The following is a 115,343-nucleotide window of genomic DNA, read 5'->3' on the forward strand; positions in this document are numbered from 1 at the left end:
GGCGCAGCTGTGGATACGGCCGGGTGGGAAATCGGCGGACATGGAGGTTTCTGCAGCCTTGAGGCGGTCCGCATCCATCCCGTTCAACACCACCGTTGCACCGGCATCCGCCAAGGCCCGGGCAAGGGCGTTGCCGATTCCCCGGCTGGAGCCGGTAATGAGGGCCGTACGCCCGGTCAGGTCGAAAAGTGAAGTCATGGTGCAGTCTCCTTGGCCGTTTCGGTTCCGCTGTGGGAAGCGTCTGTGGTGCTGAGGTTCGCAATGGTCTGACGCACCACAGCCAGGTCGAGGTCCCCCAGGCCTTGGGCGAGCAACTGCGCATAGAGTTCTCTCCCGGCGGACGCCATCGGCGTAGCGGCACCGACGCTCAGTGCACTCTCCAGAACAAAAGACAGGTCCTTGTGCATGAACTTGGCCGGTCCTGTGGGCGTGTAGTCCTTTGTTGCCAGGCGGGGGCCTACGATTTCGAGCACGCGGCTTGCAGCGAGCCCGCCGGAGAGCACGTCGAAGAGGGCCGTGACGTCCAGGCCGGAGCGTTCCGCAAGCTCGGCTGCTTCGGCGAGTGCCGCCGTCGTGGTGCCAACAACCAACTGGTTGCATGCTTTGGCCAGGGAGCCCGCCCCGAGGCCGCCGAGCCGCCGGACTGTTGCACCCATGGCCTGCAGTACCGGCAGGATCCGCGCGAAGTCCTCTTCCGGGCCGCCTGCCATGATGGCCAGGGTTCCTTGCTGTGCGCCGTGCGTGCCGCCGCTGACGGGCGCATCCAGCACTGTGGCGTTCCCGCCGCTTGCCTCGATAACCGCGCGGCCGAAGTCCTGGACGCCCACGGGTGAAACGCTGCTCATGACCACAACGAGCGTTCCCGGTTCAGGCGGCGAGGACCGCCATGCGTCGAGGAGCCCTGCCGCGGCATCTTCAATGAAGGAAAGATCGGGGAGCATAAAGATGATGACCGGCTCGTCCCTCAAGTCTGCCACCGTGGCGGCGCCGCTCCCGCCCAGCCGCAGCAGGTCTTCAACAGCGGCGGGGGAGCGGTTCCATCCCGTGACGGACCACCCCGCGCGCAGCAAGTTGGCGGCCATGGGAGCGCCCATCAGCCCCAGCCCGACAAACCCGGCACGCGGAAGGGTTCGTTCGGCGCGGGCAGGGGGAGTGGTGGAGGCGGTGGCGTTGTTCATGTTCAACCTTTGGTGACCGGACGGGCTGGGGGTGCTTGGCTGCTGACGAACCCTGGGGGCGGCCCCCGCAGGGGCCGCCCCCAGGGTTAAGGGACTTCTATTTAGCGTCCTCCACGAGCGCCAGGTCGCGGCCATTGGTTTCGGGAGTAAAGAATGTGGTGACAAAGGAGATTGCCGCCAGGACCAGTGAGTACAGCGCGGGAACCAGCCAGGAGTGGTTGGTCGCAGCGAGTAGCGCAACGCCGATCATGGGTGCGAACCCGCCGGCGAGGACTGCCGAGAGTTCACGGCTCAGGGCCACGCCGGTGAACCGGTGCTGCGAGCCGAAGAGTTCGGGCAGCATGGCGCATTGCGGGCCGAGCATGGACTGCACGCCCAGGGCGATGCCCACCGCCATCACTGCCCAGACCAGCGTGACGTTGCCCAGCGTAACCAGGTAGAACGCGGGCAGTGCGATGAGGGCCTGGAATAGTGCCCCGTAGCGGTACACGGGAACCCGGCCGAACCGGTCGGACAGGGCGCCGAAGACGACCACCATGACTGCTGCGCAGCCTGCGGCGATCAGCAGGCCTGTTGGGCCAATGAACTTGTCGCCCGGAAAGACGCCGGCCGGAAGGCTGATGAATGAGACCAGAAGCGCGGAGTAAACCGACGAGTTGCCGTTCTCGCCCATGCGCAGGCCGATCCCGACGAGCACATTCTTCTTGGAGTGCTTCCAGATTTGGCCCACCGGGTTCTTGACCACGGCTTTATGCTGTTCAAGTTCCTGGAAGACGGGGGTTTCCTTCAGCCGGAGCCGGATAAAGACGGCAATGACAATAAGGATGACGCTGGCCAGGAAGGGTACCCGCCACAGCCAGCCCAGCAGCACATCCCTGTCCGCGAGGGCCATCAGGGCGAAGGTGCCCGCTCCGAGCAGGGTGCCCAGCTGGATGCCCACGAAGGGCAAGGAGGCGAAGAACCCGCGGCGGCGTCGCGGAGCAACCTCGGAAATCAGCGTGGTTGCCCCGGCCTGCTCGGCGCCGGCGCCGAGGCCCTGGAGGATGCGGAGGGCCACCAACAGAACGGCCCCGAGCATTCCTGCCTGTTCAAAGGTGGGCAGGAGGCCAATGGCGAAGCTCGCCATGCCCATCAGGCCGATGGTGAGGATCAGTACCATTTTCCGGCCGAAGCGGTCTCCGATGTAGCCAAAGACCACCCCGCCGAAGGGCCTTGCGGCAAAGCCGACGCCGTAGGTGGCAAACGAGGCGATGACTGCGCCGCTTTCACCCAAGGGGGAAAAGAACAGTGGACCAAAGATCAGTGCTGACGCGAGGCCATAAATGTAAAAGTCGTAGTACTCCAGGGCTGACCCTACAGAGCTGGCAAGCGTTGCCCTTCGCAGCTGCTCCGGTTCGACGACATCGCCGTTCCTGTCAGTCTGCGGTGATTTAGTACGAGTTGTCACAGTAACTCCCTTAAACGCACTCCAGACCCTCGTTGGCCTGGTGGGATAGCAACGACACCTGTTGCGTCGATCACTATGCTGAACACAATACAGCAAGTTGAACAGACGGCAAGGGGGAGTGCGTTTGTGAAGGAGGCGCCGCCGCTACCCCATGGGGTTGCCCAGTGAGTGGGCGAGCTCCTGGAGTTCCTTGACCATCTGGGCACCCTGCTCGGGCGTGTAGGTGGCCTTGAGGGCTGTCACGGAAAGTCCCAGGCTGGGGCCGTGGGCTCCTCGGGTTGGTACGGCAACGGCCAGGCAGACCACGCCCGTGGTGGATTCCTCATCCTCAAAGGCGTAGCCCTGTTCGCGGATGGTCTGCAGCTGCGCCTTGAATTCGGCACCTGTGCGCAGCGACTTCGGCGTCAGCACCGGCAGCTCGGCATCATCAGGGAAAAGCTCCTCGATGTCATGGTCGTGAAGCCTTGCTATCAGCGCTTTGCCCACCGCACAGAGTGAAACCGGCATTTTGTCGCCGATGTTCGATGTCAGGCGCACGGCAGGATGGCCCTCGTAGCGGGCGAGGTAGATGACGTTCAGGCCGTCGAGCATGGCAATGCGAACGGTCTCGCCGGACAGGACGGGAGCCTGCTCGCAGTAGCGGTAGAACTCCTGCACTTCATCCAGCCGGCCGAGGTAGGCGGCGCCCAGCTCCACTAGTTTGCGGCCGAGGGTGAATTCACTGCCCTGCCGGTTGATGAGCCGTGCTTCCTCCAGCGCCAGCAGCAGGTTCGACGTGGATGATTTTGGGATGCCTACTTCACGCGAGAGGTCGCTGAGGGTGAGGCGGCCGGTGGCGGAGGAAGCCAGGGCATCCAGGACCGCAGCCGCCCGCGTGACCGCGGGGGCGGGAGAGGCGTTGCCCTGGTTGTCTGGTTGAGGACCGGAGTTGCGGGAATCGGCCATGATTCTCCTTCGGGTTGCCGCGGCATGACGAGCTGGTGTTCATTTGACTGAACACCATCCATCATAGGGGGCGCGCGTCATCGCGCCCCCCTATGCCAGGCGTACTCCTGAAGGCGGGGAACTCAGGCGACGTTATTGCTAAGGGTTCCGATTCCCTCGATCACGATGTCCACCTGGTCGCCCGGCAGGACTGCCACTGCGGTGCCGGGAGCCCCGGTCATCAGCACGTCGCCGGGCTCCAGCGTCAGCCAGGAGGTGACGTAGAGGAGGCACTCCAGCACTGAGGAGGGGAGGTTGGACGTCCCGGAGTTCGCTTGGGCCACTCCGTTGACGATGACGTCGATTCCCACAAGGTCCGGATCCGGCAGGTCGGTTTCTATCCAGGGGCCAAGGGGCGTGTAGTTGACGCCGGCCTTGCCCTGGAAATTCCGTTCATCCACCAGGCCCTGGTCCACGTTGGTCACGTCGTTGACGCAGGTGTACCCGAGGATATGCTCCAGGGCGTTCTCCGCCGTCAGTTCCTTCGCCTGTTTCCCGATCACCACCGCGAGCTCGCCTTCCACGTTGACCGTGCCACGGTCCCGGGCGGCCACCACCGGATCGCCGGGATTGGCGAGGGTGTGCACGGATTTATGCCATGCCTGGATGGGGAGGGGATGGTCGTTCAGTGTCCTGTTGTGTCCGATGCCGAGGACCACGGCGGGCCGGACCGGGGCAAGGAACACGGCGTCGGCGGCCGGGGTAGTGCGCCCGGTGTAGGTCAGGGGTTCCTCGAAGGGGTCGGCAATGTGGTGCCATGCCCCGCTCCGTTCCACCGCGTGCCGGGCGCCCTCTGCTGTCTTGATTCTTGCGATGCGCATGGGTCTCCTGATCGTGCCCCTGGGGCTTAGTAGAAGTGGACGGTATCCACGAGGTGGGGAAGGTCGCCGCCGTCGAGGAAGGACCGGAGGTTGCTGCAGAAGCGCTCGGTAATGAGGCGGTTCTCGGCTGCGCTGAGGGCCGATGTGTGCGGGGAGACCATGACCCTGGGGTGGTCCCAGAGAGGGCTGTCCTGCGGGAGGGGTTCCACGGCGAAGACGTCCAGGCAGGCGTAGCTGACCTGCCCGTTGTTGAGGGCTTCCAGCAGGGCTTCTTCGTCAACAACGGTGCCGCGTCCCACGTTGATGAACACCGTCCCGGGCTTCATTGCGGCGAAGGTTTCGTGGTTGAAAAGGTTCTCCGTGAAGGCGGTGCCGGGCAACGTGTTCACCACCGCATCAGCCGTGGCCAGCAGGGCCGGAAGGCCGGTGTTGTCCACCACCTGCTCGATGCCGTCGATGTGTTCCACGGACCGCTTGGTCCCGCTGACCTTCATCCCCAGCGCCCTGGCAATCCGTGCGGTCTCCAGCCCGATTTCGCCTAAGCCCGTGACCACCAGCGTGGAGCCGTTGACCAGGCGGGTGGGAATCCGCAGTTCGGGCCATGTTTTGGCGGCCTGGTCCTGCGCCAGTTCGGCGCTCCGTTTGAATCCGTTGAGTATTCCGAGCGCCGCGAACTCGGCGAGGGGCAGGGCGTGGACGCCGGCCGATGTGGTGATCTTGAACTTTTGCAAAATGTCCTGGTCCAGGCCGGAGGCCTTGGCGGCTCCGCCCGCCCCGGCGGCCATGGCATGGATCCACTGCAGCCGCGGATTCTCGCGGGCTATGCGGGCCAAACCTGCGGGGCTTTCGTTGGGGAAGCCATACAGCACCTGTGCGCTGTTGAGCATGGCCCAGTAGCGCTCTTCCTGGGCTGGAGTGCGCTTGAATGCCGGGTCGCCGGAGTGGTCGGCCGGGTAACGCTCGGGCGGCAGGAGTTCGGGCTCGTAGAGGACGGTAACTGCCGGGTCGACGGCGCGGATCTGTTCCACCAGCTCTGCTTCGAGCGGTACAGCGATCGCAAGGGTGATTGAGGGAGTCATTCGTTCACTATACTGGCTTGTGGCTAATATGCTGAACATCCTTGTTTGTATCCACAGGAAGCGTCACGCGTGGCAGGTTTATGCGGATTGTCACGCCGGGCGGCTGGTATCAGCGCGCGTAGGGGTCCGCGATGCCGATGTACTGGGTGGTGGTGTATTCAGCGATGCCTTCGGTGCCGCCTTCTCGGCCGAGCCCTGATTGCTTGACTCCGCCGAAGGGCGCGGCGGCGTTGGAGATGACCCCGGCGTTGAAGCCGACCATGCCGAATTCAATTTGCTCCGCTACCCGCAGCAGCCGGTTGAAGTCGCGGCTGTAGAGGTAGGACGCGAGGCCGTATTCGCTGGCGTTGGCCAGGCGGATGGCGTCTTCCTCGGTGCTGAAGGTGGTGACCGGGGCGACGGGGCCGAAGATTTCCTGGCCCAGGATCGCGGCACCGTTCGGAACGTTGCCCAGCACTGTGGGCTGGTAGAAGTAGCCGGGACCGTCCACAGGTCCCCCGCCAGTGACGGCAACTGCTCCGGCGTCGACGGCGGCGGCCACCAGGGCGTGCACGTCATCGCGCGCTCCGGCGTCGATGAGCGGCCCGACCTGGGTGGCGGGGTCGGTGCCACGGCCGGTGGCCAGCGCGCCCATGGCGGCGGCGAACCTCTTCGTGAATTCGGTAGCAACGGATTCCTGGACGAGGAAGCGGTTGGCGGCGGTGCAGGCCTCTCCCATGTTCCGCATTTTGGCTGCCATGGCCCCTTCGACGGCGGCATCGAGGTCCGCGTCTTCGAACACGATGAAGGGTGCGTTCCCGCCGAGTTCCATGGAGGTGCGGAGCACGTTCTGCGCAGCGTCGGCCATGAGGCGCTTGCCCACCGGGGTGGAGCCGGTGAAGGAGACCTTCCGCAGGCGGGAGTCCTTCAGCAGCGGCCCCGAGATCCCGGAGGCGCTGGAGGAGGAGACAACGTTCAGGACGCCGGCGGGGAGACCGGCGTCGAGCATGGTCCGGGCGAACAGTTGCGCGGTGAGCGGGGTAAGTTTGGCGGGTTTGATGACCATGGTGCAGCCGGCGGCGACGGCGGGTGCGACCTTGCGGGTGGCCATCGCCAACGGGAAGTTCCAGGGCGTGATCAGCAGGCAGGGCCCGACCGGTTTGTGCTGGACCAGGATCTTGTTCTTCCCCTCGGGTGAGGTGAGGTAGCAGCCGTAGTCGCGGACGGCTTCTTCGGAGAACCAGCGCAGGAACTCGGCGCCGTAGGTGACTTCGCCGCGGGCTTCGGCCAGGGGCTTGCCCATTTCCAGGGTCATGAGCAGGGCGAAGTCCTCGGCCCGTTCGGTCACCAGGTCAAAGGCGCGGCGCAGGATCTCCGCCCGCACCCGCGGCGCGGTCCGCGCCCAGGACGCCTGAGCGGCGTCGGCCGCGTCCAGTGCGGCGATCGCGTCGTCACTGGTCGCCGATGCGAGGGTGGCGAGCACCTCCCCGGTGGCGGGGTCGTGCACGTCGAACGTGCCGCCGTCGGACGCCTCCCGCCACTGCCCGCCAATCAGCAGGCCAGTGGGAACGGAGGCGAGGAGCACAGCCTCACGCTCCGACGAAACGGCAGGGGGCAGCGCAGGAGTAACTGTCATTGAAATAGTCCTTAAGAAGGGAGGGATCAGTAGCTGGAGGGGGTGTCGTCGTCAGCCTTCTGGACGTCGCTGGGCTTGATGTATTGCGCAGCGAGGGCTTCGGAACCCCTCGCCAGGAGCGCGACGTCGGCCCCCACCAGGATGAAATTGGCGCCGTTGGCCAGGTAGTGCCGGGCCGTGTCCGGGTTGAACGCATTGACTCCGGCCGGTTTCCCGGCTGCCTGTGCCGCGGACAGGCAGTGTTCGACGGCGGCGCGCACCTCGGGGTGTTCCTGCTGGCCGAGCAGGCCCATCGAGGCTGCGAGGTCCGACGGGCCTACGAAGATCGCGTCGACGCCGTCGACCGCCAGGATGTTTTCCACGGCGGCAACCGCGGCGTCGGATTCGATCTGCACGGTGACGCTGATCGTTTCGTTGGCCCGGGCCAGGTAGTCGGGCACCCGGTTCCAGCGGGCGGCCCGGGCAAGGGCCGAGCCGACCCCGCGGACGCCCTGCGGCGGGTAGCGGGTGGCAGCCACGGCGGCTTCCGCCTCAGCGGCCGAGTTGACCATGGGGATGAGCAGGTTCTGCACACCCAGGTCCAGGTACTGCTTAACCAGCACGGTGTCGTTCACCGGCGGCCGCACCAGGGTGTGGACAGGGTAGCCGTGGATGGCCTGGAGCTGGGCGAGGATGGATTCGAGGCCGTTGGGGCTGTGCTCTGCGTCCACCAGCAGCCAGTCGAGTCCGGATCCAGCACAAAGCTCGGCAACCAGCGGGCTGCCGGAACAGACCCACATCCCTGCCAGCGGGCGGCCGGTTTTGCCCGTTTGCCCGGCGAGGGCGTCGCGGAAGGTCTTTTCTATTCGAAGCGGCACGTGACACTCCCCAGGGGTCCGTAGTCTGCGTGGACAGTGTCGCCCTTGTAGACCCAGAGCGGGCGGGTGAAGGAGCCGGCGAGGATGATGTCCCCTGCTTTCAGGGAATCGCCGTGGGCGGCGATCTTGTTCGCCAGCCAGTGCACCCCGTTGGCCGGATGGTCAAGGACTCCGGCGGCCACGCCGGTTTCCTCCACGGTCTGGTTCTTGTAGAGGATGGCGGAGACCCAGCGCAGGTCCACGGCGTCCGGCTTCACCGGGTTGCCGCCGATCACCATGGCACCCATGGCGGCGTTGTCCGAGATGGTGTCCACGATGGTCCGGCCCTCCATCTCAATCCTGGAATCGAGGATCTCGAGGGCCGGAACCACGTAGTCGGTGGCTTTCAGGACGTCGAAGATGGTCACGCCGGGTCCCTTGAGCCCGTCCTTCAGGACGAACGCCAGCTCCACCTCCACTCGCGGGTGGGTGTATCTGTCCCACTCCACCGAGCAGCCGGTCTCGAGCACCATGTCATCGAAGATGGCGCCGTAGTCCGGCTCGGTGATGCCCGTGGCCGCCTGCATGGCTTTGGACGTGAGGCCGATCTTGCGGCCCACCAGGGTCCGGCCGGCCTCCTCGTTGCGGCGCCGCCACAACTGCTGCACCGCGTAGGAGTCCTCCACCGTCATCTCCGGGTACCGGGCCGTCAGGCGGGGGACAGGGGTGCGGGTTCGGCCGGCTTCCACGAGTTCGTCCGCGATTGCCTCAATCGTCCTGTCATCCAGCATGGCTACAGCTGCGCTCCCAGCTTGAACCCGGTCCGGTCATCTTCGGGGGATCCGTCCTTGCGGGTGTAGGAGAAGCCGTCGGCGCCCACGGTGACGGCCATTTCGCTCTTTTCCTCGCGCTCGATGACGGGCTGGGGGTTGCCGTCCAGGTCCAGGACCAGGGAGGCCTCGGTGTACCAGGACGGGACCACGGGGTTGCCCCACCAGTCGCGGCGCTGGTTGTCATGGACGTCCCACGTGATGGTGGGGTTGTCCGGATCGCCGGTGTAGTAGTCCTGGGTGTAGATCTCCACACGGTGGCCGTCCGGGTCCAGGATGTAGAGGTAGAACGCGTTGGACACCCCGTGCCGGCCGGGCCCGCGTTCGATCCGGTCGCTGATCCGCAGGGCGCCCATCTTGTCGCAGATCTGGATGATGTTGTGCTTCTCGTGCGTGGCGAACGCGACGTGGTGCATGCGCGGGCCGTTGCCGCCGGTCAGGGCGGTGTCATGGACCGTCTGCTTGCGGTGCATCCACGCGGCGTACGTGACGCCGTCGGAATCCTTGATGTCTTCGGAGACGCGGAAGCCGAGGTCCTCAAGGTAGGCGCGGCCGCGGGGGACGTCCGGGGTGACCTGGTTGAAGTGGTCCAGGCGGACCAGTTCGCCGGCGGAGTAGAGGTCGTAGCGCTGGGTGAGGCGCTCCACGTGTTCCACCTCGTAGAAGAACTCGTAGGGGAAGCCCAGCGGGTCCTCCACGCGGACGGAGTCGCCGATGCCCTTGGTGAAGCCGTCCTTGCGCCGTTCGGTGCGGCAGCCCAGTTCCTTGTAGTAGGCTTCGGCGGCGTCCACTTCGGCGGGGGACTTCACCCGGTAGGCGAAGGCTGCGACGGCGGCGATGGGTCCTTTACGCAGCACCAGGTTGTGGTGGATGAATTCCTCCAGGGAGCGCAGGTAGATGGCGTTCTCGTCTTCCTCGGTCACATGCAGGCCCAGGACGTCCACGTAGAACTCGCGGGACCTGGCGAGGTCGGTGACCACGATCTCCATGTAGGCGCAGCGGACGATGTCCGGTGCCGGGACGGTGGGGGTGGGAACGAAGCTGGTCATGGTGTTCTCTCTTCTTTGAGGAGGGGTGGGTGGCGGTTCAGGCGCCGAATTTGGGGGTGTGGACTGTGCCGAGCGTGATGTGCACGGCCTGCTGGTCGGTGTAGAAATCGATGGAGCGGTAGCCGCCCTCGTGTCCGAGGCCCGAGGCCTTGACGCCTCCGAACGGGGTGCGCAGGTCGCGGACGTTGTGGCTGTTCAGCCACACCATGCCGGCCTCCACGTTCTGCGAGAAGTTGTGCGCCCGGGTCAGGTTCTGGGTCCAGATGTAGGCGGCCAGGCCGTACTTGGTGTTGTTTGCCAGGGCGAGGGCTTCGTCGTCGTTTTCGAACGGGGTGATGGCCACGACGGGTCCGAAGATCTCCTCTTGGAAAATCCGCGCATCCGGGGCGACGTCGGCGAACACCGTGGGTGCGATGTAGTTGCCTTCGGGCAGGTGCCCGGGCCTGCCGCCACCGGCCAGCAGCCGGCCTTCGGACTTACCGATCTCCACGTAGGAGGTCACCTTTTCGTAGTGCTCCGGGTGGACCAGGGCGCCCACCTCGGTCTTGGGGTCATGCGGATCGCCCACCACGATGTTCTTCGCGCGGGCCGCGTACTTCTCGCAGAACTCGTCGTAGATGGCGCGCTCAACGAGGATGCGGGAGCCGGCGGTGCAGCGTTCACCGTTGAGGGAGAAGACGCCGAACAGGGCGGAGTCGATCGCGGCGTCCAAGTCGGCGTCCGCGAACACCACGCAGGGGGACTTGCCGCCGAGTTCCATGGACAGGCCCTTCAGGTTCGCGGCGGCGTTGCGGAAGATCGTCTGGCCGGTGGTGGTCTCGCCCGTGAAGGAGATCAGCGGGACGTCCGGATGCTTGACCAGCGCATCGCCTGCTTCTTCGCCGAGGCCGTTGACCAGGTTGAACACGCCGTCGGGCAGGCCGGCGTCCTTGAAGATGGTGGCCCACAGCGAGGCCGAGAGCGGCGTGAACTCGGCGGGCTTGAGGACCACGGTGTTGCCTGTGGCCAGGGCCGGGGCGAGCTTCCAGGACTCCAGCATGAACGGGGTGTTCCACGGCGTGATGAGGCCGGCGACGCCAATCGGCTTGCGGTTGACGTAGTTGATCTGCGAGCCGGGGACCTTCATGGCGTCGTCGAACTGGGCCACGATCAGGTCCGCGAAGAAGCGGAAGTTCTCCGCCGCGCGGAGGGCCTGGCCCTTGGCCTGGGTGATGGGCAGGCCGGTATCAAAGGTCTCGAGTTCGGCGAGCCGGGCCTCCTGGGCTTCGACGGCGTCGGCGATCTTGTTGAGAACGCGGGCGCGTTCGCGGGGCTTCATCTTCGGCCACGGGCCGTTGGCGAACGCTTCGCGGGCGGCGTCGACGGCGAGGTCGATATCCTCTTTCTGGCCTGCCGCGGCGGTGGCGTAGTTCCGGTTGGATACCGGGTCCAGGACGTCGAAGGTCGCCCCGCCCACGGAGTCAACGAACTGGCCGTTGATGTAGTGCTGGATATGGGTGGGAAGGTCCTGCGGCACGTAATGGGTGCTGGTTTCCGGTGCAGTGAACGTCATTGTTGTTTCCTTACTGCTTCTGAAGGGATCGGGGGGGTCAGATGGTTTTCGCCTGGGCGAGGTAGGCGTCCAGGGTGGCGGAGCGGTGGAGCCGGGCGGCTTTCTCGATGTCCTCGGCGTCGGCGCCGGACTCGATGAGCTTCAGGAGTGCCTCGTGTTCGTCCACGGAATTGCGGGCGCGGCCGGGGACGAAGCGGAAGGTGGAGGACCGCAGCGACGCCAGCCGGTTCCAGCCGCGGTGCACCAGGTCCAGGATGTGGGGGTTGGGGCAGTGCTCGAACAGGATGCTGTGGAAGTCCTGGTTAAGCTGCGTGAACCGGACGGGGTCGAAGTGGTCCAGGCATTCGCGCATGTCCTCGTTCACCGCACGGGCCCGGGCAATTGCCACGGAATCAACCAGCGGCGCGGACAGCGCGGTGGCGGCACCTTCCACGATGCTCAGGGTCTGCATGGTGTAGAGGTACTCCGTCGGATCGATTCCGGCCACGGTGGCGCCCACGTTGCGTTCGAAGGTCACCAGGCCCTCTGCCTCGAGCCGGCGGATCGCTTCCCTGACCGGAACCACGCTGAATCCAAGGTCCTTCGCGATAGAGCCGAGGACCAGGCGGTATCCGGGGGTGTAGGTGCCCTCTACGATGCGGGCCTTGACTGCCCGGTACGCCTGTTCGGACTTGCTGCCGGCAGGGGCTGCGACGGGGAGGTCGGTGAAGGTTGTTTCAGTCATCAGCGCTGCCAACCGGTGCCATGTTGCCGGCCTTCCATTCCTTGTACCGTGCCTGCCAGGCGGCGTTCATCGGGTAGAGGCCGTCAACGCTGTTGCCCTGCTTGACCATCTCGAAGATGAAGGTTTCCTCCTGCTCCTGGGCGATGCAATCATCCACGAGTTCTTCGGCGATGGCCGGCGGGACCACCAGGATGCCGTCGGAATCGGCCACGATGATGTCGCCGGGCTGCACTGTGGCGCCGCCGCAGGCGATGGTGATATCCGTGTCCCACGGGATGTGGCGGCGGCCCAGCACGGCAGGATGCGGGTTGGCAAAGTACGTGGGCATCTCCAGGCCGGCCACGGCGGTGTAGTCGCGGACGCCGCCGTCGGTAATGATTGCCGCGGCGCCGCGCACTTGGGCGCGCAGGGCCAGGATGTCGCCAACGGTTCCGGTGCCCTTCTCGCCGCGGGCCTCCATCACCAGGATCTCGCCCTCATTCACGGAATCGATGGCGCGTTTCTGGGCGTTGAAGCCGCCGCCGTGGGTCGTGAAGAGGTCCTCACGGTTGGGAACGTAACGCAGGGTCCGGGCCAGCCCCACCACGCGGCGGTCCGGCCGGGTGGCCTGCAGGCCGTCGATGCTCACGTTGTTGAGGCCGCGCTTTCGCAGCTGCGAGGACAGGGTGGCCGTGGCGACGGACTCCAGCTTCGCTTTCAGCTCCGGAGTGAGGACGCCTGCCCCCGCCGGCAGCCCCGCCGCTGCGCGCGAACCGTACGCTTCCTCCCGCTGCAGGTCATCAACCTTGGGTCCGGCACCAAAATCGGCGAACGGCGTCGTGCCCGCTTCCACCCTGGTGACCAGCCGGCCGGTGGTGAGGCCACCGGCGGAAACTTCAACTTCCAGGACGTCCCCAGGCTTGGCGACGGAGGCGCCGGCCGGGGTGCCGGTGAGGATGATGTCCCCCTCTTCGAGGGTGAGCAGCTGGGAGAGATCGGCCACCAGCCGGGCGAACGGGAAGAGCAGGTCCCCGGTGGTGTCGTCCTGGACCAGCTCGCCGTTGTGCCAGGTGCGGATGCGCAGGTTGGCGGGGTCGACGGCGTCTGCCGGGATAAGTCCCGGGCCTACCGGTGTGAAACCGTCGCCGCCCTTGGACCGGAGGTTGGAGCCCTTGTCCGCGTAGCGGAGGTCGTAGACGCCGAGGTCGTTGCTGGCGGTCACGGCGGCAACGTGGCTCCAGGCGTCATCGATGCCCACCCGGCGGGCAGACTTGCCGATAACCAAGGCGATCTCGCCTTCATAGCCGAGCAGTTCACAGCCTGCAGGCCGCTCCACCGTGCTGCCGCTCAGGGCCAGGGAGCTGGAGGGCTTGAGGAAGTACGACGGCTGGGCGGGAGTCCGGCCGCGCTGGGCGGCACGGCTGGGGTAGTTGATGTGCACCGCGACCACCTTCCGTGCTGCTGCCAGGGTGTCGCCGTTGACGTTCTCCAAAACTGTCTCCCTCATCAGGTACGAAATCGTATACGATCACTATCGTCCCTTGAGAGCGGATCGTCAACCCCCAAATAAGGCGTTGTGCTTTCGGGAATATGGCACTTGTCGCCTGGATCACAACCGGCGTACAGTGGAAGCCAAAGTTCAAGTTTTCGATTATCGAATGGGGTGTTCTTATATAGAACACCAGCTTGAGGGGCAGGCAACTGCTGCGAAGTAGCGATAATCCACCACAACGAAGTGAGGAAATCCCGTGCAATTCCACCACCACGGTTACGTATCCGGTGACCCGCGAGTCCTGCCCGCCGCCGGCGTTGGCCTGAACCGGCCCCAGGAGCTTCCGGAGGAAGTCGACGTGCTGATTGTTGGCACCGGGCCTGCTGGAATGCTCGCGGCAGCGCAGCTGTCCCGCTTCCCGAACATCACCACCCGGATCATTGAGCGCCGTCCGGGCCGCCTCGCCATCGGCCAGGCTGACGGCATCCAGGCGCGCAGCGTCGAGACCTTCCAGGCCTTCGGCTTCGCTGAGCGGATCATTGCCGAGGCCTACCACATCACCGAGATGGCGTTCTGGAAGCCGGACCCCGCGAACCGCGCCACCATCGTCCGGGCCGCCCGCGCCGTCGACGACGAGATGGGCATCAGCGAGTTCCCGCACCTCATCGTCAACCAGGCCCGTGTGCTGGACTACTTCGCCGAGTACATGGCCAACGCACCCACCCGCATGACGCCCGACTACGGCTACGATTTCCAGTCCCTCAGCATCACGGACGGGGACGAATATCCCGTCAGCGTAACGCTGCTGCATACCGACGGCCCGAACGAGGGCCAGGAGCGCATTGTCCGGGCGAAGTACGTTATTGGTGCCGACGGTGCCCGGAGCAAAGTGCGCGCAGCGATTGGCTGCACCCTCGCCGGGGACCAGGCCAACCATGCCTGGGGCGTGATGGACACCCTCGCCGTGACCGACTTCCCCGACATCCGCACCAAGTGCGCCATCCAGGGCGAAAAAGGCAGCATCCTGCTGATCCCGCGCGAGGGCGGGTACTTGTTCCGCATGTATGTGGACCTGGGTGAGGTGGATCCGGCTACCCATCACGCCGTGCGCAGTACAACCATCGAGCAGATCATCGCCAAGGCCAACGAGATCCTCCATCCCTACACCCTCGACGTGCGCAACGTGGCGTGGCACAGCGTCTACGAAGTAGGGCACCGGCTCACGGACAGGTTCGACGACGTCCTGCCGGAGGACCGCGGCACACGGACCCCACGGGTGTTCATCACCGGCGACGCGTGCCATACGCACAGTGCCAAAGCCGGCCAGGGCATGAACGTGTCCATGCAGGACGGTTTCAACCTGGCCTGGAAGCTGGGGCATGTCCTGGAAGGCCGCAGCCCGGAAAGCCTCCTGTCCACCTACTCGGAGGAGCGCCAGGTGGTGGCCAAGAACCTGATCGACTTCGACAAGGAATGGTCCACCATGATGGCCAAGAAGCCCGAGGAGTTCGAGAACCCCTCGGACCTTGAGGACTTCTATGTCCGCACTGCCGAGTTCCCGGCCGGTTTCATGACCGAGTACGCGCCGTCCATGCTCGTGGCACCGGCAGACCACCAGGCCCTTGCCGCCGGCTTCCCGGTGGGCAAGCGGTTCAAGTCAGCGCCCGTGGTGCGGGTAGGCGACACCAATCCCATGCATCTGGGCCACCACGCCACAGCAGACGGGCGCTGGCGGATCTACGTGTTCGCCGATGCCGCCCTTCCGGGCACCGGCTCTGCCACGGACAAGCTGGCCCAGTGGCTGGCGGAGGCGGCCGAATCACCGCTGGCGGCAACGCCGTCGGACGCTGATCCTGACGCGTGGTTCGACGTGAAGGTGATCTACCAGCAGCCCCACACGGAGCTTGACATCAACGCGGTGCCGGCGGTCTTCAAGCCGCAGGTGGGCCCGTTCAGGCTGACCGACTACGAGAAGGTCTACGGCACAGACCCCAAGGCGGACATTTTCGAGCTCCGCGGCCTGGACCGGGGCGGCGTCGTGGTGGTGGTGCGGCCGGACCAGTACGTGGCGAACGTCCTGCCGCTCACGGCAACGGCGGAGCTGGGCGCATTCTTTGCTCCGCTGCTGCCGGGCCGGCACAACGCCGGTCAGCCGCTGACTGTCTGACCCGTCCGGTATTCCGCGGCAGCGTAAACGCCCAGGATCCGCACCTCCGTGGTGAAAAAGTCCAGCTCCTCGAGGGCCAGCTTCAGCGGCAGGTCCTCGGGGTGGCCCTCGACGTCGGCCATGAACATGGTGGCGGCAAACTCGTTGCCCACCATGTAGCTTTCCAGCCGCGTCATGTTCACCCCGCTCGTCGCGAAGCCGCCCAGTGCCTTGTACAGCGCTGAGGGGACGTTGCGGACGCGGAACACAAAGCTGGTCACTGCCGGTCCGGAAAGCTCATCCCGGGCCGGCAGCTCCTTTTCCCGGGCCAGGACCACGAAGCGGGTGGTGTTGGAAGGGTCATCCTCAACCCGTGAGGCCAGGACGTCCAGGCCGTAGATCTGCGCGGCCAGCGGCGGTGCCAGGGACAGCTTGCGCGGATCGTTCCACTCGCTGACCTCCCGGGCGGAGCCTGCAGTGTCACCGGCGATGACTGGCTTGAGGCCGTGCTCGCGGATGAGCTTCCGGCACTGGCCCAGGGCGTGGATGTGGCTGTGCACCTCGGTTGCGTCCTCAATGGTGCTGCCCGGGATGCCCAGCAGGTCGAAGTGGATGGGCAGGAAGAACTCACCCACGATCTGCAGGTTGGACTGCGGCAGCAGGATGTGGATGTCCGCCACCCGGCCGGCAATGGAGTTCTCGATGGGAATCATGGCCAGCTCCGCCTCGCCGCTGGACACCAGTTCGAAGGCGTCCTCGAAGCTGGCGCAGGGCACGCTTTCCATGTCCGGGAACATCTGCTTGCACGCGATATTGGAGTTGGCGCCGGGCTCACCCTGGTACGCAATCTTCTGGGCCATGGTCCGTATGGTTTCACGGACCGAGCCCGCAGGCCCAACTGGGTCGCAGCAGATGTCGGTTTGGGGGCCCAAAAGGACATCTGCTGCTACCCAGTTGGGAAAGGACGGGACTAGACCGGAGTGACGCGCAGCCAGGCGTACTGGCGGGGGAGGAGCGTGACGCCCTCGCCCAGCTGCAGTGCGGCTTCGGAGAGGAGGTCGACGGCGGCGCCTGAGAAACCGGAGAAGGTTTCGGCGGGCAGGGACTGGGGTTCGTCGCTGAAATTCGCGAGGACCAGGATTCTCGTCTCCCCGCCGTCGGCCGCACTTGCCGGCCGCTGGTAGGCCAGGACGCCCCTGTTGTGGGTGTCGAAATCGAGGAGCGTTGTTCCCGCAAGTTCAGGAGCAGCACCGCGGACCTCGATCATCCGCTTCAGGCCCGCGTAGACCGCGCCTTCCGGCGTGGAAACATCGTGCCGCCGGGCGTACTGTTCCTCCGGATAGTGGGGCCGGTGCACCCAGCGGCTGTCGGCGTCGTGCCCTTCCTCCTTCGCGTAGCCGTAGTCGTTAAGCTGCCCCACTTCGTCACCGAGGTACAGCAGGGGGACGCCGCCGGTGCTGAAGGCAACCGAGTGGGCCAGGAGGATCCGCTCCACCGCCTCAGCCGGGTCCACCTCCATGCCGCACAGCGACGCCGTCGTGCCCGAAATGCGGCAGTCACCGGTCTTGGGGTTGTCCTGGAACGGCACGCCGCGGGCGAAGCTGCCGGGGAAGCGGTTGACATAGAAGGAGTTCAGGAAGCGGCGGTGGTCGAAGCCGTTGATTCCGAGCTCTGCTGCGTCCTCGTCGGCGAACGTCCAGCCGATGTCGTCGTGGCTGCGGACGTAGTTCACCCAGGAGGTGCCGGCCGGGATGTTGTGCCGCCGCTCCAGTGCCTGGGCCAGGAGCGAGACGTCCCGGGTGGCCAGGGATTCCCAGATGAGCGCCATCTGCAGCGGGTTGTAGGAGAGCTGGCATTCGGCGGGGTCGATGTAGAGCGCCACCTCGTCCGGGTGCACGATTGCCTCGGACTTGAACAGCAGCGAGGGAGCGGCCAGCCGGCACACGGCGTTGAAGGCCTGCAGGAGGATGTGGGCCTCGGGCAGGTTCTCGCACGGGGTGCCCAGCTGCTTCCAGATGAACGCCACCGCATCCATCCGGAGGATGTCCACGCCCTGGTTGGCCAGGAACAGCATCTCTCCGGCCATCGCCCGGAACACGTCCGGGTTGGAGTAGTTCAGGTCCCACTGGTACGTGTGGAAGGTGGCCCACACCCATCGGCCGTCCTCCAAGTGGACGAAGGACCCGGGGTGGTTCTCCGGGAAGATCTCGCGCACGTTCTGCTCGAAGGCGTCCGGCATGGCCCGGTCCGGGTACATCCAGTAGTAGTCGCTGTACTTCGGGTCGCCGGCAGCGGCCCGCCTGGCCCACTCGTGCTCGTCGGAGGTGTGGTTGAAGATGAAGTCCACCACCAGGCTGATGCCGTGGCCGCGGAACTCTGCCGCAAGGTCGCGGAGCTGGTCCATGGTGCCCAGCTTCGGGTTGACCTGGCGGTAGCTCGATACTGCGTAGCCGCCGTCGGAGTGTGGCTCCGGAGCGAGGAACAGCGGCATGAGGTGCAGGTAGGTCAGGCCCAGTTCCTTGAAGTATGGGATGTGCTTGCGGAGCCCGTCCAGGTTGTCCGCGTACCTGTCCACGTAGCAGACGCCGCCCAGCATGGTGTTGGACAGGAACCAGCCGCTGTCTGCTTCCCGCCGGGCGTCCAGGGCCTTCAGGTCGGCGGGGCGCTCCTGCCACGAGCGGGCGCTCTCCACCACCAGGGCAATGAGCTGGTCCAGCCAGTCCTGCCGGGATTCATACAGGGACCGGAACAGGCGGTACAGGTCCGGGAAGTGTTGCTCCAGGCGCCGGTCGAATGCCGGATCAGGGCGGAGTCCAATGCTCCGTTCGCGTGACAGCGCGTCCAGCACGTGCTCCAGCGCCGTTTCGTCCACCCTGACGGATTCCTGCATGCCCACGGCCCCTTCCGGCTTCCGCCGGCGTTTCCGGCAGGAAAGTTGTTACGGCAGTATCCCATGTCACACGCCTGGGGAAACGCCCGACGGCGGGGTGCGGCTTCCTGAGGTCAGTCCCGAACGGCACTGCGCTGATGGGACTGCGCGGACGGCACTGCGCTGACGGACAAGAACTGATCGCTGACGGACAACGCGCTGCAGCCGCCCGCTGCCACGCTGGATTCCACAGCTCGTCCCCACGCTCATGACCATTAAGAAGGACCCAATGAGTATTTCGAATTCCGAGTCCCGGACCACCGACGCTCCGGCCAAGGAGCATTCCACAGCCCTTCGCGCCGGGAGCATCGGCGTCCTGGGCATCCTCTTCTTTGTCCTCTCCGCCCAGGCGCCCCTGACCGGCATCGTGGGAGCTTCACCACTCGCCGCAGCCCTGGGCAACGGTGCCGGTGCACCCGGGGCCTACCTGATCGTCGGCATCGTCATTGCCATCTTTGCGGTGGGCTTCGTGGCCATGAGCCGCAGGATCCAGGCAAACGGCGCCTTCTACGCCTACATCACCGCCGCTTTCGGCAGGAAGACTGGAACAGGCGCCGCCTGGCTGGCGCTGCTGGCCTACAACACCATCCAGGCTGCGATGTACGGCCTGTACGGCGCTGCATTCTCCGGCCTTCTGGGTTCGATGGGCCTCCAGGTGCCCTGGTGGCTCCTGGCGCTGGCAACCGTGGCCGGTGTCCAGGTGCTCGGCTCCCTGAACATCGAACTCGGCGCCCGCGTCCTGGCAGTGCTGGTGGGCCTGGAGGTGGCCGTGCTGCTGCTGTTCGGCTTCGCCGTGCTGTTCAGCGGCGGCGGGCCGGAAGGCATCAGTCTGGCAGCATCCTTCTCTCCGGAGGCCATCGCCGCCGGCGCCCCCGGGGTGGCCATCATGTTCGCGGTCGCATCCATGTTCGGCTTCGAGTCGACGGCCATCTATTCGGCGGAGGCCAAGGACCCTGCCCGCACCGTGGCGCGGGCAACCTACCTGTCCGTTGGCGTCATCGCCGTCTTCTTCTCCTTCATCTCCTGGATGCTGGTCAGCTACTATGGTCCGTCCCGGGTCATGGATGCGGCAGGGGCGGCCCTTGAATCCGGCGACTCCACCTCCTTCGTCCTGGGGCCGATGGTGGAGTTGTTCGGTCCCTGGGCGGGCGTGGTGACCGGCGTCCTGCTGGTGACGTCACTGCTTGCAGGCATCATCGCCTTCCATAACGGCATCAACCGCTACCTGCACTCCCTGGCCCTGCGCGGTTCCATGCCCGCCATCCTGGCCCGAACCAACCGCCACCGTGCTCCGGCCGTGGCCGCCTGGATCCAGACGGCTGCCGCCGTCGTCCTCATGCTCCCGTTCGCCGTCCTTGCCCTGGATCCCGTGCTGACCCTCTTCTCCTGGTTCAGCGGACTGGCTGTAGCGGCACTCCTGGTGCTGTACATACTCTGCTCCATCGCCGTCGTCGGCTACTTCCGCCGGGAGCGGGATGACGCCCAGCTGTGGCAGACGCTGATCGCACCGGCGCTCGCGGCCCTGTTGCTGGGAGGCATCCTGTTCCTGGTGGTCAGCAACTTCACGGCATTGATCGGCGGCAGCGCCGGGACGGCAGCGGCACTCCTGGTGGCTGTACCCGTTGTGTTTGCGGCCGGAGTGCTGGTGGAGGCCCGGGTGCAGCGCCGGCACAAGGCGGAGAGCCTCGGCCATACAGTCAACTAACGGGCGCTTTGGAGCCGGCAGAAACGGCAACGTGCCCTGTACCGGCCCGGCGAGGAGCAACTCTGCGCCGGGCCGGCACGCGCGCCAGGAAGCCTGCCAGGACAAAAAGCGCGGCCAGGAAAGCTGCTGCCAGCCCCGCCACGACAGGCTCACGCGGCCACATCCCCGCCAGGCCGAGGAAAGCGGGGAGGGTGGCTGTGACCTGGCTCGTCAGCACAAGCGCCCAGCCGATGAAGGGGTCAAGGCGGCCCAGGCCCGCTGCCATGGACGCAAAGAACAGTCCCCACAGGGCCGACCAGCACAACCATAGGACCGCCAGCAGGGGATCTGTTCCCAGCCAGGCCGTGGCAAGAAGCAGGCCACAACCTCCCACCATGCCGCAGAACCATCCCAGTCCCCGCGAACCGAGGCGCAGCAGGACGTCCAGCCCCACATAGAGGTACGTCAGGCCGAACAGGAACATTCCCGCAGCAGTCAGCAGCGGCGTTGCGCCCGCTCCAGCCGTCGCAACGTAGCCCACGCCGAGCGCCAGCTGGACGGATCCCACCACCAGGCTGAATACGGCTGCGTCCCGGCGGGGCAGGAATCCGAGCATGGCCAGCCCGTTGAGGAGCAGGGCCGCCCCGGACAGCAGCAGGCAGATGTGCGCCATCAGGCGGCCTCGAGTATGCAGGCCGAACTGCGCCCTATTTTCGTTATGTGGAATATATCTGTCACAATACGGATAATAAAGGATGTCCGGCAGGCTGCTTGGGGGCGCGCGGTCATAATCGGATAAAGTTGAAATCTCAACTATAGGCGCGTCCGGGATCGCTTTCGGCCGTTCCACGTTCACGCAGAGGTGAGGGAGACACATGGATTCACGGCTGGAAGCCATCAGGGATACTGTCCTGGCGAGGAATCCGGGCGAAGCGGAGTTCCACCAGGCGGTGGTGGAAGTCTTCGAGAGCCTCGGGCCCGTCCATGACAGGCACCCCGAATTCCTCGAAGCCGCCATCCTGGAGCGGCTCTGCGAGCCCGAGCGGCAAATCATCTTCCGCGTGCCCTGGACCGATGATGCCGGACGTGTACAGATCAACCGCGGCTTCCGGGTGGAATTCAACTCGGCGCTGGGCCCCTACAAGGGCGGCCTGCGGTTCCACCCCTCCGTCTACCTGGGCATCGTCAAGTTCCTGGGCTTCGAACAGATCTTCAAGAACGCCCTCACCGGCATGCCCATCGGCGGCGGCAAAGGCGGCTCCGACTTCGACCCCCGCGGCCGCAGCGACGGAGAAGTCATGCGCTTCTGCCAGTCCTTCATGACCGAGCTGTACCGGCACATCGGCGAATACACCGACGTCCCGGCCGGCGACATCGGCGTGGGCGGGCGGGAGATCGGCTACCTCTTCGGCCAGTACAAGCGCATCACCAACCGCTACGAATCAGGCGTCCTCACGGGCAAGGGCATCTCGTGGGGCGGCTCCCTGGTCCGGCCCGAGGCTACCGGCTTCGGAACTGTGATCTTCACCCAGGAAATGCTGAAGACCCGTGGGGCATCCTTTGACGGCCAGCGCGTGGTGGTTTCCGGCTCCGGAAATGTGGCCATCAATGCCATCGCCAAAGCCCAGGACCTGGGCGCCACCGTGGTGGCCTGTTCCGATTCCTCCGGCTACGTGGTGGATGAGGCGGGCATCGACGTCGCGCTTCTTCGTGAAGTCAAGGAAGTGGAACGCGGCCGCCTCAAGGACTACGCCGAGCGCCGTTCCGGCGTCTCCTACGTTGAGGGCGGCTCCGTCTGGGACGTGGACGCCTCCGTGGCGCTGCCGTGCGCCACGCAGAACGAGCTCGACGGCGCTGCTGCCGCCGGGTTGGTGCGCGGCGGGCTCCTTGCCGTCGGCGAGGGCGCCAACATGCCGTCCACCCGCGAGGCCGTCGCCGTTTTCCATGAAGCCGGCGTCCTGTTCGGCCCGGGCAAGGCCGCCAATGCCGGCGGTGTTGCCACGTCCGCGCTTGAGATGCAGCAGAATGCCAGCCGCGATTCCTGGACCTTCGAGCACACGGAAGAGCGGCTGACCGAGATCATGGTGGGCATCCACCACCGGTGCGCGTCAACTGCTGACGAGTACGGGGACCCGGGCAACTACGTCCTGGGCGCCAACATAGGCGGTTTCGTGAAGGTGGCCGACGCGATGCTCGCCCAGGGGCTCATCTAGCGCCACCCGCCGTCGTCGTTCCTCCAGGCGTGGATGGCCCGGGACGCAGTGTGGGGCGCTACCCGCCCCGCCGCCAGTCGCTCGGCGGGACGCCAAAAGCGTCCCGGAAGGTGCGGCTGAAGTGCGCGGCATCCAGGAATCCCCAGCGGGCCGCGACGGCGCCCACGGACTTCCCGGCATGCAGCGGGTCGCGGAGATCGCGCCTGGCACCTTCCAGGCGCTGGCTCCGGATCCAGCTGGCCACAGTTGTCCCGGATTCATGGAAGACGTTGTGCAGGTGCCGGGTGGAGATGAAGTGTGCCGCGGCGATGGTGGCCGGCGACAGCAGGGGATCGGACAGGTTGGCGTCGATGTACTCCCGGATCGAAACTGCCAGGAGTGCCTGCGGCTTCATCCGGTCCGGCGCGATGTCCATCTCGGCGTGGAGCATGGTGGACACCAGGTCCAGGGCGTTGGCTGCCAGCCTCGAACCGCTGGGCCCGCTGAGGACGTCCAGGTTCTCTGAGAGCTGGCGGATGAACTGCCCCACGATTCCACTGAGGCCGGTGCTGCCCGCCATCCGCACGGCTGCCAGCTGGCCCACATAATCGGCGGGCAGTGACAGTGCATCGCAGGGGAACATCACCACCATCATCCGCGCCTGCTCCTCGAACGTCAGCGTGTAGGGGCGGTTGGTGTCGTAGATGGCCAGGTCGCCGGGCCGGAGCACGGCCTCGCGGTTGTCCTGGACGAGCAGGCCGGTGCCCTCCAGTTGCAGGTTGAGCTTGAAATAGCGCTCATGGGCCCGGGCAATCAGGGCCGGCGTGCGGTGCACCGCGTGGGACGTGGCGGTGACCTCAACGATGGACATCCGGTCCAGCACCCGCGAGCGCATCTGCCCGCGGAAGCCTTCCACGTCCGCTGTCTGCGCGGCGAGCGGCACGAAGGACTCGGCCACGAGGTGCTTCCAGTGGTCAAAGGAGGTGGCGGCGCTGGACGTGAGGTTTTGGTGTGCGGGGCGGGCCGCGGTATTTGCTGTTGCTGGCATGGATGTTCCTGACGACGGATGGCCATCTGACGTTCCCCCGGGAGCTGTGTCCTGCAACACAGTCCCTTCAGGTTAGGGCCGTCCGTTTCTTTTTTCAACAGTCGGCGAAAAAAGACTCTCCCCGGGCGCTAGGCGTTCTTCCCGCGGGCCGCCACTGTCCAGCGGCCCTTAATTTCTCCGGCACTGATGACGGCGGCGCTGTCCACGAGGTTGATGGCCAGGCAGACGTGGTTCGGGACGACGCGCAGGCGGGCGCCCAGTGCGGGCATTCTTCCGGGGCCATGCCATTCGACCGTGGCATGGTGCTCCGAGAGGGCGGTGATACGGGCTGCGGGGTAATCCATCAGGCGGCCAAAGCCGCTGGCCCATGCCGGCCGGTCACTGCCCAGGATCTTGCTGCCGGCGTCGACAATGAAGCGTTCCGGCATGCCGGACCTGGCCTTGTGGTGGCTTACCACCGTTGCCGCCACGGTCAGCGCTATCTCCTCCGGTTCACACCTGCCGAGCTCAAGCTGCTGGGCGTCACCGAACACGTAGACGCCCGGGCGCACCTCGGTAGCCACCGGGCCGTCGGTCAAGAGCGCTGTTGGCGTGGAGCCTCCGCTCCGGACGGTGGCCTCGAATCCGGCTGCGGCAAGCGATTCCGCGGCCGCCCGCAGGGCTTCCTGCTCCTGCGCTGCTGCTTCCGCCGGCATTCCCGGGGCGTAGCTGTGGCCGGGAAAGGTGAAGATCCCGGCCACCTCCAGGCCGGCGTCGGACGCTGCTTGTGCCACGTCCGCAGCTGCGCCCGGGTGGACGCCGCTGCGGTGGTGGCCGCTGTCGATCTCGACCAGCACGCCCACTCTTGACGCCGCCGGACCCAGGCCTGCCCCGAGCCTTGCCGCGCCTTCAGGGGAGTCCACCCCTACGGTCACCGTTGCCGTGTCTGCCAGGCGCCGCAGCCGTTCGGCCTTCCGGGCTGAAGTCCACAAAGGGTAGGCGATGAAGAGGTCCTTCACCCCGGCGGCTGCGAAGACTTCCGCCTCGCCGATCGTTGCAACCGTGAGCCCCACGGCCCCGGCCTCCAGCTGGAGCGCAGCGATCTCGGGGATTTTGTGTGTCTTGGCATGCGGGCGAAGGGTGAGGCCTTTTGCCCGGACGCTTTCCGCCATCCGGGCGATGTTCCGCTCCAGGATGTCGAGGTCGATCAGGATGTCCGGCGTGTCAATCGCGGCGGGGATGCCAGGAGGTCTGGTCACAGCAGGGCCAGGTAGCCTTCGAGCTGTGCGGCATGTCCGAAGTCCCTGCCGCCCTCCGGCGCCAGGGCCGCCTCGATCTGCGCGCCGAGCAGCATGTTCAGGAGCTGGCCGGCCAGGATGGAATCGCCGACGGCGGCGTGGATGTCGCCGCTGTCCCGCGCCTCGGCCAGGAAGCGCCGGATGGTGGCTGCCCACTCGTTCATGGACTGCTGGTGGATCGCGGCCTTCTGTGGGTCGTTGACCGCCTTCTGCCAGAACGGGATAACGATGCGCGCTTCATTGACGCGCTCTTCGTCCAGCGGGAGGACCTCACGGCAAAAGGCGCGCAGGGCAGCCAGGCCGGACTTCCCGCGGGTGACCTCGGCGATCCGCTGGTTGGTGCGGTTGAACACGTGGCCGAAGGCGAATTCCAGGAGTGTGTCCTTGGTGGGGAAGTAGGGTTTGAGTGCTCCGTTGGCGAAGCCCGCCTCCATCGCGATTTCGCGCATGGTGGCCCCTTCCAGGCCCTGCCGGGCGATGATGCGCCAGGTGGCATCCACCAGTTCCAGGCGGCGCTCGTCATGGTCAACTATCTTCGGCACCGCAGGCCACTCCCGGGAAATATTTTGCTCAGACTCTTGTGAGCCATGTTACGGAGGTTTATTCTCTACAACTATAGAAAATAAATCCACCGACCCGAAATGGTCCGGACAAAGGTTCACCATGACACTCGCTCCAACTGACATCGCGTCCCCCTTCCGCCTGGCCACCGGCGACGAGATCCTCGAGGTCCGGTCCGTCCTCTCCTCCGGGGGCCACCTGGGTCCGCAGCACCGCATCGCCTACCTCGGTCTCCTGGAGCCACCGCGGGCGGCTGCAGCCGGGACGGAAGGGCAGGTGGACCGGCGCTTCCGGGTCTTCATCCACGACGTCTCCGGCAGTGCGCCCCGCGACGTGATCGTCTCCGCCACCCACGGAAAGGTGGTGTCCGACGTCGAACTCGACACCGCGGTCACCGGTGAGCTCCCGGTGCTGGAGGAGGAGTTTGAGGTGGTGGAGTCCCTGTTGGCCACCGATGAGCGCTGGCTGGCGGCCCTTGCCGCAAGGGGCCTTGACGTCGACAAAGTCCGCGTGGCGCCGCTCTCGGCTGGAGTCTTCGAGTACACCGAGGAGAAGGGCCGGCGAATCCTTCGTGGCCTGGCGTTCGTCCAGGAGTTCCCGGAGGACAGCGCCTGGGCGCACCCGGTGGACGGGCTGGTGGCGTACGTGGACGTGGTCAACAAGGAAGTCACCCAGGTCATCGACCTCGGCGCCATGCCGGTGCCCGCAGAGCATGGCAACTACACGGACCCGGAACTGACCGGACCGCTGCGGACCACCCAGAAGCCCATCAGCATCACCCAGCCGGAAGGCCCCAGCTTTACCGTCACCGGCGGCAACCACGTGGAATGGGAGAAATGGAGCGTGGACGTCGGCTTCGATGTCCGTGAAGGCGTGGTCCTGCACAACCTCTCCTTCCAGGACGGAGAGCGCCTCCGGCCGATCATCAACCGTGCTTCCATTGCCGAGATGGTGGTCCCTTACGGCGATCCGTCACCCATCCGGTCCTGGCAGAACTACTTTGACACCGGTGAGTACCTGGTGGGCCAGTACGCCAACTCTCTGGAACTGGGCTGTGACTGCCTGGGGGACATCACCTACCTGAGCCCGGTCATCTCGGACGCCTTCGGCAACCCCCGCGAGATCCGTAATGGCATCTGCATGCACGAGGAGGACTGGGGCATCCTGTCCAAGCACTCCGACCTCTGGAGCGGGGTGAACTACACCCGCCGCAACCGGCGCCTGGTGATCTCCTTCTTCACCACCATCGGAAACTACGATTACGGCTTCTACTGGTACCTCTACCTGGACGGCACCATCGAATTCGAGGCTAAGGCCACCGGCGTTGTGTTCACCTCCGCGTTCCCGGATGGCGGTTCCGCCAACATCTCCCAACTGGCACCGGGCTTGGGCGCTCCGTTCCACCAGCACCTCTTCAGTGCCCGGCTGGACATGGCCATCGACGGCTTTACCAACCGGGTGGAGGAAGAGGACGTGGTCCGCCAGGCCATGGGGCCGGGCAATGAGCGCGGCAACGCCTTCTCCCGCAAGCGCACCGTCCTGGCCCGTGAATCGGAGGCCGTCCGGGAGGCCGACGCACGCGCCGGCCGGACCTGGATCATCTCCAACCCCGAGTCCCGCAACCGGCTGGGTGAGCCGGTGGGCTACAAGCTCCACTCGCACAACCAGCCCACGCTGCTGGCCGATCCGGACTCCTCCATCGCCCGCCGCGCCGCTTTCGCCACCAAGGACCTGTGGGTCACCCGTTACGCGGAGGAGGAGCGCTACCCGACGGGCGATTTCGTGAACCAGCACTCCGGGGGAGCAGGCCTGCCCGAATACGTCGCGCAGGACCGGGACATCGACGGCCAGGACATCGTGGTGTGGCACACCTTTGGGCTGACGCACTTCCCGCGTGTTGAGGACTGGCCCATCATGCCGGTGGACACCGTAGGCTTCAAGCTCCGTCCCGAGGGCTTCTTCGACCGCAGCCCCGTCCTGGACGTTCCGGCCAACCCGAACCAGCCGGCCTCGGCCTGCCACAGTGATGCAGGCGCTGGTGGCTGCCACTAGGACCGGCCACGGGATTCGGGACATGGCGACGACGGCGGGCGAGGTCCGGGAGGCAGGGCCCGTCCTGCACCGGCGGATGTGTGCCACGGTCACCGCAGGTTCCTGCCTGATGCACCTGTGGTTGGCGGCCTCGGGCCACCATGACCCGTGGCTTGGCGTCCTGATGGTTGCCCTGGCCGCCGTGTGCGTGCCGTGTGCCTTCCATATCTGGCGGCACAGCCGCGTGGGCGCACTGCAGCAGGTCGCGGCGGCGGCCGTTGCAATGGCCGCGCTGCATGCCGTGTTGCTGCTGGGAGCAGGCGGTGCGGGACACGCCCACGGCGGAGGGCCGGCGTCGCGCCTTCCGGACACAACCGGCGCTGCCCAACTGTTGGTGGTCATTGGCCTGGAACTTGCGACGGCGCTGCTCGCCGCCACGCTCGTGGCCCGGCTCCGGCGGCAGTTGGGCCCTGCGTCAGCGGTTTTACATCCGTTCCCTGGCCGGTGACCCTGCCTTGCGGGACGCGACCGTTATCTCCGCCACGCGTTCCAAACGCGGATTGAGGTTGTCGCCTCCCTCCACGACGCCCCGCTGCCACCACAGCTTCAGCCCCTCCGGCACCACTTCGAGGCAGGCCAGGTTGTTGTCGAACCACGGGCCCTTGATCCCGGACCAGCGGAAAGGCGGGTCCGGGACCTTGGCTGACCGTGCGGCCAATGCTCCGATCGGCGTGGCCAGGCCGTAGGACATCACGGCGCCGAAGGACCGCATCACCCGCGGGAGCGGATTGCGGATGGGCGAGCAGACGGCTTGGATGATGCGGCTGCCCGCAGTCCTCTCCACCTCGGAGACGTAGGAAAAATGCACGTCCCCGGACAGGAAGGTGATGCTGTCCGGGGCAGGTCCGCGGCCGCCGTCGGCCACGTCCTCAGCCATCGCGGCAACCCGCCGGAAGCTCTCCTGGAAGGCGCCCCAGTGCTCCAGGTCCACAGCCTGGCGCAGTTTTTCGCCGAACCGCGCCGGAATCTTCCCCCAGGCGCCTTCGGAGACTGCCTCGTCCCAGGCCTCAAGGTGGTGCAGGCCCATGGGCAGGAGGAACGGCAGGGACGTTGCCACCAGCAGGTGCCGGAAACCGCCGCGCATCCGGGCGTCCAGCCAGTCCATCTCGGCATCATCCAGCAGGGCGCGGTGTTCCGGGTCCAGGTTCCGGGCAGCCCGTGAATCAACCACGAGCAGCCGGGTGTCGCCGAAGTCGCGGCAGAAGCTCCACCGGTAGGTTTCCGGATCCTGGTCGGCCCGTTCAGCGAAACTGTCCAGTTCAGTGCTGATGTCCGGTTCACCGTCCCCGCGGCGGGAGGCAATCTCCTGCCAGATCACATCCGCGGCGCGCTCCTGCGGGGACAGGTTTCCCAGGTGCTGGTACACCCAGTAGGACGCAAGCCCCGCCACGATCCGCCCGTGCCACCAGTCCGTGTCCTCCATGGCCTCCCGCCAGCTCCGCGACGCATTCCAGTCGTCACGGATGTCATGGTCATCGAAGATCATGGCACTGGGCAGGGTGGACAGAAGCCACCGGTTGGCGGGGTCGGACCAGGCCAGGTTGTAGAGGTGCGCGTATTCCTCGAAGTCCTTGAGTTCCTCGCCGGGAGGCTCCGTGATGTCCCGCCGGGCTTTGATGAATTCCTGCATCTGCTCGCTGGTGGAATCGGCGTAAACCTGGTCCCCGAGGAACGCCACCAGGTCCGGCCAGGGCTCCTTGCCGCCGGAACTCATCTCCAGGGCGTAGGCCCGCAAGGCGTCCACGCCGTGGCTCCGGTTTCCGGACCCGTCGTGCGGGACGCTGGTGCGGCAGGAACCAAAGGCCAGGCGCAGCGGCTTGCCGGGTTTGAGGGTGGCGATCACCGGCGGCAGGAACCCCGTCCCGGGCTCAGGCCACACCGGTACTCCGTTGACTGCCACCGTGTAGGGAGTGACCGATCCGGGCTCCAGCCCGTCCACTTCCACCAGCGCGTAGTGGTGGCCGTGGACGGCGAAGGTCCGGGCTTCCCACTGCCCGGCCCCGGCGCTGACCGTCACGCGGGCGTTGTCCCGGGTTTCCACCCAGATGCTCGCCGAGCTCTGGTCCACGTACCGCATCATGGGGCCTAGCACCAGCTCTGGGGTAGTCATCTCTCAGTTGTACCTGCTGGAACCCGCCCCGGCTATGGGGAAATCCGCAGCTGGGGAGTCCGCAGCTAGGAAGTCCGCAGCGCTGCGTGGAACGCGAAGGCCGAGTTGCTCCACACAACGAAGAGCAGCGGGGCCGGCGCCAGGGCTACGCCCAGCACCGGCTGCAGCAGCGCGGCAGAGGCGATGATGCCCAGCAGGACAAGCGCTGCAATGCTCAGGTACCAGCGCTGCACGCACAGGTAGAGGGCTGCCTTGAGCAGGTCCTTGAGTCCCGCTTCGGGCAAGAGCACGACGCCGGCGCTCGCCGTTACGGTGACGGCCACGGTGACGGCGGCGGCCACCACGATGATGGGAACCAGCACGGCCGCTGCCGGCATGGACAGGCTGATCGCCAGGTCCACGCCAAGGAAGAGCAGTACGGCCACGGCGGCCAGCCCCAGCGGGGCGGCCCGCCGGAAACCGCCGAAGTAGCCCCGGAGGAAGGATGCAACCGGCTTAACCGCGGCGCCGTCGTCGTTCAATGTCTGGAAGGAGGCAAACAGGCCGGCGAGCGACGGCGGAACGGTCACCGAAAGTGCAAGGAAGAACGGCCAGGCAGTGATGGGGTCCGCCACCAGGGCCAGGCACAGCACCAGCGGCGCGTTGGCCAGGGCCAGCAGGACGTTCCCGGCCAGGAAGGTGTAGACGAAGCCGAAGATGCCGCCGAAAGTTTCAAACCCGGGGCTGGGAAGGCGTCCGGCCAGGCTGCCTCGCCGGGAAGGGGTAGGGTGCTGCGCCACGGAGGTCATCCTTTCATGCCGCTCGTGGCGATGCCCTGGATGAAGTAGCGCTGGCCCACCAGGAAGATCACCAGGATGGGGATCACGGAGATCACGGAACCGGTCATGATCATGGCGTACTCGGCATCGAACTGGCCCACGAAGGAACGCAGGCCCAGCTGGACGGTCCAGAGGCGGTTGCTGGTGAGGTAGATGAACGGGCCCATGTAGTCGTTCCAGGTGTTCACGAACGTCAGCAGCGCCAGGCTGGCCAGTGCCGGTTTGGACAGCGGCAGGATCACCCGGGCCCAGATTCCGTACTCGCTCAGGCCGTCAATCCGGGCGGCCTCGCAGAGCTCGTCCGGAATGGTCATGTAGTACTGCCGCATCAGGAACACGCCGAACGCGCCGAAGGCCTGCAGCAGGATGAGGGCGTTAAAGCTGTTGGTCAGGCCCAGGTTCTGCATCATGATGTACTGCGGCACCATGTAGGCCTGCCACGGCACGGCAATGGTGCCGATGTACGCGAGGAACAGCACGTCCCGGCCGGGGAAGCGCACCTTGGAGAAGCCGTAGGCGGCCAGTGAACCGGTGAGGACCTGCAGGCACGTGATGATGACAGCGAGGTACAGCGAGTTCTGCAGATACCCCATCATGGGGATCCGGGTCCAGATGTCCGTGTAGTTGCTCCAGACGAATTCACTCGGAATCCATTGGATCGGCACCGTGAGGACCTGGTTGTTCTCCTTCAGCGAGGAGGACACCATCCAGATGAACGGCACCATCAGTGCCGCCACCAGCACCACGAGCACGCCGTAGATGACGGCGTCGGTGGTGCGGGCTTTCCGTTCGCGCGTCGAGTGCTTGCGCCGGGAGCTGCGGTGTTCCTCCGGTGTGGGTGCCAGGCCCGCTCCGGCGAAGGGTGCCTCGGCCTTGAGGTCTTCGGCCATGTTGGTCATCAGCGTTCCCTCCGCTGTTGGATCTTGAACTGCAGGACGGTGACCGTCAGGACGATGACGAACAGCACCAGCGAGATGGCGGATGAGTACCCGAACTTCCCTTCGCCAATGCCCTCCTGGTAGATGAGTTGGGACAGCACCGTGGTGGAGCGCCCCGGCCCGCCGTTGGTCATGACCACGATCAGGTCGAAGACCTTGAAGCTGGAGACCGTCAGCATCACCACCACGAAGAAGGTGGTGGGCCGCAGGGACGGGATGGTGACGTTCCAGAAGCGCTGCCATGCACTGGCGCCGTCCACCTCCGCGGCCTCGTACAGCTCGCTGGGGATGGCCTGCAGGCCGGCAAGGTACAGGACCATGTAGTAGCCCATGTCACGCCAGACGCTGGTGATGATGACGGCGGGCATGGCCCAGTCGGAGCTGGAGGTCCAGCCCGGGGTTTCGGCGATCCCGATCGAGTTCAGGAACTGGTTGATGGGGCCGGTGTCCGGGCTGAAGAGCATGTTCCAGACGACGGCCACAGCCACCAGCGAGGTGATGTACGGGAAGAAGATGGCCACCCGGAAGAAGCCGATGCCCTTCAGCTTGCGGTTCAGCAGCATGGCCAGGACCAGGGCCAGGGCCATGGTGAGGGGCACGTGCCCCAGCGCGTAAGCCACGGTATTGCGCAGCGCCACCCAGAACGTGTCGCTCTGGAACATGCGCTGGAAGTTCTCCAGCCCAACCCAGCGCGGAGCCGTGAACGAGGTCCACTCCATGAAGGAGAGGGCAAAGGCCGCGGTGACGGGGATGAGGGTAAAGGCCAGGAAGCCCAGGAAGTTCGGAAGGATGAACGTCCACCCGATCAGGGTGTTGCGCCGCGCCTGCTTCCGGTTGCCCCGGCTGTGGGCAGGTGCTGGAGCCGGGGCAACGGGAGGAAGTGTCTCAGTAGTCATGGCTGCCTGTTACTGACCGAGGACTTCGCTTTTGACGCGCTTGCCCATCTCGGTGATGCCGTCTGCCACGGAGCGTTCGCCCACCATGATGAGGTCGTGCTCCTGGTTGAGGATCTTGTCCGTGGCGGCGGACTTGTCGCTGACCGGCATTTCCAGCGCGGTTTCGTCGGGGGAGAACGCCTTCTTGGACAGCTCATCCGTGGGCAGGCCCTCGAGCTGGAAGTAGGTGTCCGTCACAGCATCGTTCTGCAGTGCCGGGACCACGCCGATCTTGGAGATGGCTTTGGCGCCTTCCTCACCGGCAGCCCATTCGATGAACTTCCTGGCTTCCTCGGAGTGCGCGGCGTTCTTGTTGACGGCGAAGGCCGTGGGTGAGCCGAACGTTGATACCTTGCCGTTGGAGTCCTTCTGCGGCAGCGGAGCCAGGCCCCAGTCGACGTTGGTCTTGCCGTCCTTCTTGGCCTGCAGGACGCCGGCGATATACCAGGTTCCCATGGGCATCATGGCGGCCTGGCCTGTTTCGAACATGGTCCGGTAGCTGGTCTTCTGGCTCTTGGCCGTTCCGAAGTCCAGGGTGGCGCCGCTCTTCTGCAGCTCCAGGGCGGTGTTGTACTGGTTTTCGAAGAAGCTGTACTCACCGCTGATCTGGTCACCGCCGTTCTGCGCTGCCGCTATGGCCTGCACAACGGAGCGCCAGATGTGGTGGTACGTGCCGTAGACCTTCTTGCCGCCGGCTTCGGTGGTGAGCTTCTGGGCCAGGGCGGTGTACTCATCCCAGGTCAGGTCCTTGGGCTCTTCAACGCCGGCAGCCTTGAGCAGTTCCTTGTTGTAGTAGAGGAGCCAGAAGTCCTGCCGGTACGGTGCCGCGTAGTACTTGCCGTCAATGTCGAACGCGTCCAGCCCGGCCAGGTCCTCCTTGCCCACAGTGTCCACCACACCGTTGATTTCCTGGAGCTGGCCGTTGTTGGCGTAGCGGGCGTAGTCGATGACGTTCTTCATGGTCAGGACGTCGGTGGTGTCCCCGCCCGCCAGCATGGTGGTCACCTTCTGCGGGTAGTCGTCCGCAAGGATGTCCACGGGCTCGATGTCCACGTCCGGGTTTGCGGCCTCGTAGCCGTCAAACAGGGCCTTGAACTCCGGCGTGCCTTCGTAGTTCCACACGGACACAGTCAGGCGGGTTTTGCCGTCCTGGCTTTGGGGCTCCGCGGGACCGGCTGCGCCGGCACAGCCGGTCAGACCAAGTCCTGCTGTCACTGCCAGGGCGATGGCGGCGAGGGTTGTGCGCTTCATTGCGTTCTCCTTACTAGGGATGCGGGTTTGCCGCGGCTGCGGCGAAATTTTGGTGCGGTGCCTCAGGTGCCGGAGCGGTCAGGCGCTGAGGGAGAGGTCGCCGGAGACAACCTGCGCCAGCAGCTTCTGTCCGGTCAGGTACCGTTCCAGGTCGTTCAGGGCGGCATCGGACATCCTGCGGGTTTCGGTCCCCAGGGAGCCGGCGATGTGCGGAGTGATCACTACGTTGGGGAGGTCATACAGGACGGAGGTTGCCGGCAGCGGTTCGGGTTCAGTGACGTCCAGGAGCGCGTGGATGCGGCCGGTGGCGCATTCGGCTTCCAGGGCGCTGGTGTCCACCAGCGAACCGCGGGCCGTGTTGATCAGGGTGGCCTGGTCCTTCATCGCCCCCAGTTCGGCTGCGCCGAGCATATGCCGGGTCTCCGGAAGAGCCGGCGCGTGCACAGTAACGACATCCGACGCCGCGAGGAGGTCCGGCAGGGGCACGAGGCGTCCTCCAGCTGCGGCCACGGCCGACGGGTCGGCATGGGGGTCACTCACCAGGCAGGTGACGTCCTGGAGCTGCTGGACCAGCTGGACCACCCTGCGCCCGATGCGGGAGAAGCCGATGACCCCAATGGTCCGCCCGATGTTGCCCAGCTCGCCGCGCAGGGTGCTGTAGCTCCAGTCCTCCCGGTGGATCCGGGCATCGTTGGACAGCACCTGGGCCTTCTTGCCGGCCAGGACGATGGAGGCAAACGTGAATTCGGCTACCGGGATGGCGTTCGCGTCCGCGCCGTTGGTGACCAGGATGCCGCGGTCCCACAGTTCCTGGCTGACAAAGCTGCGGACGGTCCCGGCGCAGTGGAAGACAGCGCGGAGCCCTGGCATGAGTGACAGCGCATTTTTGTCCAGGCGGGGTACACCCCAGCTCGTAAGGAGGATTTCCACCTCCGCAAGGCGCGGGGCGAGTTCGGGGTGTTCCTTGATGTCGAGTGAAGTGGTCCACGGCTGCGCGCCAAGATCCACCAGGTTTGCGAGGCGCTCCAGCCGCGATGCATCAAACTGGTCCGCAAAGGTATCGCGGTTCATGACCAGCAGCGCCTTCGGTTTTCGGGACACGGGACCTCCTTTCGGGTTGTGGTGTTTGCCCCGCAGGGCTCAGTTTCATGTCTTGCATCACATCTAACAATCAGTAGATACTCATAAACAAGACAGATCATCCAAGCTGATCGTATCCGTTCTAAAACATTCACATTCGAACATTTGAGGAACCCCGATGACACCACGCACCGGCGCTGCCCTTCCCGCCGCCACGTGCGTCGATCCCCTGGCAACTGCCTGGGGCGCCGCCGCTTCAGCCTCGGGGCTCGTGTCCCTGCTGCGCGGTGCCCGGGCTCGGCTTGAGCTGCCCGGCGCAGGTGACCTCCGGTGGCACTTGGCAGATGCTGCAGTCCTCGGTCCGCTGCACGAGCAGGCCTGCGACGAGCGGGGAAATCCGTGGCCGCAGCCGCTGGTCTCCCACTATGCGCGGTACTTCCGGGACGGAAACCGGAGCGCCTACGAGGGTCTGGTGGCCGCGCGCCAGCAACGGCTCACCCGCGCCGTGGTGATGGCCCTGGTGTCCGACGACGGTGGAACAGCTTCCGGGGCAGGAGCCGGACGGGACGCCTGGCTGGATGAAGTGATCGACGGCGCCTACCTCCTCTGTGAGCAGAGCTCATGGAGCTGGGCTGCCCACGATGACGTCTTCACGCGCAGCGGGGAAGTGGTGCCGGACCTGGGCCGGCCGTTCCTGGACCTCGGCGCCGGGGAAGTGGCCGCGCAGCTGGCGTGGCTCGACCATGTCCTTGGCGGACAGCTGGACGAACGGGCCCCGGGCCTGCGCTCGCGGATCCGCGGGGAGGCTGCCCGGAGGGTTATCCGGCCGTTCCTGGACCGGATGGACTGGCACTGGCTGGGACTGGACGGGGACGTCCATAACTGGAATCCCTGGATCCACTCCAACCTGATCGCCGCGGCGCTCTTCCTGGTGGATGACCCCGAAACCCAGGCGCGAACAGTTGCCCGGTGCATCGAGGGCCTGGACCGTTTCCTCGCCTCCCTTCCCGCCGACGGTGCCATCGACGAGGGCTTCGCCTACTGGTGGAACGGCGCCGGACGGGCACTCGAGGGCCTCGCCCTTCTGGAGCAGGCCACCGGGGGAGGGCTCGACGCCGGCCTGCCGGTGGTCCGCGAACTGGTGGCCTATCCGCACCGGATGCACATCGGCGCCAACTGGTTCCTGAACGTGGCCGACGGCCCCGCGCAGGCAGCAGCGGCCCTGCCCTGGGACATGCTCCACGGCTGGGCGGTGCGCCTTGGGGACCAGGACGCCGCCCGTCACGCAGCAGCCATGGCGGCCCCCCGGATCGAGGCGGCCGCAGGGCTCGGACGAGTGCTGCACTCGCTCGTGGCCACGGTGGAGGAGGTGGGCGGGGAGGCCGGTGTGGAAAAGGCGAAAACTCCGCCGCTGGTTCCGTTCGCCTGGTTTCCGTCCGTCCAGATCATGGTGGCGCGGGAGGCGCCCGGAACGTCCCGGGGCCTGTTCCTGGCAGCGAAGGGCGGGCACAACGGCGAACACCACAACCACAAGGATGTGGGTTCCGTGGTGGTCGCAGCTGACGGGGTTCCCCTGCTGGTTGATGCCGGCCAGCCCACCTACACCGCCAAGACGTTCGGACCGGACCGTTATGAAATCCGCGCCATGCAGAGCGCCTGGCACAGCGTTCCGGCGCCCTTCGGACTGGAGCAAGGCGCCGGCCGGGAGTACGCGGCCGTGGTGCTGGCAGAACCGGCGCCCGATGGGCCCACCCTGGAGCTGGCCCTCGGCCCGGCGTACGGGCTGCGGCCGGACGCGTGGACCCGCACCTCATCCCTGGACCGCAATGCCGGGAAGGTCGTTGTGGCCGACCGCTGGGACCTTGACGGGGCGCGAGACAACGGAACGTCCGACGTCGACATCGCCTACCTCGCGGCCGGCACCGTCAGGCTGGGGCAGGGGGCAGCCACGGTCCTGCCCGCGGGGATCCCCGGCGCTGGCGGAACCCGGGGCCTGGCCTTGCGCTGGGAGCCCGCCTCCGCCGTCGTGCTGGTGGACGAATGGCCGCTGGACGATCCCCTCCTCGCCGGCGTCTGGGGCGAAAAGCTGACCCGGCTGCGGTTCCGCCTGCCGATGACGGAAAAGTCCCGCGCCGCCGGCGCATTCACCCTCACCGCGGAGGTAACGCCATGAGCTCGGAACAGCCCGCCGAACCGGCGGGGAAGTCCCTGTTCTCCCTGCAGCGCCGGGAACGGCTGATGGAGGAACTCCGCGCCCACGGAGCCATTACTGTCCGCGGCATTGCAGCGAAGCTGGGTGTCAGCGAGCTGACTATCCGCCGGGACGTCAACATCCTGGCGGACGAGGGGCTGGTGTCGCGCGTGCACGGCGGTGCCACCCTGCCCAGCAAGTTGGACCGCTCGACGGCGGCGGGCCGGCTTCCGCACCACAGCTACTCCATCGGGATGGTGGTGCCGTCGCTGGATTACTACTGGCCGCAGGTCATCAGCGGAGCGCGGGCGGAAGCCGAAGAGCAGAACCTGCGGATCCTGGTCCGGGGCTCCGCCTACGATGCCGCGGACAACCGCCGCCAGGTGCAGGCCCTGCTGGACACACAGAACATCGACGGGCTGATCGTGGCGCCGGACATGACCGGGGACCAGGGCCAGGAACTGCTGCGCTGGCTCAACGCCCTGCCCATCCCCGTGGTGCTCGCCGAGCGGCGCTCGCCGATTGAGATCCCGGCCCACCGGCTGGAGTGGGTGGCCACGGACCATACCTTCGGTGCCGGGATGGCCGTCAGGCATCTGTGGCAGGAGGGGCATCGAAGGATCGGCTGCCTCACAGACTCCTCCAGCCCCACCAGCCCGCACGTGGTGCGCGGCTGGCACCAGGCGCTTGCCGCGCTGAAGATTCCCCTGGAAGGCTCTGTGCACGAGGATTCGGCGAAGCCGGAGAACGGAGAGCGTGCCACGCATTTCGACCACGTCCTGGAGCTGTGCCGGAACACCGGGACCACCGCCATGCTGGTCCACTCCGACACGCAGGCGGTGGCGTTCGTCCAGCACTGCGTGGACAAGGGGCTGCAGGTGCCCGGGGACATCGCCATTGTGGGGTATGACGACGAAGTGGCCTACCTTGCGGAGCCGGCCATCTCCGCGGTGCGGCCGCCCAAACAGTACGTCGGCAAGGTGGCCGTGCAGCTGATGGCGGCACGGCTGGCGGAAGGCCGGATGCGGCCTGTACACCGGATCGAGCTCAACCCGGAGCTGATCCTGCGCGAATCCTCGGCGGGCGCCCCGCAGTCCCCGGCGGCCGGCATGCTGCAGGTCCCGCAGTGACCGCCCCTCCCACCGGACGGGATGCTGCCGCCCCGCCGAAAGCACTGCTGCTCAGCGGTGTGGGGCGTTACGCGGATCCTTGGCATCCTTTCGCTGAGACGTCCGTCGCCCTGGCCGGCCTGCTGCGGGAGGCGGGGTTCGACGTCGAAATTCCCGCTGACGTGGACAGTGCCCTGGAGGAGCTGGCCGGGACCGTGGATACGCACCTCCCGGACCTCCTCGTGGTCAATGTCGGCCTGCCCCGCGACGGGCGTCCGTCTCCCGGAACTCCTGCCGCCGCCGGGCTGGTTCGCTGGCTCGGCTCGGGGCGGCCCATGCTGGTGAACCACTCCAGCTCCACCAGCTTCGTAGACTGCCCGGAATGGGAAGGCGGGCTCGGGGGACGCTGGGTCCGCGGAACGTCCATGCACCCCGACTACGGACCGGCCACGGTCCGGATCCGGCCCGGGTCCGGCCCCCTGGTTGCGGGGATGCAGGACTTTACGCTGCCCGATGAGCGCTACACCTGGTTGCGCACCGCCCCAGGCATCACCGTTCACGCCACCCATACACATGAAGGCACTGAGCACCCGCTGGTGTGGTCCCTGCTCCGCCAGGCATCCGACGGACACCCAGCCGGGCGCACGTTTTACGACGCCCTGGGCCACGACGCCGCCTCCTATGATTCCCCCGAACACCGGGAACTGCTGAGGCGGGCCGTGTCCTGGCTGACCTGCTGACCTGCCTGACCCGCCCACGCCACCTGACACGTAGCGCCTGACACTTGGGGAACCAATGCCTCCCACAGCTCCACTCGTTTCCTTGCTCCTGCCCCCGCTGGACCGGCAGCTCTCGCCGTTCACCGGCCTGACCCGCGAGCACTGGTGCGCCTACGCGGACTACCTGCTGCGCTCGGCACACCGGCATGCCACTGACGACCACGCCAATCTCCACCTCCCCGGCGCCAGCAGCGCCTATGGCCCGCGCAGCGATTCGCTCGAAGCGTTCGCACGGACCTTCCTGCTGGCCTCCTTCCGGATGGCGGGGGACCCGGGCGGCACTGGCTGAATCGCCGACTGGTATGCCCGGGGGCTGGATGCCGGCACCAATCCGGCCAACCCGGACCGCTGGCCAACCCCGGGGGAGCTCGGCCAGGCAAAAGTGGAGGCGGCCTCGCTGGCCGTTGGCCTTGCCCTCACTCGGGACATGCTGTGGGACAAGTTGCCGCAGCGAGTCCAGGAACAGCTCATTGCCTGGTTCGAGACCGTGATCGGGGAGGAATACCCGCCCATCAACTGGGTGTGGTTCCAGATCGTCGTCGAAAGTTTCCTGGCGTCGGTGGGCGGCCGGTACTCGGACCAGGACATCGACGCCGGCCTGGCCATCCACGACTCCCTGTACCGGAGCCACGGCTGGTTCGCCGATGGGCCCGAGCGCGCCTATGACCACTACGTTGGCTGGGCCTTCCAGGTGTACCCGCAGCTGTGGGAGCTGATGGTGCCCGGGGATCCGCGGGTCAGGGCCCGGGCACAGCTTGACGGCGACAGGCTGGCCGACTTCCTGGACGACGCCGTCCACCTGGTGGGGGACAACGGCGCCCCGCTCATCCAGGGCCGCAGCCTGATCTATCGGTTCGCCGCGGCCGCGCCGTTCTGGACCGGTGAGCTGTCAGGGCACACGCGGCTCAGCCCGGGTGTCACGCGGCGGGCGGCGTCGGGAATCCTGGACTATTTTGTCCGCCGGGGCGCCATCACCCATGACGGGCTGCTCTCCATAGGCTGGCACGGCGAATTCCCGGGGATGAAGCAGTCCTACTCCGGGGCCGGTTCACCGTACTGGGCGGCCAAGGGGATGCTGGGCCTTGCGCTGCCGGCGGACCACCGGGTCTGGACAGCCATCGAGGAGCCGCTGCCCGTGGAAACCGGCGACACCCGGCGGCTCATCCACGCACCGGGCTGGCAGGTGGACGGGACGGTGGCGGACGGCATAGTGCGGATCCGGAACCACGGCACGGACCACGCCAACGCCGGCGTTAAGGTGGCGGACTCACCGCTCTACGCCCGGTTGGGTTACTCCACCTCCACTTTCCCGGACCTGGAGCCGGAGTCCCTGGACAACGCCGTCGTCCTGGTGGGCAGTGCAGGGCAGACCACCCACAGGACAGGCTTTGAATACCTCGGGCAGCAGGACCTGGGCGGGGTGCTGGCGGGCGCCTCGCGGAGCACCGTCAACTGGATTTCCGTGGATCCGGACGCCGGGCCGGACCACGGTAGCGGCGCCCGGGGTACAGCGACGCCGGGCCCGGAGGTGACGGTGGTGTCGCTGACCCGCGGGGCCGTGGAGCTGCGGCTGGTCCGAGTGCGGGGCGTGGACCCGGCACACGAAGCGAAGCTCCGGATCGGCGGCTGGCCGGTGGATGCGGCATCCGGCATAGCCAGTACGGTGCGGCCCGTACCCGGGTTTGGCCTGCGACTTGACGACGCCGGTACCTGGCGCCGGGACACGCCGCACCCCATGGGGGAGAGCCTTGCCATCCCCTGGATCGGCACCTCAGGTGCGGCGGACGACGGCGACTATGCCGCCGTCGTCGTCCTCGCCGGGGAGGGAACTGCGGAAGCCTGCGCCGTCCGCCTTGTTCCGGGGGAAGGATTCGGCTTCCCCGACGGCACCGTCCTCACCTTCGCTGCCGCATTGGAGTTCTTGTCCAGATAAGACGGCTTAAAGACCTCGGAAGCCTGCATACCTGGACAAACTCCTACGCTTCGTTGAACCAGTCCCGCGAAGGGTTGGTGACCTCCGGGACGGAACGGTGCAGCTCCGGCTGGGCCGCCCACTTCACGCCATTGGCCAGGACCCGCTGGATCTGCGGGTGGTGGTACACCGGGTACTCCTGGTCTCCGGGGCTGAAGTAGAAGATGCGTCCCTTGCCGCGGGTGAAGGTGACGCCGGAACGGAACACCTCGCCGCCGGCGAACGAGCTGATGAAGATCAGGTCGTCCGGGTCCGGGATGTCGAACAGTTCCCCGTACATCTCCTGCTCGGGGATGACGATGGGGCTGTCCACGCCTTCGGCAATGGGGTGTGACGGCTTCACGGTCCACACGAGCTCGCGCTCGCCGTCGTTCCGCCAGGCCAGCGAGCACGTGGTGCCCAGCAGCTTGGTGAAGACCTTGGCGAAGTGCCCCGAGTGGAGCACGATGAGCCCCATGCCACCGAGCACGTGCCGGTGGACGCGTTCGACGACGGCATCGCTCACCTCGTGGTGGGCCACGTGGCCCCACCAGAGCAGGACGTCCGTCTCGGCGAGCACCTCCTCATCCAGGCCGTGCTCATCGTCGGTGGCCAGCACCGCCGTCGTGATTTCCGCCTCGGGGTAATAGGAACGGAGCCCCGCGGCGATGGCGCCGTGGATGCCGTCAGGGTAGATCTCCCCGATGTGTGACGGCTCGTTGTTGGCCTCGTGGACGCCCTCGTTCCAGACGCGGATTCTCAACTTGTCGTTCATTAGAGACGAACCTCCCTTTGTTCGCGTGCGGACAGGTAGCACGCGTCGATGATCTGGGCCCGGTAGAGCGCCAGGGAGCCATCGTGCTCGCCCCAGGCCTGCTCGCCGCCGCGCACTGCCGTGATGAAGTCTTCCACCACTGCGTCGTGGGCGCGGCCCGGGAGCACGGGCGGCACGTAATCGGCGGATTCGCCCTCCTTGTCGGTGAACACCCGAAGCTGCCCGACGGGCGGGAAGGGCGCCCCCTGCACCTTGAGCTCGGCGCCGCCATCGGTGCCGTAGACGGTGAAGTCCAGAAGGTCGTCCGTTTCCCGGTAGGTTGCCCAGCTGGCTTCGATCACCAGCGTGCCGCCGCCCTCCAGCCGGAGGAACGCCGACGCGAAGTCCTCCACCTCGAACGCGTGGCTGGAGGCCAGGGCCGAGTAGGCGCTTCCACCGCCCCGCCCCTGAGGGCCAAGCTCCGAATGTGTTGCGGCGGAGACGGCCACCACTTTGGGTTCACCGAGAAGGTGCAGGGCGTAGTCCAGAGCGTGGACGCCGATGTCCGCCAGCGGTCCGCCGCCGGCGAGGTCCGGGTTGGTGAACCAGCTGCCCAGCGTGGGGATGCCGGAGCGGCGGAGCCAGGAGGCCTTGGCGTAGTAGGGCCGGCCCAGCCCGCCCTCGTCGATGACACCCTTGAGTGCCTTGATGTCGCCGCGGCGGCGGTGGTTGAAAGCCACGTCCAGGACGCGCCCCGCCTTGCGGGCGGCATCCACCATGGCCTGGCCTTCGACGGCGTTGCGCGCGATGGGCTTCTCGCTCAGCACGTGGATTCCCCGTTCCAGGGCGGCGATGGCAATGGGAGCGTGCAGGAAGGTGGGCACTGCCACGCTGATCGCGTCCAGCCCGCCGTGCTCCAGCATGTCCTTCCAGTCTGCGAACGCGTTCGGAATGGCGTATTCGGCCTGCAGCGAGTCGCGGAGGTCCTGCTCCATCCCGGCCAGCGCCACAATGCGCACGCCGTCCAGGCCGTTGTAGGCCATGAGGTGCTGCTGTCCGGCCCAGCCGATGCCGACAACGCCTACCCTCAGTTCCTTGGAGCCTGGTTCTTCGCCTGGTGTAGCTGCCTGCTGTCCTGCTGCCCCTTGCGCCGGGGACTGCTCGATGTTCAAGGGGTTGCTTCCTTAGGTTTGATTCTGGGTGAGATGTGCTTGGTATGGAATCGATTCCAACGAACACGATGCAAGCTGCCCGAAATGTTGGAATCGATTCCAAAAGTCTGTCAGTGGGGGTTCTGGGCTGTCAACCCCCTTCAGCCCTTTGTTGAGTCCCGAACCACGAGCTCGTGGGGAAGGTAGGTCCGGCCGCGGCGGTGCGCCCCGGGTTCCGTCATGCGCTCGAAGAGTGCGTCGAAGGCCACGCGGCCCATGTCGTATGCGGGCTGCCTGATGGTGGTTAACCCGGGCACGCACATCTCCGCCTGGATGGAGTCGTCAAAGCCTGCAACGGCGATGTCGCCGGGCACCCGCAGCCCGGCGTCGGTAATCTCGCGGACGCATCCGGCGGCCACCGTGTCGCTGCCGCAGAAGACCGCGTCGGGCAGCCGGTCGCTGCCCAGCAGTTCCCGGGTGAGGCTCCGGCCGGAATGGAAGTTGAAGTCCCCGTCTGCGAACAGCAGGTGTTCCGGCGAGAGACCCGCTTCGGCAAGTGCCCAGCGGAAGCCCTCCTCCCGGAGCCGGCCGGAGCGCGCCGCCCGGTTACCGATCATCGCCAACTTCCGGCCTCCGCTTTTGATGAGGTGCTGCGTGATGTCGTATGACGCTTGCCGGTCATCGATGGAAACGCCGAACGCCGCCTCCGAGTCCGCCACTTCGCAGAGCTGCACCACGCTCATTTGGGTGGCCACTGCTTCGATCTCGTCGTCAGCCATGGTTGGGGAAAACATGATCAAGCCGTCCACGGAGCCGTTGCGCAGCATGTCCACCAGCTGCTGTTCCCGCTCGGGTTCGCCGGCTGTCGGTGCGATGAGGCTGACGTATCCGGACAAGGCGGCAGCATCGCCGACACCCCGGAAGGCTTCACTGACGATGGGCGAGTCCAGATTTTTCGCGAGGGCCAGGATGCGCATGGTGCGGTCACGGCGCAGATCGCGGGCGGAAGCGAGGGGCCGGTAATTGAGCTGGCGGATTGCTCCAGCCACCTTTTCTTTGCTCGCCGCACTGACGGCCGGGCTTCCGTTCAGCACACGCGACACCGTCCCCACGGACACTCCTGCCGTTTTCGCGACGTCCTGCACTGTAGCTCGCGCCATGTCCATTTATCCCTTCCGCGGCCTCAAGGGAGGGCTGTGGCCCTCCACCCTGGTGCCCGTGCTGCCGTGGCTGTTCTTCAGCTTAGCCGCGGCCGGCGTCACGCACGGCATGCTTTTGGCCTCCCGCGCCGCTGCATCCCCCGTGGTTCCGGGAGGTTGTCAGCCACTGCCGCCCATAAGGGTGTCTGGCGTGACGCGGACCCGGGAGCGCCCGCCGCGAAACACCGAATTAACCCTGCCGCCGATCCCGCGAAACACCAATTTGGATACTCTGATGCAACAAGGTTTACTGATAGCTAACGCCAACCGAACAGGAACGTTTCGATGACCAGTGTCGCAACCCCTGCTGTAACCGCCCTGCCGTTCGCCGAAGAACGGGAAGTTTCCGGGGCTCCCGCCATTTCCCTGGCAGACATCGCCAAGGCCCACGGCGTCCGCTTCCTGCTGGCCACCTTCGTGGACATGACCGGCAAACCTTGCGCCAAGCTGGTCCCGGTGGAAGCCGCCGGCGAACTCGAAAACGGTGCCATGGGCTTCGCCGGCTTCGCTGCGGGCCTGATGGGGCAGAAGCCGCAGGACCCGGACCTGATCGCCGTGCCGGACCTGGACTCCTTCACCCCAGTGCCCTTCATCAAAGAGGGCCTGGCCATCATCCACTGCGACCCCCACGTCAACGGCTCGCCCTGGCCCTACGCGCCGCGAGTGATCCTGAAAAACACCTTGGCCCGCCTTGCGGACAAGGGCATGCAGGCCAAGGTGGGCGCCGAGGTGGAGTACTTCCTGGTGAAGAAGAACGACGACGGGACGCTGAGTACGGCCGACGCCAGCGACGATTCACCCCGCCCCTGCTACGACGCCCGCGGGGTCACCCGGATGTACGACCACCTCACCTCCATCTCCGAGGCGATGAACGGCCTGGGCTGGGGCAACTACGCCAACGACCACGAGGACGCCGCAGGCCAGTTCGAGCAGAACTTCAACTACGCCGATGCCCTCACCACGGCGGACCGGGTGGTCACCCTCCGCTACATCCTGAACATCCTTGCCGAGCAGCGGGGCATGACCGCCACGTTCATGCCCAAGCCCTTCACCGACCGCACCGGTACCGGACTGCACTTCCACCTGTCCTTGTGGTCCGGCGCCGAGCCGCTGTTCCCGGCAGCGGGCAGCCGGGCGGACGGCAAGGGAAACAACGACGACGGCAGGGGCCTTGGGATTTCCGGACTCGCCTACTCCTTCATCGCCGGCATCCTGGACCACGCTCCGGCACTTCAGGCGTTCCTCGCCCCGACCGTGAATTCCTACAAAAGGACAGGCGCCACCACCAGCTCATCCGGAGCCACGTGGTCACCGCGGAAGGCGTCCTTCGGCGGCAACGACCGGACCCACATGATCCGCGTCCCGGACAACAAACGGATTGAACTGCGTTCCGGCGACGGCTCCGCCAACCCGTACCTGGCCATCGCCACCGCGATTTCTGCCGGACTGGACGGCATGGAGAAAGCCGCGGACCCGGGTGCCCCGTCCGGTCCCGGCGAGTCAAGGCCGGACGCGCACCAGCTGCCGGCCACCCTGCTCCACGCCGTGGAAGCCCTGCGGCAGGACCCGGTCATCCTGGCCAGCCTCAGCGGCGACCCGGAGATAGGCAAGTACTACGCGGACGCCAAAGAAGAGGAGTTCCTGAGCTGGCACAACCAGGTCAGCGACTGGGAAATCCGCACGTATTTGACCTCCATCTGATCAGGCCTCCATCTGATCAGGCCTCCATCCAGTCACACGACCAGACCCTCCTAAGTAAGGACCCCCACCATGTGCGGAATCGCCGCGCTGCAGCTGCGCAATCCCTCGCTGCACCACCGGATGGGCAGCCTGCTGTCCTCCATGCTCTGCCAGATCGTGGACCGAGGGCCGGACTCCGCCGGCCTGGCCGTCTACAACACCCCCGGCCTGGTTTCCCCGGGAACATCCACCCTCAGCCTCCTCGGAAAGGACCAGAGCATGACGACGGCGGACATCACCGCGGGCGTCGGGGCGCTCCTCCCATCCGACGCACAGCCAGCCGTGCAGGTGGTGGGCGACACCACCCTGGTGAGCGCCGCCGTCGGGACTGACCTGCTGGTGAAGGCCGTCGGCGAAACCCTGCCCGGATCCACCATCATCGGCCGCGGCGAACACGTGGCCGTGATGAAGAGCGTGGGCCACCCCATGGAGATCGCCGCCGATCACGGACTGGAGGCCATGGCCGGAAGCCAGGGCCTGTCCCACACCCGCATGGCCACCGAATCGGCCGTGACCGCGGGAGGCTCGCACCCCTTCTCCGTGGCCGACGACCTCTGCCTGGTCCACAACGGCTCCTTCTCCAACCACGCCACGGTCCGCCGCGACCTCAAGCGCGAAGGCGTGGTGTTCGATTCCGACAACGACACCGAGGTGGGCGCCCGCTACGTCGCCTCCCGGCTGCAGCAGGGAGACACCCTCGAGGAAGCGCTGGTGAACCTGGGCAAGGTCCTGGACGGCTTCTACACCCTGGTGGTCACCACCGCGGACAGCATGGCCGTGGTCCGGGACCCCATCGCCTGCAAGCCCGCCATCATCGCCGAAACCGATGACTACGTGGCCATGGCCTCCGAATACCGCGCCCTGGCCGGCCTGCCCGGCATCGACGACGCCCGCATCTTTGAACCGGAACCCGGAAAGGTCTACACATGGTCACTCTGACAGCCCCCGAAAGCACGGCAAGCACCTCCCCGGAAGCCCGGATGCCGGAGACCACCACCGTGGACCTGGCCGTCACCAGCGTCCGGGAACTCAACCAGGCCATCCATAACGCCGCGGACGGACAGGCGTGGACCGTCACCAGCCCCGGCGGCAAGCACAGCCTCGCCGTCGGCATCGACGCGGACATCGCGGTGACCATCGAAGGCCACGCAGGCTACTACGCCGCCGGGATGCACCAAAAAGGCGGCGTCACCATCACCGGCAACGCCGGCGTCGGACTGGCGGAGAACATCATGTCCGGCCGCGTCCACGTCAAGGGAGATGCCTCCCAGTCCGCAGCCGCCACCGGCCACGGCGGGCTGGTGGTCATCGACGGCAACGCCGGTGCCCGGTGCGGGATCTCCATGAAGGGGGTGGACATCGTGGTGGGCGGCAACATTGGCCACATGTCCGCGTTCATGGCCCAGGCCGGACGCCTGGTGGTCTGCGGCGACGCCGGCGACGCCCTGGGCGACTCCATCTACGAGGCACGGATCTACGTCAAAGGCACGGTGGCCTCCCTCGGTGCGGACTGCGTCGAAAAGCCGATGAGGGCTGAACACCTGGCCGAACTCGGCGAGCTGCTGGCCGCCGCCGGCCGCACCGACAACCCTGCCGACTTCAAGCGCTACGGCTCGGCCCGGAACCTCTACCACTTCCACGTCGACAACTCGACTGCCTACTAGGAGGCCCCCATGACCATCACCTCCATGCCCGCTCCGGCTGAAGCCCCGGCACAGAACCTCCCTGCGCCTGATATCGCTGCGCTCGGCCTCCGCGAGTCCGCCACCTTCGACCGCGCCACCATCGCCGACATCCAGCGCGCCGCCTCCACCGGCGTGTACGACATCCGCGGCTGGGGCGCCAAACGCAAGGTCCCGCACTTCGACGACCTGCTCTTCCTCGGCGCCTCCATGTCCCGCTACCCGCTGGAGGGCTACCGCGAAAAGTGCGACACCGACGTCGTCCTCGGCGACCGGCACGCCACCCGCCCGCTGCACCTGCAGACCCCGGTGACCATCGCCGGCATGAGCTTCGGCGCCCTCTCCGCCAACGCCAAGGAGGCCCTGGGCCGCGGCGCCACGGAGGTGGGAACCTCCACCACCACGGGCGACGGCGGCATGACCCCTGAGGAGCGCGGCCAGTCCAAGCACCTCGTCTACCAGTACCTGCCCTCCCGCTACGGCATGAACCCGGACGACCTCCGCAAAGCCGACGCCATCGAGATCGTGCTGGGCCAGGGCGCCAAACCCGGCGGCGGCGGCATGCTGCTGGGCCAGAAAATCACCGAACGCGTCGCCGGCATGCGCACCCTGCCGGTGGGAATCGACCAGCGCTCGGCCAGCCGCCACCCGGACTGGACCGGCCCGGATGACCTGGAAATCAAGATCGGCGAACTGCGCGAAATCACCGACTGGAAGACCCCCATCTACGTCAAGATCGGCGCATCCCGCCCTTACTACGACACCGCCCTGGCCGTGAAGTCCGGCGCCGACGTTGTGGTGGTGGACGGCATGCAGGGCGGCACCGCGGCCACGCAGCAGGTGTTCATCGAAAACGTCGGCATCCCCACCCTCGCCGCCATCCCGCAGGCAGTGCAGGCACTGCAGGAACTCGGCGTCCACCGCAAGGTCCAGCTCATCGTCTCCGGCGGCATCCGCACCGGCGCCGACGTCGCCAAGGCCATGGCCCTGGGCGCGGACGCCGTGGCCATCGGCACCGCCGCGCTGATCGCCCTGGGCGACAACGACCCCCGCTACGCCGCCGAATACTCCGCCCTCGGTTCCGCCGCGGGGTTCTACGACGACTTCCAGGACGGCCGTGACCCCGCAGGCATCACCACCCAGGACCCGGAACTTTCCTCCCGCCTGGACCCGGTGGCCGCAGGACGGCGCCTGGCCAACTACCTCCGTGTCCTCACCATGGAGGCCCAGACCATCGCCCGGGCGTGCGGCAAGTCGCACCTGCACAACCTGGAGCCGGAGGACCTGGTGGCTCTCACCATCGAGGCGTCCGCCATGGCCCGCGTGCCGCTGGCCGGCACCTCGTGGATCCCGGGCCAAGGAAGCTTCTGATGCCAGGCGCTGGCTCCTCAGACTATGTGGTGGTGGGCGCCGGGCTTGCCGGTGCCGCCACCGCCTGGCAGCTTGCCGCCCGCGGCCACCAGGTGGCCATCCTGGAACGCAATGTCCCGGCCAGCCACGACGGCAGCTCCCACGGGTCCGCCCGCATCTTCCGCTACGCCTATCCGGACCCCTTCTACACCCGCGCGGTGGTGGAATCGAAAAGCCTGTGGGACAAACTCTCCGCCGCGTGCGGGACCCCGCTGATCACTCCCTGCGGTGCCGTGGACTACGGGCCGACGCGCAATCCGGGGCTGCTGGCGTCCGTGCTGGCTGACGAAGGCCTCGAGCACCAGCTGCTTTCCGCCGCGGAAGCCCGGCAGCGCTGGCCGCAGTTCGCCTTCGACACGGACGTGCTGTGGCACCCCGGCGCCGGGGTGATCGACGCCGAGACTGCCGTTAATGCCATGGTGTCCCTCGCGGTGGAACGCGGCGCCCGGCTGCTGAACAGCTGGGAGCTGGAGAGCCTGTCACGCCAGGGCGGCGGCTACCGGCTGCACTCCACCACCGGGCAAACGTACGACGCCGGCAACGTGGTGGTCAGCGCGGGCGGCTGGCTGCCGGCGCTGCTGGACGGGCTGTCCCTTCCGGCAGGGTTCGTGGCCGGGCTCCCGGAGATCACCGTCCGGCAGGAGCAGGCCTTCCACTTCAGGTACCGGGACCACGCCCCTTCGGACCACGTCCCCAAGGATTACGACGGCGGCGCTGCTTCAGGTGCCGGAGGCTGGCCGACGTTCATCCACAAGGCTGCCGGCATCCAGGCCTACGGCCTGCCGGGCGGACGCGACGCAGGCTTCGCCGGCCAGAAAGTTGCCGAGTACAACGGCGGCAGGCTGATCCCCTCCGCGGCACAGCAGACCGGTGCAGTGGATCCGGCAAACCGCCGCAGGGTGGTGGAATACGTGCAGCGCTACCTGCCCGGCCTGGACCCGGAGCCCTACGCCGAAACAACGTGCCTGTTCACCAACACTCCCAACGAGGACTTCCTCATCGACCGCGTGGACAACCTGACCGTCCTCTCGCCCTGTTCCGGCCACGGCGCCAAGTTCGCGCCGCTGCTCGGCCGGTGGGCGGCGGACCTGGCCGACGGCACAGGCAGTGTTCCCGGGCGGTTCCGGACCGCGTCCCCAGCAGCTGCGACCACCTAGGACGGATACCAGTGAGCCTTCCACAGACAATACCCACGGCGGACCCCGCAGCGGATGCCGTGCTTTCCGGCAGGACCAGCGACCCCACTGTAGCCAGCCTCCTGCAGGACATCTCCACCATCGGCAGGGACACCTTCCGGGGCGGGTACTCGCGGCCGGTGTTCTCCACCGCGGAAACGGACCTGCGCGGCTGGTTCGTTGAGCAGGCCGGCCGGCGGGGCCTGGATGTCCACACGGACCACAACGGCATCATCTGGGCCTGGTGGGACACTGCCGCGAGGACCCGGAAGGACGCCGTCGTGACCGGAAGCCACCTCGATTCCGTCCCCGGCGGCGGTGGGTACGACGGCCCGCTCGGCGTCGCCTCGGCGTTGATCGCCGTCGACATCCTCAAAGCCCGCGGTCTCCGGCCCCGGCGCCCGCTGGCCATTGCCGTGTTTCCGGAAGAGGAAGGCTCCCGGTTCGGCGTTGCGTGCCTGGGCTCCCGCCTCCTCACCGGATCGCTGGACCCGGACAAAGCCCGCCGGCTCAAGGACCCCGATGGCAACACCTACGCGGATGTCGCTGCCGCCAATGGGCAGGATCCCCGCCTGGTCGGAGCGGACTACGCAACGCTCCAGCAGCTGGGCGTGTTTGTGGAACTGCACGTTGAACAGGGCAGGGGACTGGTTGACCTGGACCAGCCCGTGGCCATCGGTTCCTCCATCCTTGGGCATGGCCGCTGGAAGCTGAGCATCAGCGGCCAGGGCAACCACGCCGGCACCACCCTGATGAGGGACCGCAGGGACCCCATGGTGGCCGCCGCGAAAATCATGGTCAGCATCCGGGACACCGCACGGAAGTACCGGGACGCCAGGGCCACCGTGGGCAGGGTCCAGCCGGTACCCGGGGGCACCAACGTGATAGCCTCCCGCGTGGACCTGTGGATTGATGCCCGGCACCCGGATGACTCCGTCACCGCGGCGCTGGTGGAGGCCATCGGGCTCAATGCCCAGGTGTTCGCTGCGGAGGAAGGCTGCATCGCGGCCATGACCATGGAATCGCTCAGCTCCACGGTGCATTTCGACGGCGGGCTGCGCAGCCGGCTGCAGGAACTGCTTCCGGCCGCGCCGGTCCTGGACACGGGGGCAGGGCACGACGCCGGAGTCCTGGGGTCTCAAATGCCCACGGCCATGATCTTTGTCCGAAATCCCACCGGCATCTCCCATTCCCCCGAGGAACTGGTGGAGGACTGGGATGCCGAGGCCGGCGCACTCGCGCTGGCGGACTCCCTCGCGGGGCTGGCAGGCGACACCCGCGCACCCAGGTAGCGCCGCCGTCGTCGTCCTCCCGCGCGGTTCCGTGCCTAAGATGGCTGCTATGACCGAACACGCAGCCGATCACGCCGGTGACGACGACGGGGAGCAGGCTGACGGGCAGGCTGCAGGCCGGCTGGAGCAGGTCATCGCACGCCAGGTGCGGCACTACCGTACGGCTGCCGGGCTGTCCTCGGCGGAACTGGCCGCCCGGACCGGCCTCTCCAAGGCGATGATCTCCCGGGTGGAAACCGCCACCACCTCGTGTTCCCTCACCACGCTGCAGCGGCTTGCGGACGGGCTGGAAGTCCCGGTCACCGCATTGTTCCGCGGCGCAGACACGGACCGCGACGCCACCTTCACCAAGAGCGGCCAGGGCAGCCTCACCGTCCGCAGCGGCACCCGGCACGGCCACGAATACCGCGTCCTGGGCACGCTCAAGGGCAGGACCGACGCCCTGGAACCCACGCTGGTCACGCTCACGGACGCCTCCGACGTGTTCCCGCTGTTCCAGCACCCCGGCACGGAGTTCATCTACATGCTCGCCGGCAGGATGGTGTACGGCCACGGCTCGTACGAATACGCCATGGAGCCGGGCGATTCCCTGCTGCTGGACGGTGAAGGGCCGCACGGGCCGCTGGAACTGCTGGACCTGCCCATCACGTTCCTGGCCATCTCCGCCAAGTAGGATCCGGCCCTTCCCACCCTCACTCCTGCGCTCTGCGGGACGGCTGAAACTTCCGTGTGGATGACTGAAACGATCATTTAACACACCGGAAACCCAGGCCATTACTGCCGCCATACAGTTGGAACCAGACGGCAATAGCTGCCCTCCGATGAACGTGGTACTGACTCCGCGTCCCTCCTCCGGAGTGGCTCCAACGGGCGATTTGGCGTTCTCTCCTCGCATCACGAAAGGGGTTTCCCATGGATTCGGGAAATGTCGCTTGGATTTTGGCCAGCGCAGCGCTGGTTTGCATGATGATCCCCGCCCTTGCCCTGTTTTACGGGGGCATGGTGGGGTCGCGCCGCATTCTCAACATGATGATGATGTGCTTTGGCGGCGCCAGCCTGGTGGCCGTCCTCTGGGCGCTGTTCGGTTACTCGCTGGCCTTTGGCAATTCAGTGGGCGGGCTGGGCCTGATCGGTGACGTCACCGAGTTCCCCGGCCTGGGACAGCTGATGGCTGAGGATGGGGAGGCGTCCATTCCGGTGGCCCTGTTCGCGGCCTTCCAGCTGTTCTTCGCCTGTGTTACCACCGCGCTGGTGGCCGGCGCGGCTGCCGGACGCATGAAGTTCGGTGCCTGGATGCTGTTTGCCGGCATCTGGGCCACCATCGTCTACTTCCCGGTGGCGCACTGGGTGTTCGCCTTCTCCTCCGAGGACGGCAGCGTGACCGGCGGCTGGATCGCCAGCGGCATCGAGGCCATCGACTTTGCCGGCGGCACCGCCGTGCACATGAACGCCGGCGCAGCCGCCCTGGCCCTGGCCCTGGTCCTGGGCAAGAGCTCGGGCTGGCCCATGGTGGAGCACGCGAAGCCGCACAGCCGGCCGCTGGTCCTGGTGGGTGCAGGCCTCCTCTGGGTCGGCTGGTTCGGCTTCAACGCCGGCTCGGCCCTGTCCGCCGGCCACTCGGCGTCGGTGGTGTTCCTCAACACCGCTGTGGCTGCCTCGGCCGGCCTGCTGGCCTGGGCCCTGGTGGAACGGGTCCGCCGCGGCGCCGCCACCAGCATGGGCGCAGCCTCCGGCCTGATCTCCGCCCTCGTGGCCATTACCCCCGCCTGCGGTGCGGTCAGCCCGCTGGGTGCAGTGGCCATCGGCGCGATTGCCGGGGCCGTCTGCTCGCTGGCCATTGAACTGAAGTACCGCCTGGGCTACGACGACTCGCTCGACGTCGTGGGCGTCCACCTGGTGGGCGGCATCCTGGGCACCCTGCTGATCGGCCTCTTCGCCACCGATGCTGCCCCGAACGGAGTCAGCGGACTCTTCTACGGCGGCGGCGTGGAGCTGCTCGGCGTCCAGTCGCTCGCAACCGTCACGGTGCTGGCTTATTCGTTCGGCATCACGTGGGTCCTCGCCAAGATCCTGGACAAGACGATCGGCCTGCGGATCAACCCGGAGGACGAGATGCGCGGCATCGACCTCGCGGCCCACTCCGAGCTCGCTTACCTTACGGATGAGGATCCGGTGGAGCTGGGCTCCCCGCAGCGCGCGTAGGTTTTCGAAGATTCCGGGTGGGTGCCATCCGGAGGACGAGTCAGGCAGAGGGCCAACCTGTGGACCGGTGCCGGTGTTAGCCGGCTTATAGTTCCAGGGGTTGGTCCTCTGCCATGCTGTGAAGCGCTTGGCCGTCCGGAAATCAGTGTTCAGTGTTCGGTGCAAACAAGGTTCCCGTCCCGGACTTCCAGGACCGCGCCGCGGATGTGGCTCAGGCGGGTCTTGGGGTCCGGGGCCATGGTGTCGATGTCCTCGCCTCCCCAGTGCGGATGGGTGAAGTAGGCCAGCAGGGCCCGCTCCTTACCGTCTTCCCCCGGGGCGAGGGGCACCACGTCCGCGTGGCGTCCGACAACGGGCCGCCCGTCCACGTGCTCGGGCCGGGTGAGGATCAGCCCGTCCAGGTGCTCCTGCCGGACCCAGGTGCCGGCGGCGTCTGACGAGCGGTATGTGCCCTGGCCCCGCCACTCATCCACGATCATCCAGTACATTCCCTCGAGCCGGAACACCTTGGGCCCCTCATGCGGACGGCCGGGAATGGTGATGCCTTCCAGAGTCCAGGACGAAGGGTCCCGCGGCGTATCGCTCACCGCGCTGTAGGTGTTGGAGCCGCGGGCCTCGTCCTTGTACCAGAGCCGGTAGCGGCCGTCCCCGCACGGTGCGACGGCGGCGTCGATCACCCGAGGCGAATCGAGGTCGATGGGGCCCAGGTACTCCCAGTGCACCAGGTCCCTGCTGGCGAACTGCACGATTGCCGCGTTTCCGTTCCAGTCCTTCCGCACCCCGCCCAGGACGGTCAGGTACATCAGCCACTCGTCGCCGATGCGTACGACGTCGGGCGCCCAGAGGGTTGCCGGCAGTTCAGTTCCGGGCGGCACCAGTCCGTCCACGGTGCCCTGGTACTGCCAGGTGGCGCCCCCATCCGAGGACCGTGCTGAACCGATGGCCGTGCCGTGCACCCACTCCACTCCTGAGAGGCCCGGTGCCGTGGCCCGGCGCTGGGTGTAGAACAGCACCCACTCACCGGTGAGGTGGTCATGAACCAGGACCGGATCCGTTGGGCCGTCCCAGACCGGATCGCGGTACGGCGTCCTGAAGGCGTCGGGGCGCAGGGGAGTGAGCGGCTCTTGCACTGGTTCTCCAACGTTGTAGTTTCGTGGAGTACCAGCTTATGCGACGCGCCCGGCGGTGGTGCCCAGTTCCCCCGGTGCCCTAGCCGTGCGCCTTGCCGTGCCCGCCATGCAGGGCGCGGTAGGCGTAGACCAGCAGGGCGACGCCCGCCAGGATCATGAGGGTCAGGACCAGGATGTCCGCGGCGATGAGCAGTGCCGTCGACTGCAGGGCGAAGATCACGCCCAGCACGCCCAGGACGGCCGCCGGGATCAGGGGCCACTTCATCCGCCCGGCGGGACCGGCGTCGGGAACGGGAACCATGGACAGCACACCGAAGGTGGCCGCCAGGCCCAGAAACAGGACGGCGGCAACGGGCATGCCCTGCAGATCCTGCGGAAGGGTAACAATGACGGCCAGCGTCAGCATCACCCCGCTGGGAATCACCGCCCACCAGTTGCCCCGTTGACGCAGGTAGACTGCGGCAAATCCGGCGGCCATGAATAGGAACAGGAAACTGGCGCCGGCGCCGCCGTCCGTAATTTGGGAGGCGGCAATCACGGCTGCCAGGCCCAGGAACACCGAGCCGGGGATTGCGGCCCACCAGTTCTCCGGGCTGCGGATGAAGAGGGACAGGAACACTGCCCCTATGGCGGCGAAGATCAGCATCGGCATATAGGCGGCGCTCTCGATGACGTTGAGCAGGTCCAGCAGCAACAGCACGCCCGCCGAGATCAGGACGATGCCGGCGATGATGCTCGCGTTGGCCGATTTCACGGTTGCCTCCCGGGATTCGGCAGGCGCCCGCCAGTCGCTCTGCTATCCCAGATTAGGTCCACTCCTTGTGCAGGCGTAGGGCCCAAAGCCCCGCCTTAACCTCTACTCCTTGAACAGCCCCGCGAGGTCTTCCGCCGTGATGGCGCCGCCGGCCAGGGCATCGCCTTCCATGACATCGGAAAACAGCTGCGACTTCCGGGCCTTGAGCGCCATGACCTTTTCCTCGATGGTGTCCTTGGCAACCAGCCGGTACACCATCACGTTCCGTGCCTGCCCAATGCGGTGGGTCCGGTCCACCGCCTGCGCCTCGGAAGCGGGGTTCCACCACGGGTCCAGCAGAAACACGTAGTCGGCTTCTGTAAGGTTCAGCCCAAACCCGCCGGCCTTCAGCGAAATCAGGAACACCGGAGCGCTGCCGTTCTTGAACTCGTTGACCACGTCCGCGCGGTTGCGGGTGCCGCCGTCGAGGTAGCAGTACTCGATCTTCTCCTCGTCCAGCCGTTCCCGGACCTTCCCCAGGAACCCGGTGAACTGGCTGAAGATCAGTGCCCGGTGGCCCTCAGCCACCAGGTCCTCCAGCTGCTCGAACAGCACATCCAGTTTGCTTGACCGCACTGCGGAAAGCGCCGGGTCCACCAGGGAGGCGTCCAGGCTGAGCTGCCGCAGCAGGGTCAGCGACTGGAAGATGGTGAACCGGTTCTTGTTCACGTCCTCGATCAGCCCCAGGATCTTCTGGCGTTCGCGCTGCAGGTGCGTCTGGTACACCTTCTGGTGGCGCGGATTCAGCACCACTTCCAGGATCTGCTCCTGCTTGGGCGGCAGGTCCTTGATCACCTGGTCCTTGGTGCGGCGCATCATCAGCGGACGGACCCGACGGCGGAGCTTGTCCAGCTGCCCCTTGTCGCCGTTCTTCTCCACCGGCTTCTGGTAATACTCGGCGAAGCGCTTGGGGCTGGAAAACAGTCCGGGCGCAACGATCGAGGTGAGCGCCCAGAACTCCATGAGGTTGTTCTCCAGCGGCGTGCCCGTGATGGCCAGCTTGAAGGCCGCCGGCAGTTTCCGGGCGCACTGGTAGGCCTTGGACTGGTGGTTCTTCACAAACTGCGCCTCGTCCAGGACCAGGCCGGACCAGGTGCGGGAGGCGTAGGCCTCGTAATCAATCCTGAACAGGGCGTAGGACGTGATCACAATATCGGCCCCGGCCAGTGCCTCAGCCGGCGCCTGGTTGCTCTTGGCGAAGGTCTCGCTGACGGCCTGGACCTTCAAGCCGGGGGCAAACCGGGCCGCTTCCGCCGCCCAGTTGCCCACCACGCTGGTGGGGGCAACCACCAAAAAGGGGGCACCGGCGTCGGACTGGCCTGCTGAAGCATCTGCTGCCGCCAGGGAAAGCTCCTTCGCCGCGCACATCAGGGCCAGGGCCTGGACGGTCTTGCCCAGGCCCATGTCGTCCGCGAGGATCCCGCCCAGGCTGTGCCGGTACAGGAACGTGAGCCAGTTGAAGCCCTCCAGCTGGTACGGCCGGAGCTCCGCATTGAGGGTGGCCGGGAGCGGCAGGCCGTCCACGCCGCCTTCAAGCAGGCCGCCCACCGCTGAACGCCACGCGGCCGCCTGCTCGTCCACGATTCCCAGCTGGGCAAGTTCGTCCCACAGCCCGGCCTGGAAGCGGCTGATCTGCAGGGGCGCATCCTTGTTGTCCTGCAGGGAGCGCGCCTCCTCGATCAGTGCGCGCAGCTGGTGCAGCTCGGGCAGGTCCAGGGAGAAGTAGGCGCCGCTGGGCAGCAGCATCTTGGTCTGGCCGGACGCCAGTGCAGAGAATACCGCCGCGAAGGAGACCGGCTGCCCCTCAAGGGTGATCTGGATGCCGAGGTCGAACCAGTCGCGCTGCTCGGTGGCCTTGGTGGAGATGGACACCACCGGCGCTTCCTCGGCCTCGCGGTATTCGGCGATCTCGCCCACGGTGTCCACCTCGACGTCCGGGGCTTCGCGCAGCCGGGGGAGGACCTCCTCGGTGAAGGCCAGTGTGTCCAGGCCCTTCAGTTCCGCTGACGCCGCCAGCCGCGGGGTGCCCCAGCCGCCGGTGGCGGACTCACCCAGGGCGGGCACCACGTCCCACGGCTGGCCGAGGCCTTCCAGGATCCGGGCTTCCGCGGTGTCGTCGCGGTAGCCGTGGTCGCCGGGGTGCCTCCAGAGGGGCTGCGCCGTGACCAGGTTTCCGCTTTTGTAGTGCCACTCCCAGTGCAGCCGCACCCTGTGGTCGGCGCCGTAGTTTGCCAGCAGGGACAGGGTGGGGACAGCCAGGGCGGGGAGTTCCACGGACTCGTCGCGGGCCGTGACCCGGGCCGTCTGCTTCAGCTTCGGGTAGAAGCCCGTCAGGAACCGCGACTCGTCCCTGGCCGGGATGTGCAGCGTGCTGCCCGCGGTCACGAACGTCAGCAGTTCCTCGCTCAGGCCGCCTTCCAGCGGAGCCAGCGTGATCACGTTCTCGCCCGCCGGTGCCTCGCCAACACCGGGCAGCGCGCCGCCGTCGGTGGTGAAGAAGATGCCGTGGGCGGGGCGGCCGATGGTTCCCACGGACGCCGGATCAACCTCCACGCCCTCAACGGCGATGGTGGGCGCAAGCTCCAGCCCGCCGTCTGACGCCTGGTCCTTGGCGGCCGCCGCGGGTGCCGCCCCCACCGCTGCGGTCGCACCGTCGAGCGGCGAGCCGTGACGGCTCAGGCTAAGGCCGACGGCGGCGGGGGACCCCGCGAGGCGGACCGGCTCAGTGCCGCGCGAGTGCACCAGCGCAAGGCCGATCTTCCCGGCGTCTTCCAGCAGGCTCCACAGGTTTTTCCCGGCGTACGAGTTCAGCCCTAGCCAGAAGCCGGAGGAGTTGTAGGTCCGGCCGGCTGCCGCGGAATGGGCGGCCAGGAACTCCTGCATCCACTCCACATGCACGGGATTGCACTCGCGCCGGAAGTTCAGGTAGTTCAGCGTGGTCCAGGAAACGTCGCCGCGGATCCACTTGCCCTTGGCGCCCATGATGACGGGCCGGGCCTTGAGCTGGCGGACGCTGCGCTGCGGATCGCGCCGGCCGGTGTAGGAAAAGTGCGGCGCGGGTTCTTCCACCTCGAACTGGAGCGCCAGCGGCACTCCGGCGTTGGAGGGGACGGCTCCCGGCTGGGAGATCAGCGGGCTCAGGGCCTGCTCCCAGTCGGACAGGGCGGCGCCGGGCGGGGTGCGGGACAGCTGGGTGGAAGTGGACGGCGTGAGCAGCTGGACCCGGATGGCCGGGTTGTCCTCGGCAGCGAAGAGCAGCGCCGCCACGTGCTTGCAGTCCTTGCGGACCGGGCAGCTGCACACGCCCACGGTGCAACTCCAGCCGCCGCCCTTGCGGACCAGCTTGGCGGTGGTGGAGTAGGGCACGTCCGCGCCGCCGCGGACCTTGCCCAGCATGAGCCCGGTAGCGGCGTCGAACGAGATGCCTGAGACGCGGCTTCCCATGGCATACGCCAGCCCGGCCGCCAGGGAGCGGTCGTTGATGGCGGGAGTCTGTATTGCCAGTGCCGCACTCTCGTCCGGTTGGGATGGCATGGTGCGCGCTACTTTCAGCAGGCCACGGCGGGGCCGGGCCGGTGGTTGGTCATCTGATCCATCTTAGTTCGCCGGCGGGGCGAAGGGCGCCGCCGGCGACTTGAGGACGGCAGGGTGGGATCACATGGACAACCAGGGAGGCAACTGCAGCGGAATGCCGCAGCCAGCCCGGGAGGTGGTGGGGCTTCGGCCCGCACCACCTCCCGGCCTGTCAGCTCTGGTGCACCGGCGCCCAAGCACCGGTCCCCACGGCCTCGCGGGAGGGGGCGCCGGCGTCGAACCGGTCAGGCCGGAAGGCGGTGAGTACGGGAGAGGGGGTTCCGGTAAGGATTTCCTCCGCGAGGAGCTCACCGAGGATCAGCCCCAGCGTGGCGCCCGAATGGGTGAAAACCGTGTGCAGGCCCGGTATCGAAGACACCGGGCCCACCACCGGTTCACCGTCGCCGGGAATGGGTTTCAGGCCTGCAGCCACCCGCTGGGCGGTCAGCCGGGGGTTCCCCGCGAGTACCTTCGAGGCTTCCTCGAGCAGGCCCTGGACGGACTCCTCGGGAACCGTGAAGGATCCGTCATCTTCGATGATCACAGACTGCTCTGCCCAGTCCGCGTCAAGTACCAGCCTGCCGTCAGGCATGGGCCGCACAGCGACGCGCGGGGTGTTCAGCACGGTCTGCACTTTCACGTCGAGCGGTTCGGTGAACACCACGAAGGCGGCCGGCGTGGCATCTGGAACCGTTACACCAAGGGCTGCGAGCTGGGCCGGGACCTCGCCGCCGGTTGCCAGCACCACCTGGTCGGCTTCCAGCCGCGTCCCGTCGCCGAGGATGACGCCGCCCGCGGCGCCGTCCCGCACATCCACCCGAACATCCCCGGCATCCTTGATGATCACCGCCCCGTTCTCCGCCGCCTCGGAAGCCAACGCCGTTATGAAGTCGGGCATGTTGACCCAGCCTTCACCAGGGTTATAGATGGCACCCTCGTCGGCAACCGCAGCGGCATCCACATCCGGGGCGATCCGGGCCACGTCCCTGCTGTCAACCCAGACGGAGTGGTATCCGCCCGAACGCTCGAAGGCGAAGGTGTCGCGGAAGGTTTCGTCCGGGCCTGCCCATTTCAGCGCACCATCGAACCTCAGATAGTCGCGGCTTTCGGGGTGGTGCGCGCTCCAGGTGCGGTAGCGGTCGATAGCAAGCATCCGCAGGTAGTGGTACTCGGCGGAGCGGGCGCCGGAGGAGTTGAGCCATGCGATGGAGCGGCCGGAGGCTCCGCTTGCCAACGGGCCTGACGTGACGAGTGTGACGTGCGCGCCTCCCTTTGCCAGATGGACGGCGGTGGAAACGCCAAGGATTCCGCCGCCGATGACGGCGATTTTCCTGGCGGGGCTGGTGGAGGACATGGTCACTCGCTTTCCTGGGTTGGAAGGTAGGTAATTGGAAGATGTGCCGTGGCGCGGTACGTCAGGCGAGGGCATGGACTTCTTCAATGACTTTCAGGACGTCGACGGCGTCTGCCGGGTCAACTGGGACCGGCCCACCGTGCAGGAGGGCTCCGGCGAGAAGCCGGTAGAACTGGGGATACGCGCCCTGCTCGGCGGGCACGGCGCGTGTTGCGCCGTCGACTCCCAGGAGCCCCCAAGACTCCTGGGACTCAACGCCATATGCCGGGTCCGACGGTGGCAGGCCGGCGTCGAGCGCGGGTTCCTGGCCGTCCAGTCCCCACTTTGTGTAGCCGGCGTGGGAGCCCAGGACATGGAACCGGGGACCCGCCTGGGCGGCCATGCCGTTCATCCACAGCCGGGAGCGCACGCCCGAGTCATGCAGCAGGGACACGAACGCTTCCGTGTCGGCCGCATCCGGGTTCAGGCCCTGGCGCGCTGTTTCGCCGTAGCTGCGTGCCACGGGGCCGAACAGTTGGATGGCCTGGTCGATGAGGTGGGCACCCAGGTCGTGGAGGATTCCTCCGCCCTCGGCTGTGGTGGCGGAATCGCGCCAGTTCCCGAACCCCTCGGGGCGCCACCATTCGAACCGGGATTCGAAGGTCCGGACCTCGCCCAGCGCTCCCTCGTGGAGGAGCTTCCTGAGGGTGAGGAAATCAGCGTCCCAGCGGCGGTTCTGGAAGACCGTCAGCTGCACGCCGGCGTCGGACGCCAAGGCCACGAGTTCCTGCCCGTGGGCCGAGGTGGTGACGAACGGCTTGTCCACCACCACGTGAAGTTTGTGGGCGATCGCCGTCGAAGCGATGCCAAAGTGCGTGGCCGGAGGGGTTCCCAGGATCACCAGGTCGAGGTCCGCCGCCAGCGCGAACATGGCCTCCGCCGTCGGCACGATGCGCGCCTTTGGGTAGCGGGCTGCCGCTGCTGCGGCGCGATCCGGGTCCGCGGTGACAATGACATCGAGTGAATAGGACGGGTCTGCCTCAATGAGGGGTGCATGGAAGACCCGTCCCGAGATGCCAAAGCCAACGATGGCGGTACGGATAGGTCCCCGTCCTGCGGACCCCATCAGAGGACCTCGGAGAGGAAACGCTGGAGGCGCTCGCTGCGGGGGTTGTCGAAGATCTCCGCCGGGGTGCCGGCTTCCACCACTTCGCCTTCGTCCATAAAGACCACCTGGTCCGCCACCTTCCGGGCAAAGCCCATCTCATGCGTCACCACCACCATGGTCATTCCCCTCTTGGCGAGCGAGGCCATGAGGGTCAGGACTCCTTTGACGAGCTCGGGGTCCAAGGCGCTGGTGGCCTCGTCGAAGAGCATCACTTCCGGTTCCATGGCGAGGGCACGGGCGATGGCGACGCGCTGCTGCTGCCCGCCGGAAAGGTCCCGGGGGCGGTGGTCGGCGCGTTCGGCGAGGCCCACTTCGGCCAGGCGGCGGTGTGCACGTTCCCTGGCCTGCGCCTTGGACATCTTCTTGACGCTCCAGAGGGCGAGGGCCACGTTCTCCAGGGCGGTGTGGTCCGGGAAGAGGTTGAAGTGCTGGAACACCATCCCGATCCGGCTGCGCAGGATGTCCGGGTTGACCTTCAGCGCACTTTCGCCGGCGAGGACAACGTCACCGCTCTTGGGCTCATGCAGCCTGTTCACGCCCCGGAGGAGGGTGGACTTGCCTGAGCCGGACGGCCCGATGATGCAGGTGGTGGTGCCCGGCGCCACGGCCAGGCTGACGTTGCGGAGGACCTCGATGTCCCCGTACGCCATGGTCAGGTTCTTCAGCTCCAGGCTGGAGCCGTGGAAGGTTTCGATGTCAGCGGTGGTATTCGTGCTGGTGCTGGTGATCATGTGTTGCTCCCGGTGGTGAGCGGTGAGGCCGCGTCCAGTTCCTTGACTTCGTTGAGGCCGCTGGTGGGGGCCGAGGGGCGGCGTTTTCCTGTGCGGAAGCGGGTGTCGAAGTAATTGACAAGGTGGGTGAGCGGCACGGTGATGATGAGGTAGAAGATGCCCGCCATGACCAGGGGGGAGAGGTTCCCGGACAGCACTGCGGCGTCCTGGCCCACGCGGAAGAGTTCGCGTTCGCTGACCAGCAGTCCGAGGAAGTACACCAGGGAGGAGTCCTTCACAATGGCGATGAACTGGTTCACCAGGGCAGGCAGGACGCGGCGGATGCCCTGCGGGATGACCACAAGTGCCATGGATTTGCCGTAGCTCATGCCCAGGGCGCGGCATGCTTCGCCCTGGCCCTTGTCCACGCTCTGGATGCCGGCGCGGAAGATTTCGCCGATGTAGGCGCTGGCAATCAGGCTGAGGGCGATGATGCCCAGGGGGTAGGGCGAGGGGCCAAAGATCGACTGGCTGAGGCGGGCAAAGCCCTGGCCGATCAGGAGGATGGTCAGGATGGCCGGCAGGCCGCGGAAGAGGTCCGTGTAGATGCGGGCCGGGATGCGCAGCCACCTGGACGGTGAGATGCCCATGACGGCCACCACCATGCCCAGGACAACGCCGATGACGGTGGCGGCGACGGAGATGATGAGGGTGTTGAGGAGGCCTACCGCCAGGAGCTGGGGCAGGACTTCAGCCATGGCGCCGAAGTCGAAGAAGGTGCGGATGATGGTGTTGAGCCAGTCCATTGAATGCTCTCAGGTGTTAGTTGTTCCGGTAGCAGCCGGGCGGGCCTTGGCGTGGAAGCGTTCGGCCCGCCCGGACATGCCCGTGGTCTACTTGCTTGCTGTCGGGGCCGGGGTTGCGGTCTGTTCTGCCTTCGGGAGGTACTGCTCGGGCATCGGGGAACCCGGGAACCACTTCTCGTAGAGCTTCTTCCAGGTGCCGTCCTCCATCGCTTCGGCCAGGCCCTTGTTGAGGGCCTCCTTGAGGGCGGTCTTGCCCTTGGCGACGGCGAACCCGGCCGGTGCGTCGAAGGACGGAATGTCCGCGGCGCTGACAAGGCCGAACTGTTCCTGGTAGGACTTGGCGGCCTCATAGTCCAGGAAGTGCGCATCCACCGAACCGCTGTTGACGGCGGAGACTGCCGTGTTGTTGTCCGGGAACCGCACCAGGCTGGCGGAGGTGAAATTCTTCACTGCATAGGCTTCCTGCAGTGTTCCCTGCACCACGCCCAGGCGTTTTCCGGAAAGTCCGTCGGCGTTGCTGATGCCGGAGGACTTGGTGGTGATGACGGTGAGGTAGCCGGCCAGGTATCCGTCGGAAAAATCGACAGTTTCCTTGCGCTTGTCCGTGATGCCGATGGCGGCCACGCCGGCGTCGAACTGCCCGTTGGCCACGGCGGCCAGCAGGCCGGAGAAGTCCTGCCCGGTGAAGACCACATCGTCTACGCCGGCGCGGGAGGCAACGTCCGTGAAGAGTTCCACGTCGAAGCCGGTGAACTTACCCTGGGCATCCGTGAACGTATAGGGCTTCGAATCGCCCAGGCTTGCAACCCGGATGGACCCGGGCTCAATGAGGCCGTAAGGGTTTTCAGCCGGCGAGGATGAGGCTGATGAGGAGCCGCCGCAGCCGGAGAGTGCCAGGACGGCGGCAACAGCAGCGGCAATGAGCGCCGCGGGGCGCACAGTGGTTCGAGTAATCACAGCGAGTTTTCCAATCGTGAGGAAGCGGGAGATGGAGGATCAAGATCCGCCGTGGCGGGTTTGCCGGAAACCCTTGCTGAGTCCGGTCTCAATGCCTACGATTGAGACCGGACTCACATCGATGGATAGAAATGTAACCGACGCCACTAAGGGCGTCAAGGGTCCATTACGAAAGGCCGACATGAGTACTGATGCTTCCCGTCGACGCGACGTCACCGTTGCCGATGTCGCCAAGGCCGCGCAGGTGTCCAAGGCCCAGGCGGCCCGTGCCCTGGGAAATTACGGTGCAGTGAGTGATGACGTGCGGGAACGGGTGCAGGCCGCCGCGGAAGAGCTGAACTACCGGCCCAACGAGCTTGCCCGCAGCATGAACACGGGAAAATCAAACACCATCGGCGTGGTGGTGGGCGACATCGAAAACCCGCACTTCGGCCTGGCCACCAGGGGGATCACCGACACCGCCAAGAAGAGCGGCTTCAACGTCATCCTGGTCAATACGGATGAGGACTGGGCGGCGGAAGTGGACGCCGTCAGGGTGCTGCTGGACAAGCGGGTTGACGGCCTGATCGTTGCCCCCGCTTCCTCCGTTGAAACCCGGCACCTGCGGGACGTCCACCATTCCGGAAGGCCGTTGGTCCTGCTGGACCGCACGGCCAAAGGGCTGGATGTGGACACGGTGGCCGTGGACATGGAAGGCATTTCCCATGAATCAACCCGCTATTTGATTGAGGCCGGACACAGCCGGATCGCTTTCATCTCCACGCTTCGGACGAATGACTCCTACGCCACGGGCCTGTCCTTGGGCTCTTCCCAGATCTCGGACCGGCGGGACGGGATCATGCGGGCGTTCCGGGATGCGGGCCTCAAGGAACCCGACGATCTGGTGCGCTTCAACGCCGACGGACCGGAAACCATCAAGAAGATCACCCGTGAACTGCTGCAGCAGCCGGACCCTGCAACGGCCATCATCGCCTCTGACGGCCTGATCGGGCTCAGTGTTGTGGAGGCCATCCAGGACCTCGGCCTCGCTATTCCGGATGATGTCTCGTTCCTCATGTACGACGATTTCGCCTGGACCCGCCTCACCAGGCCTCCGTTGACGGTGATCGCGCAGCCTGTGTACGAGATGGGCGTCGCAGCCGCTGAGGCCCTCATCCGGCAGATCCAGGGCAGGAAAGCGCCGGCGGCCAAACCCGAATTCGCCGCGACCCTCGTGAAGCGCGGCTCGGTGGGCGGCCCGTCCGGCGGCAAGGGCGGCCACGACGGCCTGCGGAAGGAAAACCTGCCGGCGACGTAAACTTCGCCGGACGTTCATTTCCCCCTCAACGGCGAGCCTGCCCGGTCCACGTAGCGTGAAAATCGTTCCGAGCACCACCCGTACCAGCCGTGAGGATTGCCATGATCACCAGCCAGCAGCCCGTCGTCCTGACCAGCAGCAGTATCGACTCCAGCGACGAGGACGTCGTGGAGTCGAACGTCGGCATTGTGGATGCCATGCACGCCGCCCTGCTGCGGACCGAAGAGATGTCGCCTGTCGCCGTCCGCAGCTACTACGTGGATTTCTATCTGACCCAGGCACTGGAGGGCGGCTTCGCGCAGTACGTCTTCACCGCCGTCGACCGCTCCGAAACGGACACCCTGGTCCGCGAAGGCATGGCGGGCATGGGCGCCCCTGCCCATCTTGACCTCTTCAACCGGGCAGTCGAGGCATTTGATGACTTGTCCGAAGAAGACGAGGAGCGCTACCTGGACGGCGGCCTGGATGAGGACTCCGAGGAAGTTCCCGACGGCGTCCTCCGGATGGAGGAGCTCGACGGCGAGTTTGAGGAGCTGTTGGAACGGGAGAACATCACGGCACTCAATGCCGCCTGGCTCCGCGGCCAGGCCGAGCTCCTGGTACTGGACGACGAGGAGGTTGGCGCCTACATCGAGCGGCTTGCGTCAATGATTCCCGATCTGCCGGAGCGCCAGGCACAGGCGGACGCCGAGGCCTTGGAGCACACGCCCGACTTCGAGATCATCATCCGTGAACTCTGCAGCATTGCCGGGTACGAACTTTTGAAGATCACCATGGGCGACCCCAACTACGTCCACAACGGCGAACGTGCCCTGGCCTGGCATTTCTCGACCGACCATGGCGGGTTCCTGATGGTCGAGGAGGACGACGAGGCCTTCATGATTAACCCCGACACTCAGGAAATCGTGGCAGCCGTGGAGTTCGAAGAAGCGGACGCTGAGATGGCCGACGCCTAGGACGGCCGTCGCCGGCCGCGGCTACGCCAGCTGCGCCCGGGTGACTTTTACGGCGCCTTCCAGCACCAGCCGGAAGGCGCCGCCGCGCTCGCGGAATGTTGTGCCGGAGCGAAGCTGGATCTGCAACCCACCGCTGAACCCCGCGGCAACCCTGGCGCTGCCCGCGGTGTTCCAGGTATCCGCGGGGCCGGGCAGCTGGATGCGGACCAGGCCGGCAGGCCCCGCAGGTTCGCCGGAAACCACCTCAAGCAGCACCTCATGACCGCCGTCGGCAGGGGCCGGCTCCCAGCCGCGGTAGAGCGCCCAGCCGGGCCGGGTAGTGTCCGCCGGCGCGATCGCCGTGCCGGCCAGCGGCGTTTCGGGCACCAGGGCCAGATTGGTGCAGGAGTCGAAGTTCTCAGCCCGGAACCACCGCCCGGAGCGGCGCCCTGCTCCGGCACTTCCCGCCACGGTGAATGGCACTGCCAGCGGAAGATCCTCCGCGGACGCGCCCACCAGGAACTGGTAGGTTCCCCGTTCCACCAGCATCCGCTCCTCCACCACGCTGTAGGTGGCAAGCCTCTCGAGCGGCACCCGGACCCTTGCCGTGGCCGTGCCTCCAGCCGGGACCTCCACCCGCTGGTGGCCCACCAGGAGCCGGCGGGGAAAGTCGAAGCGGTGGCCCGGGGCGGACGCGTACACCTGCACCAGTTCCCACGCCGGGCGGGCGCCGGCGTTGCGCAGCTCCACCGCCAGTTCCGCCTGGTCCGGGCCCTGGGGGCCTTCACCCCGCAGTTCGCGCAGGGCCACAGATTCGTAGTGCACCTCGCCGTACGTCAGGCCGTGCCCCAGTGCGAACAGGGGTTCCGCGCGGCTGTAGAGGTACGTGGAGCGGGAGGTGATGATGTCGTAGTCCAGAATGTCCGCCAGGTCCGCGTCCCGGCGGAACCAGGTCTGCGGCAGCCGCCCGGACGGCTCCGTGTCACCGCTCAGCACATCCGCCACCCCGTTGCCCAGCTCCTGCCCGCCATGGGACGTCCAGGCGATGGCCGGCGTATCGGCGAGCGCGCCGAGGGCATAAGGGTAGGAGGACACAATGACCAACACAGTGCGCGGGTTGGCCTCACGCACCACGCGGACCAGTTCCTGGTCTGCCAGCGGGAGCTCCAGGGTGGTGCGGTCCAGCGTCTCCCGGCCTCCGAGATGGGGATCGTTTCCCACCACCACGACGGCGGTGCGGGCATTCGCGGCGGCCTGCCGGGCGGCCTCGTGGCCGGACTTGAGTGTACGGAGCACAAAGCGGTCGGCCGTGCCGGCGTCCGAAACCAAGGCTGCGCTCGCCGTGCCGGCTTCAATCCGCAGCCATTTCCCGGTCCCCACATGCTGCAGCGCGGCCGTGCCGTCCGCGGCGCGGTCCAGCCGGAACGTCTCCTGCACAACCCAGCCGCCCACACGGTCTGCCGTGGCGCGCAGGTACCCGTCCCCGGTGTCCGTCACGAACTTCCCGGTCAGTTCCGACCGGAGGGTCAGCTCACCCTTGCCCCAGTCCTTGACGATAAACCGCTCCGCTTCGCCGGGTGCAGCAACCTGGGCAGTGAGGACGGCAGTGCCGGCCCCGCCCAGGTACCCGCCGGTCCGGACGCTCCGCAGGGCCACGACGTCGGCACCCTCCTCGGCAACGACGCCGGCTCCCGTGCTTCCGCCGTAGCGGCGGGCCAGCCCGTCGGCGATGCTGACCTCGTCCTGCAGGGTTCCGCTGTACCAGTCGCTCAGCACCCGTGACCCCAGGGTTCCGATGACGGCGATGGTTCCGGGCTCGCTGCCCAGCGGGAGCAGGCCGGCGCCGGCGTCGGTGGTGGCCCCAGTCGCGGCAACGTTGCGCAGCACCACCACGGATTTGGCGGCTGCTTCCCGCGCCAGCCGGACGTGGGCGGCCGCGCCGATGGCGTCCGCCCCGATGGTGGCGTAGGGATCACTGTCCGGCGTGAACTCGCCGGTCCTGGCCCGGAGCATAAGGAGCCGCAGCACCGCCCGGTCAACGTCGTCCTCGCCGATCAGCCCCTTCTCAAGCGCCTCGTTGAGGTAGGCGATGGACGGCGCCGGGTTGTCGCCGTCGTCCGTGAAGCTGTCCACCCCGGCATGGAGGGCGGCCGCGTAGGCTGCCGGGCCGTCGTCGAAATACTTCTCCGCCCGGAAGAGGGAACCTGGCGCGCCGGCGTCCGTCACAATGGTGACCGACTCCCCGTTGCGCCACTGCCGCAGCTCGGACTGCACCAGGTCGGAGACGTGGGCGGGCCGGCCGTTCACCAGGTTGTAGGACAGCATCACCGCCCCCGCCACCCCGTCCTCGATGGGGGAGCGGTACGCCGGAAGTTCGTATTCGTGCAGGACGCGGGGGCTGAGGGTGCTGGAGGTGACGTTCCTGTCCAGCTCGTTGTTGTAGCCGAGGAAGTGCTTGAGGGTGGGGACGGTCAGCCAGGTGCGCGGGTCCCTGCCCTTGAGGCCGCGGCAGTAGGCGCCGGCCAGCTGCGCGGTGAGGTGCGGGTCCTCGGAGAAGCCTTCCTCGTTCCGCCCCCACAAGGGGTGCCGGAGCGGGTTCACCACCGGCGCCCATGCGTTCAGGCCCACGGACGGATCCTCCGCCTTCTTCCCGCGGAGCTCAAGGCCCGTGGCCTCGCCGAGCCGTTCGATCAGGTCCGCATCCCAAGTGGCGGCCATGCCCACGGGCTGCGGAAAGACGGTGGCCGGCCCCAGCCAGGCAACACCGTGCGCGGCCTCCGCGCCCGTGTGGAAAGGCGCCAGCCCCAGCTCCGGAACAGCCGGGGCGTGCTGGTGCAGCATGGCCACCTTCTGCTCAAGGGACAGCGTGCGGAGGATCTGGTGGGCCAGATCTGCAGCGTGTCCGTCCGCGCCCGCCGTGCCGCCGCCGGTGGCGCCAACAATGTCGTCACCCGCCGCGTCAGCGGCAGGGGAGGTAAGGATGGCGGGTTCTAGACGCACGGCAGTCCAATCAGCAGGTTATCGAATCGCTTATACAAATTCTGGCGACACCCAGTGTTGCACTCCCGCTTGTGAGGCGCAACACATTTTGCCCTTGCCGGATCCAGTGCTGGTGTCATACCCTGATCCAAGTCGAATCGGTTCGATGAATCATTGAATCTTCCCTCATTGGCTCACACACAAAGGAGTGCTGTCATGCTCGGTTCCCAGGTAGACCCGTCAAGGGGACGCCCCCATAAATCCGCCAGCCGCCTGCTCAACGAGGCCTCCGGCGGCGTCAACCGCCGTTCCTTCCTCGGCATCCTCAGCGGTGCGGTGTTCCTGGCGGCAGCCCCTGCAGCGCTGACGGCCTGCTCGGGAGGCGCCGCGCCGCAGGCAGCCACTTCCGGAAGCCTGGCCGAAACGGTGGCCAAGCTGGTGCCCGCCTACAAGCCCCTCGAACTGGTCACCCCGGACATCCCCTCCGTGAACGGCTCCACGCCGGGCTTCACCAGCATCCCCTCGTCCCTGGTCAAGTCCGTGCCCACGCCTCCCGGAAGCGGCGGAACCTACACGGCCATGACGCCCGCCTGGTGGGCCGTCCCGCCTGCGCTGCCGGAAAACAGCTACTACAAGGCGGTCAACGAAAAGCTCGGCGCCACCATCAACTTCCAGGTCAACGATGGCAACGCCTACGCGGACAAGGTGCAGACAGTCCTCGCCTCGCCCAAGGACGTGCCGGACTGGATGGTCATTCCGGGATGGAACCTGCCGCCGCGCTTCGGGCAGGCGGCCGCGGGCGTCTTCCAGGACCTCTCCGAATTCATCGCAGGGGACAAAGTCAACAAATACCCCAACCTGGCGAACATTCCGACGGCCGCGTGGAAGATGGGCTGTTTCGAGGGCGGCCTTTACGGGCTGCCCTACCCCGGCGCCCTGATCTCGGACGCCATCTTCTACCGCGCGGACCTCTTCGAGGAACTCGGCGTCAAGCCGCCCACGTCCGCCGACGAATACCGCACGCTGGCCAAGGAACTCACGGACGAATCCAAGAACCGCTGGGGTTCAGAAGACGTCTGGAATGGTGCGCAGATCATGCACGGCGTGGTCCCCAAGTGGAAGCAGGTGGACGGCAAGCTGCAGAACAAGGTGGAAACGGACGAGTACCGGGCCGCCCTTGAATGGACGGCGAAACTGTTTGCCGACGGCTCAGTCCACCCGGACGCCGTGGCCGGCAACGCGCAGCAGTCCAAGCAGCGCTTCGAATCCGGCGCCTCGCTGATGGCCTCCGACGGCATGGGCTCCTGGCACGAGGCCCTGGCCCGCGTCCTTCCGTCCAATCCGAAGTTCAACATGCAGCCCATGGACTACTTCGCGCCGGACGGCGGCAAGCCCACCCTGTTCCGGGCCCAGCCGGCAGCGATCTTCAGCTTCATCAAGAAAACGGACCCCGCCAAGGTGGAGGAGATGCTGGCACTGGCCAACTTCATGGCGGCCCCTTTCGGCACCGAGGAGAACGTGCTGATCAACAACGGCGTGGAGGGCGTCCACTTCACCAGGGATGCGCAGGGCATCCCGAAGGCCACGGCCAAGGGCACCGAGGAAGTCACCAGCACCTACGCGTTCCTGGTGAACGCCCCGATCGTGAACTCAATGGTCCAGTACCCGGGGCTGGTGCAGTCCCAGTCCGAGTGGGAGGCACGCCAGGCACCCAACGTTGTGGAGGACGCCTTCTTCGGCATGCAGATCCAGGAGCCGGCCAAGTTCGGCTCACTGTCCAAGCCGTTTGACGACCTTGCCAAGGACATTATCCGCGGCCGCAAGAGCATGAAGGACCTCGACGCGGAACTCGCCACCTGGAAGAGCAAGGGCGGCGACGAACTCCGGGACTTCTATGCCGGATTCCTGGCCTAGGAGATGGCGAGGATGAGCACCGGAACAGAGCGCACACCAGCGCCGCGGCAGGAAGTCGCCGCGGCGCCGGCCCGTGGGCACTCGGCAGAACATACGACGGCGGCCGGCGGGTTGGGTGCCCCGGGGCAGGGCGGCGGCTCAGGTGGCGGCGGGGCAACTGCCGGCAGCACGGCCCTCCCCCTGAGGCCGAAGGCCAACCTCAAACTGCGGTTCAACCGGGACCGCTCCCTGGTGTTCATGGCACTGCCCGCCGTGATCCTGCTGGCGATTTTCGCGTACCTGCCCATGCTGGGCAACGTGGTGGCCTTCCAGGACTACTCCCCGTATGTGGGGATTCCGGCCAGCCCCTGGGTGGGGCTGGACAACTTCGCGCGGGTGTTGGCGGACCCCGACTTCTGGCTGGCCGTCAAGAACACGCTGGTGATCACGGCGTTCCAGCTGGTGTTCTTCTTCCCAATCCCCATCGCCCTGGCCATGCTGCTCAACTCCCTGGTCAACCCGCGGCTGCGGGCAGCCATCCAGGCCGTGGTGTACCTGCCGCACTTCTTTTCCTGGGTGCTGGTGGTCTCCGTCTTCCAGCAGATCTTCGGCGGCGCCGGGCTGCTGAACCAGTCGCTGCGCGCCAACGGCTGGCAGGCCGTGGACATCATGACCAACCCGGACACGTTCCTGTTCCTGCTCACCTCTCAGGCCGTCTGGAAGGACGCAGGCTGGGGCATCATCGTGTTCCTCGCGGCCCTCAGTGCCATCGACCCCGCGCAGTATGAAGCAGCGGCGGTGGACGGTGCCGGCCGGTGGAAGCGCATGTGGCACGTCACACTCCCCGGGCTCCGCAGCGTCATCGTTCTGCTGCTCATCCTCCGGCTGGGCGACTCGCTGACCGTGGGCTTCGAGCAGATGATCCTGCAGCGGGACGCCGTGGGTGCCGAGGCCTCCGAGGTCCTGGACACCTTCGTGTACTACACGGGCGTGCAGAACGGCGACTGGAGCTACGCTGCCGCCGCCGGCCTGATCAAGGGCCTGGTGAGCCTGGCGCTGATCCTGACTGCCAACAAAGTTGCCCACATCTTCGGTGAGAGCGGTGTCTATTCCAAATGAGCACACTAACCAACAAGGCGCCCACTCCAGCCAGTGCCGCCAAACCACCCAGGCAGCCGCGCACCAAACCGGAACGCCCCATCTGGGACGAAGAACCCGGAGCGGCGGCGAAGGCCGGCAAGATCGGGGTGCTCGCCGTCGTCGTCCTGGCGGTCCTGGGGCCGCTGTACACGATTGTCCTCACCAGCATCTCTTCCCAGGCCACCATCATGCAGGCCGGCGGACTGGTCCTGGTTCCCGGGGAAATTTCCTTCGCCGCCTACCAGCAGATCCTCAACGGCGGGGTGGTCACCAGGGCGGTGCTGGTCAGCGTAGGCGTCACGGCCACCGGAACGGCCCTAAGCATGGTGGTGTCCATCCTCTGCGCGTACGGACTGTCCCGGCCGGGGTCCTTCGCCCACACGCCCATCCTGTTCACCCTGCTGATCACCATGTTCTTTAGCGCAGGCATCATCCCGGCGTACCTGCTGGTGTCCGGCCTGGGCCTGATCAACACCTACTGGGCGCTGATCCTGCCCAGCTGCATCTCGGTGTTCAACATCATCATCCTGCGCGGCTTCTTCATGGGCATCGACCGGGGAATCCTGGACAGCGCCCGGATTGACGGCGCCAGCGAGTGGCGCACCCTCACCCAGATCGTGCTGCCCATGTCCAAGGCCGTTACCGCCGTCATCGCCCTGTTCTACGGGGTGGGCTACTGGAACGCGTTCTTCAACGCCATCCTCTACATCAATGACAGCTCCATGAACCCGCTGCAGGTGGTGCTCCGGTCCTACGTGCTCCAGGGTGTTTCGGTGCCCGGCCAAGTGGACGTTGGCACCGGGGCGGCGGCCGGCCCGGCGCTGCAGATGGCCGTGATCGTCCTCGCCATGATCCCCATCCTGATCGTGTACCCCTTCGTGCAGAAGCACTTCACCAAAGGCGTGATGATCGGCGCGGTCAAGGGATGAGCGTTCCCGTGTCCCCGCTGCGGCAGCTTTCAGCGGACCGCCGCGGTGCTTGCCCCCTCGGAGAGGGTGGGGGCGATGAGCCGCAGCTCGGCGGGCTTGGCCAGGCTCAGCCGGTCCATCACCATCTCCACGGCGGCACGGCCGATGTCCATCGCGGGGATGGACACCGCCGTCCAGGGCAGGAAGGCGGACGTGGCCACATCGGCGGGGGCAATAACAACCACCGAGATGTCTTCCGGGACGGAGAGGCTGTGCGCGGCGAGGTTCTCGCGCAGGATGGGCAGCAGTCCCTCGTTGTGCACCAGGAGGGCGGTGATGGCCTCCGGACCGGCGAAGACCTTGTCCAGCGCGCGGGCCAGGTCCTTGGAGTTCGCCTCGCAGGCCACCGAAACATGCGTGACCTCAAGTTCCCGGCATGCCTCCTCGAAACCGCGCAGGGCCCGGTCCGCATAGGTGGCGTGCCGGCGCAGCGAGGCGGGCGGGGAACCGATGAAGGCGATGCCGCGGTGGCCCAGCTCCACCAGATGGCGGACCGCGGTGCGGGAGGCGCCGGCGAAGTCGAAGTCAACGCAGCTGAGGCCACGCGGATCGTCCGGCATGCCGATCAGCACTGCGGGCTTGTCCAGCTTGGCCAGCACGGGGATGCGCGGATCGCGGGCCTCGATGTCCATCATCACCAGGCCGTCCACCATGGACTGGGACGTCACCCGCTCAATGCTGCCGGCGTCGTCCTGGGTCAGGAGCAGGACGTCCTGGTTGAACGTCCGGGCGGTGGTCACCACGGCGGTGACGAACTGCATCACCACACCCACGTTGACATCCGCGCGGAGGGGCACCACCAGCCCCAGGACATTGGAGCGGCTGGAGGCCAGGGCGCGGGCACTGGACCGGGGACTGTACTTCAGCCGCCGCATCGCCGCTTCGACGATTTCGCGGGTTTCTTTCGATATGGGACGGTTCCCGCTCATCACGTAGGACACGGTACTCGTGGAAACCCCCGCCTCTTTGGCCACGTCACTGATGGTCGCCGCCGTTGAAGCCTTTCGATTACTCATATCCATCATTTAACCAAGGAATTCCATGCATCCTCGAAGCCACGGCCTGAGCGCCGTGACAGAGCGGGCCGGGCTGCTCTTCGGCGCCGATTACAACCCCGAGCAGTGGCCGGAGGAAAGCTGGCCGGAGGACATCCGGCTGATGCAGCAGGCAGGCATCAACCTGGTCACCCTGGGCGTCTTCAGCTGGGCACGCCTGCAGCCCACCGAGGGCACCTGGGACTTCGGCTGGCTGGACCGGATCCTTGCCCTCCTCGACGAGGGAAACATCAAGGTCTGCCTGGCCACGCCCACCGCATCGCCGCCGCCCTGGCTGGGACACCGCTACCCCAGCACACTGCCCACGGACGCAGCCGGAACGACGCTCTGGTACGGCTCCCGCAACCAGTTCTCGCCGTCGTCGGCCGTTTACCGCAGCGCCGCACGGCAGGTCACCGCAGCGCTCGCCGAGCGGTACGGCCAGCACCCCGCCGTGGTGATGTGGCACGTGGGGAACGAGCTGGGACAGATCAGTTACGACGACGAAACGGCCGCCGCGTTCCGCACCTGGCTGCTGCGCCGCTACGGCTCCCTCGACCACCTGAACTCCGCCTGGGGCACCACCTTCTGGAGCCAGGGCTACAGCACCTGGGAGGAAATCCTGCCGCCGCGTACGGCCCCGTACCTCCACAACCCCACGCAGGTCCTGGACTTCAAGCGCTTCACCTCGGAGTCGCTGCTCAAACTTTTCACCGCTGAACGGGACATCATCCGCCAGTACTCCCCGGATGTTCCGGTCACCACCAACCTGATGGGGTTCTTCCGCGGCGCGGACTACTTCAGCTTCGCGGCGGAGACGGACCTGGTGGGCAACAACTGGTACACGGATCCCGGGCAGCCGCAGACCTGGGAACTGGGCGCCCTCACCCACGACCTGTGCCGGGGACTGGCCGGCGGCACACCCTGGCTGCTGATGGAATCCGCGGCCTCCGCCGTCAACTGGCGGCCCCACAACAGCGCCAAGGAACCCGGGGCACTCCGTGTGGACTCGTTCTCCGCCCTGGCCCGCGGCTCCGACGGCATCTGCTTCTTCCAGTTCCGCCAGTCCGCCTTCGGCGCCGAACGCTTCCACTCCGCCGTGGTGCCGCTGGCAGGGGAGGACACCCGGGTGTTCCGGGAGGTCGCGGAGCTCGGCTCCCAGCTGCAGGACCTTCGGCTCCTCGCCGGCACCCCGGCGCCGTCCCGGATCGCCATCCTGTTCGACTGGGACAGCTGGTGGGCGGCGGAGGCCCCGGACTGCCCCACGGACCGGCTCGGCGTCCTGGACCAGCTGCAGGCCTACTACCGGCCGCTGCTGCGGCGCGGCCTGGCCGTGGAAGTGGTGCACCCCTCAACGCCGCTGGACCGGTTCGACCTGGTGCTCGTCCCCAGCCTCTTCCTCCTCACGGACGACCATGCCGGGGGGCTGACGTCCTGGGTGCGCCGGGGCGGGACGGCCGTCGTCGGGCCCTTCACGGGGGTGGCGGACAGCAACGGCCACCTCCGGCAGGGACGCTTCCCCTCGGTCCTGGCGGCCATGCTCGGTGTCAGCGGCGAGGAATGGCGGCCCCTGGCCGAAGGAATCGGCCTTAAATTTGCGGCACCCGGCCCGGGCGGCGTCACTGCAGATGCGCCCGCCGGCCTCCAGGCCACTGTGTGGTCCGAGGACCTCCGCCTGGACGGTCCCCGCTCTGCGGCGGCGGCCACGTTTGCCTCCGGCGCCCTGGCCGGAAAACCGGCAGTAGTCCGGAACAGCCACGGCCGCGGCACCGCCTGGTACGCCGGGTGCGACCTGCCCGGTCCTGCGTTGGGGCACATCGTGGGGGAGGCCCTGGCGGCAGCCCGCATCTCCTCGCCGGTGGCAGGACTGCTGCCGGACGACGTCGAACTTGCCACCCGCGGCGGCCACCACTTCCTGCTGAACCACAGCCCGGAACCGCGCACCGTGACGCTCGCTGAGCAGTCTGTGGACGTGCTCACCGGGGACGCCTGCGGGCCCCGCCTGACCCTGGAACCGTACGGCGCCCTGGTCCTTAAAGAATCCTCAAAGACAGCCTTGCCCCTCTTGAGAACGGAAACTGAGATCCCATGAAATTCACCGACGGCTACTGGCTGTACCGCAAAGGCTTCTCGGCGCTGCACCCGCGCGACGTCTCAGACGTGGTGGAGGACGAGCGGACCCTGACGGTCTACGCACCCACCAAGCGCATCACTTCCCGCGGCGATGCCCTGAACCTTCCCCAGCTGACGGTCACCTTCGACGCGCCCCTGCCGGACGTCATCGGCGTGACCATCGAGCACTTCCAGGGCGGGCTGGACAACGGCCCGCACTTCGACGTGAACCGGACGGGACCGGCGCCGCAGTTCAGCCGGGACGGGGACACGGCCAGCATCACCTCCGGCGGGCTCACGGCACGGATCAGCACGGACGGGGACTGGGGGGTCGATTTCCTGGGCAACGGCAGGCTGCTGACTACCTCCACGCCGCGCAGCGTCGGTGTTATCACGGACGACGGCGGGCGGACGTTTGTGCACGAACAGCTCAGCCTGGGCGTGGGTACCAACGTGTACGGCCTGGGCGAGCGCTTCGGCGCGTTCGTCAAGAACGGCCAGTCGGTGGACATCTGGAACGAGGACGGCGGGACCTCCAGCGACCTCGCCTATAAGAACGTGCCGTTCTTCATCACCAACGACGGCTACGGGGTGTTCGTGAACCACCCGGAGAAGGTGTCCTTCGAGGTGGGTTCGGAGGTGGTGTCCCGCACCCAGTTCAGCGTGGAGGGCCAGAAGCTCCAGTACTTCATCATCCACGGGCCCTCTCCGAAGGACATCATCCGGCGGTACACCGAGCTGACCGGGCGGCCGTCACGGATACCGGCCTGGTCCTACGGCCTGTGGCTCTCCACCTCCTTCACCACGGACTACGACGAAAAGACCGTGAACTCCTTCATTGACGGCATGGAGGAGCGGAAGTTGCCCCTGTCCGTCTTCCACTTCGACTGCCACTGGATGAGGTCCTTCCACTGGAGCGACTTCGTCTGGGACCCCGCCACGTTCCCTGATCCGGAGGGCATGCTGGCCCGGCTCCACGACCGGGGGCTGAAGGTCTGCGTGTGGATCAACCCGTACATCGCCCAGCGCTCGCACCTGTTCCGGGAGGGGCTGGAGCGGGGCTTCCTGGTCAAGCGGCCGGACGGGTCGGTGTGGCAGTGGGACATGTGGCAGGCGGGCATGGGGCTGGTGGACTTCACCAACCCGGACGCCGTGCTCTGGTACCAGGACAAACTCCGCGGCCTGCTGGGCCAGGGCGTGGACTCGTTCAAGACGGACTTCGGCGAGCGCATCCCCACCGATGTGGTGTGGCACGACGGGTCCGATCCGGACAGGATGCACAACTACTACGCGCAGCTGTACAACAGGACGGTTTTCGACCTGCTGTCCAAGGAACTGGGCGAAGGCGAAGCGGTGGTGTTTGCCCGTTCCGCCACGGCCGGCGGCCAGACCATGCCGGTGCACTGGGGCGGTGACTGCGAATCCACGTTCGCGGCCATGGCTGAATCGCTGCGCGGCGGGCTGTCCCTGGCGGCGTCGGGCTTCTCCTTCTGGAGCCACGACATCGGCGGCTTTGAGGGCACGCCCGAGCCGGAAATCTTCAAGCGGTGGATCGCGTTCGGCCTGCTGTCCTCGCACTCGAGGCTGCACGGCTCCAACTCCTACCGTGTGCCGTGGCTGGTGGATGAGGAATCCGTGGACGTGCTCCGGCACTTCACGGAGCAGAAGATGCGGCTGATGCCCTACCTGCAGATGGCGGCGGAGCAGGCGTACGCGGAGGGTATTCCCCTGATGCGTCCGCTCTTCATGGAGTTCCCCGAGGACCCGGGCTGCGCGCACCTGGACCGGCAGTACATGCTGGGGCCGGACATCCTGGTGGCACCGGTCATGGCCCCGTCCGGGTCCGTGTCCTTCTACCTGCCCGAGGGCACCTGGACGCACCTGGAAACGGGGGAGCAGCTGGCTGGCCCGCGATGGCACCGCAAGGAGTATTCGGTGATGGAGGCTGCCACCTGGGTCCGCGAAGGGGCTGTACTGCCCATCGGCACAGTGTCGGACCGGCCGGACTACGACTGGGCGCGGGACATGCAGTTCCGGGCGTTCGCCGCGGCGGACGGGACACGGCGCGTTGGGGTGCCCTCGCCGGACGGTTCCACCACGGCCTTCGAGGTGACCGTCAGCGGCGGCGACGTTTCCGCCGTCGTAGTCTGATGGAATCTGTCACCGAGGCGAGGATACCCACAGCCATGAAGACCCTGGGCCGCACCGGCCTCCCTGTCACCGAGGTATGCGTCGGCACGAGTTCGCTGGGAAACCATCCGCGGAACGGCAGTGAGGCGGCGCGGACGGATACGGCTGTGGCCGCAGTCCGCGCCGCCCTGGCCGGACCCTTCAACTTCCTGGACACCTCCAACGAATACGGGCACGACGGCGGCAGCGAGCGCTGGATCGGGCAGGCCATCCGGGAAGCGGGCGGGCTGCCGGAGGGCTTTGTCCTGTCCACGAAGGTGGATCCCGTCCTGGGGACGGCGGACTACTCCGGCGACCGTGTCCGGCGCAGCGTGGAGGAGAGCCTTGTGCGGCTGGGGCTGGACAGGCTGCCACTGGTCCACCTCCATGATCCGGAGAAGATCAGCTTCGGGGAGGGTGTTGCGGCGGGCGGGCCGTTGGAGGCGCTCGCCGATCTGAGGGACCAGGGGGTGATTGGGCACCTCGGCGTTGCCGGCGGACCCATCGACCTGGAACTGAAGTACCTGGCCCTGGATGTGTTCGACGTGGTGATCAGCCACAACCGGTACACGCTGGTGGACCAGACGGCGGAGCCGCTCATCGAGGACGCACGACGGCGGGGCGTCGCCTTCATCAATGCCGCGCCTTTTGGCGGCGGCCTGCTGGTGAAAGGACCCGACGCCACCGCCAACTACTGCTACCGGCCGGCCAGCCCGGAACTGCTGGGCCGGGTCCGGGAGATGCAGGAGCTCTGCCACGAGTACTCGGTGCCGCTCGCCGCCGCGGCGCTGCAGTTCTCCACCCGCGATCCCCGCATCACCTCAACCATCGTGGGGATGGCGGAGCCAGAGCGGGTGGCCGAAGCCGCCCGCCTGGCGCAGTGGAGCATCCCGGAGGACTTCTGGGAACGCATGCTGCCGCTGGCTTCGGCCGGGAATGCGGACTTGGGTTAGGGGTCCAAGCTGGAGGTTACGGGACATAGTTACGGGAGTCGTGGGCCGGGGACGGACTCCATGATCCCGTGACAACAGCAGTGGTATCGCCGTCGTCAGCCTAGTCGTCGGACGTGTGGCATCCCAAGGGTTTGAGACGATTTGATGTGTAGCGTTTAGGGCACCTTCACCGGGCAGTTTTGCGGGCGGGTCTTACGGGAATCGTCGGGCACCGGAATGCCACGCTCTGTGATTTTCCACGGTATTTGGCGTTTATTTAGCGGCGCTATTTGGCGCGTTCAGGTGCCGATGAGCAGGGTTTCGCGCGCCGCTTCGACGACTTCCTTGGTGATGTTGTTGAGCTGGTTGATGTCTCGTATGCGCGTGATCTGGGTGAACAGGCGTTGGATGAGCCGGAAGTTGCCGTTGGTGATGCCGGCGACGGCGGCGATCGCCTCGGCGTCCGTGAAGTCGTGAGGGTCGATAGTGAGGCCGAGTTCCTGCCAGCGATTTGCCAGGACGAAGGTAAGTTCCTCGGTGCTGAGCGTCCGGTAATGGTGGGCGAAGCCGATGCGGCTGTAGAGCTGGGGGTAGCGGGCGAGGCGTTTTTCGATGCCGGGCATGCCGATAAGGATGACGCCCATGGTGTGGCGGTCGTAGTAGTCCCTGACCTGCTCGAGCGCTGGAGGTTTGAGCCGGTCGGCCTCGTCGATGATGAGGAGTTCGGTCAGGCCGGAAGCCCGGGAGTCGCGGTGCTCGAAGACGTCGATGTTGCCGTCCTGGGCATATTCGACTGCCCAAGAGATTCTCTGGCAGGTCCGGGGTAGTTGCCGGTCGATCTCTCGGGGGCTGATGGTTACTGTAGGCGTCCAGAATGCGGTTCTGGCCTCAAGCACGCGGGGAGGGATGGGCTCGGTGTTGGTTTGACCGGTCCGTTGCCATTGTTCCCATTCGGTCGTGCCGGCGTAGGCGCGTGCGGAGAGGGTTTTGCCGACGCCGGGTGGGCCGTAGCAGACGCCGATGTGGCGGTTGGTTCGGACTGCGGTGGCGAATTCGGTGAAGCGCCGGTGCTCCTTGGTGATGAGAAATGCCGGTGTGTCGGGTGGGACCGGTGGCGGGGCGGCGGAAATCTCGCCGAGATCGGCGGATAGGAAGCGGCGGCCATCGTCGTTCTCGTCCTTGGCGGGCATGGGCGTTCCTCTCCTGGGGGTCAGTCTTCGGCGTAGATGCGAAGCTGATGCGGCTTTTCATCACTAGGTTGCTGGCTGGCCTTTGTCGGTTCGACGGGTGCCGGCGGCGCGTAGCGGTCGTCGGTGGGGAGGGCATCGGCGAGGCTGAGCTTGCTGCGCAGCTGATTCTTCAGTTCGTTCCGGCGTGCTGATCTGGCCGCCTTGAGCTGCTTGAAAGTGATGGTTTCGGTGGCGAGTTCCGGGGTGATGGCACGGCAGATGAAGTTGTCCTGGTGCCAGACTCGGATCTCGGCCATGTCCCGGGGGTCGTAGCGGATGGTGACGGCTTCGCCGACAAAGGCCGAAAGTGTGAGGTCCAGGTAGCGCAGGCCGTTGAAGTGGATACCGTCGCGGTGGACGATGCGCTGGTGTGCGACGGTCAGGAGCAGGAGGTCAAGGTCCTCGGGCCGGACCGGCATGCGGGGGATGCAGCCGCCGGCCTGCCAGCGTGCGGCGGGGACCTCTCCGGTTTCGGAGTGGGTGCGGTGGTTGTATTCGTCAACGATGAACCGCTCAAGCGCGGTATCGAGCTGCTCGAGGGTCATCGTCGGTTCAGTCACCGGGGTCCCTCGGCTGCCGTGCGGGATGAAACCGGGCAGATGGGGCAGGAGTCCTTCGGTGAGGGTACGGTAGAACCGCTCGATCTTCCCGCGGCCCTGCGGCACGCCGGGGATGGAATGGATGAGCCGGATGTGGGTGTCGAGGCAGACCCGTTCGAGGTGGGTGCTCATGAAATCCGCGCCGTGATCGCTGTAAAGGACATCGGGCAGACCCATGACGGGCCAGGCCGGATGTTTCTTGCGCTGCACGGCCTGGTGAAGGGCCAGTGCCGTCTGGAGCGCGGTCGGCGCACCGGTGAAGACGGTGTAGCCGGCGACGGCGCGAGAGTAGTCATCGAGGACGACGGTCAGCCACGGGCGTGCGCGGGCCCCGGCGGTGTCGACAATCTCAATGTCCAGCTCGGTGTGGTCGCACTGCCACTGCTCGCTCGCGCGGCTGGCGGTGCGCCGGTAGACCAGCTCGAACCGGTCCCGGTACGCGGCGTCGCCCTCGAGCGCGATCGTGCGCAGTCCCGGATCGATGGCGGAAACCACAGCCCGGACGGTCGTGTAGCCGGGGGCCGGAAGGCCGCGGTCGAGCGCGACGTCACAGATCCGCCGGTGTATAAACGCGATGGTCGGCGCTGGGCGGCGGAGCGCGAGGCCTTCGATCGCGCCCACGATTTCGGGCGGGAGCGAATGGCTCCCACGGTCCGAGCGTGGCCGGCGGCCCAGGGCCTTGACCGAACTGGCGGCGCGGAATCCTGCCGTCCACCGTTGGAGCGTGCGGAGGGGGATGCCGGCCTGGTCGGAGATTCTGGCGAGGGGAACACCGTCATCGAGGTGCTGCCGGAGCAGCGCCGCGCGGTCTTCGGCCGACAGCCCATGCTTCATAACCGGGAGGCCGCCTGCTGATGGCGTTAAAGCGTCGCGCGGCTCCAGCCGACGAGTCGGGCCGCTTCCTCAGCGGTGCGGCCCTTGGCGCGAGCGTCCTGGGCGATCGCGAGCTTGTCGGCGATGACGAGCGGGTCGGACAAGGGCCGGCCGAAGCGGCTTCCGCCCTGCCTGGCCGCGGCGATACCCGCGTTCACGCGTTCGACGATCAACTCCCGCTCATACTCGGCCAAAGTCGCGAGCATGTTCAGCATCAGGCGGCCTGAGGTTGATGTGGGGTCAATCCCGTCCGAGATGGATCTCAGATACACGCCGCGTTCCCGCAGCAAGTTCACCGTGTTCAAAACATCAATTAAGGACCGACCGAGCCGGTCCACCCGCCACACGACGACGGTATCGCCCGGCTCCAGATACGCGAGGAGCTTCTTCATCCCGGGCCGCTCAATGGCGGCCTTGCTCCCGGATGTGACATCGGCGAACACGTCCCGTTTCTGCACCCCGGCGTCGACCAATGCATCGAGCTGTAACTTCGCGTCCTGGCCCGACGTACTCACACGCGTATACCCGATATGTCTCACCCCGCCATTGTGCCTCAGAAACCCCCGGCCGGCACGCGCCTGAGACGATTCATGATGAGACATCTTTCCAAGACATCGGGCGGCCCGGCACGACGCCGAGTCCTTTGACGCTTCAAGTCGCAACGCCCGCGTCTCGAAAGGGACTGTCCGATAAACGGTGTGTGGAGTCCGGCCGGTTTTCATTGTTGAGTGGTTCTTTCGAACCGGCCAGCGAAGGTAATAGCGAACGCGTTTAGCGCAGGCTTCCACCTCATCACCCAGCGTGCACGGCCACCGCCGGTTGGATCAAGAGATCTGGTGACCAGGTATAGGCATTTCAGGGCAGCGGTCTCGTTCGGAAAGTGCCCGCGGGCCCTCACCGCCCTTCGGTAGCGTGCGTTGATCGACTCGATCGCGTTCGTCGTGCAGATGACCCGTCGGATTTCCACGTCGTACTCCAGGAAGGGCACGAATTCGGCCCAGGAAGATTCCCAGAGCCGCACGATGGCCGGATACCGCTGGCCCCACTCGGCAGTGAATTCGGCGAACCGGTCCTTCGCCGCCTGCTCGGACGGGGCCGTGTAAACGGGCTTAAGCGCCTTGACGATCCCGTCGCGGTGCTGGCGTCCGGCGTAGCGGAAGCTGTTGCGGATCAGGTGCACGATGCACTGCTGCACCACCGTCCGCTCCCACGTGGTCGTGATCGCCTCCGGCAGGCCCTTGAGCCCATCGCAGACGGCGATCAACACATCTTCCACGCCCCGGTTCTTCAGCTCCGAGAAGACCTGCAGCCAGAACCGGGCACCCTCGCCACCGTCGCCGGCCCAGATGCCCAGGATCTCCCGCTCCCCACTGGTGGTGACCCCCATGACGACGTAGAACGGGGTGTTGCGCACCTGCCCGTCACGGACCTTGACCACGACCGCGTCAACGAACAGCACCGGATAGATCGGATCCAAAGGCCGGGCCGACCATTCGGCCAGCTCCGAGGCGACTTTCTCCGTGATGCGGCTGATGGTGTCCTTAGAGACCTTAGCCCCGTAAACCTCCTCGAAGTGCGCGGCGATTTCCCCGGTCGTCAGCCCTCGGGCAGAGAGGGAGAGCACGATCTGGTCGATCCCGTCCAGACGCCGTTTCCGCTTGGGCACGATTACCGGCTCGAACGAGCCGTCCCGATCCCGGGGCACCTCAATCTCGACCGGACCGATCTCGGTCAACACGGTCTTTGACCTGGTGCCGTTACGCATGTTGGCTGCGATCGGTGTCTGGCCGTGCTCGTGGCCGAGGTGCTCTGTCAGCTCGGCTTCCAGAGCGGTCTCCAGCACGTTCCTGGTGAGTTGGTTCAGCAGCCCGCCCGGGCCTACCAGGCTCACGCCCTGTTCCTTGGCCTGCGCGAGCAACCGCTCCGCAAGCTCCTTCTGATCGATGATCTCTCCCGTCACAGGATCGATCATCACCCCTGTCATGTCGGTCGTAGACTCTGACACGGCCGTCTCCTTTCGGATCAGGCCGGACCCCACACACCGTTATTCAGACAGTCCCTCTCGAAAAGCTTTTGCTTTTCAAGACACAGCTGTTTGGCTGGTCCTGCTAGTTCCTCTTGCTGGGGCGGACGTGAAATGTTTTAGCTCTGACGCGAGCAATGCGAAGACGTCGAAGGGCCTTGTCCGGTCAGGGAGGATTCACCACTGCTGATGTTCGCGCGTCAGGCCGAAGGGCACCGTATCGCTGAGGGCGACGGTGAAGGAATTGGGGCTGGTGCGCGTAACTAGAATTCCCTGTCGTCCTTCTTGCAGCGCCAAGGCTTTGGCATGAGTCACCGCCTCATCGAGCTGGCGTTCCATGCCGGCACGGTCTGTCGCGGTGATTGAGATTGTGAAGTCCTTGTTGGTGCTGATGGCTTCAGCCTTTTCGTATATCTGTTGTAGTGGGTTCAAGAAAAGACATCGTTGGTTAGAACTGGTTCTCGAAGGGGGGTTACTCACAACGTGGGGGAGAGCGTTGGACGCGCCCTGCCTTCTGATCCTTCTCCTCTATTCGGAGATCAGAAGGATCACGCGATGCAAGCCATCTGGGATGTTCTTGGTTAGTGGCTTATCAATCTCATCGAATCGGCTCGTGCCGCGGCTTCGAGCGCGATCTCCTGGCAGAGGCCCACGTGGTTGAGAGGGTCGAGTAGGCCCTCTATTTCCAGCTTAGTTAAGTGGGCAGTGACTGTCGGGTTCGCACCGAGGACATCTCCGAACTGCCGATGTGTCCTGATCGCCTCTTGAGCTGATTCGTAGACGACGTCATGTGCGTGCTGTCTGCCGATGGCGTGACCGAGAGACAGCATGACGGCTTCTGAGGAAACGAGCCCGTGGGTGATTTTCAGGTTCGTCCGCATACGGTCCTCGTCAATTTCCAGGTCGGTGAGGATCAGTGTCAGCCGTGCCAGCAGGTCCCCGCTGAGAATGATGGCACGGCTCAGGGCGTCGTCCATCATCGCGGTGTTCGCGCCGTTCACTTCCTGATCGTGCAGCATTGCTTCCATTGCCAGTGGCAGGAGGCTGCGGATTTGGGCGGAGATGGTGGTGCAGTCCTGGGAGAGTTGTGGATTTTGCTTGTGAGGCATGGTGGAACTGCCGACGGTACCTGCTGGTGAGGCTTCCTGGACTTCACCGATTTCGGGGCGCATCAGTGTGTATATCTCGCCTGCGATGCGGCCGCCGGTAGCGGCCAGCAAAGCCAAGACGGCTACATATTCGGCAAACTGGTCTGCGATTCCTCGTGAGGGTATGCGCATGCTGCCCAGTCCCAGGTCCTGGGAGAGGAGCTGCTGGACTCCCGGGCCGTCGCTGCCAAGGGAGGCGAAGCTGCCAACAGCGCCGCCGGCCATGGCGTTGAACATCCGCGACTCCAGTTGCCGGAGCCGCTCATGGTGACGGAGGAGTTCATCGATCCATACCGCTACCTTGAAACCGAAGGTAATGGGAACGGCCTGCTGGCTGTGGGTCCGGCCGGCCATTACTGCGGAGGCTCCGCGGCGGGCGAGACGTGCGGCTGCAGTGAAGGTCTGTTGTAGCTGGTCCAGCAGGATCAGGTGGGCCTTTTTGATTTGCAGCAGATCCCCGGTCTGGGTGATGTTCTGGGTGGTGGCACCCCAGTGCACCCAGCCGCCGTGCTGTTCCCCCGTGGCTTTGCTTAGTTCGGTGATCAGCGCCATCAGGGGGTGGCTGGTGGCTGCGATGCCGCGGTGTATAGCCGGAATGTCCAGCGCCGCCAGCGTTGCCTTCGTTGTGATGGCTTCAGCGGCCTCGGCTGGAACGATGCCAAGCTTGGCTTGGGCGCGGGCGAGGGCCGCTTCTACCTGGAGCCAGCTTTCCCAACGGGCATCGAGGTGGAAGAGGCTGCGGATTCCCGGGTCCGGGACCCGGTAGTCGGTGAAGCGCAACGGGAGCGGCGCTTCCGGAGGCGCCGTTAGTGCTGATTGGCTTTCGCTGTTGGTCATTTTTCGGATCCTGCGGTGAGGCCTTCTGCGAGGAGGCGTTCGCTGCCGAAGAACAGCAGAATGATTGGCAGCGTGAGGATGACTGAGCCGGCCATCAGGATTGTGGTGGGAACTTCGAGGCTCCCGGACAGTTGGGCCAGGCCGAGGGACACCGTCCAGTTGTCACGCTCTTCCACCAGGAACAGCAGGGCGAAGAGGAATTCGTTCCAGGCGATCATGAACACGAACAGTGCGTTGGACATGATGGCCGGTCCTGCCAGCGGCAGGCTGATGCGCCACATGATGCCAAACCTTCCCAGTCCGTCCAGGGCCGCGGCCTCCTCGAGGCTTTCGGGGATCGTTTGGAAGTAGTTGCGCAGCATGAAGATGGAAACGGCGATGGTCTGGGAGACGTAGACGACCAGCAGCACGCCGATGGCTCCGCGCAATCCCAGCCTGGTGAAGAAGACGAACAAGGGCACGGCCAGCAGGATGCTGGGGAACAGGTAGACGGCGAGGAACAGTGCGCTGATCTGGCGGCGGCCGAAGAACTGCAGTCTGCTGACGGCGTAGGCTCCGGGAACGGCGATCAGCAGGGTCAGGACCACGGTGCCGAGGGCAACCAGGCCACTGGTAAGGATGAACCCCGCGAATCCCTGGCCGCCGTCGGCGACGGAGGCGAGAACGTTCCTGTAGGTGTCGAAGCTGATTTCGGACAGGTTGGGCCAGACCCTGGCAGGGTCGGCAATGAGCGAACCGATGTCCCTGACGGAGAGCGTGACCATGTAATAGAAGGGGAAGACGGTGACGAGCAACAGGACGGCGACAACTGCCCAGCGCAGCACGCGCAGCGTTTTGGTTTCAGCGGTGTCGCGTGACCACGTGCGGGGCCGTCGTCCGGGTGCTGTGCTCGGGGAACGGACGTCGTTCAGGGTTGTCATTACGCTACTTCCTCGTCTTTGACGGCGAATTTCATGTAGACCAGGACCATGACGGTCAGGATGGCTGCCAGCACCAGGGCCTGCGCGGAGGCTGAGCCGATGTCTCCGCGGCCGATCAGGTAGTTGAAGACGCCTACGCTGACGACTTCGGTTCCGGCGCCGCCGCCGGTGAGCAGGTAGACGTCATCGAAGTTGTTGAAGGTCCAGATGAACCGCAGCACGCTGAGGACCGCGATGGTGGGCAGGAGCTGGGGCAGCAGGATGTGGCGGAACATCTGGGTCGGGACTGCCCCGTCCATCCGGGCCGCTTCTTCAATTGATTTCGGTACGGCCTGAAGCCGTGCGGTGATGAACAGGAAGACGAAGGGGAACGTCCGCCAGATCTCAAAGGCGATGACTGTGAACAGGGCCGTCGGCACCGGGACCGTCAGGCCAAGGATCGACCAGTCAGTGGTTCTTGTGGTGAGGAAGGATATGGGCTGGTCCCAACCCAGGAAGCCTGTGCCCCAGGCGTTGACCACACCGAACTGGGGGTTGAGCATGGTCTTCCAGACGAACGCCGATGCCACTACGGGGGCCACATAGGGAAGCAGCATGGCGGCCCGAATCAGTGTGCGGCCCCGGAAAGCGTTCCGCAGTGCCAGTGCGGCGGCGAGACCGACAATGATGGCCCCCAACGTCCCCAGGACCGAGTACGCAAGTGTTGTTCCAAGGGATGACCACAGGGCTTCGGAGGTCAGGACGCCGATGAAGTTATCCAGCGTGTAGTTGCCGAAGAGGTTTGCGCGGCGGATCTGGATCAGCCGCACATCCTGGAAGGCCAGCATCACGGTCCACAGGATGGGCAGGACCACCAGGAAGAGCACGATGATGAGGCTGGGTGAAACGAGGGCCAGGCCTGCCCGTGCTTGGCGTCGGCTGACGCCTCCGCCGCGGCGGAGGCCTGACGGGGACGAACTGGTTTTCCTGGTGCGGGGGGTTTTTCCCAGGGTGGTGGTCATTGTTCCTCCGGTGACCTGAGGGTGGGGTATCGGGTGTTCACGGTGGGTCCGCCGGTCACTTCAGGGTGGACTGGATGGTTCGTACGGAGTCGGTCGCTGATTTGGCTGCGTCCTGCCCGGAGGTTCCACCGGTGATCATCGAGTTGATGGCTTTCGCCACGGGCTTCTCGGCGAGCAGTGCGCCGGCAAGTGCGCCCTGGCCCTGGGGCACAGCCCAAAGGCTCATCTTTTCCGGTGAGGTGGACAGCTGGTCGATGACGGACTGCGGGTAGAAGTCGGACAGCGGTGCCTTGGTGCTGGTGCCCGAGGACATGGCCTTCCAGGCATCGACGTATGCTGTCGGATTGTCCTGGGTGCCCTGGCGTGAGGGGACCTTGCCTTCAGGAGCGAAGGCAAGCCAACGCTCGTATCCATCGCTCATCATGTACTTGACGAAATCAGTAGCCGAGGAAGCAGCCTCCACCGGGATGGCCCAGTTCACCTGGGAGCCGAACTGTGCGGGTTCGGATCCATCAGGGCCCTTGATCGCGGTAACCACTCCGCTGTTCTTCGCCAGGTAGGAGGGGTCGCCGGCGCACTCAGCGCAGGAGGGCAGCATGTCGCTGCGGAGCCCGGCCATCTCATCGAGGATGAAGGAGGAGAACATGACCATGGCCGCCCGGCCGGAGAGGTAATTGGACCGCGCCGTGTTGGTGTCCTGCTCGCCGGGGACCGAGTACTTGGTCATCAGCTCTTGGTAGAAGTTGAAGGACGTGGTGCATTCGGGGCTGTCCAGGGTGATCTCCGCGGAGTCGCTGACCAGCTGGCAGTCGTTGCCCAGCGCCAGATGCTCAAACGTTTCCTGGTTGGTAGTAAATCCAGAGAATCCCACCTGGTTGCCGGTGGTCAGAGTCTGGGCGGCTTTGAGGATGTCGTCATAGGTTTCAGGGGCCTTCAGGCCCGCCTTGTCGAACAGGTCCTTGCGGTAGACGAGCAAGGATGCCCAGGAGTCGCTCGGGACTGCCAGCTGCTTCCCGTCGATGCTGGCCAGCTCAAGGGAACGCGGGGCGAACGTGTCCTTTCCCAGCTCGTTCACCACCCGTGTGGCCGCGTCGCCGTCGAGCAGGTCGTTGGCCTGGAGGGCGCCCACTCCGGGCAGCCCAAGCCCGCCGATCACATCGGGAAGTTCACCGGAGGCCGCAGAGGACACGAGCAGCTGGTTGTACTGCGCCTCGTCCACCGCCACGATCTCTACCTCAACGCCGGACTGCTTCGTGAAGTCTGCAGCAATCTGCTTTTGGATTTCGACCCGGTCAGGCTGGCGTTCAAGAGTCCAGACAGTCAAGGACCCGTCCTGGGCAGTCTCTTCACCCCCGGGGCTGCAGGAAGTAAGTGCCATGGCGCCAACGAGGGCCACTGCAGCCGCAATCGTCCGCTTCTTTGCGTTCATTTAGATCTCCTGGGTAGATGAATTGCTTAATCGATCTAGCAAAATGTAAGCAGGTGTTCTGAATCACTGTCAAGCACAACTGGCAAACAATGTTGGGAATCTAGGCACTGCGCAGAGGGTCGGTTGGGGATTTTGGGGTGTTGAACGACCTCATGTTGATGGATCGGTATATCATTATTCCAGCAGCGGTAAGTTCTGGTTACCCTGTGATGTGAACGATAGGGCTCGGAGGCTTGCATGTCCGGAACGGTAACCCTGCAGGATGTCGCCGACCACGCAGGCGTTTCGCGCGCAACAGCGTCTCTCGTGCTGCGTGAAACAGGGCGAGTGTCGCAGCAAACCCGCCAGCGGGTCGCCGAGTCCATGCAAAAGCTCGGATACGTCTACAACCGCGGTGCTGCATCCCTGCGAACTCAGACGGCGAATACCATCGGTGTTGTTGTTACCAATATTGCGAGTCCGTTTTTCGGCGAACTACTCCATGGACTGGAGACCGGCCTGACTGACTCCGGGTACCTCCCGCTGCTCGTCAACACGGGCGACAACCCTGACCGTCAGCACGAGGCCATCCGGAAACTTCGCGAGCATCAGGTGGCCGGACTGGCACTCGTGCCCGCGACCGGAACCAGCCCATCCCTCGTCGACGAGCTCAGAACCTGGGGACTTGAGCACGTTCTGATGACCCGATACATAAAGAACATCGACGCGCCATATGTAGGGGCGGACGATGTCGTCGGCGGCCGGCTCGCTGCAACGCACCTGATAGAGGCTCACGGGTGCGAAACCATTGCCTACCTCGGCGGCCTGCCCGCTATCCTGTCCCGTACCGACCGAACAAAGGGCGTGAAAGAAGCCCTCAAACGAAACGGACTTGACGCTTCATCACTCATCGACATCCCAGGCGCCGTCAACAGTATCAGCGGCCTCGACCTTGGTCAGCGGCTCATCGAAGCCGGACCCCTCCCCGACGGCATCATTTGCCATAGCGACAGCATTGCCTTCGGACTTTACCGGGCACTCCGCATCCACGGCCTAGGGACTTCCACCAAAGTCATCGGCTACGACAACATCGGCGGAGCAGCCCTCTGGGAACCACCCCTGACCAGCGTCGACACCAAAGGCGAAGCCCTCGGACGCCGCGCTGCGCGCATGCTGCTCGAGCGGATTCAAGAACCCGGCTCACCTGCCTCGATCGACAAAACCATCCCGCAGCTAGCTGTCAGACAGTCCTGCGGATGCCAGTAAAGCCAGTCAGCTACTGCTCCTCGTTCCGCCCTCAGGCTGCGACGTGGAGCCCTGCAAATTTGCCGCCCCTTATCGCCGCTATTCACAGGCTTTCTCAGCCGGCCGCTACCCCTCCCCAGACCCAGAATAGTGTCTTGAAAAGTCGTTATGGGTTCAAGAAGAGACACCAATCGTTGGCCAGAACTGGTCCTCGAAGGGGCGATTACTCAGCCAACTTATGGGTCACCTTAACCAAACGGGAGCAGCGATGGTTTCGACGGCCGACGTGGCACGATCCAGAATGCGGCCATCCGGGGCTGAACTGGCTCGCCCCCATTGGACGTCCTGTGACGTTGAAGCGGCCGCTGTTTCGCTGCTTTCCCTAAGTGGCGGATGGTTCATTTCGGTTAGTTGTGGCCCCTAAGGCTTTCCTTGCACATCGATCAGGATGAGCGGCGCTCCGTTCAAGGGTAGAAATTTGCGTCCAATGCCATCACCCCAGACCCAAATGCCTGACCCGTCGGGCATCCACTCGTCGATTACGCCGTGTACCACTTCTTGCTCGTGATGAAAGCGAATCCGGTGGCCCTCGCTGAAGTTACGCTTCGGTTCTCTCGTGCATTCCTCGGAGCTGCCGCGTGAGATTTTTTCCTCCTGCAAATAGGACAGCTCCTTTCGCTGCCCTACAGGCCCGTCGGATTCTGAGTGTGAAGGCTGTCGGATGCCGGTTCTTTCTCGTTGCAGTGCCAAGGCATGCTCGTTCCGTTCGAACCCTGCTTTGTTGAGGATCAATTCGACACGTGCACGCGTGGATGCTGCTACACAGTCCTGCTGGTTGACCACTCTAGACACGGTGGCCGTGGAGACTCCTGCCATTATCGCGATGTCGAGCATGCGGAAGGTGCGTGTTGCTATTTCACCTCCTGGCACGCTTGAGGTCGTCATTTGTCGGTCGGCGGCCTGGGCGGCGGGAAGGAAAGAGGCGGTTGCCTTAAAGCCATTGGTGGGAGGAACTGACACCGTCATCGTGTCCGTCCCGCCGCCGAGACAGACCCTTTTGTCAGTTTGCAATGTTCTTCCGATTGGCCCTTTTGAGCGGGAGCGAGGCTGGTTGTCATCGTCTGCAGGGCGGCGCCGACAACGCCAGCGGAGTTTTTCAGATCGGCCGGAATGACCGGGGTGCTTAGTGTGAGGTGCGGCAGGAATGCGTCGCTGCAAGCTGAAATTCCCCCGCCAATGATGATCAGATCCGGTGAAAACAGTAACTCCACATGCGATAGATACCGTTGCAGGCGGGCGGCATACTCCATCCAGCCAAGGCCCTCCTTTTCGCGGGCGACGGCAGATGCCCGGGATTCTGCCTTACTGCCGTCGATTTCCAGATGCCCCAATTCAAAGTTTGGGATCAGCCTTCCGTTCACGATGAGTGCCGAGCCGATGCCCGTCCCCAAGGTTAGGACCAGGACCACTCCTTGTGTCTTCCTCCCGGCACCATAGCGGGCCTCCGCCAGACCCGCTGCGTCAGCATCATTCACGACGCAGACAGGCAGTCCGAGCCGGGCCCTCAGGTAGTCCTGAACATCCAAACCGATCCAGCTGTCGTCCATGTTTGCTGCCGATCGGGCCACTCCGTGTTGGACAGCCGAGGGGATCGCGACCCCGATAGCCACGTCGGTGTTCCCCGGGCTTTCGCAGCCCAGGTCATCGATGAGTTGTTTCAGGGCGGCGGCCACCGCGTCCACTGTTCCGTCCGAAGGGGTCCGGAGGCGCCGGACCTCACCGGTCGGAACGCCGGTGTTCAGGTCAATGCTGGCACCCTTGATCCAGGTCCCGCCGACATCGATCCCTATCCGAATGCTCGATCCGGACGGCGGGTCGGTGCCAGGGGTCGCGGGAGGGTTCATCATGAGTCCTATTGCTTTGTCGGGGAGGGCAGGGCCTACGGCCGGCCCGCCTGATCATGTTAGGTAGTTATGGGCGGCAACTACGCCAGGAAGATTTCTGTCAGTGCTCCCATCAAGTCGGGCTCGAGGTCCATGGATTGAAGGTGGCTGATCAGCAGGGAGGCGTCGGAGCATTCCTGGATCTTTTTGAAGATGGCGTCTTTGAGTCGGAATTCGATCTGGGCGTCGGCCAGAAGTTCGAGTGCGCGGCCGGCAGCGTCGTTTTCAGTCAGGGCCATTCCGTTCTCAAAGGTGATGGTGAGTCCTTCGCTCGCTGCAACATCCTTTACGCACACACAGGTGGTGTTGGTGGCATGGTTGGCCGTGAGCGTGTACTCCAGGAGGCGTCCTGCGCTTGTGACGGTGATTTGCCCCGTGGCCGCGAAGCCGCTGAATGACAGCTCGTAGTTGCGCAGTTCCGGGATGGCGGAGATATAGCCGGTGACTGATTCGACCGTGAAGGTTCCTGTTTCCCAGTCCAGACGCATTGCGGTGCGGGCCGGGGACTGCGCGGACGTCAGCTCTGGGTCGTTGTCCTCGATCAGTTCAAAGGTTCCTGAGGCGCCGCCGAATATCCGCAGTTCGACGCTGGCGGGGTTTGCCGTTCCGTTGACTGCTGCGCTTTCCTGTGTAAGCGGGATGATGGCACCAGCTGGCGCCAGTGTGGGAAGGTGCTCGGGGCGTCGGTAGAGGTACATGGTCCGGTCCCCGCGGTACACCATGCCGGTGAAGAAATCGATCCAGACGCCTTCGGGCAGCCACGCCTTGGTTTTGCCAAGATTCAGGGTGGTGTTCTGGGGCGAAGTAATGGGACAGACCATGAGTTTGGTCCCGAAGAGGTACTGGTTCGGGACGCTGTAGGCGGCATCATTTTCGGGGTGTTCGTAGTACATGGGCTGCACGAGGGGGAGGCCTTCTTCGGAGGCGCGGTGGTTCATGGTGTGCAGGTAGGGCAGGAGCTGGTGTCGGAGGCGGAGGTAGCGAGTCATGATCTCAGCAGCGCCTGTGCGGTAGCCCCATGGTTCCTTGCCGCTGAAAAGGCTGGATGAACTGTGCAGACGCATAATTGGGGAGAACACCCCGAACTGGGTCCAACGCACTGCGAGGTCCTCGTCCTTGTAGCCGCCCATGTGGCCGCCGATGTCGTGGCTCCACCATCCGTAGCCGATGTTTGATGCGGTGGCGGTGAAGTATGGCTGGAACTGAAGGGACTCCCAGGTCACGATGGTGTCGCCGGAGAACCCGATCGGGTAGCGGTGGCTGCCCGGACCGGCGTAGCGGGAGAAGGTCAGCGGGCGTTTTCCGTCTCTGGCGCTGTCGAGGAAGTGCAGATGATTTAGCACCCAGAGCGGGTCGAAACCGGCGATCTTGGAGTGGCTTCCGGACTGCCAGTCCAGCCACCAAAAGTCCACTCCGCGTTCTTCCAACGGGTGGTGGAGCTGCTCGAAGTAGGCTTTGAGGAACGCAGGATCGGTCACGTCGAAAACGATTGGGTGTTCTTCCGCCGGATCCAGGCCGAGCGTGAAAGCCACGGCCGCGTAGGCGTCTTCGTGGGCCCGTACGCCGTCGGCGGGGTGGACGTTCAGGGTCAGCCGCAGCCCGTTTTCGTGCAGCCAGCCCATGAACTCGTCCGGGTCGGGAAACAGTTCGGTGTTCCAGGTGTAGCCGGTCCAGCCGCTTCCAAATTTTGGGTCGATGTCCACGTGGTGCCAGTCCATGTCCAGGACGGCGACAGAGAAGGGAATTTTCTCGGTTTTGAAACGGGTGATGAGTTCCTTGTATTCAGCGGCTGTGTACCTGTAGTAGCGGCTCCACCAGTTCCCGAGGGCAAATTTCGGAATCATCGGGGTGTTCCCGGTCAGGCGGTAGAAGTCCTGCAGGCAGTCGCGGTAGCTGCGCCCGTAGCCGAAGAAGTACAGGTCCTGGCCCTGCCCGGGACGGCGGGGGGAGAACCAGCCGTCATCTTCGAGCAGCAGGGTGGCGCTGTCGTCGAGGACGGCGTAGCCGTTCCGGGACATCAGCCCCGGTTCCAGGGGCACGGCGCCGTCGGCCCCGTCCAAGGTCCTGGCAGTTCCGCCGAGGTTCTCCCCGGCTTCGGAGTACCGCCACAGGCTGTGGTATGCGCTGAGGTTTCCTTTGACCTGAATGGTCAGCCCGTTCGGGGAGAACGGTTCCTTGTCATAGGTCAGGTGCAGGTGCTCGGTGAGAATTTGCAGGTAGCCGGCTTCATCGATGACCCGGAATTCGGGCTGGTCGAACCGCCGGTTCAGGGCCATCTGGGAGGCGCGGTCTTCGAAGCGGCCGTCCTCGCTGTATTCCATCCGAATCATGCGGGAGGTCAGGACCGTAAACCGGTACCGGTCACCGCGCACGACGGACGTTTCTGCGGCGGACGGATCGGTTGCAAGCCGCAGGTGCGGGGCGAGGCGTTCAATGTCGAGGTGTGTATTTTCGGACGTGAGAGTCATAGCAAAAGCCTTGTCAGGATTCATGTTGCCGGTCGCGAGGCATGCCGGCGAAACATGGAGACGGGAGCAGTGAGTGCGGTTCAGCCCTTGACGGAGCCGGAAGCAGCAGCGGCGGAGACGACGAGGTAGCGCCGCTAGCGCCCGCGTACGTGCCGACGACCGGCCCGCAGGGGGTGCCGTCCACTGCTAGGAAGGGTCAGGCGCGGAGCCAGACGGTGGTCGTGGCTGGCAGTTGGCCGTCGTGGAGGTCACTGCTGGCCAGGAGGATTTCCCCTGCTGGGAGTTTGACGGGGGTGTCTCCGAAGTTGGTGATCACGTGCCAGCCTCCTGGCCGGATGAAGTGGAGGACGTTCTCATCGCCGGTCTCCACCCAGTCCAGGGATTCGGCGCTTTGGAGTTGGTGACGGGCGGCGAGGGCGCGGCGGTAGAGGTTCAGGGTGGAGTCCTGGGGTTCTTCCTGGACCGAGGCAGCGTATTCGGCAAACCAGGCCGGCTGGGGAAGATGCGCGCCGGAGGAGCCGAATCCGAAGGAGGGGCCGTTTGGTTCCCAGGGCAATGGGACACGGCATCCGTCGCGGCCCAGTCCGTCCCATTCCGAGCCGCGGAAGAAGGAGGGGTCCTGGCGGTGTTCTGCAGGGATGTTGGCGACTTCGTGCAGGCCGAGCTCTTCGCCTTGGTAGAGGTAGGCTGAGCCCGGCAGTGCAAGCATGAGGACAGTGGCGGCGCGGGCACGCCGGATGCCGCCTTCAAGGTCCAATGCATCGCGGGGGCCGCCTGCCTTGATCCATGCCACGCCCTGCTTCGCCTTGTTCCCGTTCAGGGGTTCCAGCGCGTACCGGGTGGCGTGCCGGGTGACATCGTGGTTGGAAAAGACCCAGGTCGAGGTTGAGCCCGTGCGCCGTGCCTGGTCCAGGTTATCGGTGATGATGGTCCGGAACTGAGCGGCGCTGAAGTCGGCCAACAGCAGGTCAAAGCTGAAGGCCTGTCCCAGCCCATCAGGAGATGCGTACTTGGCGCGGCGTTCGGCGTTCTCCACCCACGCTTCGGCGACGGCAAAAAGCGGGGGGTCATATTCGTTGAAGACTTTGCGCCATTCGGCGTAGATTTCGTGGACCTCATCGCGGTCATGGAGTGGGTGGGTGCCGGCGGCCCAGTCGACGGCGCGCAGCTCCTCGTTGCTGGGCACATCGTCGGGGATGTCTTTGACCAGCAGATTCGCCACATCGATACGGAACCCGTCCACGCCGCGGTCGGCCCAGAAACGTAAGGTCTTCAGGAAGTCCTCGCGGACTTCGGGGTTGTCCCAGTTCCAATCCGGTTGCTCCGGTGTGAAGGTGTTGAGGTACCACTGGCCGTCAGATACCTGTGTCCAAGCGGGGCCGCCGAAAGCCGCTGTCCAGTCAGCGGGCGGAAGTTCACCATTATCGCCTTTGCCGTCACGGAAGATGTAGCGGTTGCGGGCCGCGGATCCGGGCCCGGCCGCAAGGGCTTCCAGGAACCAGGCGTGCCGGTTTGAAGAGTGGTTCGGGACGATGTCCACGATCACGTTAATGCCGGCCGCGTGCAGGGCGGAAGTCATGTCGTCGAAGTCGGCCAAGGTGCCGATCTTGGGATCCACATTGCGATAATCGTCGACGTCGTAGCCGCCGTCAGCGAGGGCGGAAGGGTAGAACGGGCTGAGCCAGACGGCGTCGACCCCCAATGCCTTCAGATAGGGCACCTTGCTGATGATGCCTTTGAGGTCGCCGATACCATCACCGTTGGCATCGGCGAAGCTGCGCGGGTAGATCTGGTAGACCGCGGCCTGACGCCACCAGTTGGCATCGTGGTCAGCGGTGGGGACGGGACGTACACGGGTCTCAGCAGTAGACAAGTCTGTGTTCCTTCTGTGATGCGATGACAATAAGCCGGGTCCGGTGGTGTGGTCCCCCACCGGACCCGGGATGTTCAGGACTTGGAACCCGAAAGAGCGATACCGTCCACGATTTGGCGCTGGGCAACGGCAAAGATGATCAGCAGGGGTGCAGCAACGAGGGTCGTTGCGGACATCAGCGCGGTCCAGTCGGCACCGTATTGGCCCTTGAACTGGTTCACCAACAGCGGGAGCGTGAAGTTCGCGTCACTGTTGAGGAAAATCAGCGGGCCGAAGAAGTTGTTCCACTGCCCCAGGAAAGTAAAGATGCCAAGCGCCGTGAGCGGGGTGCGCAATAACGGCAGGATCAGCGTGGTGAAAATGCGGAACCTGCTGGCACCGTCCAGTTCGGCGGCTTCTTCGAGTTCTTTGGGGATGCCCTTGATGTACTGGCGCATAAGGAATACGCCGAAAGCGCTGAACAAGGATGCCGGCACGATCAGGGACAAGGGAGTATCGATCCAGCCGAGCCACCCCATGATGATGTAGAGCGGGATGATGGTCATCTGCCCCGGGACCATCATGGTGGCAAGGAACACCATGAACAACGTCTTGCTGCCGCGGAAGTCGATCCGGGCAAAGGCGTAGGCGGCCATGGCGCTGGTCAGCAGGGACAGTGCGGTGACTGTGACGGCAATGTACGTGCTGTTCCAGAAACCACGAAGGAAGTCGGCGCCCTCGAAGGCTTTCTGGTATCCGTTGGTGCTCCAGTTCTCGGGCAGCAGTGCAGGGGGCTGGCGGAAGATCTCGTCCACAGGCTTGAACGAGGAGAACAGCATCCACAGGAACGGCAGCGCCATGAGGATGGCGCAGACAGCCAGGGCGATGTGCAGGATGATTCGTCCGGGTCGGACCGGCCTGCGGCGTGTGTGGATGGACGTGGATCCAATTGGGGTGTCGGTCAAGGTACTCATTCTGCGTAGTGAACCCATCTCTTCTGGGCGGCCATCTGGAGTCCGGTGATGCCGAGCAGTATCAGGAATAGAAGAAACGCCAAGGCGGAGGCTGCTCCGAAGTTGAATTCCTGGAATGCCATCTGGACGATCTCGTAAACGATGGTGCGGGCTTCATCGGGAGCGGTGGTGCCCATGAAGACGTAGATGTAGTCGAACACCTGGAAGGAACCGATGATCGAGGTGATGGAGAGGAACAAGATGGTGGGAGAAAGCAGCGGCACGGTGACGTGCCGAAGTTTCTGCCAGGCCGAGCAGCCGTCCAGTTCCGCAGCTTCCAGGTACGAGGCGCCGATGCTCTGCAGGCCGGCCATGAACATAATCAGCTGATAGCCCAGACCTTGCCAGATCCCGACAATTGCAAAGGAAGATATGATGAAGGAAGGGTCCTGAAGCCAGTTCGGCGCGGAGATACCGACTGCCCTTAGGGCGGTGTTGACCGGGCTGATATCCGGGTTGAACAGGTAGAGCCAGATGGTGGCGACTGCCACCGAAGATGTCACCACGGGGGCGACGAAGCCCAGGCGGTATACAGACGTCATCTTCCCGGCCTTTTGCATGAACAAGGCGAAAAGGAAGCCGGTGATCATCACGCCCGGCACCTGCAGCACAGTGAACCAGACGGTGTTGACCGCAGAATGCCGGATGCGGGGATTGTTGAAGAGCTCGGTGAAGTTGGACAATCCGGCGAAGGTGACCGTTCCGAAGCCGTCCCAGTGGCTGAATGCCAGGTAGAGGGCGAAACCCAGGGGGCCCAGCATGAAAACGATCAGCCCGAAGAGCTGGGGCGAAAGAAAGATGAAAGCGGCGATGGTGTCCTTGCGGTGGCGTCGGGAAACCTTGCGCCGCGGCCGGCCCGGTGCCGTGCGGGCGCTGGGCAGGACCTGCGTGTCGATTGCCATGAGGCTAGCCGTTCACCAGTTCGGTGACGGCCTGACTGAAGGTAGCCGCCGTTGTCGACTGATCCTTGAAGAGCTTGTCGACCAGGACCGGAAGCCCGGTGGCGGTCTTGGGGTCCGCAACGAAGGCGTTCGGGATGGCGTAGCCGTGGGCGACGGCATCGTTGAACCACTTTCCGTGTGCCGGAACGCCGCCTTCGGTGGCGATTTCGTCGAGGCCAGTGATCGACGGAACGGCGTTGCCGCCACCGGAAAGCCGGAACTTTTGCCCGTCATTGGATACGTAGTTGCCGATCAGTTCGAGCGCCTTCTCGCGGTTCTTCGCTTTTGCGTTGAGGGCGATCGCGGCCGTGGCCACCGGCACCGGCATGATGTCCTTGCCGGTGGGCGAGGGCAACGGGGCGATGTCGTAGCCGAACTTCACGTCCTTCAGCGTCGGCAGCGCCCAGCGGCCAACGTTGTTGAAGGCGAGCTGGCCGGCAAGGAAAAGCGCGTCGCCGCTCTGCCCCTTCGGCAACGAACCGGCATAGGTAATGTTGCCGGACTTGAACTGCTCCAGCAGCCAACTCAGGCCTTCCTGCGCCTTGGGGTCGTCAGCGAACACGATCTTGCCGGCGTCGTCCTGGAGCTTGCCGCCGAAGGCCGTAACCGCCCAGACCCAGTTGAACCACCAGTTGGACAGGATCAGGCCCTTCTTGCCCGATGCCCGGACCTTATCCAGCGCATCCGTCAGTGCATTAAAGTTCCAGGCACCTGCTTCAAAAAGCTGGGAAGGGTCTTGCGACACTCCCGCAGCAGAGAGCACATCCTTGTTGAACCATAGGACCGAGGGGTTGCAGTCAACCGGAAGGCCATAGAGACCGGTGCCGTCGGCAGCCTTGCACCACTGGTAGAGGCCCTTCGGGAATTCGTCGAGCTTCACCGGGGACTTGTCGTTGCCGACGTATTCGCTCAGGTCCGCGATCTGCTTCGCCTGGATGAACTTGGCCATCGACATGTCACCGACATAGAAGGCATCGGGCGCAGCACCACCGGAAAGCTGGGAAAGCAACTTCGCCTCATAGTCACCCACCACAGTCTGGAAACTGACATTGGCGCCGGTCTTCTTCGAAAGCTCCTCAGCAAACTTCTTGTAACGCTCAGTTTCACCAGGGTTAGCCCACGCCGCCCACGTGACACTGCCGCCACCTGCGGATCCGCCGCCGGGTGCAGAACCACCGCCGCATCCGGCGAGAGCCGGGGCGGTCGCCAGGCCCAAGGCCCCGAAAATCCCGGTACGTAAAATTGCCCTGCGATCAACCGGGCGGGAGAAGAGGGAGTTAGACATCGACGTCATTCCTTTCAGCAAGGCGCCATCAGGGTTGGGCCGCCTCATATTAGTTGTTTGAAGAGGTGAGGCGCGTCACGTTGAGCGCTATACCTGCCCATTAGTATAGCGGTATACTTTGTTCATTAGTCAAGCATCAGGCATCTACCTGTCAGACACATGGCACGGCACGGGAGAATGTGGGCAATGACCCAGGTGACGCTCAAAGACATCGCCGAAGAGGCAACTGTCACGTTGATGGGTGTCTCTATGTTTGGCCGAGGTAGCCTTCACTTCGAGGAAAGAGGTTGAACCGTGGCCGTCACACTGAAGGACATAGCTGAAGAAGCGAACGTCACCCTGATGACTGTTTCCAACGTCATCAATGGCCGCCATGCCAAAGCGTCACAGGCAACCATCGACAAGGTGCTCGGCATTGCCGACCGGCTCGGCTACGTTCCCAGCGCAGCCGCCCGCAGCCTCGCCTCGAACTCCTCGCGGATTATCGGGGTCTTCGTGCATGATCCCGGCAACGGGAACGTCCTCAAGGACCCGTATACGGCATCCATGGTCGGAGCGATTGAACCCGCACTTCGCCGGCACGGCTACCACCTCTTGCTGCAGGGAATACCAGACCCGGCCGACATCCCGGCGGCCTTCCGCGCCTGGAATCTGGACGGCGCAATCTTCCTTGGCTTCTTGGACAGCACGCTTCGGCCCATGGCTGGGAACCTCGGCAAACCATTGGTCGCCATGGAAAGCTACACACAACAACCGGAATTCATCAACGTCCGGCTTGATGACCGCGACGGCGGCTATCAGGCTACAAAACACCTGCTGGACAACGGACACCGGGCCATAGCCTTCGCAGGACACCTCACGGCCGAACGTGCAGTAAACAGAGAACGTTTCGAAGGGTACAAGCTCGCCCTGGAAGAGGCCGGCCTTCCTGTTGACGAATCCTTCTTGTTCGATGCGCACAATTCCCACAGCGCCGGGATCAGCGTCGGCCGCCTCCTCAAAGAGCAACGTCCAGAAGTGACAGCCGTTTTCGCCACCGCAGATCTAATTGCAATCGGGATCATGGAAGGCCTCGCCACCTGCGGACTCAATGTTCCGAATGATGTCTCCGTGGTCGGCTTCGACGATCTGGACATCGCCACCTACATTTCGCCGAAACTCACCACAGTCGCCCAGGACTTGCAGGCCAAGGCCGCCGCAGCCGTGGAGCTACTCATGGACAGGCTTAAGGAGCCCGCCAAGGAGATCGCCGACCGCGTTCTAGGTGTCCAGTTAGTCCAGCGGGAGTCGGTTAGGAGGCTTGCCCGCTGAATGTCGAGAGCCCCTTCGGTCCAGCTCCGGGGCCGCGGCGAAGCACGGACGCGCCGTGGACGCCAGCGCATGAAGAAAAACGCCTCACGGGTGAACCGCCCTCTATTGCTTCCACAACCCGGTTTGGAAGGAGAACCGCCCTGAACGAGCCAACGCGCCAACAACCAATTCACCGACGCGCTCGAGGCCGAGCTTGTCCTTCGGGGCCGTGCTGCAGCAACTGAGCGTCACCAAGGGCGCCATTTAGCGCTGCGAAAATGCCGCCATTTATCGCTGTGATTCACATGCCACGCTCCTCAATGGAAATCATCTGTCTATCGCACTGACCCTGTTCGGGACCGCCTAACGGGCGGAGCCAAGGGTAGTGTGACGTCGAAGGAGGGGGCTGAATGTGTTCTCTGCGTTATGAGTCCAATCATCAGCTTGCGGTGTCACTAGCGACGTCCCTGGACCGCGACGGCCAACAAGTAACCGCCTTCGTACCGCCTGGCTACGAGCGGTACGTCCGCATTCTCAATCCGATCGAGATTGCACCCGGCTTGGTGATCATGTGGTCGGACGTCGTAAAACGTGGTGGCCTGGAGGCGAGCCCATGGATGCAATGGGATGAGGTGACGGTCAGCCACGAAGCCATGCCCGCCAACAATTCCCAACCCGACATGGGCAACCCACACCCGAGCCTCGCCAAAGCGCTGATACGCGTGCTCGACCTCGACTCCAGTGGCTACAACTTTGCAACGTGGGAAGGTTATGCCGAGGAGGACGGCAAATCGGTGATCGAGTTCTCCCCAGCCCACCGGGGAATGGTCCTGTACTCGGGCAGCCTGGTCGATGAAAAGGGAACTGCTATCGTTCCGATCACCGACAGCGGACGCGTTCCCATGTACTGGTGGCCGGATGATCTGCACTGGTGTATCGGCCAAGACATATACGCTCGAAGCCTCATCATCGGGTGTGATGGCGCCATTGCCGGGAAAATTCTCGCCGATCCAGAACTGGACGCATACCTCATCCGAGAAACGGATACCGTGCTGCCTGAGGATTTTTGAGGGATGCCTCCCTCATGCATGCTGAGGGATCCCCCATCGGAGGCTTGAAGCGTCCGATGGGCCACCCCCTCTACGGTATGCCTGCCCGACGAAATGGTGGCCTTAGATGGTTAGGGACGGTGCCGGAAAATTGCCGCTTAAGCCAGGGAACTCAGATCGATCTTGTCGTCTGGCGTGGAGCCTCAGCTGTGACTTGCGTTCGCTGACCCAGTGGGTAGGCTCGCGGCATGTCGCAAGGTCGGTCTGACTCAGCAGAGCCCGGTCCGGGCTCCGCACCGAAGGAGAAATCAATGAGCGGTTCTGCACCGCCGGTGCTAATTGCCGGAGTATTTTTCCTGCTCTGGGCGGCAATCTTTCTCACCTGGGTGCCCGCTGACACGCTCCGCTTGGTCACTGGCGTCATCTTCGTGCCGATCGGCCTGGCACTGATCCTGAAGCACTTCATCGGCCGTCGACCCGCGAAACGCGAACACACATGGCCTCAGCCGATGACCACTAGGACCCGAGCGCTCCGTGGCTTGGCCGTCTTCGCGGCCGGGTTCCTGCCGTTCGCTCTCTTTTGGCGTTCCATCGGCTTAGTGCCGTCCGTGCTGATCGGCGTCATGGCCACGTTGGTGGTCGTTTTCTTATTTCGCCGGCACGATCTAAAGTCCCGCGCAGCCCACGCGCTCGACCAATCCATCGAGCGGGGGAAATGATGGCCCCCGGACGATGGGCATTTCTCATGCTTGCCATAGTGCTCCTGATCGTCTCGGTAACTCTTGCCCTGCAGGGATCTACGGGCCTGTGGTTCACCGCAGTGGCCATGGGAATCGCGATTTTCACTACCCTGCGCTCAAGACTCAAGGAACGTCGCCAAAACCAAAGCAGCTCGGCGTCAAAAAGCTAGAGCGGCGGCTGTGTGAGTTTCCCGCTGCCCTGCCAGAACGGCGCTGAGGTGGGCCCACCACCGTGTAAATAAGTCAGCTTGAGTCAGAACCGGCGGGTCGAGGTCGTGGCCAAACCTGGGGGGGCGTCGGGTGCCAAGCCACACCGGCAAGCGTCCGTAAAAGGATCCCCAAATGGACGACTCTGGGTCTTGCCCGTCTCCGCGCGGCGCTAAGCATGGTCTGATGGACGGATGAAGAAGTGGGCTTGGGGCTTTATTGGGGTAGCTACGTTATGCATGGCTTTAGGGCTGATCGCAGTGGGTTTCCTTCAGCCTGGAATCACATGCGCTGAAGACGATACTTCCGCCGGCTGCCCGTCGACGCCTGTTCATGCAGTAATGCTGGTATCAGGAACTGTTCTTCTTCCAACGGGTATCTTGTTCCTGATTCGGTCAGGGAAACAAGAACGCCTGGCACCGGATTTGGTAGCTCCATTCAAGTAGCGGATTGTTCAGGGTCGTCACGAGTAGCACGTTGATGGATCGGCTTTCGGACACTCCTTTGGATTACCGCAACGCCGTGAGAGTCGCTCTTCGTTTTTGGGCTGCCGGCCCATGGGCAGGGCTAGGGTGGAGCTTAGTAGGAAGGGCGCCGTTGTGGCATATGTTCCGGCGTCCATGAGCGGGGCTCAAAGATCCGAGGGTTATTGGCTTCTCGAGGTGAGTGGGCAACTCATCCTGCAACTCGTCCTGGATTTCCAGGTAACTCTGGTTCTCGAACATTTCAGAATCACCATCGAGGAGAGCTTCGTTCTTGAGCACCCCGATGCCACTTCACATGTAGTCAAACCGGGCGGCGGTTTCGACCAGCTCAGTCCCGTTCTGCCGCTCTCGCGCTCCAAGGTGGTTGCTGAGGCAAGAGCTTTCGACGACGGGCGGCTTGAAATTGTCATCCAGGACGGCTTCCGGCTGAGCGTGGTGCCGGAATCCGAGTCGGCGTACGAAGCGTGGAACGTCACCGGTCCAGGCGGAGTACTGATCGTGTCCACGCCCGGAGGTGAGCTGGCCCTTTGGGGCAGCTCGTAGAGGGATCCTTCACAGGGCGGGCGCGGCAGCGCCCTCCCCACGGACATCAGCGCTATCGGGGCGGATAGAAGCCTTTTAGGCTTGGCGGGCGTTGTGGTGGATCAGCCTTTTGACTGTGATGATTGTGGCGGGAAGTAGAAGTATTGCACTGCAGACTAGCTGGACGACGGTGGTGTTGATGTTCCCGGCGCCTGGCCAGGGGACATAGCCGAAGCGGTTACCGCCATATTCAACAAACTCGGTGATTGAGGTAGCGACGCCGATCAGCGCCAGGAGCGCTAGGGCCACCCAGACAAGGCTGCTGAGACGGATAGTCACGGGCGCGTTGGAGGGTTGGGGTGTAGCCGGTGATGCGTTCATCTTCTTGCCCTTTCGTTGGTGCTTCCTGCTCCAGATGACGTCCGCGGCAATGCCGCGAAGTGCACGACTAGCTATTGCGCGGTCAATAGACCCGCGAGACAGCCCCCGTCGCTTGCCGTCCGCCAGTTGCTCGTAGATGTCAGAGAGGAGTTCTTGACGTCTTTCTTGCGCCACGTTCGCCGGAACGAAGCTTGTGTAGTAGTTGACCCATCGGAGGACTGCCGACATGGTTCTCGAAGTCGGGATGTCGTATAGAGCGGTCATGGCTGAACCGGGCGCAGCGTAGCTATCGGGCGCGGTGTCGTGGCCGGAGCGGGGTGGGATGCGTGGAGCGCGGCGACTCCCTTGGGTGAAATGCGGTAGAGGCGTCGGCGCGGCCGACGTTCAGTCTCTGCAATCTCAGGATCTTCCCACTCGGTTTCCAGTAGGCCCGCGTCGGCCATGCGCGCCAGTGCCTTGTATAGGGTGCCATGGCCCGTTAGCGCCTTTCCGCCATCTCCAGACAGAGCACTCGCAAGCGCAAATCCGTACATGGGTTTGCGGTCTAGCTCGGCTTTCTTAGCGATTTCCAGGACGCGAATTTCCAAAGGAAGTAGCGTCCCTGCTTTTCGTCGCGGCATGCAAGAAGAATAGGAAGATACCTTCCTTAAGTCAATGCCCGGCCTAGCTATACAAGACAGTCAACGGTGCCGGCGTCCGGTGAAGGATCCCCTTGCGGACAGCCGAACCTGTCTCCGATCCGACTCGATGTTTCTCGAAACCTCTGCGCCTCGAAACCCGAGGGAAGAGGCACATCGTCATCCAGACAGATGGACATTCACGCTTACCAGGAGTGGATCCACGAACAGTGCATTGCTATCCGGACAGACGCGCTCAGCCCGGCGTCGACTCTATGCCTGACACTGCGGCGGCTGCCACCTTTTCGAGGCCCGACAGGAGATCTGCCAAACCCGGTTCTTCGAGGGGGAAGTGGCCGCAGCCACGGAGAAGTTGGCTGGTGGTGGGGCCGTGCAGGGTTTGGAGAGTGTCCTCGCTGAGCTCCACCGGGGTCCACGCGTCCAGCTCGGGGTGCATCAAATGGACTGGGAAGCGGGCCATTCGGGCATCGGAATGTGAATGCTGCATATAGCTGGCGAGGAACCCGAGGGGAACCCACGCGCCGCCTCCGCGAGCATCCTTCGCGCAGAGCTGCCCCAGTCTGGGGTCGCGCCCCATGTTCCTGAGATCGGCAATCCAGGAGACCTTGACGGGGATCCTGGCGATCGGTCCGCGGACCAGCCTGAGCAGAGGCATGAAAACCAGCGCCAAAGAATGGAACCTGGTCATCGCTGAGCGGGCGGACTTCTTTTGCGGGTCGAGCAGGCAGGTAGCGACCACGGCCGCGACGCGGGATGAGCGGGCTCCTGCCTCTACGGTCAGCAGACCACCGATGCTGGCCCCGAGGAGGATGACGGGACGGCCATCGTCCTCAGCTGAAATGAGGTCGGCCAGCAAGTCGACCCAGTCCTGGTAGGTCACTGTTCTGCGCGATCTTGTCACCGTTCGGCCGTAGAGGGGCATATCCACAGCGGTCAGGTCGAAGCCCCGGCCTGACAGGAGGGACGCAACAGGCCAGAGCCCCGACGCGTGGGCTCCTGCGCCGTGGACGACGAGTAGCCGAACCGGGGCGTTTGCGTCCCGAAACCGAAGAAGGTGGATCCGATGGTTCCTCCAGGGCCACCACTCCGAGGCCGGGGGCACCACTGACTTCCTTCGGGCAAGCGGCAAGAAACCCGCGTAGTCCTCCATACCGATTTCGCTGGGCATGTACCGATCGTAGTGCGGAGGGTCAGGTCTAAGGCACGCAGAAAAAAGATCTTCCGTACCCGTAACCTTTCCGCCGTCCCCTGCGATGTAGGAGGTGATGGGTCCGCCCGGCGGGCCCGAATCAAAAGTGTTGTCTAGGTTTTGGAGTGTTTTCATGTCGTTGTTCACCGTCCTCGCCACCAGCAAAGTCGCTGCCGGAGTCCTGGCAGCCGGCACCATTGCCGTCGGCGGAACCGGCGCCGCAGCCGTTTCAGGTGTCCTCCCCGGCCAGGCGCAGCAGACCGCCCACAACCTCTTCGGCGCTCCCGCCCCGGAGCTCGCAGCGGAAGCAGCCGCTGACGCGCAGGCCACCGCGGAAGCCACCGCCGAGGCCGCTGCCGACGCAGCCACCGAGACTGCTGCCGACGCCGACGTTGCTGCCGACGCAGAGGCTTCAGCCGCTGCCGACGCCAAGGCCACCAACGAGAACGCCTCCGCCCAGGCCTCCGCTTCTGCGGCCGCTGACACCGCCGTTGACGCAGCCGGCGCCGCAGCCTTCGGCCTGTGCACCGCCTTCACCAACGGCGGCCTGAACGCTTCCTCCGAAGGCTTCTCCTCCCTGGTGATCGCTGCTGAAGGCGAAGCGAACGTGGAAAGCTACTGCGCCGACGTCGTGACCGAAGCTGACGCCGCCGCCGAGGCCGGCGCCGCAGCAAACGGCTCCGCAGCTGTTGACGTTGAGCGCCCCGAGCTCCCGGCCGTTCCCGCAGTGCCTGCCGTTCCCGGCGTTGACGGCAAGCCCGCCGTCCCCGCAGTCCCTGCTGTTCCCGCCCAGGGCGGCAACGTAGTGGACACCCCCTCCGTTTCAGTCCGCTAAGGGCTGATCGCTAGTCTGTACTGCGGGAACCGGGCCCAGGCCTGTTCCCGCAGTACAGACAGCCCCGGCTGCCCGAACGCAACCACCCGTTCGAGGGCCCGCCGGGAGCACCTGCCGGCAGGCAGCAGGAAACACAGGGGCCAGGCTGTCCGCGCCGGAAACCGGACAGCCGCACCCCGCGTCCTGGGATGGAGGAGCCGCTGGTGCTCAGCACTTTGGCCCAAGAAGACATCGACATATTCGAGAGCGCGGCCGGAACAGACCCGGCTGTGCTCTTCGGCGCTGCCTACCGGTCCTTCGCCGGCCCCGTGCAGGGATACCTCAAAGCCCGTGGCGTGGACGATCCGGAAGCAGTCACCCAGGACGTGTTCCTGGCCTTCTACCCGAAAATCAGCGAAATTACCGGGGGACTCCAGGGCGCCAAGTCCCTGCTCTTTTCCATTGCCCACGCACGGATGGTGGATTACTACCGCCGGCTGGAGCGCAGGCCCCAGCTCAGCCCGTACGATCCACACCAGGATGCCAGGACCACTCCGTCCGCGGAGGACCACGCCGTTGAACTCACCGGCGGGGCAGTGGCCCTGCTGGACGGGCTCAGCGAGGAACACCAGGAAGTGCTGGCCCTCCGGGTGGTGGCCGATCTGTCCATCGACCAAGTAGCGCAGATCATGGGCAAGAGCCCCGGAGCCATCAAACAGCTCCAGCGCAGGGCCCTTCACAACCTCAAGGCACAAACGCTCCAGAGAAACCAGGCGAATCATGAGTGACACCGCAGGAACCCGCAGCGACGCCTTTGTCGACGAGCTGCTGCTTGAGGCAGGTATGGACGACGACGGCCGCCTCCGCCCTGCCCTGCTGGAGCTTCGTGCGCTCGCGGACACCGCGCCCGAGCCTTCCGCCGCGATTGCGGCGCTGATGGCCCCTGCCGGAGCGGCCGCACCGGCCGCAGCCGGCGCCGCCGCACCCTCTCCGGCCGGCCCCGACGAGGCTCCGCGGGTGGACGAACTGGCCGCCCGCCGCAGGGCCAAGCGCCGGATCGCCCTCACCACCCTCTCCGTGGCGGTCTCGCTGAGTGCCGGCGGGGCTGTTGCCGCAGCATCGGACCAGGGAATCCGCGACTCCCTCACGCAGCTGAACCACACCATCACCGCGTTCGTGACGGGTGCCGCCCCATCCACGGCCGGTCACCAGACCGGACAGCCCGCCGCGCCGCTGCCCACAGCACCCGCCGGACCTGCACCCGCCGGAACCGTACCGGCCGGCAGCGCACCTGGCGGAGCAGCCTCGGTCCCCGCGAACCCGGCCGAAGCAACGCAACCGGCCGCCGTCCCGCCGTCGGACGCTGCAGTTGTTCCGGAGACACCTGCCGGGCAGGGTACAACCCCGGGCAAGCCCGGCGATGTCCTCGCTCCAGGAACTGTGCCTGAAAATGTGGCCGGGCACGTTGCCGACGGGCTGGGCAAGGCGCCGGAAGTCCCGGTCCCGTCCCAGGTTCCGCTGCCCGGGAACCTTCCGTCCGTTCCGCTCCCGTGACGTCCGCGCACTGGACAGCAGGGCCCGGCACAGGAGGGCCGGTCCGCTAGCCGGATGCACCCATCCTGATCATCTCGCCGGTCGGATCCGCCAGGTACCAGACGTCGTTCACGCCCTGGCCCAGGATGTCGCCGGGCTTCGTGTCCTTGGCGAAGTAGTACAGCGGCAGGCCGTTCAGCGTCACCTGCTGCGCGCCGTCCGGCGTCGTGATGGTGCCCACGGTCCCCGTGACACCTTCCACCTGGGGCGTCTCAACTGCGGTGGTGACCGGGGGCCACGCTGCAAGGCAGGCGTCCGTGCAGGCACTGGTTCCGGAGTCCTTCACGTCCTTTGTGAAGAAGTACACGCTCATCCCGTTGGCATCCACCACAATGTCCCCGGCGCTTGAGGGAGCCGTCTTAAGGTCGACGGCGGCACTTGCCGGCGGGACGGACGTTGCGGGCGGCGGGGTGACAGACGCGGCGGGGGCGGTTGCGGAGGCCGGAGGCGCACCTTCCGTGACGGCCGGGCTGGTGGTTTCCGGTGCCGTTCCGGTGCTGCCTCCGCAGGCAGTCAGTGCTGCGGAAAGGGCCAGGACGGCGAGTCCTGCGCCCACGTTGAGTTTCATGGCGTTGCTCCTTGCTGGCTGGGCCCGGCGTCGGACCGCCGAACGCTAACCCTTACGACGTACCGGGGTGAACAATGGTTCACACAGTCAGCCGCCGGCGGTTGAACCTTCCGGCCGCGGGCGGCGTCTTTACGGTGGTAAGCAGGAATGTGGGGCAGGGGCCCGGCAGGAGGGACGGCATGCCGCTCGATGAGGACGTGGTGGCGTCCATCTACCGCGACCACGGCGCTGCCCTGCGCCGCTTCGTGCTCAGCGCCTCCCACGACCCCCAGCTTGCCGAGGACGTGGTGCAGGAAACCGTGCTCCGCGTCTGGCAGCACACCCCCGAGATCACGGGCAGCCTCCGCAGCTACCTGTACCGGACGGCCAGGAACATCATGATTGACAACTACCGCCGGGCCCGGCGCCGTCCCGCGGAGACCCTGGAAAGCGGCCTGACAGAGCCGGCCGCGGTTCCGGAGAAGGTAGACGAACTGCTCAACCGCGTGCTGGTGGAGGAGGCACTGCTGCGGCTGAGCAAGGAACACCGGGACGTCCTGGTGGCGCTGCACTACCGCAGGTTCACCGTGAACGAGGCCGCCGTCCAACTCAACATCCCCAGCGGAACCGTCAAATCCCGCGCCTACTACGCCGTGCGGGCGCTGCGGACCATCCTGGACGAGATGGGGGTGGAACGGTGAACAGCGCCGAAACGCACCACCTGCTGGGCGCCTACCTCCTGGGCGGACTCGACGCGGAGGACCTGCGGGCCTTTGAAACACACCTGCAGGAATGCGGACAATGCCGGACGGAGCTTGCCGGCCTGGAGAAGGTTCCGGTGTTGCTGGACGCCCTTCCGGTACCGGACGCCGTTGCACTGACGGTGGCACCGTGGGCGGCGGACCCGCTTCCCCCCTCCGATCCCGCGCCGCTGCTGCGTCAGCTGGCCCGCCGCCGTCGGACATCACGACGGCGGTGGACGGCGCTGGCGGGCGCGGCCGCCGCGGCGTGCCTGGCACTGGGCCTGGCGGCGGGTCCGCTCCTGGCCCGGCCGCCGCAGCCGGACGCCACCTACTCGGTGCAGTCCGCCGGCGGCCTCCAGTTCAGCATCGACCTCGCCCGGAAGACCTGGGGAACCGAGCTGGCCGTGAACGGAAGCAGCCTGCCGCAGGACGGGACGCTGTCCCTGTGGGTCCGGGACCGGGCGGGCGGCGAGGACCGTGCCTGCGCCTGGACCGCCACCCCCAGCGGCAGGGTCAGGATCACGGGGGCCACGCCCGTCCAGCTGGGGAGCATCTCCAGCGTGGAACTGCGGGACGGCACCCAGCGCGCCGTGGCAGTGGTGACCGTGCCCTGATTCTCCTGGCGGTACCGATTTAGCGGTTCATTTTGGCCAGCTTGGCCCGCACCATCATGAACACGCCGTAACAGATCAGCCCGGCACCCACCGCGGCCAGGAGATAGATGCCGAAGGGCTGGTCGCGCAGGGCCCGCAGCCCGCCGTCGAGCCCGGTTGAGTCCTCCGGATGCGCCTGCACGGTGGCGATGGCGATCAGCAGGCCCGTCAGCAGCAGCACCGTTCCCTTGGCCACGTACCCGGTGACGCCAAGGACGGTCACAGCGGTCCGCGCCGAGGGGGATGCGGGCATGGCCAGGTGCTTTTCGAACGATTTCTTCAGCCCCCGGATGCCGTACACCACCCCGGCCACCGCGATGCCGATACCGACCAGGACCAGCAGGGCCACGCCGCCCGGGGCCTTCATGACCGCGACGGTTAGGTCGCTGGCGGTCTCTTGGTTGTCCCCGCCGGAGCCCGTTCCCGTGGCGAAGGACATCAGGGTCAGGGCCAGCCCGGCGAACACCAGCGCCTGGGCGCCAGCCTTGGCCTTCTTGCCGGCCTTTTCCTTGGCGGGCAGGTGGTTGTAGTCGAAGATGGCATCGCTGACCTGCCAGAGCGCCAGTGCAGCGCAGGCTGCGAAACTTGCCCAGAGAAGGAACGGCCCCGCCGGCTGGGTGGCAAGCTCCGCCACCGCGCCGCTGAAGTCCGCGTTCCCGGTACCGCCAAACGCCAGCCGGATGGCGATTGCTCCCACCAGCAGGTGCAGGATCCCGCTGGCCGCGAACCCGGCCCGTGCCAGCAGTTCCAGCGTCCGCGAATTAGTGACGTTCTCCGCCGCGTCGGCGGCCTGCTTCAGTTCTCTTTTGATGGCGGTTCCTTTGTGCAAATGCTCTTCCGGTGTGCGCCCCTGCACACTAGGGCAATCGTGCCACGCCCGGGCGGTACTGGGACAGTGGCCGCCGCCTGCGGCCTGGCCGCGGCGGCTGCGCCCCGGCCTGGCGACTGCCCGGTTGCCTGTGACACGGGGCGATGGGGAGGGATCCCCATCGCCCGGCCGTGGCAGCCGTGCAACGATATGGACCAGCGATTGAACACGCACCGCGAACATCTCCCGGGGGAACACCATGACTTTTTACGGCGCTGACGTCAGCCAGCTGCGGGCCCTGGCCAAGGCCGCCGACAGGGCGGCGTCATCGCTGAGTACCCAGGCAAGCTCACTGCACAGCCAGATCCAGTCGGCGCCGTGGAAGGGCAGCGACGGTGACCGGTTCCGGCAGGAGTGGAGCGGGAACCACCGCCCAGGGCTGGAAAAGGTGGTGTCCAGCCTGCGGGAGAACTCCAGAATCCTGCTGCAGCACGCTGATGAACAGGAGAAATCATCGTCCCCGGCCGGCAGCGGCGGAAACAGCGCCTGGGACCGGATCACGTCACTGGCCGGCCAGGCCCGGGACTGGCTGACGGAACAGGCAGCCGCCGCAGCAGCAGCCGCTGAACACCGCCGGGAGCTGCAGTCGGACCTGGAGCGCATGCTGGAGGCGGGTCCGGAAGAGCAGGCCGCCTGGTGGGACAGCCTCTCCGCGGCTGACCAGCGGTACCTGATTGAGGGCGGCAACGACGACGGCCCGTTTGCCCGCGACCTCATGCGCATGGACGGCGGGATCCCTGCCTCCGTGCAGGAGCAGGCCAGGGAGCACCTCCAGGAGCTGGCCAAGGCGGACATCCCCGTCTACTCCGAGACCGGCACGGCGTCCATCGAGGCGCGGGTCGCATGGGTCCACGGCGGCGCCGAAGTTGGCACGGAAGTGGTGGAGAACGCTGACGGCTCCGCCACCATGAAGGTGTACGGGAACATGGGCCTGGGGGTGAATGACACCACCGGCGCTGCGGGAGTCACGCTCAGCGGCGAGGTTTCGCGCGAGTACACGTTCGGAAGCGTGGAGGAGGCCATGGAGGCCCGGGAGCAGATGTACCGGGACCTGCCGCCGGACAACGTGGGCGAGATCAAGGACGTGGCCGGCAACCCGCCGGGGTACATCCTGGACACCATCAACGAGGCTGCCGGGGACAACGGCTCCACCGGCCAGACGGACAAGGCCAAGGGCACCCTGTCCCTGGAGGCCACGGGGGAGGCAGGCACCGCTTCCGGCTCGGCGAAGCTGGACCTGGCCTACGAACGAAACCTGACGGACGGGACCGCGACGGCGGGCGGCGAGGTTTCTGCGCAGGGCAAGCTCAACCTGGACGGCCGGGTGTTCGAGGCCTCCGGCAAGGGCGGGCTGCAGGTCAGCCTGGACAAGGACAGCAACATCGATTCGGTGACGGTATCGATGGACGGAACGGTAGCGCAGGGCGTCACGGCAGGCACGGACGTCAAGGCGGCCAAGGTGGAATCCTCCGTCAGCGTGGGCAGCCAGGGCACCGTGAAGATCAACGTCGACTACACCCCGGACAACAGGGACGTCATCGACAGCTATTTGCGGAACGTCGCCCTGGGCAATGACTACGGCGCGGCCCGGGACGCGGCAAAGCTCTACGAGGCCGGGTCTGCCACCGTCCAGGTCAACAGTGTTGTCACCGCCTCCCATGAGGCGGGCCTTGACGTGAAGGTGGGCGAGGTGGAGGTCAAGACCGAACACCAGGCCACCACCAACGTGTCCACGTACTATAAGGTGCCCAACGACACCAAGCTCGAGAGGCTGTGACCCATGTCAGTGCACATCGAATCCCCGCTGGGGTTCACCGCAGAATTTCCCGAGCACACCCAGGTCCTGGAAGATTCCACCGCCGGGCCCAACACCGAGCAGTACGGACTCCTGGGCGACGTCCTGGTGACCGTCATCAAGGACGATGCCTCCGTGCAGGGTGCCCCGCAGGCGAACGGGTGGGCGCACCTTATGTCCGAGTTCTACCGGGAAGAGCGGGGCGGCTCCCTCCTGGCCGAGGGCGAACTGAACCTTCCGGGGAAAGCTGCTTACGCCGTGGTGGTGGGCTACAACGACGCCGGGGGTTCGGCGAAGGTTGCAGCCACAGTGGGCGTCTGGGAGAACGGGCGGTTCATCGGCGTGGTGGTCATCTGGCCCTCTACGGACCCGTCCATTGAACCGAGGCTCGGCATGTTGAAGGAGATTGTGGCCGCCATCAGCGTCGCCTGACCCTGGCTGCTGGCTGGGTCGTTGACCCTGCCTGCTGCCTGCTGCCTGCCCCTGATGCTGGTCAGCGCCGGCGGTAGCAGAGGTCGAAGATCAGCCGCCCGGCTTCATGGGCCTTCGCCTCGAAACTGGTCCGGATCCTTCCTTCGAAGCGGGGTGCCCAGCCTCCCGTTTCGTCGATGCCCTCGTTGGGTCCTGTGTGCGCTGTGCTGACCGGAGCCCGGCCCTCCCTGACCGGTGCCCCGCCCACCACGGACTCGACGCCGGACTGCCACACCTGCGTCAGGGGGCTTTCCGGCCCGCGGCGCTCGCCGGTGTGGAGGTTTTCGAAATCCTTGGAGTCCGCCAGGACGTCACGGACATGGACGGCATAGTTTGACCAGTCGGTGGCAATCCGCCACAACCCGCCCGGCTTCAGCGCCCTCGCTGCAAGGTCCGCGAACTCGGGCTGGATGAGGCGGCGCTTGTGGTGCCGGGACTTGTGCCACGGGTCGGGGAAGAAGACCCAGAGCTCACTGACCGATCCGGGCGGGAGCATGGTGGCCAGAACCTCCGGGGCATTGGCCTCAACCACCCGGACGTTGCTGAGTCCGCGGCTGTTGAGCTTGATGATGGTGTTGGCCAGGCCCGGGGTGTAGACCTCCACCGCCAGGAAGTCGGTGTCCGGGTTCTGCTCGGCGGCATGGCACACGGCATCGCCCAGGCCGGAGCCGATCTCCACAATGAGGGGGGCCGTGCGCCCAAACTCTGCTTCGGCGTCGAAGGTGTAATCCGGGTGGACGGAGGTGTTGGCAACGTGCCGCGGGACGTCCACAGCCCACCGCTCCGCGTGCTCCTCCCATGCCGCCTGCCGCCGGCCCTGCAGGCGGGTGCCGCGGCGGACAAAGCTCACCGGCCGCCCGCCATACGTGCCGAAGGAAGCCTGCGTTCCGGGCGTGACGGGCCTCGGGACATGCGGCTGCTGGGGGTTTTCTGGGGATTCGCTCATCCCTTCCAGAATAGCGGCGCAGGAGAGGAGCTTCACTTACAGGTTCCCCAGCAGGTCAAGCGCAGGACCCAAAGCAAGGGCCACGACTAAACCGGCAATGCATAAGGCGGCAGCCGCCGACGGCCGGTCAGGCGATGACTCAGGTGAGCGATTGATGACATGTATCGCCAAAGCCAGGGACGGTACAGCAAAAAGGAGCGGCAGGCTGAAGAACACCAAGGGGGTCACCCAAGGCATCTCCGACGGCCCCTCTGAGGGATAGGTGGCAAGCATCGCGAACATGGCCAGTGGGGCGGTGATAACCATGCTGGCCAAGGCAAGAATGGCCAAGATCAGGCTGGCTGTTGCCCCGCGGACGTTGCGGTCTTCGAAAGCTTCATGGGCTTCCGGTTTACGAAGCGACTCGTGCTGCGCCGT

Annotated in this window: 97 protein-coding genes and 1 pseudogene (2 of these 98 cut by a window edge); 37 read left to right on the forward strand and 61 right to left on the reverse strand. The window is 65.6% G+C overall.

Translation table 11 applies throughout. The annotated features are described in order from the left end of the window. The 13 genes from IEX33_RS13835 to IEX33_RS13895 all read right to left on the reverse strand — a co-directional run. A protein-coding gene (locus IEX33_RS13835; protein WP_188731092.1) for an SDR family oxidoreductase crosses the window boundary here: on the reverse strand, positions 1-198 show its 5' portion. The gene continues 573 nt to the left of window position 1, outside the view; the window shows 198 of its 771 coding nt (coding positions 1-198); it begins with the start codon at positions 196-198; its stop codon lies off the left edge, out of view. Continuing rightward, a complete protein-coding gene (locus tag IEX33_RS13840; protein ID WP_188731094.1) occupies positions 195-1,178 on the reverse strand; it encodes an NAD(P)-dependent oxidoreductase in 984 nt (327 codons plus the stop codon). Before IEX33_RS13840 ends, IEX33_RS13835 begins: the two co-directional genes overlap by 4 nt. A gap of 97 nt (positions 1,179-1,275) precedes the next feature. Continuing rightward, positions 1,276-2,625: an MFS transporter gene (locus tag IEX33_RS13845; RefSeq protein ID WP_188731096.1), complete on the reverse strand. Its 1,350-nt coding sequence runs from the start codon at positions 2,623-2,625 to the stop codon at positions 1,276-1,278. A 144-nt stretch (positions 2,626-2,769) separates the two neighbouring features. Next, positions 2,770-3,570: an IclR family transcriptional regulator gene (locus IEX33_RS13850; RefSeq protein WP_066279747.1), complete on the reverse strand. Its 801-nt coding sequence runs from the start codon at positions 3,568-3,570 to the stop codon at positions 2,770-2,772. A 122-nt stretch (positions 3,571-3,692) separates the two neighbouring features. Continuing rightward, on the reverse strand, positions 3,693-4,430 hold the full coding sequence (locus IEX33_RS13855) for a fumarylacetoacetate hydrolase family protein (RefSeq protein ID WP_188731098.1): 738 nt from the start codon (positions 4,428-4,430) through the stop codon (positions 3,693-3,695). A 26-nt stretch (positions 4,431-4,456) separates the two neighbouring features. Next, a complete protein-coding gene (locus IEX33_RS13860; RefSeq protein ID WP_188731100.1) occupies positions 4,457-5,509 on the reverse strand; it encodes a D-2-hydroxyacid dehydrogenase in 1,053 nt (350 codons plus the stop codon). Positions 5,510-5,618: 109 nt separating this feature from the next. Further along, positions 5,619-7,124 carry an NAD-dependent succinate-semialdehyde dehydrogenase gene (locus IEX33_RS13865; RefSeq protein WP_188731102.1) on the reverse strand — a complete coding sequence of 502 codons (1,506 nt, stop codon included), beginning with the start codon at positions 7,122-7,124 and terminating at the stop codon, positions 5,619-5,621. 26 nt (positions 7,125-7,150) lie between these two features. Next, positions 7,151-7,981, reverse strand: a complete 831-nt coding sequence (locus tag IEX33_RS13870; protein ID WP_188731104.1) for an HpcH/HpaI aldolase family protein — start codon at positions 7,979-7,981, stop codon at positions 7,151-7,153. Next, positions 7,966-8,751, reverse strand: coding sequence for a 2-oxo-hept-4-ene-1,7-dioate hydratase (gene hpaH / locus IEX33_RS13875; protein ID WP_188731107.1), 786 nt, complete (start codon positions 8,749-8,751; stop codon positions 7,966-7,968). The genes IEX33_RS13870 and hpaH overlap by 16 nt, the downstream gene beginning before the upstream one ends. Before the next feature lie 2 nt (positions 8,752-8,753). Continuing rightward, the gene (hpaD, locus tag IEX33_RS13880) at positions 8,754-9,839 is read right to left on the reverse strand and encodes a 3,4-dihydroxyphenylacetate 2,3-dioxygenase (protein WP_188731108.1); all 1,086 of its coding nucleotides are present in this window, start codon (positions 9,837-9,839) and stop codon (positions 8,754-8,756) included. A gap of 37 nt (positions 9,840-9,876) precedes the next feature. Further along, a complete protein-coding gene (gene hpaE, locus IEX33_RS13885; protein ID WP_188731110.1) occupies positions 9,877-11,391 on the reverse strand; it encodes a 5-carboxymethyl-2-hydroxymuconate semialdehyde dehydrogenase in 1,515 nt (504 codons plus the stop codon). Between the two features lie 37 nt (positions 11,392-11,428). Further along, positions 11,429-12,115, reverse strand: a complete 687-nt coding sequence (locus IEX33_RS13890) for a GntR family transcriptional regulator (RefSeq protein WP_188731112.1) — start codon at positions 12,113-12,115, stop codon at positions 11,429-11,431. Next, positions 12,108-13,601 carry a fumarylacetoacetate hydrolase family protein gene (locus IEX33_RS13895; RefSeq protein WP_229675386.1) on the reverse strand — a complete coding sequence of 498 codons (1,494 nt, stop codon included), beginning with the start codon at positions 13,599-13,601 and terminating at the stop codon, positions 12,108-12,110. The genes IEX33_RS13890 and IEX33_RS13895 overlap by 8 nt, the downstream gene beginning before the upstream one ends. A 241-nt stretch (positions 13,602-13,842) precedes the next feature. Between IEX33_RS13895 and IEX33_RS13900 the strand changes: the two genes are divergently transcribed. Further along, the gene (locus IEX33_RS13900; protein ID WP_188731114.1) at positions 13,843-15,753 is read left to right on the forward strand and encodes an FAD-binding monooxygenase; all 1,911 of its coding nucleotides are present in this window, start codon (positions 13,843-13,845) and stop codon (positions 15,751-15,753) included. Here IEX33_RS13900 and IEX33_RS13905 read toward each other — a convergent pair. Next, the gene (locus IEX33_RS13905) at positions 15,735-16,592 is read right to left on the reverse strand and encodes a prephenate dehydratase (RefSeq protein ID WP_188731116.1); all 858 of its coding nucleotides are present in this window, start codon (positions 16,590-16,592) and stop codon (positions 15,735-15,737) included. The genes IEX33_RS13900 and IEX33_RS13905 overlap by 19 nt on opposite strands. Before the next feature lie 110 nt (positions 16,593-16,702). Beyond that, positions 16,703-18,622, reverse strand: a complete 1,920-nt coding sequence (locus tag IEX33_RS13910) for an alpha-amylase family glycosyl hydrolase (RefSeq protein WP_188731118.1) — start codon at positions 18,620-18,622, stop codon at positions 16,703-16,705. A gap of 268 nt (positions 18,623-18,890) precedes the next feature. Between IEX33_RS13910 and IEX33_RS13915 the strand changes: the two genes are divergently transcribed. Continuing rightward, positions 18,891-20,366 carry an APC family permease gene (locus IEX33_RS13915; RefSeq protein WP_188731120.1) on the forward strand — a complete coding sequence of 492 codons (1,476 nt, stop codon included), beginning with the start codon at positions 18,891-18,893 and terminating at the stop codon, positions 20,364-20,366. Here the strand turns inward: IEX33_RS13915 and IEX33_RS13920 are convergent. After that, complete coding sequence (locus IEX33_RS13920) at positions 20,359-21,018, reverse strand: AmiS/UreI family transporter (RefSeq protein WP_188731122.1); 660 nt, start codon at positions 21,016-21,018, stop codon at positions 20,359-20,361. The two genes, IEX33_RS13915 and IEX33_RS13920, sit on opposite strands and share 8 nt — an antisense overlap. 202 nt (positions 21,019-21,220) lie before the next feature. Here IEX33_RS13920 and gdhA point away from each other — a divergent pair, with 202 nt between their 5' ends. Then, positions 21,221-22,558 (forward strand): NADP-specific glutamate dehydrogenase, encoded by a 1,338-nt coding sequence (gdhA, locus tag IEX33_RS13925; RefSeq protein WP_188731124.1) that lies wholly within the window; start codon positions 21,221-21,223, stop codon positions 22,556-22,558. 58 nt (positions 22,559-22,616) lie between these two features. Here the strand turns inward: gdhA and IEX33_RS13930 are convergent, their stop codons facing one another. From IEX33_RS13930 to IEX33_RS13940, 3 genes are all read right to left on the reverse strand, one after another. Further along, entirely contained in the window at positions 22,617-23,585 is a 969-nt protein-coding gene (locus IEX33_RS13930) for an AraC-like ligand-binding domain-containing protein (protein ID WP_188731126.1), read from the reverse strand. A 128-nt stretch (positions 23,586-23,713) separates the two neighbouring features. Further along, positions 23,714-24,823, reverse strand: coding sequence for an alanine racemase (locus IEX33_RS13935; RefSeq protein WP_229675387.1), 1,110 nt, complete (start codon positions 24,821-24,823; stop codon positions 23,714-23,716). Then, a complete protein-coding gene (locus IEX33_RS13940) occupies positions 24,820-25,404 on the reverse strand; it encodes a TetR/AcrR family transcriptional regulator (RefSeq protein WP_188731128.1) in 585 nt (194 codons plus the stop codon). The genes IEX33_RS13935 and IEX33_RS13940 overlap by 4 nt, the downstream gene beginning before the upstream one ends. A gap of 121 nt (positions 25,405-25,525) precedes the next feature. Between IEX33_RS13940 and IEX33_RS13945 the strand changes: the two genes are divergently transcribed. Together IEX33_RS13945 and IEX33_RS13950 are read left to right on the forward strand one after the other, a co-directional pair. Beyond that, a complete protein-coding gene (locus tag IEX33_RS13945; protein ID WP_188731130.1) occupies positions 25,526-27,475 on the forward strand; it encodes a primary-amine oxidase in 1,950 nt (649 codons plus the stop codon). A gap of 22 nt (positions 27,476-27,497) precedes the next feature. Beyond that, positions 27,498-27,962, forward strand: a complete 465-nt coding sequence (locus tag IEX33_RS13950; protein WP_188731713.1) for a hypothetical protein — start codon at positions 27,498-27,500, stop codon at positions 27,960-27,962. On the opposite strand, the gene IEX33_RS13955 is transcribed toward IEX33_RS13950, so the two are convergent. From IEX33_RS13955 to IEX33_RS13980, 6 genes are all read right to left on the reverse strand, one after another. Further along, a complete protein-coding gene (locus IEX33_RS13955) occupies positions 27,939-29,624 on the reverse strand; it encodes an alkaline phosphatase D family protein (protein ID WP_188731132.1) in 1,686 nt (561 codons plus the stop codon). The genes IEX33_RS13950 and IEX33_RS13955 overlap by 24 nt on opposite strands. A gap of 65 nt (positions 29,625-29,689) precedes the next feature. After that, a complete protein-coding gene (locus IEX33_RS13960; RefSeq protein WP_188731134.1) occupies positions 29,690-30,412 on the reverse strand; it encodes a hypothetical protein in 723 nt (240 codons plus the stop codon). Then, positions 30,409-31,341 carry a carbohydrate ABC transporter permease gene (locus tag IEX33_RS13965; RefSeq protein WP_104186526.1) on the reverse strand — a complete coding sequence of 311 codons (933 nt, stop codon included), beginning with the start codon at positions 31,339-31,341 and terminating at the stop codon, positions 30,409-30,411. Before IEX33_RS13965 ends, IEX33_RS13960 begins: the two co-directional genes overlap by 4 nt. Next, positions 31,341-32,276 (reverse strand): carbohydrate ABC transporter permease, encoded by a 936-nt coding sequence (locus tag IEX33_RS13970; protein ID WP_188731136.1) that lies wholly within the window; start codon positions 32,274-32,276, stop codon positions 31,341-31,343. Before IEX33_RS13970 ends, IEX33_RS13965 begins: the two co-directional genes overlap by 1 nt. 9 nt (positions 32,277-32,285) lie before the next feature. Further along, positions 32,286-33,566, reverse strand: a complete 1,281-nt coding sequence (locus tag IEX33_RS13975; RefSeq protein ID WP_188731138.1) for an ABC transporter substrate-binding protein — start codon at positions 33,564-33,566, stop codon at positions 32,286-32,288. Between the two features lie 78 nt (positions 33,567-33,644). Further along, on the reverse strand, positions 33,645-34,667 hold the full coding sequence (locus IEX33_RS13980; RefSeq protein ID WP_188731139.1) for a hydroxyacid dehydrogenase: 1,023 nt from the start codon (positions 34,665-34,667) through the stop codon (positions 33,645-33,647). Between the two features lie 157 nt (positions 34,668-34,824). On the opposite strand from IEX33_RS13980, the gene IEX33_RS13985 reads away from it, so the two are divergent. From IEX33_RS13985 to IEX33_RS14000, 4 genes and pseudogenes are all read left to right on the forward strand, one after another. Further along, positions 34,825-36,819, forward strand: coding sequence for a heparinase II/III family protein (locus tag IEX33_RS13985; protein WP_188731141.1), 1,995 nt, complete (start codon positions 34,825-34,827; stop codon positions 36,817-36,819). Then, positions 36,816-37,967, forward strand: coding sequence for a LacI family DNA-binding transcriptional regulator (locus IEX33_RS13990; RefSeq protein WP_188731143.1), 1,152 nt, complete (start codon positions 36,816-36,818; stop codon positions 37,965-37,967). Before IEX33_RS13985 ends, IEX33_RS13990 begins: the two co-directional genes overlap by 4 nt. After that, entirely contained in the window at positions 37,964-38,686 is a 723-nt protein-coding gene (locus IEX33_RS13995; RefSeq protein ID WP_188731145.1) for a ThuA domain-containing protein, read from the forward strand. Before IEX33_RS13990 ends, IEX33_RS13995 begins: the two co-directional genes overlap by 4 nt. Positions 38,687-38,741: 55 nt before the next feature. Further along, positions 38,742-40,658, forward strand: a pseudogene (locus IEX33_RS14000) (DUF2264 domain-containing protein). 43 nt (positions 40,659-40,701) lie between these two features. On the opposite strand, the gene IEX33_RS14005 reads toward IEX33_RS14000, so the two are convergent. From IEX33_RS14005 to IEX33_RS14015, 3 genes are all read right to left on the reverse strand, one after another. Further along, positions 40,702-41,451, reverse strand: coding sequence for a ThuA domain-containing protein (locus IEX33_RS14005; protein ID WP_188731146.1), 750 nt, complete (start codon positions 41,449-41,451; stop codon positions 40,702-40,704). Next, positions 41,451-42,602 carry a Gfo/Idh/MocA family protein gene (locus IEX33_RS14010; protein WP_377090735.1) on the reverse strand — a complete coding sequence of 384 codons (1,152 nt, stop codon included), beginning with the start codon at positions 42,600-42,602 and terminating at the stop codon, positions 41,451-41,453. Before IEX33_RS14010 ends, IEX33_RS14005 begins: the two co-directional genes overlap by 1 nt. Positions 42,603-42,742: 140 nt before the next feature. Then, the gene (locus IEX33_RS14015) at positions 42,743-43,741 is read right to left on the reverse strand and encodes a LacI family DNA-binding transcriptional regulator (protein ID WP_188731148.1); all 999 of its coding nucleotides are present in this window, start codon (positions 43,739-43,741) and stop codon (positions 42,743-42,745) included. 324 nt (positions 43,742-44,065) lie between these two features. On the opposite strand from IEX33_RS14015, the gene glnT reads away from it, so the two are divergent. The 8 genes from glnT to IEX33_RS14055 all read left to right on the forward strand — a co-directional run bounded on the left by glnT (position 44,066) and on the right by IEX33_RS14055 (position 53,281). After that, positions 44,066-45,481, forward strand: coding sequence for a type III glutamate--ammonia ligase (gene glnT / locus IEX33_RS14020; RefSeq protein WP_229675388.1), 1,416 nt, complete (start codon positions 44,066-44,068; stop codon positions 45,479-45,481). A 69-nt stretch (positions 45,482-45,550) separates the two neighbouring features. Further along, positions 45,551-46,459: a class II glutamine amidotransferase domain-containing protein gene (locus IEX33_RS14025; RefSeq protein WP_188731150.1), complete on the forward strand. Its 909-nt coding sequence runs from the start codon at positions 45,551-45,553 to the stop codon at positions 46,457-46,459. Continuing rightward, positions 46,447-47,184 carry a GltB/FmdC/FwdC-like GXGXG domain-containing protein gene (locus IEX33_RS14030; RefSeq protein ID WP_188731152.1) on the forward strand — a complete coding sequence of 246 codons (738 nt, stop codon included), beginning with the start codon at positions 46,447-46,449 and terminating at the stop codon, positions 47,182-47,184. Before IEX33_RS14025 ends, IEX33_RS14030 begins: the two co-directional genes overlap by 13 nt. A gap of 9 nt (positions 47,185-47,193) precedes the next feature. After that, on the forward strand, positions 47,194-48,573 hold the full coding sequence (locus tag IEX33_RS14035; protein WP_229675389.1) for an FMN-binding glutamate synthase family protein: 1,380 nt from the start codon (positions 47,194-47,196) through the stop codon (positions 48,571-48,573). Further along, positions 48,573-49,769, forward strand: a complete 1,197-nt coding sequence (locus IEX33_RS14040; protein WP_188731164.1) for an FAD-dependent oxidoreductase — start codon at positions 48,573-48,575, stop codon at positions 49,767-49,769. Before IEX33_RS14035 ends, IEX33_RS14040 begins: the two co-directional genes overlap by 1 nt. 59 nt (positions 49,770-49,828) lie before the next feature. Beyond that, positions 49,829-51,079, forward strand: a complete 1,251-nt coding sequence (locus IEX33_RS14045; RefSeq protein WP_229675414.1) for an allantoate amidohydrolase — start codon at positions 49,829-49,831, stop codon at positions 51,077-51,079. A gap of 49 nt (positions 51,080-51,128) precedes the next feature. Next, positions 51,129-51,752, forward strand: coding sequence for a helix-turn-helix domain-containing protein (locus IEX33_RS14050; RefSeq protein ID WP_188731168.1), 624 nt, complete (start codon positions 51,129-51,131; stop codon positions 51,750-51,752). Between the two features lie 239 nt (positions 51,753-51,991). Next, on the forward strand, positions 51,992-53,281 hold the full coding sequence (locus tag IEX33_RS14055; protein ID WP_188731170.1) for an ammonium transporter: 1,290 nt from the start codon (positions 51,992-51,994) through the stop codon (positions 53,279-53,281). 149 nt (positions 53,282-53,430) lie between these two features. Here the strand turns inward: IEX33_RS14055 and IEX33_RS14060 are convergent, their stop codons facing one another. The 8 genes from IEX33_RS14060 to IEX33_RS14095 all read right to left on the reverse strand — a co-directional run bounded on the left by IEX33_RS14060 (position 53,431) and on the right by IEX33_RS14095 (position 63,748). Next, positions 53,431-54,411: a glycoside hydrolase family protein gene (locus tag IEX33_RS14060; RefSeq protein WP_188731171.1), complete on the reverse strand. Its 981-nt coding sequence runs from the start codon at positions 54,409-54,411 to the stop codon at positions 53,431-53,433. 79 nt (positions 54,412-54,490) lie between these two features. Continuing rightward, on the reverse strand, positions 54,491-55,165 hold the full coding sequence (locus IEX33_RS14065; RefSeq protein ID WP_188731173.1) for a hypothetical protein: 675 nt from the start codon (positions 55,163-55,165) through the stop codon (positions 54,491-54,493). Between the two features lie 102 nt (positions 55,166-55,267). After that, positions 55,268-58,738, reverse strand: coding sequence for a DEAD/DEAH box helicase (locus IEX33_RS14070; RefSeq protein WP_188731175.1), 3,471 nt, complete (start codon positions 58,736-58,738; stop codon positions 55,268-55,270). Positions 58,739-58,949: 211 nt separating this feature from the next. Further along, a complete protein-coding gene (locus tag IEX33_RS14075) occupies positions 58,950-60,131 on the reverse strand; it encodes an NAD(P)/FAD-dependent oxidoreductase (RefSeq protein WP_188731721.1) in 1,182 nt (393 codons plus the stop codon). Positions 60,132-60,192: 61 nt separating this feature from the next. Next, complete coding sequence (locus IEX33_RS14080; protein WP_188731177.1) at positions 60,193-61,236, reverse strand: Gfo/Idh/MocA family protein; 1,044 nt, start codon at positions 61,234-61,236, stop codon at positions 60,193-60,195. Continuing rightward, positions 61,236-62,009, reverse strand: coding sequence for an amino acid ABC transporter ATP-binding protein (locus tag IEX33_RS14085; protein ID WP_229675390.1), 774 nt, complete (start codon positions 62,007-62,009; stop codon positions 61,236-61,238). The genes IEX33_RS14080 and IEX33_RS14085 overlap by 1 nt, the downstream gene beginning before the upstream one ends. Next, positions 62,006-62,794 (reverse strand): amino acid ABC transporter permease, encoded by a 789-nt coding sequence (locus IEX33_RS14090; protein WP_104186508.1) that lies wholly within the window; start codon positions 62,792-62,794, stop codon positions 62,006-62,008. Before IEX33_RS14090 ends, IEX33_RS14085 begins: the two co-directional genes overlap by 4 nt. 87 nt (positions 62,795-62,881) lie before the next feature. Next, on the reverse strand, positions 62,882-63,748 hold the full coding sequence (locus tag IEX33_RS14095; protein ID WP_188731725.1) for an ABC transporter substrate-binding protein: 867 nt from the start codon (positions 63,746-63,748) through the stop codon (positions 62,882-62,884). Between the two features lie 184 nt (positions 63,749-63,932). On the opposite strand from IEX33_RS14095, the gene IEX33_RS14100 reads away from it, so the two are divergent. Together IEX33_RS14100 and IEX33_RS14105 are read left to right on the forward strand one after the other, a co-directional pair. Beyond that, positions 63,933-65,048, forward strand: a complete 1,116-nt coding sequence (locus IEX33_RS14100) for a LacI family DNA-binding transcriptional regulator (protein WP_188731179.1) — start codon at positions 63,933-63,935, stop codon at positions 65,046-65,048. A gap of 101 nt (positions 65,049-65,149) precedes the next feature. Beyond that, the gene (locus tag IEX33_RS14105; RefSeq protein ID WP_188731180.1) at positions 65,150-66,004 is read left to right on the forward strand and encodes a DMP19 family protein; all 855 of its coding nucleotides are present in this window, start codon (positions 65,150-65,152) and stop codon (positions 66,002-66,004) included. Positions 66,005-66,025: 21 nt separating this feature from the next. Here the strand turns inward: IEX33_RS14105 and IEX33_RS14110 are convergent, their stop codons facing one another. Continuing rightward, positions 66,026-68,983, reverse strand: coding sequence for a glycoside hydrolase family 3 C-terminal domain-containing protein (locus tag IEX33_RS14110; protein ID WP_229675391.1), 2,958 nt, complete (start codon positions 68,981-68,983; stop codon positions 66,026-66,028). Between the two features lie 195 nt (positions 68,984-69,178). Here IEX33_RS14110 and IEX33_RS14115 point away from each other — a divergent pair, with 195 nt between their 5' ends. From IEX33_RS14115 to IEX33_RS14125, 3 genes are read left to right on the forward strand one after another with little or no spacing between them, the layout of a single operon-like run. Then, a complete protein-coding gene (locus IEX33_RS14115; RefSeq protein ID WP_188731182.1) occupies positions 69,179-70,876 on the forward strand; it encodes an extracellular solute-binding protein in 1,698 nt (565 codons plus the stop codon). A gap of 12 nt (positions 70,877-70,888) precedes the next feature. Beyond that, entirely contained in the window at positions 70,889-71,974 is a 1,086-nt protein-coding gene (locus IEX33_RS14120; RefSeq protein WP_188731185.1) for an ABC transporter permease, read from the forward strand. Continuing rightward, a complete protein-coding gene (locus IEX33_RS14125; RefSeq protein WP_188731187.1) occupies positions 71,971-72,924 on the forward strand; it encodes a carbohydrate ABC transporter permease in 954 nt (317 codons plus the stop codon). Before IEX33_RS14120 ends, IEX33_RS14125 begins: the two co-directional genes overlap by 4 nt. 29 nt (positions 72,925-72,953) lie before the next feature. Here IEX33_RS14125 and IEX33_RS14130 read toward each other — a convergent pair whose 3' ends face one another. Next, the gene (locus tag IEX33_RS14130) at positions 72,954-73,979 is read right to left on the reverse strand and encodes a LacI family DNA-binding transcriptional regulator (RefSeq protein WP_174176318.1); all 1,026 of its coding nucleotides are present in this window, start codon (positions 73,977-73,979) and stop codon (positions 72,954-72,956) included. A 25-nt stretch (positions 73,980-74,004) separates the two neighbouring features. On the opposite strand from IEX33_RS14130, the gene IEX33_RS14135 reads away from it, so the two are divergent. The 3 genes from IEX33_RS14135 to IEX33_RS14145 are packed head-to-tail and all read left to right on the forward strand — an operon-like array spanning position 74,005 to position 79,231. Then, the gene (locus IEX33_RS14135; protein ID WP_188731189.1) at positions 74,005-76,089 is read left to right on the forward strand and encodes a beta-galactosidase; all 2,085 of its coding nucleotides are present in this window, start codon (positions 74,005-74,007) and stop codon (positions 76,087-76,089) included. Then, a complete protein-coding gene (gene yicI, locus IEX33_RS14140) occupies positions 76,086-78,260 on the forward strand; it encodes an alpha-xylosidase (RefSeq protein ID WP_188731191.1) in 2,175 nt (724 codons plus the stop codon). The genes IEX33_RS14135 and yicI overlap by 4 nt, the downstream gene beginning before the upstream one ends. Further along, complete coding sequence (locus IEX33_RS14145; RefSeq protein WP_188731193.1) at positions 78,260-79,231, forward strand: aldo/keto reductase; 972 nt, start codon at positions 78,260-78,262, stop codon at positions 79,229-79,231. Before yicI ends, IEX33_RS14145 begins: the two co-directional genes overlap by 1 nt. Before the next feature lie 278 nt (positions 79,232-79,509). On the opposite strand, the gene IEX33_RS14150 is transcribed toward IEX33_RS14145, so the two are convergent. The 9 genes from IEX33_RS14150 to IEX33_RS14190 all read right to left on the reverse strand — a co-directional run bounded on the left by IEX33_RS14150 (position 79,510) and on the right by IEX33_RS14190 (position 89,269). Further along, on the reverse strand, positions 79,510-80,400 hold the full coding sequence (locus IEX33_RS14150) for an AAA family ATPase (RefSeq protein WP_188731195.1): 891 nt from the start codon (positions 80,398-80,400) through the stop codon (positions 79,510-79,512). Positions 80,401-80,420: 20 nt separating this feature from the next. Beyond that, the gene (locus tag IEX33_RS14155) at positions 80,421-81,872 is read right to left on the reverse strand and encodes a Mu transposase C-terminal domain-containing protein (RefSeq protein WP_188731198.1); all 1,452 of its coding nucleotides are present in this window, start codon (positions 81,870-81,872) and stop codon (positions 80,421-80,423) included. A 26-nt stretch (positions 81,873-81,898) separates the two neighbouring features. Then, positions 81,899-82,450 carry a recombinase family protein gene (locus IEX33_RS14160; RefSeq protein ID WP_188731199.1) on the reverse strand — a complete coding sequence of 184 codons (552 nt, stop codon included), beginning with the start codon at positions 82,448-82,450 and terminating at the stop codon, positions 81,899-81,901. 179 nt (positions 82,451-82,629) lie between these two features. Then, a complete protein-coding gene (locus IEX33_RS14165) occupies positions 82,630-83,883 on the reverse strand; it encodes an IS256 family transposase (protein WP_229675415.1) in 1,254 nt (417 codons plus the stop codon). A 228-nt stretch (positions 83,884-84,111) separates the two neighbouring features. Beyond that, positions 84,112-84,366, reverse strand: coding sequence for a hypothetical protein (locus IEX33_RS14170; protein WP_188731770.1), 255 nt, complete (start codon positions 84,364-84,366; stop codon positions 84,112-84,114). Between the two features lie 149 nt (positions 84,367-84,515). Then, on the reverse strand, positions 84,516-85,919 hold the full coding sequence (locus tag IEX33_RS14175; protein WP_188731201.1) for a class-II fumarase/aspartase family protein: 1,404 nt from the start codon (positions 85,917-85,919) through the stop codon (positions 84,516-84,518). Next, positions 85,916-86,839, reverse strand: a complete 924-nt coding sequence (locus IEX33_RS14180) for a carbohydrate ABC transporter permease (protein ID WP_188731203.1) — start codon at positions 86,837-86,839, stop codon at positions 85,916-85,918. The genes IEX33_RS14175 and IEX33_RS14180 overlap by 4 nt, the downstream gene beginning before the upstream one ends. Further along, complete coding sequence (locus IEX33_RS14185; protein WP_188731205.1) at positions 86,839-87,840, reverse strand: carbohydrate ABC transporter permease; 1,002 nt, start codon at positions 87,838-87,840, stop codon at positions 86,839-86,841. Before IEX33_RS14185 ends, IEX33_RS14180 begins: the two co-directional genes overlap by 1 nt. 55 nt (positions 87,841-87,895) lie before the next feature. Then, positions 87,896-89,269, reverse strand: coding sequence for an ABC transporter substrate-binding protein (locus tag IEX33_RS14190; RefSeq protein WP_188731206.1), 1,374 nt, complete (start codon positions 89,267-89,269; stop codon positions 87,896-87,898). 237 nt (positions 89,270-89,506) lie between these two features. Here IEX33_RS14190 and IEX33_RS14195 point away from each other — a divergent pair, with 237 nt between their 5' ends. Next, on the forward strand, positions 89,507-90,514 hold the full coding sequence (locus IEX33_RS14195; protein WP_188731208.1) for a LacI family DNA-binding transcriptional regulator: 1,008 nt from the start codon (positions 89,507-89,509) through the stop codon (positions 90,512-90,514). 399 nt (positions 90,515-90,913) lie between these two features. Here the strand turns inward: IEX33_RS14195 and IEX33_RS14200 are convergent, their stop codons facing one another. The 7 genes from IEX33_RS14200 to IEX33_RS14230 form a co-directional block, all read right to left on the reverse strand. Then, positions 90,914-91,519, reverse strand: a complete 606-nt coding sequence (locus IEX33_RS14200; protein ID WP_188731210.1) for a LacI family DNA-binding transcriptional regulator — start codon at positions 91,517-91,519, stop codon at positions 90,914-90,916. Then, positions 91,516-92,400 carry a polyphosphate--glucose phosphotransferase gene (gene ppgK / locus IEX33_RS14205; protein WP_229675392.1) on the reverse strand — a complete coding sequence of 295 codons (885 nt, stop codon included), beginning with the start codon at positions 92,398-92,400 and terminating at the stop codon, positions 91,516-91,518. Before ppgK ends, IEX33_RS14200 begins: the two co-directional genes overlap by 4 nt. Positions 92,401-92,477: 77 nt before the next feature. Then, positions 92,478-94,904, reverse strand: a complete 2,427-nt coding sequence (locus IEX33_RS14210) for a glycoside hydrolase family 31 protein (RefSeq protein ID WP_188731212.1) — start codon at positions 94,902-94,904, stop codon at positions 92,478-92,480. 196 nt (positions 94,905-95,100) lie between these two features. Continuing rightward, positions 95,101-96,777 carry a glycoside hydrolase family 13 protein gene (locus tag IEX33_RS14215; RefSeq protein ID WP_188731213.1) on the reverse strand — a complete coding sequence of 559 codons (1,677 nt, stop codon included), beginning with the start codon at positions 96,775-96,777 and terminating at the stop codon, positions 95,101-95,103. Positions 96,778-96,851: 74 nt separating this feature from the next. Beyond that, entirely contained in the window at positions 96,852-97,721 is an 870-nt protein-coding gene (locus tag IEX33_RS14220; protein WP_229675393.1) for a carbohydrate ABC transporter permease, read from the reverse strand. Between the two features lie 5 nt (positions 97,722-97,726). Beyond that, positions 97,727-98,671 carry a carbohydrate ABC transporter permease gene (locus IEX33_RS14225; RefSeq protein WP_188731217.1) on the reverse strand — a complete coding sequence of 315 codons (945 nt, stop codon included), beginning with the start codon at positions 98,669-98,671 and terminating at the stop codon, positions 97,727-97,729. A 4-nt stretch (positions 98,672-98,675) separates the two neighbouring features. After that, positions 98,676-99,995: an ABC transporter substrate-binding protein gene (locus IEX33_RS14230; RefSeq protein WP_188731220.1), complete on the reverse strand. Its 1,320-nt coding sequence runs from the start codon at positions 99,993-99,995 to the stop codon at positions 98,676-98,678. Between the two features lie 294 nt (positions 99,996-100,289). On the opposite strand from IEX33_RS14230, the gene IEX33_RS14235 reads away from it, so the two are divergent. The 4 genes from IEX33_RS14235 to IEX33_RS14250 all read left to right on the forward strand — a co-directional run bounded on the left by IEX33_RS14235 (position 100,290) and on the right by IEX33_RS14250 (position 104,309). Then, a complete protein-coding gene (locus IEX33_RS14235) occupies positions 100,290-101,306 on the forward strand; it encodes a LacI family DNA-binding transcriptional regulator (RefSeq protein WP_188731222.1) in 1,017 nt (338 codons plus the stop codon). A gap of 389 nt (positions 101,307-101,695) precedes the next feature. Next, a complete protein-coding gene (locus IEX33_RS14240) occupies positions 101,696-102,355 on the forward strand; it encodes a hypothetical protein (RefSeq protein WP_188731224.1) in 660 nt (219 codons plus the stop codon). A gap of 290 nt (positions 102,356-102,645) precedes the next feature. Continuing rightward, positions 102,646-103,053 carry a hypothetical protein gene (locus tag IEX33_RS14245; RefSeq protein ID WP_188731225.1) on the forward strand — a complete coding sequence of 136 codons (408 nt, stop codon included), beginning with the start codon at positions 102,646-102,648 and terminating at the stop codon, positions 103,051-103,053. An 890-nt stretch (positions 103,054-103,943) separates the two neighbouring features. Continuing rightward, a complete protein-coding gene (locus tag IEX33_RS14250) occupies positions 103,944-104,309 on the forward strand; it encodes a DUF6188 family protein (protein WP_188731227.1) in 366 nt (121 codons plus the stop codon). A 75-nt stretch (positions 104,310-104,384) separates the two neighbouring features. Here IEX33_RS14250 and IEX33_RS19380 read toward each other — a convergent pair whose 3' ends face one another. The 3 genes from IEX33_RS19380 to IEX33_RS14265 all read right to left on the reverse strand — a co-directional run bounded on the left by IEX33_RS19380 (position 104,385) and on the right by IEX33_RS14265 (position 106,694). Next, entirely contained in the window at positions 104,385-104,933 is a 549-nt protein-coding gene (locus tag IEX33_RS19380; protein WP_229675394.1) for a hypothetical protein, read from the reverse strand. Beyond that, the gene (locus tag IEX33_RS19545) at positions 104,930-105,289 is read right to left on the reverse strand and encodes a PadR family transcriptional regulator (RefSeq protein WP_188731231.1); all 360 of its coding nucleotides are present in this window, start codon (positions 105,287-105,289) and stop codon (positions 104,930-104,932) included. The genes IEX33_RS19380 and IEX33_RS19545 overlap by 4 nt, the downstream gene beginning before the upstream one ends. 253 nt (positions 105,290-105,542) lie before the next feature. Beyond that, the gene (locus tag IEX33_RS14265) at positions 105,543-106,694 is read right to left on the reverse strand and encodes an alpha/beta fold hydrolase (protein WP_308421980.1); all 1,152 of its coding nucleotides are present in this window, start codon (positions 106,692-106,694) and stop codon (positions 105,543-105,545) included. On the opposite strand from IEX33_RS14265, the gene IEX33_RS14270 reads away from it, so the two are divergent. The 3 genes from IEX33_RS14270 to IEX33_RS14280 all read left to right on the forward strand — a co-directional run bounded on the left by IEX33_RS14270 (position 106,630) and on the right by IEX33_RS14280 (position 108,864). Next, complete coding sequence (locus tag IEX33_RS14270) at positions 106,630-107,331, forward strand: protein tyrosine phosphatase (protein ID WP_188731235.1); 702 nt, start codon at positions 106,630-106,632, stop codon at positions 107,329-107,331. The genes IEX33_RS14265 and IEX33_RS14270 overlap by 65 nt on opposite strands. Before the next feature lie 188 nt (positions 107,332-107,519). Then, positions 107,520-108,098, forward strand: coding sequence for an RNA polymerase sigma factor (locus IEX33_RS14275; RefSeq protein WP_188731237.1), 579 nt, complete (start codon positions 107,520-107,522; stop codon positions 108,096-108,098). Next, entirely contained in the window at positions 108,091-108,864 is a 774-nt protein-coding gene (locus IEX33_RS14280; RefSeq protein ID WP_188731239.1) for a hypothetical protein, read from the forward strand. Before IEX33_RS14275 ends, IEX33_RS14280 begins: the two co-directional genes overlap by 8 nt. A gap of 46 nt (positions 108,865-108,910) precedes the next feature. Here IEX33_RS14280 and IEX33_RS14285 read toward each other — a convergent pair whose 3' ends face one another. Next, a complete protein-coding gene (locus IEX33_RS14285) occupies positions 108,911-109,471 on the reverse strand; it encodes a COG4315 family predicted lipoprotein (RefSeq protein ID WP_188731241.1) in 561 nt (186 codons plus the stop codon). A 179-nt stretch (positions 109,472-109,650) separates the two neighbouring features. On the opposite strand from IEX33_RS14285, the gene IEX33_RS14290 reads away from it, so the two are divergent. Next, positions 109,651-110,151: a sigma-70 family RNA polymerase sigma factor gene (locus IEX33_RS14290; RefSeq protein WP_188731243.1), complete on the forward strand. Its 501-nt coding sequence runs from the start codon at positions 109,651-109,653 to the stop codon at positions 110,149-110,151. Then, entirely contained in the window at positions 110,148-110,807 is a 660-nt protein-coding gene (locus IEX33_RS14295; RefSeq protein WP_188731245.1) for a zf-HC2 domain-containing protein, read from the forward strand. Before IEX33_RS14290 ends, IEX33_RS14295 begins: the two co-directional genes overlap by 4 nt. Positions 110,808-110,826: 19 nt before the next feature. Here IEX33_RS14295 and IEX33_RS14300 read toward each other — a convergent pair whose 3' ends face one another. After that, positions 110,827-111,675, reverse strand: a complete 849-nt coding sequence (locus IEX33_RS14300) for a DUF1206 domain-containing protein (RefSeq protein ID WP_188731247.1) — start codon at positions 111,673-111,675, stop codon at positions 110,827-110,829. A 238-nt stretch (positions 111,676-111,913) separates the two neighbouring features. On the opposite strand from IEX33_RS14300, the gene IEX33_RS14305 reads away from it, so the two are divergent. After that, positions 111,914-113,491 carry a fimbrial protein gene (locus IEX33_RS14305; protein ID WP_188731249.1) on the forward strand — a complete coding sequence of 526 codons (1,578 nt, stop codon included), beginning with the start codon at positions 111,914-111,916 and terminating at the stop codon, positions 113,489-113,491. A 3-nt stretch (positions 113,492-113,494) separates the two neighbouring features. Further along, positions 113,495-113,941, forward strand: coding sequence for a hypothetical protein (locus IEX33_RS14310; protein ID WP_188731251.1), 447 nt, complete (start codon positions 113,495-113,497; stop codon positions 113,939-113,941). 61 nt (positions 113,942-114,002) lie between these two features. On the opposite strand, the gene trmB is transcribed toward IEX33_RS14310, so the two are convergent. Together trmB and IEX33_RS14320 are read right to left on the reverse strand one after the other, a co-directional pair. After that, on the reverse strand, positions 114,003-114,926 hold the full coding sequence (gene trmB, locus IEX33_RS14315; RefSeq protein ID WP_188731253.1) for a tRNA (guanosine(46)-N7)-methyltransferase TrmB: 924 nt from the start codon (positions 114,924-114,926) through the stop codon (positions 114,003-114,005). A 36-nt stretch (positions 114,927-114,962) separates the two neighbouring features. Then, on the reverse strand, positions 114,963-115,343 hold the 3' portion of the coding sequence (locus tag IEX33_RS14320; RefSeq protein ID WP_188731255.1) for a hypothetical protein. It continues 39 nt past the right edge of the window; the window shows 381 of its 420 coding nt (coding positions 40-420); the start codon falls outside the window, past its right edge — the gene reads right to left on this strand; its stop codon occupies positions 114,963-114,965.

Source organism: Pseudarthrobacter scleromae, from assembly GCF_014644515.1.
GTDB classification, from domain to species: Bacteria; Actinomycetota; Actinomycetes; order Actinomycetales; family Micrococcaceae; genus Arthrobacter; species Arthrobacter scleromae.

What these genes read in the sequence shown, in the direction of transcription:
- IEX33_RS13840 (WP_188731094.1), bottom strand. Translation starts at nt 1,178, where the DNA reads ATGAACAACGCCACCGCCTCCACCACTCCCCCTGCCCGCGCCGAACGA.
- IEX33_RS13850 (WP_066279747.1), bottom strand. Translation starts at nt 3,570, where the DNA reads ATGGCCGATTCCCGCAACTCCGGTCCTCAACCAGACAACCAGGGCAAC.
- IEX33_RS13855 (WP_188731098.1), bottom strand. Translation starts at nt 4,430, where the DNA reads ATGCGCATCGCAAGAATCAAGACAGCAGAGGGCGCCCGGCACGCGGTG.
- IEX33_RS13860 (WP_188731100.1), bottom strand. Translation starts at nt 5,509, where the DNA reads ATGACTCCCTCAATCACCCTTGCGATCGCTGTACCGCTCGAAGCAGAG.
- IEX33_RS13865 (WP_188731102.1), bottom strand. Translation starts at nt 7,124, where the DNA reads ATGACAGTTACTCCTGCGCTGCCCCCTGCCGTTTCGTCGGAGCGTGAG.
- hpaH (WP_188731107.1), bottom strand. Translation starts at nt 8,751, where the DNA reads ATGCTGGATGACAGGACGATTGAGGCAATCGCGGACGAACTCGTGGAA.
- hpaD (WP_188731108.1), bottom strand. Translation starts at nt 9,839, where the DNA reads ATGACCAGCTTCGTTCCCACCCCCACCGTCCCGGCACCGGACATCGTC.
- hpaE (WP_188731110.1), bottom strand. Translation starts at nt 11,391, where the DNA reads ATGACGTTCACTGCACCGGAAACCAGCACCCATTACGTGCCGCAGGAC.
- IEX33_RS13890 (WP_188731112.1), bottom strand. Translation starts at nt 12,115, where the DNA reads ATGACTGAAACAACCTTCACCGACCTCCCCGTCGCAGCCCCTGCCGGC.
- IEX33_RS13895 (WP_229675386.1), bottom strand. Translation starts at nt 13,601, where the DNA reads ATGAGGGAGACAGTTTTGGAGAACGTCAACGGCGACACCCTGGCAGCA.
- IEX33_RS13905 (WP_188731116.1), bottom strand. Translation starts at nt 16,592, where the DNA reads ATGGCCCAGAAGATTGCGTACCAGGGTGAGCCCGGCGCCAACTCCAAT.
- IEX33_RS13910 (WP_188731118.1), bottom strand. Translation starts at nt 18,622, where the DNA reads ATGCAGGAATCCGTCAGGGTGGACGAAACGGCGCTGGAGCACGTGCTG.
- IEX33_RS13915 (WP_188731120.1), top strand. Translation starts at nt 18,891, where the DNA reads ATGAGTATTTCGAATTCCGAGTCCCGGACCACCGACGCTCCGGCCAAG.
- IEX33_RS13920 (WP_188731122.1), bottom strand. Translation starts at nt 21,018, where the DNA reads ATGGCGCACATCTGCCTGCTGCTGTCCGGGGCGGCCCTGCTCCTCAAC.
- gdhA (WP_188731124.1), top strand. Translation starts at nt 21,221, where the DNA reads ATGGATTCACGGCTGGAAGCCATCAGGGATACTGTCCTGGCGAGGAAT.
- IEX33_RS13930 (WP_188731126.1), bottom strand. Translation starts at nt 23,585, where the DNA reads ATGCCAGCAACAGCAAATACCGCGGCCCGCCCCGCACACCAAAACCTC.
- IEX33_RS13945 (WP_188731130.1), top strand. Translation starts at nt 25,526, where the DNA reads ATGACACTCGCTCCAACTGACATCGCGTCCCCCTTCCGCCTGGCCACC.
- IEX33_RS13950 (WP_188731713.1), top strand. Translation starts at nt 27,498, where the DNA reads ATGGCGACGACGGCGGGCGAGGTCCGGGAGGCAGGGCCCGTCCTGCAC.
- IEX33_RS13955 (WP_188731132.1), bottom strand. Translation starts at nt 29,624, where the DNA reads ATGACTACCCCAGAGCTGGTGCTAGGCCCCATGATGCGGTACGTGGAC.
- IEX33_RS13960 (WP_188731134.1), bottom strand. Translation starts at nt 30,412, where the DNA reads ATGACCTCCGTGGCGCAGCACCCTACCCCTTCCCGGCGAGGCAGCCTG.
- IEX33_RS13965 (WP_104186526.1), bottom strand. Translation starts at nt 31,341, where the DNA reads ATGACCAACATGGCCGAAGACCTCAAGGCCGAGGCACCCTTCGCCGGA.
- IEX33_RS13970 (WP_188731136.1), bottom strand. Translation starts at nt 32,276, where the DNA reads ATGACTACTGAGACACTTCCTCCCGTTGCCCCGGCTCCAGCACCTGCC.
- IEX33_RS13975 (WP_188731138.1), bottom strand. Translation starts at nt 33,566, where the DNA reads ATGAAGCGCACAACCCTCGCCGCCATCGCCCTGGCAGTGACAGCAGGA.
- IEX33_RS13985 (WP_188731141.1), top strand. Translation starts at nt 34,825, where the DNA reads ATGACACCACGCACCGGCGCTGCCCTTCCCGCCGCCACGTGCGTCGAT.
- IEX33_RS13990 (WP_188731143.1), top strand. Translation starts at nt 36,816, where the DNA reads ATGAGCTCGGAACAGCCCGCCGAACCGGCGGGGAAGTCCCTGTTCTCC.
- IEX33_RS14005 (WP_188731146.1), bottom strand. Translation starts at nt 41,451, where the DNA reads ATGAACGACAAGTTGAGAATCCGCGTCTGGAACGAGGGCGTCCACGAG.
- IEX33_RS14015 (WP_188731148.1), bottom strand. Translation starts at nt 43,741, where the DNA reads ATGGCGCGAGCTACAGTGCAGGACGTCGCGAAAACGGCAGGAGTGTCC.
- glnT (WP_229675388.1), top strand. Translation starts at nt 44,066, where the DNA reads ATGACCAGTGTCGCAACCCCTGCTGTAACCGCCCTGCCGTTCGCCGAA.
- IEX33_RS14025 (WP_188731150.1), top strand. Translation starts at nt 45,551, where the DNA reads ATGTGCGGAATCGCCGCGCTGCAGCTGCGCAATCCCTCGCTGCACCAC.
- IEX33_RS14030 (WP_188731152.1), top strand. Translation starts at nt 46,447, where the DNA reads ATGGTCACTCTGACAGCCCCCGAAAGCACGGCAAGCACCTCCCCGGAA.
- IEX33_RS14035 (WP_229675389.1), top strand. Translation starts at nt 47,194, where the DNA reads ATGACCATCACCTCCATGCCCGCTCCGGCTGAAGCCCCGGCACAGAAC.
- IEX33_RS14040 (WP_188731164.1), top strand. Translation starts at nt 48,573, where the DNA reads ATGCCAGGCGCTGGCTCCTCAGACTATGTGGTGGTGGGCGCCGGGCTT.
- IEX33_RS14050 (WP_188731168.1), top strand. Translation starts at nt 51,129, where the DNA reads ATGACCGAACACGCAGCCGATCACGCCGGTGACGACGACGGGGAGCAG.
- IEX33_RS14055 (WP_188731170.1), top strand. Translation starts at nt 51,992, where the DNA reads ATGGATTCGGGAAATGTCGCTTGGATTTTGGCCAGCGCAGCGCTGGTT.
- IEX33_RS14070 (WP_188731175.1), bottom strand. Translation starts at nt 58,738, where the DNA reads ATGCCATCCCAACCGGACGAGAGTGCGGCACTGGCAATACAGACTCCC.
- IEX33_RS14075 (WP_188731721.1), bottom strand. Translation starts at nt 60,131, where the DNA reads ATGTCCTCCACCAGCCCCGCCAGGAAAATCGCCGTCATCGGCGGCGGA.
- IEX33_RS14080 (WP_188731177.1), bottom strand. Translation starts at nt 61,236, where the DNA reads ATGGGGTCCGCAGGACGGGGACCTATCCGTACCGCCATCGTTGGCTTT.
- IEX33_RS14085 (WP_229675390.1), bottom strand. Translation starts at nt 62,009, where the DNA reads ATGATCACCAGCACCAGCACGAATACCACCGCTGACATCGAAACCTTC.
- IEX33_RS14090 (WP_104186508.1), bottom strand. Translation starts at nt 62,794, where the DNA reads ATGGACTGGCTCAACACCATCATCCGCACCTTCTTCGACTTCGGCGCC.
- IEX33_RS14100 (WP_188731179.1), top strand. Translation starts at nt 63,933, where the DNA reads ATGAGTACTGATGCTTCCCGTCGACGCGACGTCACCGTTGCCGATGTC.
- IEX33_RS14105 (WP_188731180.1), top strand. Translation starts at nt 65,150, where the DNA reads ATGATCACCAGCCAGCAGCCCGTCGTCCTGACCAGCAGCAGTATCGAC.
- IEX33_RS14115 (WP_188731182.1), top strand. Translation starts at nt 69,179, where the DNA reads ATGCTCGGTTCCCAGGTAGACCCGTCAAGGGGACGCCCCCATAAATCC.
- IEX33_RS14120 (WP_188731185.1), top strand. Translation starts at nt 70,889, where the DNA reads ATGAGCACCGGAACAGAGCGCACACCAGCGCCGCGGCAGGAAGTCGCC.
- IEX33_RS14125 (WP_188731187.1), top strand. Translation starts at nt 71,971, where the DNA reads ATGAGCACACTAACCAACAAGGCGCCCACTCCAGCCAGTGCCGCCAAA.
- IEX33_RS14130 (WP_174176318.1), bottom strand. Translation starts at nt 73,979, where the DNA reads ATGAGTAATCGAAAGGCTTCAACGGCGGCGACCATCAGTGACGTGGCC.
- IEX33_RS14135 (WP_188731189.1), top strand. Translation starts at nt 74,005, where the DNA reads ATGCATCCTCGAAGCCACGGCCTGAGCGCCGTGACAGAGCGGGCCGGG.
- yicI (WP_188731191.1), top strand. Translation starts at nt 76,086, where the DNA reads ATGAAATTCACCGACGGCTACTGGCTGTACCGCAAAGGCTTCTCGGCG.
- IEX33_RS14145 (WP_188731193.1), top strand. Translation starts at nt 78,260, where the DNA reads ATGGAATCTGTCACCGAGGCGAGGATACCCACAGCCATGAAGACCCTG.
- IEX33_RS14150 (WP_188731195.1), bottom strand. Translation starts at nt 80,400, where the DNA reads ATGCCCGCCAAGGACGAGAACGACGATGGCCGCCGCTTCCTATCCGCC.
- IEX33_RS14155 (WP_188731198.1), bottom strand. Translation starts at nt 81,872, where the DNA reads ATGAAGCATGGGCTGTCGGCCGAAGACCGCGCGGCGCTGCTCCGGCAG.
- IEX33_RS14165 (WP_229675415.1), bottom strand. Translation starts at nt 83,883, where the DNA reads ATGATCGATCCTGTGACGGGAGAGATCATCGATCAGAAGGAGCTTGCG.
- IEX33_RS14175 (WP_188731201.1), bottom strand. Translation starts at nt 85,919, where the DNA reads ATGACCAACAGCGAAAGCCAATCAGCACTAACGGCGCCTCCGGAAGCG.
- IEX33_RS14180 (WP_188731203.1), bottom strand. Translation starts at nt 86,839, where the DNA reads ATGACAACCCTGAACGACGTCCGTTCCCCGAGCACAGCACCCGGACGA.
- IEX33_RS14185 (WP_188731205.1), bottom strand. Translation starts at nt 87,840, where the DNA reads ATGACCACCACCCTGGGAAAAACCCCCCGCACCAGGAAAACCAGTTCG.
- IEX33_RS14190 (WP_188731206.1), bottom strand. Translation starts at nt 89,269, where the DNA reads ATGAACGCAAAGAAGCGGACGATTGCGGCTGCAGTGGCCCTCGTTGGC.
- IEX33_RS14195 (WP_188731208.1), top strand. Translation starts at nt 89,507, where the DNA reads ATGTCCGGAACGGTAACCCTGCAGGATGTCGCCGACCACGCAGGCGTT.
- IEX33_RS14200 (WP_188731210.1), bottom strand. Translation starts at nt 91,519, where the DNA reads ATGACGGTGTCAGTTCCTCCCACCAATGGCTTTAAGGCAACCGCCTCT.
- ppgK (WP_229675392.1), bottom strand. Translation starts at nt 92,400, where the DNA reads ATGATGAACCCTCCCGCGACCCCTGGCACCGACCCGCCGTCCGGATCG.
- IEX33_RS14210 (WP_188731212.1), bottom strand. Translation starts at nt 94,904, where the DNA reads ATGACTCTCACGTCCGAAAATACACACCTCGACATTGAACGCCTCGCC.
- IEX33_RS14225 (WP_188731217.1), bottom strand. Translation starts at nt 98,671, where the DNA reads ATGGCAATCGACACGCAGGTCCTGCCCAGCGCCCGCACGGCACCGGGC.
- IEX33_RS14230 (WP_188731220.1), bottom strand. Translation starts at nt 99,995, where the DNA reads ATGTCTAACTCCCTCTTCTCCCGCCCGGTTGATCGCAGGGCAATTTTA.
- IEX33_RS14240 (WP_188731224.1), top strand. Translation starts at nt 101,696, where the DNA reads ATGTGTTCTCTGCGTTATGAGTCCAATCATCAGCTTGCGGTGTCACTA.
- IEX33_RS14245 (WP_188731225.1), top strand. Translation starts at nt 102,646, where the DNA reads ATGAGCGGTTCTGCACCGCCGGTGCTAATTGCCGGAGTATTTTTCCTG.
- IEX33_RS19380 (WP_229675394.1), bottom strand. Translation starts at nt 104,933, where the DNA reads ATGACCGCTCTATACGACATCCCGACTTCGAGAACCATGTCGGCAGTC.
- IEX33_RS19545 (WP_188731231.1), bottom strand. Translation starts at nt 105,289, where the DNA reads ATGCCGCGACGAAAAGCAGGGACGCTACTTCCTTTGGAAATTCGCGTC.
- IEX33_RS14270 (WP_188731235.1), top strand. Translation starts at nt 106,630, where the DNA reads ATGTCGTTGTTCACCGTCCTCGCCACCAGCAAAGTCGCTGCCGGAGTC.
- IEX33_RS14265 (WP_308421980.1), bottom strand. Translation starts at nt 106,694, where the DNA reads ATGGTGCCGGCTGCCAGGACTCCGGCAGCGACTTTGCTGGTGGCGAGG.
- IEX33_RS14275 (WP_188731237.1), top strand. Translation starts at nt 107,520, where the DNA reads ATGGAGGAGCCGCTGGTGCTCAGCACTTTGGCCCAAGAAGACATCGAC.
- IEX33_RS14280 (WP_188731239.1), top strand. Translation starts at nt 108,091, where the DNA reads ATGAGTGACACCGCAGGAACCCGCAGCGACGCCTTTGTCGACGAGCTG.
- IEX33_RS14285 (WP_188731241.1), bottom strand. Translation starts at nt 109,471, where the DNA reads ATGAAACTCAACGTGGGCGCAGGACTCGCCGTCCTGGCCCTTTCCGCA.
- IEX33_RS14290 (WP_188731243.1), top strand. Translation starts at nt 109,651, where the DNA reads ATGCCGCTCGATGAGGACGTGGTGGCGTCCATCTACCGCGACCACGGC.
- IEX33_RS14305 (WP_188731249.1), top strand. Translation starts at nt 111,914, where the DNA reads ATGACTTTTTACGGCGCTGACGTCAGCCAGCTGCGGGCCCTGGCCAAG.
- IEX33_RS14310 (WP_188731251.1), top strand. Translation starts at nt 113,495, where the DNA reads ATGTCAGTGCACATCGAATCCCCGCTGGGGTTCACCGCAGAATTTCCC.
- trmB (WP_188731253.1), bottom strand. Translation starts at nt 114,926, where the DNA reads ATGAGCGAATCCCCAGAAAACCCCCAGCAGCCGCATGTCCCGAGGCCC.